Here is a 115,343-nt window from a genome sequence, read left to right on the forward strand (position 1 = left end):
TGGCCGCACAGACCGACGTGGCGCCCGGCCGCGTGGGCGGTGGCGATCAGGCTCTCGATGGATCGGGTGACAGCGGGGTTGTGCTCATCGAAGAGGTGGGCGAGCAGCTCGGAGTCGCGGTCCACCCCGAGGGTCAGCTGGGTGAGGTCGTTGCTACCGATCGAGAAGCCGTCGAAGCGTTCGGCGAACTGCTCGGCGAGCAGGATGTTGGCGGGGATCTCGGCCATGACGTAGACGTGCAACCCCCTGTGCCCGCGCGTCAGGCCGTTCTCGGACATCACCGCGAGTACGCGGTCCGCCTCCTGCGGTGTGCGGCAGAACGGAATCATCACCACCAGGTTGGTGAGGCCCATGTCGTCGCGTACTCTGCGCAGCGCCCGGCACTCCAGGGCGAAGCCCTCCCGGTAGCGCTCGTCGTAGTACCGGCTCGCGCCGCGCCGGCCGAGCATGCCCCGGGAGTCCGAGCGGCCGTCCTGGTCTTCCTGCTCGACACGGCCGCAGGCCGCGGTCCTGGACGTACGGCTGCCCGACGGCGACGGGGTGACCGTCTGCCGCGAGCTGCGCGACCGGATGCCCGAGCTGGTCTGTTTGATGCTCACCTCCTTCGACGATGACGACGCTCTGCTGGGCGCGATCATGGCGGGGCGGCCGGCTACGTGCTCAAGCAGGTCAAGGGCGCGGACCTGGTGAGCGCGGTACGAACGGTGGCCTCGGGCCAGTCGATGCTCGACCCGGCCACCACCCGCAAGCTCATGGAAAGCCTGCGCCACCACGACGAGAGCGACACCGGCGCCGTGCTCGCCCGGCTGACGCCGCGCGAACGCGAGATCCTCGTCCTGGTCGGCGAGGGCAGGACCAACCGGGAGATCGGCAAGGAGCTGTACCTCGCCAAGAAGACCGTGAAGAACCACGTTTCCCGCCTGCTCGCCAAGCTCGGCGTCGAACGCCGTCTCCAGGCCGCCGTGATCGCCGCCCACCCCGACAGTGACCAGCATCCTGGCCGTCCGCATTGAGACCGTCCAGCCCAGCAGGTTGAGCCGATCGGCCCAAGCGCCGAGGACGCGCCGGGGCGGACCGTGGTGGTGAGGGGCAGCTGCCCGCACGAGCACGGCCGAGGAGCCGGCGATGATGTACTGGAACGACCACGGCATGAACGGTTGGGGCCTCGGCTTGATGACCTTCAGCATGCTGCTCTTCCTGGGGCTGATCATCTTCGGCGTCGTCCTCCTGGTCCGCCACCTCGACGGTAGCCCGCAGCAACACCCCAGCGGTCGGCCCACACCTCCGCCGCCGGAGCGGCCGGCTCCCGAGCAGCTACTCGCCGAGCGCCTGGCCCGGGGCGAGATCGACGCCGATGACTACCACCAGCGTCTGGAAGCCCTGCGTACGGGCGCGGGTCGACCGCCGGCAGGGAGGCCGTCATGACCACCATCGCGCTGGAGAAACTCGTCTCCGCCGCAGTCGCCGCGCCCTCCATCCACACCAGCCAGCCCTGGCACTTCCGCCTGCGCCCCGAGACCTCCATGCTCGAGGTACGCGCCCTGCGGGAGCGCTCGGTTCCGGTCACCGACCCGCAAGGCCGGGCCCTGCACGTCTCCGTCGGTGCCGCCGTGCTCAACCTGCGCGTCGCAGCTCGCCACCCGGGCTGGGCACCCGAGGTACGGCTGCTGCCTGACCCCGCCGAACCGGATCTGCTGGCCGCCGTCGAGCTGGACCAGCCCTCGCTGGCCACGCTCCCGGCCAATGCCGAGCTCTTCGAAGCGATCTGACACCGGCACACCGTTCGCACGACCTTCACCGGACCGCCCGTCCCCGCAGCCGTCCTCGAACGGCCGGCCGAGGCCGCCCAGGCGGAGGACGAGACGCTCTACCTGCCCGATTCCGAGGAGCGGGCCAGGCTGCTGGCTCACGGCCGAGGCCGAGCGCAGCAACACCACCGACCCGGAGCACCGGCCTGAGAGCCGCAGCTGGCTTCAGGGGCCAGGGGCGCCCGCGTACGGCATCCCGTCCGCCGCCCTCGGGCCGCAGGACCGTGCCGGGCAGCTCCCGATGCGGGACTTCTCGGCGATCCGGCCGGCTGAGCACCTGCCGCCCGCCGTGTTCGAGGCCGAGCCGTGCATTGCGGTGCTCGCCACCGAGCACGATCGGCCGGTGGACTGGCTGCGCGCCGGGCCGGCATTGGAACACGTGCTGCTGGTGGCGACCGTGCACGAGGTCCGCGCCTCGCTGCTGCACCAGGCCATGGAGTGGCCCTACCTGCGCTGGGCCGCCCGGGACGCGGAACAGGTGCTGGGACAGGTCCAGCAGGTCGTCGAGGCGCAGCTGCGGCAGCGGGGTCGGACTCTCCGGTGCGCCGCCCACGGGTCCCTCCGGGTCTCGACGGATACCACTACCCAGACTACGCACCGGACCCGCGCCGCAGCCTCCGTGGCTGGCCAGCCCGGGTCGGACGGGCCCGATGGTGGGTCCGACCGTCGTCCCATGGCGTTCTCGCGCTCGCGGGCGAACGCTGGAGGGGTACCGCTTCGGACTCGACGAGATGCAGGACGCCTACGACGTCTTCGCGGACACCGAAGCCGGCGGTGCCCTGAAGGTCGCGCTCTTCCGCACCTGAACAGGCCTCAGCCAGGGGCGAGGAGGAACCACCGTGAACAGCCCAGCCGACCCCACCGCACATGCCGTACCCCCGCCGGACCCCGCTGACATCGCCCGACGCATCGCCGAGCGGCAGGGCCGGCTCGAACTCACCGAGGAAGCACTCGCCCGACGCGCCGGCATGGCTCCCACCTACCTACGGCTCCTGCTGACGGCACGGACCGACTTCGACCCCGCGAGCCTCCTGCGCATCGCCGCCGCGTTGGACCTCACGTACGAGGAACTGCGCGAGGGCCGAAGCGACCCGCCGCCCGGGCAAGGACCGGCACCGGCACGCCCCGCGCTCGTCCACCTCACCACCCCCGAATGCTGGGACAGGCTCGGACCGAGGGGAGTCGGCCGTATCGCACTGTCGACCGGCCCGGGCCCGACCGTCCTCCCGGTCAACTACACCGCCGACGCCGGAACCATCGTCTACCGCACCGATCCCAACGGCGCCGCGGCGCCCATGCGGGGGACGACAGTGTCCTTCCAGGTCGACCACGTCGACGACCACCTGAGCACGGGCTGGAGCGTCCTCATCACCGGGACCGCCGAGCACATCGACGACGTCGAGGCCATCCAGCGACTCGAGACCGCGTACCGGACGGAACCGTGGGCCGGCGGAAACCGACCGCTGTGGGTGCGCATCCAGCCGGACACGATCAGCGGTCGCCGCATCGGCACCATCGGCCCGGACAGCCACCTGCACTGATCCGGCGGTTCCCCGAGCCATCCCCACCCACGCGCGGCAGCCCAGGAAGGACGCACGGAGATGTCCGCCCCTGCCCGCCCCACACCAGCCACCACCACCGCCTGGATCGTCGACCACACCGCGCCTGCCGCCGAGAATCCACTGCGGCTGGTGGAACGTCCGCTGGCTGCGACCGGTGCACGTGACCTGCTCGTCGAGGTCGCAGCCTGCGGTGTCTGCCGCACAGACCTCCACCTGGCCGAGGGCGACCTCGCCCCGCACCTGCCGCACTGCACCTCTGGCCACGAGATTGTCGGACGGGTCATGCGGATCGGGAACGAGGTCAGCGGCTTCGAGCCCGGCGACCGAGTCGGCGCCGCCTGGCTCGCAGGCACCTGCGGCGAGTGCCGGTACTGCCGCTCCGAACAGGAGAACCTCTGCCCCCGCTCGACCTACACCGGGTGGGACCGCCACGGCGGATACGCCCGGCACACCGTCGTCGACGCCCGATTCGCGTACCACCTCCCAGAGGGGCTGCCAGCCGAGGAGCTCGCCCCGCTGCTGTGTGCCGGCATCATCGGCTACCGGGCTCTGGAGCGTGCCCAACTGCCGCCCGGCGGCCGCCTGGGCATCTACGGCTTCGGCGCCTCCGCCCACCTCACTGCCCAGCTCGCACTGTCGCGCGGTGCCACCGTCCACGTCCTCACCCGAGCGGAGGCAGCCCGTCGGCTCGCCCTCGACCTCGGTGCGGCCTCCGCCCGTGGCGCGTACGACGCACCGCCGGAGCCGCTCGACTCCGCGATCCTCTTCGCTCCGGTCGGCGACCTCGTCCCCGTCGCGCTGGCTGCGCTCGACCGAGGCGGAACCCTCGCAGTGGCCGGCATCCACCTCACCGACATCCCCGCCCTGAACTACCGGCAACACCTCTTCCAGGAACGGACCCTGCGCAGCGTCACCGCCAACACCCGCGCGGACGGCCTCGCCTACCTCGCCGAGGCCACCCGCCGTCGACCCACCGTTCATGTCCAGTCCTACCCCGTGGAGCAGGCACCTGAGGCCCTCGCCGACCTGGCCGCCGACCGAATCACCGGTGTTGCCGTCCTGATGGCCGATTGAGTCCTGCCCCCTTCTTGCGTATCTGCGCCCGAAAAGGCAGGTGCTTCCGCAGGTCGGGCCGTGCTCCAGGCTCACCTACGAAGAGCACGTAGCGTCACGGGGCGGCCGTTGTCGGGCAGCGACGGAGGACCTTCGATCTCCGCAGCGACCCGGAAGAAGGCTCAGGCGGCGACCGGCTCCTTCCGTAGGTCCCCGGGGAAGAGAAAGCTGAGGGAGAACCGGACGCCTGCGACTACGCCGAAGCCCTGGTTCACCCCGAGGTCCCGGCCCACCGCGGCGTACCCAGCGGGCACTCCTGCCCTTTGGCCAGACCCGTCATGTCACCGAACACCGGCCTCATCCGTGTAGGGATTCAGAGCCGCGTTCGAGCGGGTCCGCATGGCCGGCGTGCGAATCGACAACAGAGGACACATCAGAGATGAAGGACTTCCGCTCAGAACTGAGTGACGAACTGACGGCACTCAACCCCCCTCCGCTGGGCGACATCGTCGGATCGGCCATGCGCAGCGGCCGACGGACCCGCCGTGGCCGCGCGATCGGCGCGGTGACCGGCTCGGTCGTCGCGCTCACAGGGATCGCGGTCCTGCTCGGCGGCCCGCTCGGTGTCGCCGGGCGGACGCCGAACCAGGTCGGCGTGGCGGCTGCGACGGCTTCGTCGCCGGTCGCGCTGGCCGCCGGTGCCAACCCCACTCCCACGGCCGGCCTGGTTCCCACCACCGGCGCCGCGCTGCTCTCCAGCCTGCTGCGTGTGCTGCCGCAGGACGCCCAGACCAGCGGCTACGCCGGCGAGACCGCCTGGGTCGCCGGGTCCAACGAGACCGTCGCCCAGGTGTACCTGACCACCCCCGCCGGTACAGGGATGATCCGGGTCTTCCTCGGCTCCGCCAACCCCGCGATGCCCTGCTCGGCGGAGAACTCATGCGTCCGCGATCAGCGGGGACAGCAGGTGAGGGTCATCCACCACAAGGACAACTGCATCCAGAACACCGTTGTGTCGGTGCTGCACGCCGACGGCACCGAGGTGATGCTCGACATGGCCAGCTGCCTCGCCTGGGACGGCAAGGGCAACAAGCCGGGCATCCTGGCCCTCACCGAGGAGCAGGCGATCGCCGTGGCCGGTGACCCGGCGATCGGCAAGCTCATGACCCAGGCCGCCGGTGAAGCCGCCGCCGCTCAGTTCCCGTCCCTACCCCGCCTGACCAGCTGACGGTTCCACCTGTCGCGGCCCCGGTGCGCCGGGGCCGCGACACCGCTCCACCCACAGACACGGCTGCACCAGAACGGGGTCACCGCAGTGCGCAAGGACGAAGAGTTCATAAGTTTCGCCGAGGGGTGCACGGTACGGCTGCGCCAGATCGCCTTTCTGATGTGCCGGGACTGGCACCTGGCCCAAGACCTCACCCAGACCACCCTCACCAAGGTCTACATCGCCTGGCCCCGCCTCACCCGCCGGGACACCGACCCCTTCTTCTACGCCCGCAAGGTGCTGCTCAACACCCTGCTCGACCACAAACGCCGGCCCAGCACCAGTGAGCTGGCCACCGACCAACTGCCGGAGCACCCCGACTCCCCGGACCTCACCGCCGCCCGGCTGACCCTGCTGGGAGCACTCGCCCTGCTCTCCCCCCGCGACCGGGCGATCGTGCTGCTGCGCCACTGGGAAGACCACAGCGTGGAGACCACCGCCGAGATCGTCGGCGTCAGCACGTCCGTGGTCAAGACCCAGACCGCCCGCGGCCTCGCCATCCTGCGCGCCCACCTCGGCGAGGAGCGCATGGCACTCTTCTCCTGAACTCCGGTGTGCACCAGGCTCGACCAGAGCAGGACCGCGAGCGGGCCCCGCTCTGTAGGTTGTCATCCCGGCCGAGCGGGGCCTGTCCCTACCGGTTTACAGGGTGGAGAGCTGGTCGACCAGGTCGTCGAGACCGAGCGAGCCCTGGGAGAGCGCCTTCATGTGCCAGGTCTTCAGGTCGAACGTGCCGCCTTGTCGGCGGCGGGCGGCTTCGCGCCCCCGCAGCCAGGCGCGCTCACCGAGCTTGTAGCCGATGGCCTGACCTGGCCAGCCGAGGTAACGGACGATCTCGCTGCTGCGCAGTTCGGCCGGGCTGCCGGTGTACGTGGCCATGAACTCCGTGGCGAGCTGCGGGGTCCAGCGCTCGCCGGGACGGAAGCCCGCATCGGCGGGGATGGCCAGGCCCACATGCATGCCGATGTCGATGATCACCCGGATGGTGCGCAGCATCTGCTCGTCGAGGAAGCCGAGGCGGTGGGCGGGGTCGGAGAGGAAGCCCAGCTCGTCCATGAGTCGTTCGGCGTACAGGGCCCAGCCTTCGATGTTGGCACTGACAATGCCCAGCGTGGTCTGGTAGCGGCTGAGTCGGTCGGCGAGGGCGACCCACCGGGAGAGTTGAAGGTGGTGGCCGGGGACGCCCTCGTGGTACCAGGTGGTGACGAGCTGCCAGGTCGGGAAGGTGTCCCGGCCGAGGGCCGGCAGGTAGGTGCGTCCCGGGCGGCTGAAGTCCAGGCTGGGGCCGGAGTAGTAAGGTGCTGCGGCGCTGCCGGTCGGCGCGATCCGGGACTCCACCCGGCGCTGGGGGCCGGAGATGTCGAAGTGGGTGCCGTCGAGGGCTGTGATCGCCTGGTCCATGAGCTGTTGCAGCCAGTCGCGGATCGCTTCCTCGCCCTTGACCGCGTGACCGTGCCGCTCCAGGTGGTGCATGGCGCCCTGGACTCCCGCGCCGGGCAGCACGCGTTCAGCCTCGGTGCGCATCTCGGCCGCCGTCTGGTGGAACTCGCTCCAGGCCCATGTGTAGGCCTCGTCGAGGTCGAGATCGGCGCCCGTGTGGTAGCGCACGGCGAGCCGGTAGCGCTCCCGCCCCACGGCGTCCGGGGTGTTGGCGGTGGCCGGGGCATAGGCGTCGCGCAGCCAGTCGCGGAACCCGGCGACGGCGACGGTGGCCTTGAGGGCGGCGGCGCCGAGTTCGCCGCGCAGCCGCTCGGGGCCCGGGGCAACGAAGTCGGTGAACCACCCCGCGCTGTCGCTGCCCTCGCCGGTCCAGGCGGTGAGCTGGTCGATGACCGCGGCTGCCTGGCGGGGCGCGGCGAGCAGGCCCCGGGAGATCCCCTCGGTGAGTGTCGCGCGGTACCCGTTGAGCGCGGCCGGCAGGTTCCGCAGTCGCCCGGCCACCGCTGCCCAGTCGTCGTCGGTGGCGGCCGGCATGAAGGTGAAGATGTCCCGCACGTGGTGGACGTGCGCGCCGATGTTGCGCAGCTGGCGGAAGTTCTCGCCGGTGTCGTGCATGGCGAGCTCGGCGGTGACGCGCTCCCGGAGCAGCCGGGCGCAGGCCCGGTCGGTGGGGTCATCGGTGGCGGGGGCGGCGTCGAGCACGGCGAGTGTACGTCGGGCGACATCGGCGAGCGCCTCGAAACCTTCCGGGGAGAGGTCCGGCTGCCGGTCGTCGCCCGGGTGCAGGCCCAGCCAGCGGCTTCCAGTGGGTCGAGTGCAGCCACCTGGTCGAGGTGACGGTCGGCGATGGTGCGGGGGGTGATCGTTTCATCTGCCATGCCGTCATCCTGGCGCACCCTCAGGATGACCTGACGAGCGGTAGGCGCCGGGCGCGCGCATCCCGGGTCGGGCGACAGTCTGGGATGCGACGGAAGGCGGAACGAGTGGTGAAGCCGGGCTGCTTGCCCCGTCTTGGGTGCCCTGCTGAGGATTCCGCAGGCCGCCTGGGTGTGGTGAAGACAGGGTGTGGTGGCGGCCGTGGCCAATGAACCTGAGGGCATGGCGCCGGCCGGGCCGAGGGTGGGTTGCCATTGCGCTGTGCAGGCGTCCCGGTACTGGCTGTTGATCGACGTGTGCGAACCGCGCGAGAGCCCTTTACGCGCCCTCGGCGTGGCGATACCTTGCGGAAACATCCTGCAAGTTCTTGCATCAGTCGGTGTGGCCGTCCAGGTGTTCACGGCCGCTTCCCCCCACCCAGATGTTCGGGAGCCGCCGCCTGAGCTCCTGCCCAGCTCCCGCTCCCCACCTCCCACCCCCACCCAGCCGGCGCGGTCGTTGCGGACCGGAGTCGCCCATGCGCGGCTTCCGCACGCCTCGGCGCGCGGCATGCCCAGGAGGCAGCCCCCCATGAGACACAGGCCTCAACCACGTACCGGCCCGCGCAGAGCGCCGATCCTCGCCGTGGCAGCTGCTCTTCTCGGCACCGGCACCGTCGTCGTGTCGGCTTCCCCAGCCGGTGCCGTGCCCACCGCGGTGAGCCTGCCCGCGACCTTCGACAGCGAGATCGGCTGTGCCGCCGACTGGCTGCCCGACTGTACCCAGGCGCAGCTGGCCCAGCGCGCCGACGGTATGTGGGCAGCCAGCCTGAGCCTGCCCGCCGGCACCTACGCCTACAAGGTCGCGATCAACAACGGCTGGACCGAGAACTACGGGGCCGGTGGCGCCCCGGGCGGCGCGAACATCTCCATCACCGTCCCGGCCGGTGGAAAGCTCGTCACGTTCGTCTACGACCCCGTCACCCACGTGGTCACCGACAACTCCATTCAGCAGGTCGTCACCGCCGTCGGTGACTACCAGTCCGAGCTCGGCTGCGGCGCCGACTGGTCCCCCACCTGTGCGGCGACCACGATGCAGGATCCCGACGGCGACGGCGTGTACACCTACACCACCACCGCGATCCCCGTCGGCGCCTGGAACACCAAGGTCGCCATCGGGCAGTCCTGGACTGAGAACTACGGTGCCGGCGGTGCTGCGGGCGGCGTGAACATCGGCTTCACCGTCCCGGCGAACGGGGCGACCACGACGTTCTCGTACAACTCCGTCAGTCACCTGACGACGGTCCAGAGCACCGGCGGCAGCGGCGGGGGGTCCTCACTCAACACGCTCGGCGCGATCTACACCCCCACCGGCACCACCTTCCGCCTCTGGTCGCCCGACAACTCCAATGTCACCGTCACCGTCGGCGGCGCCACCTACCCGCTGAGCCCGACGACCCTCAGCGGCTACTCGAACGTCTACCAGGCGGTGGTCGGCGGTGACCTCAAGGGCCAGACCTACCAGTTCGCCGTCGGCGGCACTGCGGTACGCGACCCCTACGCCCAGATGGCCAACCCCGGCACCACCCAGGGCGTCGTGGTCGACAGCGCCGCGGTCACCCCGACCGGCGGCACCTGGGCACCCCGCCCGGCCCTGGCCAACCGCGAGGACGCGGTCGTGTACGAGCTGAGCGTGCGTGACTTCACCATCGACGCCAGCTCAGGCGTCGACCCGGCCAAGCGCGGCAAGTTCCTCGGCCTGGTGCAGACCGGCACCACGAACAACGGCGCGAAGACCGGCATCGACCACCTCAAGGAACTGGGCGTCAACACCGTCCAGATCATGCCGTCCTTCGACTTCGGCAGCACCGCGCCGAACTGGGGCTACGACCCGGTGAACTACAACGTCCCCGAGGAGCAGTACTCGCAGTACACCCTCCCCGAGGACCGGATCCGGGAATTCAAGGACATGGTCAACGAATTCCACAAGAACGGCATCCGCGTCGTCATGGACGTGGTCTACAACCACACCTTCAGCCAGTCGGTCCTCGGCGGGATCACCGGCAAGTACTACACGCCGACCGACCTGTCGGGAACAGGCAACTCGATCGACGACGGCAACCCCATGGTGAGCCGGATGATCCAGGACTCGCTGGAGCACTGGGTCCGGGACTACAACGTCGACGGGTTCCGCTTCGACCTCATCGGCGTGCACTACTGGAACAACGTGTCCACCTGGGCGAACTACCTCAACACCGCGTACGCCGACCGCAACCTGCTCCTCTACGGCGAGCCGTGGAACGGCGGCGCCGCCGACTCCGCCGAGGCGCAGAAGGTCCGTTACGGCAACGTCCCCGCGCTCGCGCCCGCGCACGTCGGTGTGTTCAACGGCGTCTATAGGGACGCCATTCGAGGCGGAACCGACGACAACGTCATGGCGTACATGGGAGGTTCGGGCAACCCCGGCGCCATCGCCTTCGGCATGCGCGGCTCACCGACCGACCTGAAGAGCACCGCGCCGATCTCCAACCTGTGGACCCCGGCGTTCGCCTACGACCCCGAGCAGACGATGAACTACGCCTCCATCCACGACAACCTCAACCTCTACGACAAGATCACCTACTCCGGCGGCAGCGGCGGAGCCACTGGCACCGCCGGGCGCATCGACCGCTTCGCCGTCGGCACGGTCCTCACCTCCCAGGGCATCCCGGTCATCGCCGAGGGCGACGAGTTCCTCCGCTCCAAGGTCGTGAACGGCGACTACACCACCGCCAAGAACTCCTACAACGCCTCCGACACCGTCAACGCGATCCACTGGGGCGACAAGACCACCAACGCCAACGTCTTCCGCTACTACCGGGACGCGATCGCCCTCCGGAAGTCCGCGCCCGCCCTGCGGCTGACCACCTGGGACGCCGTCCACAACCAGATGACCGCCCAGGTGGACGGTTCCGTCGTCGTCGGGCGCTTCAGCTCCAACCCGGCCGCGCCCACGAGCTACGACACCGTCGTGGTCGACAACCCCACCGGCGCCACCTACAACGTCACGCTGCCTGCGGGCACCTGGACCAAGGTCCTGGACACCAACGGCGCCGTCGTCGCTGGCGACACCGCCTGCGAGGGCCTCGCCGTGACCGTCTTCAAGAAGAGCTGAACCGTACCCGCAGCCGTGGATCCGCGCGGCCGCCGCGAGACACCTTTCGAGGTGCCTCGCGGCGTCCGACGCTCGCCGCGAGACCGTGCGGTCGTCCCCGTCAGCGGTGGTGTGCGGAGTGGGAGCCGATGATGCCGCGGACGGCCGACTGGGCGGCGGTGTCCACGCGGGTGTCGTCGGTCTCGTAGCCGAGCGTCTGGCGGACGGCGACCACCCCGTCCAGTGAACGGCACATCCGCTCGAGGATCGGGACGAGGCTCTTTCGCTCGACGGTGCCGGTCAGCGTGACGACGCCGTCCTCGACCGACACGTCGACCGCGTCCGCCGGCTGCCACAGCGTTTCGAGCAGGATGTCGTGAGTGATCTCCGCGCGGATCGAGGCGTCCTCGCGCAGGAAGGGTCGCAGCACGTCGGCGCGGCTGACGATACCGGTCAGCCGGCCGTCCTGGTCGATGACGGGCAGCCGCTTGAGCTTCCTGCGGTCCATCACCCGGGCGGTCTTCACCAGGCTCCAGTCGGCCCGCGCGGTGACGACCGGACTGGTCATCAGTTCCTCGGCGAGCGCCGGCCCAGCAAGGTACGGCCCGTGCGGGTGGACCCACCGGGCGCTCCGGTGGTCCTCGCCCAGGAGACCGGCCTCCTTGCGGATCAGGTCGGCCTCGGAGACGAGCCCCACCGGGCGGTCCAGCTCGTCGACCACGGGGACGGCGGTGATGCCGCGGCGGTGGAACAGGGCGGCGATCTCCTTGAACGTGGTCTCGGGGTGGGCGACGACGACATCCCGGGTCATCACGTCCCCGACGGTGCAGTGCTGCATGGTGCGACCTCCTTCGGGTGAGGGTTCCCGGGCCCCGCCGACAGCCGCGTTCGCACGGTCAGCTGTGCAGCGGCGGTTCGTTGGCGGCGGCGTCGGTCACGCCGAAGTGGAGGAGCTGGTCGCCGAGATCGACCAAGGCCCGGCCGGCCGCGTACTCGTCGCCGATCTCGGGGACCGGAGGGTCGTGCGGATTGCGGTGGGCTTCGGTGTGGCTCTCCAGCCGGTTGTCCCCGGTGTCGAGGACGGCGTGAACCTTGGTGACGTCGCCCTCTTCGAAGAGATCCACGCGCAGCGTCCACGTTTTCGTGCGCGTCGGTGTGCCCGTCGTCTGCGTGTCCATGGCCTGGTCCGTCCTTCCTGCGGTCGGCCGGCCTCGCGTCCCGGGTGACCTCGGGAGGCCGTGTCTCCAGCCTGCTCCGGGACGTGGCCCGCGGGAATGGGCCGCCCGGCCCCAATGGCGGTGCCGGGCGGGTCGCGGGTGGCGTCCCGTCAGCCGTACGGGACCACCGCGAGCGGGCTGTGGACGTGGTGGACCGCCGCCTCGGTGACCGGTCCCAGGTGGGGTCCGCCGGAACCGGCGCCGCTGCGCCGGCCGACGACCAGAAGGTCCGGCCGGCCCACGGCATCGATCAGCGTCGCCGCGGGGCTGCCGCGCAGCAGGGACGCCACCACCGTCACGTCGGGGTACTTCTCCCGCCAGGGCTCGACCGCGGCGGTGAAGCGCTCCATCGCGTCCGCCGCCATCTCCTCCTCGAGCTCCGCGACCACCGCCGGGGCCAGGTCGCCGCCGCCCGGCGGCCGCCAGGCGTGGACCACCCGCAGCGGCACCGAGCGCAGGGCGGCCGACTCGAACGCGAATGCGATCACCCCGCCGCAATGGTGGTCCAGGTCCAGGCCGAGGACCACCTCGCCGGTGGATCGCGGCGTGTCCCTCGTCGGGCGGACGAGGACGATCGGGCAGGCGGCGCGCTCGAGAACGTGCCGGCCCACCGGTCCGACGAGGAAACCGCGCAAGGTGCTCAGACCCCGGGAGCCCAGCGCCAGCATCGCGGCGTGCTCGCCGGCCTCGACCAGCGCCTGGCCGGCGCTGCCGGTCCACTGGACGGCGGTCACGTCGACGGTCGACAGCTGCGCGCGCAGCTCGGCCTCCTGCCGGCCGAGCCGACTGCGGGACTCGGCCACGGCGTCCGGCTGCCCGAGCATCTCCTCGGCCATCCAGGGCCAGGCAAGCAGGAGCTCCAAGCGCAGACCGCGCAGTTCCGCCTCGCGTACGGCCCACTGCGCGGCGGCGGTGCTTTCGGGTGATCCGTCGTATCCGACGGTGATCGGGGCGGTCACGGCGACCTCCGAGAGGCTCGGACGGGCTGGTCTGCTGTCAGTCTCGTCCGCCCGACGCCGATGCGGCCGGTGCCGGTCGGCCCCGATCGCGGGCTGACCGGCCCTGACCGGGCTCCGGTCGCTCGTGCCGACCGGCTCCTCGCCGCTGTCCGACCGGGCGGACCCGCGCGCCGCCGGGCCGGTGGGGCTCTCTGAGTGCAGGATCGGTGCCACCCGGGCGTCCGGGTCAGCGCCGCTGGGGAGGACGCATGGGTGCCACCGCAGAACGGGCCTCGCCGCCCGACCGCATCGTCGTCATCGGTGTCGGCAACCCGCTGCGGGGCGACGACGGCGTTGGCACCGCCGTGGTGGACGTGCTGGCCGCCGACCCCTGCCCGGTGGCACGCCTCGCGGTCTGCGACGGTGAACCCGCGCGTCTGATCGAGCTGTGGGACGGTGCGGAGCTGGCCGTCGTGCTGGACGCGGTGAGGGTGCCGCCGGAGCGGGCCGGCCGGTTGCACCGGCTGCGGCTCACCGGGAACGGAGCGTCGGCACCCGGGGAGGTGACCGTCGAGCCGACTGCGGCCGGGTCGCACGGGCTCGGCCTCGGCCACGCCCTCGCGCTGGCCACGGTGCTCGGCCGGGTGCCCCGCCGCCTCGTCCTGCTCGCGATCGGGGGAAGCGCCTTCGGGCTCGGACACGGACTCGGCCCGGCCGTCGCCGAGGCCGTCCCGGGAGCCGCGGCGGCGGTCCGCGGGATCGTGGCCCGGCACCGCGCGGGTCGTCGATGACCGTCGGGCGCCGGGCGGTCGACCCGAACACTTCGCCCGTCCGGGGGAGCCGTGGCGTCGGTCCGGCGCGGCGGCGGGCCTCCGCCGCAGCTTTCCGGCGTCGGCGGCACAGGATGGGCGCACGACTCCAGGGCCGGCTGCCCGGTGGCGCCCGTCAGCTGCAGGAGGTAGCACCATGACCAGCGCTCCGGCGGCCACCGCGGTCATCGACCGGGCGGGGCTCGACGCGCTGATCCGCGTGCTCGCCGCGCATGGCCGTACCGTGGTCGGGCCGACCGTGCGCGACGGTGCCATCGTGCTGGCCGAGCTCGCCTCCGGCGAGGAGCTTCCGTACGGCTGGGGCGTCGAGCTGGAGGCCGGCCACTACCGGCTCCGCCCCCGTCCCGACGGCGCGGCCTTCGCCCACAGCGCGGGGCCCAACTCGTGGAAGACGTTCCTGCACCCGCAGCGCGAGCGGCAGTGGAGCGCGGACCGAGCATCCGACGGCGGCACGGCGTTCCGTACCGACCCGCCGCCGACCGTCTCCTACGCCTTCCTCGGCGTGCGCCCCTGCGACCTGAGGGCCATCGCGATGCAGGACCGGGTGCTCACCGGCGGACCGCACGCCGACGGGCGCTACCGGTCCCGGCGTTCCCGGGCGTTCCTGGTCGCCGTCGAGTGCACCGAGCCGGGCGCCACCTGTTTCTGCGTCTCGATGGGGACCGGACCCGCAGCTGGACCGGGCTACGACCTGGCCCTGACCGAGCTGGTCGACGAGGACGGCCACCGGTTCCTGGTCCGGGCGGGCAGCCCGGAGGGCGAGCAGGTGCTGGCCGAGCTGCGCCTCCGCCCGGCCGACCCGGACACCCGGGACGAGGCCGCCCGGGTCGTGCGGGAGGCGGCGGACCGGATGGGCCGCACCATGCCGCCGGTCGACCTGCGGGCCCTGATGCGCGACACCCTGGACGCCGAGCGCTGGGACGACGTCACCGCGCGCTGTCTGACCTGCGGCAACTGCACCATGGTGTGCCCCACCTGCTTCTGCACGACCGCCGAGGACGTCACCGACCTGACCGGTGACCACGCCGAGCGCTGGCGGCGCTGGGAGTCCTGCTTCGACCTGGAGTTCACCCACCTGCCGACCGGACCGGTCCGCTCCTCGCCGCGCAGCCGCTACCGGCAGTGGCTCACCCACAAGATCGGCACCTGGCACGACCGGTTCGGCAGCTCCGGCTGCGTCGGCTGCGGCAGGTGCATCGTCTGGTGCCCGGTCGGCATCGACATCACCGAGGAGGCCCACGCCCTCAACCAGGAGCGTAGGACTGTGGCCGACCGCCAGGAGATGCCGTGACGGCACTGCTCGCCGGGCTGGCCGCCGACCACCGCGATCGGCTGCTCGCTCTCGGCCGAGACGTCGCCTGGGCCGACGGGGCCCGGATCTTCGAGGAGGGTGGGCCGGCCGACCGGTTCTGGCTGGTCCGGAGCGGCCTGGTCGCGCTCGACGTTCACGTGCCGGGCCGTGGCACGCTCGTCGTCGAGACTCTCGGCGAGGGGGAACTCCTCGGCTGGTCCTGGCTGTTCGAGCCGTACCGCTGGCAGCTCGGGGCGGTGGCCCGCGGCGTGGTCGACGCGATCGAGTTCGACGCCGCGGCGGTGCGGGCGGCGATGGACGACGAGCCGGCCTTCGGCCTGGAACTGCTGCGGCTGATCGGGGCGGGGACAATCGGGCCGCGGCTGCACGCGGCCCGCACCCGGCTGCTCGACCTCTACGGCGGTGGGCAGGACACCGCCGGGACCGGTCCCGCGCGGTGACGGGCGCGCCGCCCGCGGCCGCACCGCCCGTCCGCTACCGGGTCACCGCGCGCACGGCCGAAACGGCGGACACGGCCAGCATCGTCCTCGAGCCGGTCACGGACGCACTCCCGCCGTTCGCACCGGGCCAGTTCGCGATGGTCTACGCCTTCGGCGTCGGTGACATCCCGCTCTCGGTCAGTGGGATCGACGGCCACAGGCTGACTCACACCGTCCGTGCGGTCGGCGCGGTCTCACGTGCGCTGCACGGGATGCGCCCGGGGGAGACGGTGGGCGTGCGCGGACCGTTCGGTACCGCGTGGCGGCTGCCCGACACGCCCGGCGCGGACGTGCTGGTGGTCGCCGGGGGCATCGGGCTGGCACCGCTGCGGCCGCTGGTGGAGCGGACCCTCGCCGCACACAGGCGTACCGGCGGGCCGGCCGTGCTGGTCGGCGCCCGTACCCCCGCCGACCTGTTCTTCGCCGCGGACGTCGAACGCTGGCGGACGGCCGGTGCCCGGGTGCTCACCACGGTCGACCGCCCGGATCCGCAGTGGTACGGCGAGGTCGGCGTGGTGACCACCCTGCTAGACCGGGCCGCCGTCGACCCGCCTCGCACCACCGCCTACCTCTGCGGGCCCGAGGTGATGATCCGCGCGGCAGCCCGCGCGGTGGTGCACCGCGGGGTGGCCCCGGACCGGATTCACGTCTCGCTGGAGCGCACCATGCACTGCGGCACCGGACACTGCGGCCACTGCCAACTCGGCCCACTGCTGCTCTGCCGCGACGGCCCGGTGGTCACCTGGAGCCAGGCGGAACAGCTGCTCTCAGTAAGGGAGTTGTGAGATGGACCGGCCACGGCTGGCGGTGTGGAAGTTCGCCTCCTGCGACGGCTGCCAGCTCACCCTGCTCGACTGCGAGGACGAACTCCTCGACCTCGCCGAACGCCTGGAGATCGCCCACTTCCTCGAGGCGGCCACCGCGCCCGCCGCAGGCCCGTACGACCTCTCGCTGGTCGAGGGCTCGATCACCACCGCCCAGGACGCCGAGCGGATCCGACGGGTCCGGGCTGCGTCCCGGTACCTGGTGACCATCGGCGCCTGCGCCACCGCCGGCGGCATCCAGGCGCTGCGCAACAACGCGGACGTGGCCGAGTACCGCGCGGTGGTGTACGCGCGGCCGGAGTACGTCGAGACCCTGGTCACCTCCACCCCGATCAGCGCCCACGTCCCGGTCGACTTCGAGCTGCGTGGTTGCCCGATCGACCGCGGGCAGCTGATCGAGGTGATCACCGCGTACCTGGCGGACCGCACGCCCGACGTGCCGAGGCACAGCGTCTGCTTCGAGTGCAAGCGCCGAGGCACCGTGTGCGTGACCGTCGCGCACGGCACCCCGTGCCTGGGGCCGGTCACCCATGCCGGATGCGGCGCGCTCTGCCCCGCGTACGCGCGCGGCTGCTACGGCTGCTTCGGCCCATCGGACTCGACCAACCTGCCGGCCTTCGTCCCACTGCTGCGCCGCGGGGGGCTCGCCGGGCCGGACGTCGTCCGGGTGCTGCGCACCTTCAACACTGCCGCCCCCGAGTTCGACACCGCCGCCCGGCAGGCCGCCGAGGAGGCGGACCGATGACCGGCGACGGCACGCGCCAGCTGCACCTCGGCCCGCTCGGCCGCGTCGAGGGCGAGGGCTCGCTGCACCTGGTCCTGCGCGACGGCGAACTCGCCGAGGCCAGACTGGCGATCTACGAACCACCCCGGTTCTTCGAGGCCTTCCTGCGCGGCCGAGGCCACACCGAACCGCCCGACCTCACCTCCCGCATCTGCGGCATCTGCCCCGTCGCCTACCAGCTCAGCGCCTGCCGCGCGCTGGAGGACGCCTGCGGGGTGCGCGTCGAGGGCCAACTGGCCGCGCTGCGCCGACTGCTCTACTGCGGCGAGTGGATCGAGAGCCAGGCCCTGCACGTCCACCTGCTGCACGCCCCCGACTTCTTCGGCTGCGACAGCGCCATCGAACTCGCCCGCACCCACCGCGAGGACGTCGCCCGCGGCCTGCGGGTCAAACAGGCCGGCAACGCGATCGTCGAACTCCTCGGCGGCCGCGCCATTCACCCGGTCAACGTCCGGCTCGGCGGCTTCCACCGGGTACCCGCCCCGGCCGAGCTGCGGCCGCTGGCCGAACTCCTGCGCCGGGCGCGGGACGACGCCGAGGAGTCGGTCCACTGGGTGAGCGGCTTCGACTTCCCGGACGCGGTCTGCGACGCCGACCTGTTCGCTCTGGCCGAGCCCGACCACTACGCCGTCGAGTCCGGCACCCCCACCGTGCTGCGCACCGACGGCGACCGGCGCGGCAGCGTCCACGCCTTCCCGCTGGCCGAGTTCGGGACACACGTGGTCGAGCACCAGGTGCCGTACTCGACCGCGCTGCACTCCCGGCTCGACGGCCGCAGGCACCTGACCGGTTCACTGGCCCGGTTCGCGATCAGCGGGCACCGGATGCCGGCCGGACTGCTGGACCTCGCGGTGGCCGGCGGCCTCGGGGACCCCCGCACCGGCGCGGTCTGCCGGAACCCCTACCGTTCCATCGTGATCCGGGCGATCGAGGTGCTGTACGCGGTCGACGAGGCGCTGCGGATCATCGACGAGTACCGGCCGCCCCCGCGCCCGTACATCCCCGTCCCCGCCCGCGCCGCGACCGGCCACGGCGCGACCGAGGCGCCCCGCGGTCTGCTCTACCACCGCTACATGCTCGCCGCCGACGGGACAGTCACCGACGCGGTCCTGGTGCCGCCGACGGCGCAGAACCAGGGCGCGATCGAGGCGGACGTGGCGCGCGCGGTGCGCGCCCGCCTGGCCGTCGGCCCACCCGCCGAGGACGCCGAGCTGGCCACGCTGAGCGAGCGGGCGATCCGCAACCATGATCCGTGCATCTCCTGCTCGGCGCACTTCCTCAGGCTCTCCGTCGAGCGCTGAACCGGCGGGCGTCCGGGACACCGCGAGCCCCCGCGGACCGTCGATGGGACACTGGTGAGGGTGGCCGCCTGCATGGCGTGGTGGAGTGGTGTGCCCGCGCCGCGCGCGGACCGCCCGGGGCGCCGAGAACGACGGGAGCCGACCGATGTCACGCACCGTTGGCAGTGAACACCGAGCATTCCTCGGCGAGTTGGCCGAACTGGTCCGCCTCGCGCGGACGGCGTTGGAGGGCGCGACTTCGGCGCTGACGGAGCCGGACGGCGCGGCGGACGGGGTCGTCACCGCCGAGAAGGCGCTGTCCGAGCTGTGCGGGCGGATCGAGGAGGACGCGGCCGACACACCGCCGGAGCCCGTGGCGGTCGTGGCCGGCGTCCACGTGGGCAGCGAGGTGGAGTGGCTCGCGTTGCTCGCCCGGCGGCTGCTGGAGATCGCCTGGGCACGGCAGGGGAGCCAGCCGTTTCCCGAACGGGTGCTCGCACCCCTGAGCGGACTCGCCGAGGCGGCCGTCGGCCTGGTCGGCCGGGCGGCCGACGTCCTGACGGAGGGCACGCCCGAGGGTGTCGCGGACCTGCTGTCGGACCTGCACGAGGCGGGCCTGCGCCAGCGGCTGCTGTACGACCTGCTGCTCGCCGATCCCCCTCCAGTGGGTTCCGCCGAGACCGCCGAACTCACCCTGCTGTCCTGCCACTACCGCCAGTGCGCGGAGCACGCCGCTGCCATCGCCAGACCCGTCGTGGTGTTCGCGGACGCCGGAGTGCGTACCCGGCCCGGCGACGAGCCGTAGGCTCCGCCGGCGGCCGGTCGGGGCACCGCCTACGGCAGGCCTGCCGCAGCCGTTGCCTCGGCCAGCAGCCGGGCGGTGGGCCCGTGCCGCACCGTCCCGCGGTGGGTCACCACCATGGCGTCCAGCACCGGGTCGGTCGGATCGACCGTGAGTGGGCCGCCGTGCGTCAGGTGGGCGAGCAGTGCCAGCACGTTGTGGGCGTACGCGAGCGACGCGGTCGTCGGGACCCCGGCGGCGAGGTCACCGGCTCCGATCACCGTCACCCCGTCACCGACCAGCGTCGTGGTGTCCGGCCCGATGCCCTCGATGTTGCCGCCTCCCGGACCCGCCGCCAGGTCGACCAGCACCGACCCCGGCCGCATGGTGGCCACCGTGTCCCGGTCCAGCACCGTCGGCGGCTCGTGGTCCGGCAGATCGAGGGCGGTCAGCACGAGGTCGTGGCGGACGGCGGCCGCCGCGACCCCGCTGCGGAGCACGGAGCGCCGGTGCTCGAGCGCCTCGCGCAGCGCGAGGTCGTCGTCCACCGGGTGCAGGCCGGGCAGGTCCAGCAGCTCGGCCCCGAGCGCGACGGCCTGCGCACGCTCCGGGCCGCGCAACTCGACGACGTGCACCAGGGCGCCGAGCCGGTGGGCGGTGTCGATCGCCTGCAGCCCCGGGTGGCCGGCGCCGACCACCAGGACCCGGACCGGGGCGAACAGGCCGTCCGAGGTGCCCCACGGCGGCAGGCAGCTGCCCAGCCGGGCGGCCGCCAGCAGCACGGCGCGGTAACCGGCGATCCTCCCCTGGGAGGCCGCGGCGTCCATCGGATACGCCGCGGGCAGCCGGGCGGGGGCGAGGTCGAGGCCGATCGAGGTGACCCCGAGGTCGGCCCACTGCCGGACCAGGAAGGCGATCCGCGTGGGACGCACCATCGTGACCAGCACCTGCCCGCGACGCAGCCGCCGCGACGAGTCACCGGTGGGCGGGTGAATGCCCAGCAGCACGTCCGCGTGGAGTAGTAGTTCCGCACGCCCGGTGAGCTCGGCTCCTGCCGCGGTGTAAGCCACGTCGTGATGCCGGGCCCGGGCACCCGCGCCCGCCTCGACGAGGACCTTCAGACCGAGCCGGCCGACGGCCGGTACCAGGTCCGGCACCAGCGCGACGCGCCGCTCACCCGGCACGGTCTCCCGCAGCACCCCCACCGTGGTGGCCACCATGAGCGCGTCACCGCCCTCCGGGGCGCAGCCGAGTCGCCCGTCTCCACCATTGTCCCCGTGTTTTGCGGCTCCCACCCGCCGGTCGGATACTCGACGGTGGGACGCCGCCCGGTGCCCGGCGCGCCGCGCGGCACAGCGGAGGGAGCCGGAATGGCGAGCCGCGGCTGGCAGTTCTGGGTGGACCGGGGCGGGACTTTCACCGACGTCGTCGCGCTGGCCCCGGACGGCCGGCTGCTGACCCGCAAACTGCTCTCGCACGACCCCGCCCGCTACCCCGACCCCGCCATCGCCGGAATCCGCGCCCTCCTGCCGTCCGGCGGTGCACGCGTCGACTCGGTGCGGATGGGTACCACGGTCGCCACCAACGCCCTGCTGGAGCGCACTGGTGAGCCGACCGCCCTGGTGATCACCCGGGGTTTCGCCGACGCCCTGCGGATCGGCTACCAGAACCGTCCGCGGATATTCGCCCGCGAGATCACCCTGCCCGAGCCGCTGTACGCCCGCGTGATCGAGGTGGACGAGCGGATCGCCGCCGACGGTTCGGTGCTGCGCCCACCGGACCTCGAACGGCTCGCGCAGGAGCTGCGCCGGTGTCACCGCGACGGCATCCGCTCGCTCGCGGTGGTATGCCTGCACAGCTACCTGCACCCCGCGCACGAGCAGGCGATCGGCCGACTCGCCGAGCGGCTGGGCTTTCCCCAGGTGTCGCTGTCCAGCGAGGCGAGCCCGCTGATGAAGTTGGTCCCGCGCGGCGACACCGCGGTCGTCGATGCCTACCTGTCGCCCGGCCTGCGCCGCTACGTCCGGCAGGTGGCGCGGGAGTTGAGCGACATCCCGCTCATGTTCATGCAGTCCAACGGCGGCCTCGCCGAGGCCGGCCACTTCCGCGGCAAGGATGCCATCCTGTCCGGCCCGGCCGGCGGCATCGTCGGCATGGTGCGGATGTCCCGACTCGCCGGATTCGAGCGGGTGATCGGCTTCGACATGGGCGGAACCTCCACCGATGTGTCGCACTTCGCCGGCGAGTTCGAGCGGGTGGTGACCACCGAGGTCGCCGGAGTCCGGCTACGGGCACCGATGCTGGCGATCCACACGGTCGCGGCCGGCGGCGGTTCGGTGCTGCGCTTCGGCGGTGGACGGCTGCGGGTCGGCCCCGACTCGGCCGGCGCGGACCCCGGCCCCGCCTGCTACCGGCGCGACGGTCCGCTCACCGTCACCGACGCCAACCTGCTGCTCGGCCGGATCCAGGCGGCCCACTTCCCCCACGTCTTCGGACCCGCCGGCAACCAGCCGGTCGACCTCGACCCGGTGCGGCGCCGGTTCGCCACTCTCGCGGCCGAGATCGCCGCGGACTCGGGCGCGGCCTGCACGGCGGAGCAGGCGGCCGAGGGCTTCCTGCGGATCGCGGTCGGGAACATCGCGAACGCGATCAAACGGATCTCGGTGCAACAGGGCCACGACGTCACCCGATACGCGCTGACCACGTTCGGCGGTGCGGGCGGCCAGCACGCGTGTGCGGTCGCGCAGGCCCTCGGCATCCGTACGGTGCTGGTGCCGCCGATGGCCGGAGTGCTCTCCGCGCTCGGCATCGGCCTCGCCGACACCACCGTCCTGCGCGAGCACGCCGTCGAACGCCCGCTGGCGCAGGAGTCCATGGCCGCCGTGCGGGCACTGGCCGAGAAGCTGGCGGCCCTGGCCACGGCCGAGCTGGTCGACCAGGGGATCGCACCGGAGCGGATCCGGCTGGCGCACCGGGTCAGGCTGCGGTACCAGGGTACCGACACCACGCTGGACACCGCCCTGGCGGAACCCCCCGCGATGACCGACGAGTTCGAGACGCGTCACCGCGCCACCTACTCCTTCCTGATGGACCGTCCGATAGTCGTCGAGTCGCTGGCGGTGGAGGCAACCGGACTCACCGAGCAGCCTGACCTGGAGGCGCTCGGAGCCACGCCGGACGTTGGCGACGGGCCCGTCGAGCCCCGCACCGTCCGGATGTTCACCGGCGGCCGGTGGAGCGACGTGCCGGTACGGGAGCGAGAGCGGATGCGTCCGGCCGAGACCGTCACCGGGCCGGCCCTCATCGCCGAGGCCGGTGCCACGACGGTCGTGGACGACGGATGGAGTGCCACGGTGACGCCGGTCGGCCACCTGCTGGTGGAACAGGTCGGGGACTTCGCGGAACCCTCCGTCACCGCCGAGGCCGACCCGGTCCTGCTGGAGCTCTTCAACAACCTCTTCACGGCGATCGCGCAGCAGATGGGCGCCCGGCTGGAATCGACGGCACAGTCGGTCAACATCAAGGAACGGCTCGACTTCTCCTGCGCGCTCTTCGACCCGGACGGCAACCTGGTCGCCAACGCCCCCCACATCCCCGTCCACCTCGGCTCGATGGGCACCACGGTCAAGGAGGTGCTCCGCCGCCGCGGCCCGTCGATCCGGCCGGGCGACGCCTACGCCGTCAACGACCCGTACCACGGCGGCACGCACCTGCCCGACATCACCGTCGTCACCCCCGTCTTCGACCCGGCCGGGCAGGACATCCTCTTCTTCGTGGCCTCGCGCGGGCACCACGCCGAGATCGGCGGGATCACCCCCGGCTCGATGCCCGCGACCAGCCGGGAGATCCACGAGGAAGGCGTGCTCCTCGACAACTGGCTGCTGGTGTCGGACGGCAGGCTCCGCGAGGCCGAGACACTGCGGCTGCTCGCCGAGGCGCCGTACCCCTCGCGCGACCCGGCCACCAACCTCGCCGACCTGCGGGCCCAGATCGCCGCCAACCGCAAGGGTGTCGACGAAGTCCTCGCGATGATCGACCAGTTCGGCCTCGACGTGGTCCGGGCCTACATGCGCCACGTGCAGGACAACGCCGAGCGGGCCGTGCGCGAGGTGATCGGCGAGCTCGCTGACGGCGCCTACCGGTACGAGACCGACTCCGGCGCGGTGATTGCAGTACGGGTCGAGGTGGACCGCCGACAGCGCACCGCCACCGTGGACTTCACCGGTACCTCCGCCCAGCTCGACGGGAACTTCAACGCACCCTCCGCCGTGGTGAACGCGGCGGTCCTGTACGTCTTCCGTACCCTGGTGGCCGACGACATCCCGCTGAACGACGGCTGCCTGAGGCCGCTGCGGATCATCGTCCCACCCGGCTCGATGCTCGCCCCGCGCTACCCGGCCGCCGTGGCCGCCGGCAACGTCGAGACCTCGCAGGCCATCACCGGCGCGCTCTACGCCGCACTCGGCGTCCAGGCCGAGGGCTCCGGCACCATGAACAACCTCAGCCTCGGCAACGAGGACCACCAGTACTACGAGACGATCGCCTCCGGCTCCGGTGCCGGCCCCGGCTACGACGGCGCCGCCGCGGTCCAGACCCACATGACCAACTCGCGGCTCACCGACCCGGAGGTCCTGGAGTGGCGGCTGCCCGTGCTGCTGGAGCAGTTCGCGGTGCGCCCCGGAAGCGGCGGCGCGGGGCGATGGCGGGGCGGCGACGGAGTGGTGCGCCGGATCCGCTTCCGCGAACCGATGACGGTGAGCCTGCTCTCCGGGCACCGGAGCGTGGCACCCTACGGCATGGCCGGTGGCGCGCCGGGAGGGCTCGGCGCCAACCGGCTGCTGCGGCGCGACGGCAGGACCGAGCCACTGGGCGGCTGTGCGACCGCGGACGTCGAGCCCGGCGACGTGCTGGAGATCGAGACGCCCGGCGGCGGCGGGTACGGCGACCCAGGCCCGGCCGGGTGACCACGGGTGAACCTCACCGCGCAATCGACGCGTTGAGCTGGGCTATCGACCGGGCCCGCACCCGCGGCGCCGTCACCGAGGCGCTCACCGCCCGGCAGGACCCGGTCTCCACCGCCGGTCGTGCAGGTCGGCACCGTTTCCTGCCTGCTGGAGGTGGCCCGGGGCGCCGACAACGGCGTCCTGATTCTGCGGGCATGCTCCAGTCAGCCGGCCGGGGGGACAACTCCCGTAGCAGCCGCAGGATCGTCTGGCTGTGGTGGGGTGCGCAGGGCGAGGACGGCCAGGTCGTCGTGGCCGTCGCCCGGCTGGGCGTCGGCCAACGTGCGGCACAGGTCGTCCAGCGGCAGGCGGGCGTGCGCGGCCGCGATTCGGGCGAGAGCGGTGAGGCCGGCGTCGATGGGGTGGTCGGGGTGCTCGACCAGGCCGTCCGTGAACAGCACGAGGGTGGCGTCGCCGGGGAGGGGGTGCTTGTGGTCGGGTCGTGGCATGTCGGTGTCCACGCCGAGCGGCAGGCCGGGGTCGGCGTGCAGATAGTGGGCGGTGCCGTCGGGGCCGATCACGAGTGGCGGCGGGTGTCCGGCGGTGCTCCAGTGCACTGTCCAGCCGTTCTCGGCGGGCTCGATGCGTACCAGACAGGCGGTGGTGATCGGGTTGTCGGTGATCGCGTCCAGGGTGCGGTCGAGCTGCGTCAGAATCGCGCTGGGTGGGGTGCGGCGGTCGTACAGCAGGGCGCGGAGCATGTTGCGGGTCTGGGCCATGGTGGCGGCAGCCTTGAGGTCGTGACCGACGACGTCGCCGATGACCAGGGCGCAGGCGCCGTCGGGGAGCATCAGGGCGTCGTACCAGTCGCCGCCGACGTGGTCCGGGGCGGCGGCGGGCCGGTACACGGCGGCGGTCTTGAACGGGTCGAGGGCCGGCAGTTGCGGGAGCAGGAGGCGCTGGAAGTATTCGGCGTTGGCGCGGACCTGCCGGTAGAGGCGGGCGTTCTCGATCGCGAGGCCGGCTGCTCCGGCGAGCGCTACGACGATGTCCTGGTCGTGGCGGTCGAAGGGCCGGCCGTCGCGTCGCTCGGTGAGGTACAGGTTGCCGTAGACGCGTCCGCGGGAGGTGATCGCCACCCCGAGCAGGGCCTGCATCGGCGGGTGGCCGGGCGGGAAGCCCACCGACTGTGGGTGGGCGCCGATGTCCGCGACGCGCAGCGGTTCGGGGTGCTCGATGAGGTGCCCCAGGAGTCCGCGGCCGTGGGGAAGCGCTACTCCTGCGAGGTCCGATGTCTCCCGGTCGCTCAGCCCGACGGGGATGAAGTCCTCCAGGCGTTCGCCGTCCTCGCTGAGCACGCCGAGCGCGCCGTAGCGGGCGTCGACCAGGCCCATCGCCGTGCTGATCAGGCGTCTTAGCACGACCGGGAGGTCCAGCTCCCGGCCGACCGCCATCACGGCATCCAGCAGGTCCTGGAAACGGCGCTGGGCATGGGCCAGGTCCCGCAGACGCTCGACGATCCGGTCCATCTCGTCGTCGACGTGATGGCCGGGGTCGGGAACATCCGGCCGCGCAGATCCATCCTCCGGATCCATCAAGCCCGCCCTCGGATGGTGTGCTGGACGACTACCACCCCAGGCGACGCGTCGCCGTGAACACGCCGCAACCTGCCCACACACCTGCTCCGGTTGGCGGTGGTGGTCACGCGTCAGTCCAGCCCGCGGCAGGGTCCCTGCCATCGGTGCCGAACGGAGGGAAGGCCTCGGCGAGAATCGCCGCGAGGTGGCGCTTCTCGACCCCCGCCTCCCGAGCCGCCCGAATCGGTGCGGCAATATCGCCGGGCAGACGACCCGCCGGGACCGGCGCCCAGCCGCCCGCGTCGTCCGGTCCCACGGAAACACGGCCGGTCATAGGCGTGCCCCTGACGCCGGGCATGCCGGCTCGTGCCACGAGGTGGTCACCACCGCCCCGCCCGGCAGCAGGTGCTCACTGCTCCAAGTCCGGCAGCAGCACACAGTCGGACACGGGTCGGACCGTGCCGCCGGAGCGGTTGAATGAGCTGACGTAACGGACGCGGCGGCATGTGCGGGCCGCCGGCGGCGCCGGCCGCCCGTAGTAGGTCTCGTCACTACCGCCCTGTCCCACGCCCCGCGCCTGCCTAACCGCGAACCACCCGAACGGAGGCAGGCAGGGCCTCTCGCAGCTCGTGTGACTCGTCGCAGAGTGCTGAGCATCGCACCGCTACGAGGCTCAGCAGGTCGGCACCTCACGGTCAGTCGATCGCGAACCAGTCTCGGACCAGGGTCAGGTGGTCGATGTAACGCTCGCCGGAGACGTCCACGACGACCTCGTCGACCGTATCTCCGGTGAAGTGGAACGGCCCCCTGGTCGTCGGGCGTGACGGGCGAGGCGTCGTCGCGGCCCACGCAGATCCCGTTCCCGACGACGCAGAAGTAGCCGGGCTGGGCTGCCCAGCTCGTCGACGTGTTCCAGGGACAGTTCAGTCGGCGCGGGCGCGCCGTTGAAGAACCGTCACTTGTTGTTCTGTCAGGCCCGTCCCTCGCCGCTGCCGCCGTTGTCCGAGACGGCCCTGGTGATCGTGTTGTCGAGCTCGCCGACGGCCTCCAGGAAGTCGATCAGCCGGCCGAGCTGGCGCGTCGCTGTACGAGACGTAGCCGGCGAAGACCTCGGCCATCCTGATGAAGAGCCGCTGCTCGCCCGCGCTGAGCGTCTCCCAGGGCCGGACGGTGTCGAGCCTCGGCCACGGCTGCCCGTTCGGGCCGGTCACGTTCGCTCCCCGTGGGGGTTGATTGCGGACAGCTCGGTGTCCTCCGGCAGCAGGCCGAGCTCCTTCTGGCGCCGGAGGATCTCTGGCCGGATCGCCTCGTAGCCCTCGTCGAACACATCCTTGTATGCGTCGGCCCATTCCTTGAGGACGTGGTGCGGGGCGTGGGCCGCGTCCAGCGCCAGGGACATGAAGAACGGTTTCTCGGGCTCGACGACCTCGGCGTCGCGTATGAACTCGATGGCCTAGTCGGACGGGTCCTTGGCGATGTGGTCGGTGTCAGGCGCGCTGCAGGCGCGGCCACGGCGACCCCTGGGTCGGGATGCCTGCACGCACCTCAAACGGAGCATTCGACCGGCGGGCAGGAGCGTGTCGCGAGCACAGCGCGCGGTGCGGGCGGCGGGAGCAGGGCAGGGTATCGATATGCCGGAGCGCCGTTTTCGCCGCCGCGTTCGTGTCCGTGCCGTTGCGCGTGGTGGCACGCGCGTCGTCCACCGCGATCGTGAGCGGAGAGGCAGACCGGTGCTTCGGCGTTCCCCGCCGCGCAGCGTCGTGAGAGTGCCGATCATGAGGGAGCCGCCGTCGGAGCGGTCCGCGGCCTGCTGCTCGGCTACCCGAACCCGCCAGATCCTTGAGGGCGGGACGGTCGTCATACTCCTGCGCCATCTGGCAGGCTGCCCGGTCTGGTCAGTACGCTGAGCTCCCCCGGGGGCCCGTATCTGTGGCGGTCAGCCCACCACTGCTCCAGTCGCCGCCGGTGCCCTCCTCCTGGTCGCCGTCGGGACCGACAGACTGTCCTCCAAGGCGGTGGAGTGCCAGTGGCCGGCCGACGTGTTCGCCGAGTAGATCGAGCACCCCGAGCAGTATGAGGTCGGTTGCGGCCTCAGCCGACTCGTCCCACCAGCCACCGCTTCGACCACCTTCCGATGTGGGTGGCTCGGAAGCGGCGGTGAAGGGTTGGCGTTCGGTGTTATCGGTTGTGGCGACCCGCGCGGTTTCCTGCGCTCCGTGGCGCTTGGTCACTGAGTCAGAACTTGTGGTCGAAGACCGCCGTGACCGGTGCGTGATCGGACCAGCGTTCAGCGTGGGTGGCGGCGCGCTCGACGTGGGCGTCGGTGCAGCGGGCGGCGAGGCCCGGGGTGGCGAGCTGGTAGTCGATGCGCCATGCCGCGTCGTTGTCGACCATGCCGACGGGACAACGATGTTCGGCTCGGCCTGTAGCAGCTTCACCCCGCTTGCCGCGCGGCCCGGAATCAGTGGCAGTACCACGAATGTCGGCACGAACACCACCACGACGGGCAGCGGGGCCCAGCAGGCGAGCCAAGGCGAGGTAGGAGTGGGACCCACTGCACCCCGGAGACTGCACAGTGGCCGTGGTCGAAGCCGACCGGCGCGCCGAACCGAGCCGCCTGCTCGGCCGCCGATGCGCATGAGTGCGGTTCGGCGACAAGTCCACCAGACAGACAGGCATGTGCACCATGGCGCTCGGTTCTCGTGAGCCGCTGGTACTGGTCATCGCTCTCCTCCGAGGTCGGCTCCTCTCCCAGGGGCTGCCAGTGTGAGGCGTCCCGCACCTGTTCTGCAGCGGCGTCCCGCTCGTGTCCGCGACCGCCGGTGGCGCGAGCCGACCGCGGCGCGTACGTCGCCACAGCCGCGCCGCGCCGCGTCGTGTCGGTTCGGCTCCCTGGCCGCGGGGGCCACTGCGGTGTACCGTCTTGATCAAGCAGTCGTGGTTCCGAAGTTCTCGCCCGCGGTCACATGCCGTGGGCGTTCTTGCTGTTCAACGCCTCTCCGGACCAAGGCGATCACCTCCCGGCCCGCACCAGCGGGACCCGATCAGTTCCCACGAAGGAGAAGCGCATGGCTACTGGCACTGTGAAATGGTTCAACGCCGAAAAGGGCTTCGGCTTCATCGAGCAGGACGGCGGCGGCCCCGACGTGTTCGCCCACTACTCGAACATCGACGCCCAGGGCTTCCGTGAACTCCTGGAGGGCCAGAAGGTCACCTTCGACGTCGTGCAGGGCCAGAAGGGCCCGCAGGCGGAGCACATCCGCCCCGCCTGACAGCAGCGCATGAGCGGGCGCCCCGCACGTACCAACGTGCGGGGCGCCTCTGCGTCTCCGCTGGCACACGAGTCGCGCCCTCTTCGCCGTCGCCTGCCACCTGATCGGTGCCGTGAGCAAGGATTTGGCCTTGGGACTGCGACAAGTGCTTTTACGCCTCGCTGTCGGCGATGCCGCCGCGGTCGTCTGCCGTGCCGGGGACGTTCTGGCTGACGTGGCGCGCCGTCAAGGGGGCTGAAGGTGTACGTCATGGCGGAGATCCCGGCCAACGTGATCCTCGCGGCGGAGTTCGCCGAACGGTTCGACGGCTTCTCCATCGGCAGCAACGACCTCACCCAGCTCACCCTGGGCGTCGACCGTGAATCCGACGCCCTCGCGCACCTCTTCGACGAGACCGATCCTGCCGTCAACCGGAGCATCGAGACCCTGATCGCCACGGCGCGCGCGGTCGGCCGCCCGGTGGGGCTGTGCGGCCAGAGGCCCAGTGACGACCCGGCGTTCACCCGATTCCTGGTGAGTGCCGCGCTCGACTCGATCTCGGTGGCGCCGGACAGCTTCGTGGCCGTGAAGGAGCACGTGGCCGCCGCCGAACGGGCCTGACGGCACGTGCCAGGCCGCGGGTGGCACAGGCGGGATTCGCCGGCCGGAGGCTGCCGGGGCAGGTGCTGGACGGCCGGGGGCCGGTGATCAGGGGCGGGGAGCGGTCCGTTGCCTCCGATCGCGGGTCCGCAGGGCCGAGTCGACGGTTCTGCGCACCTCGACGGCGATCTCCTCAAGGGGAATCCGCCGCGTCTCGGCCGATGCCCGTTCGGTCAGCTCCACCACCCCGTCGGCGAGTCCGCGTTTGCCGACGGTGACGCGCAGCGGGATGCCGACGAGTTCGGCGTCCCGGAATTTGACGCCGACCCGCTCGGAGCGGTCGTCGATGATCGTGTCCACCCCGCTGGCGAGCAGTTGCCGGTAGACCTGCTCACCGGCCGCGTCGGTGGCCTCGTCGTCGGGCTGGGCCACCACGACGACCGCCTCGAAGGGAGCGACGGCCATCGGCCAGACGATTCCCTTGTCGTCGTGGTGGCACTCGACGGCGGCTGCCATCGACCGCTCGATGCCGATGCCGTAGCAGCCCATGATGACCTTCCTGGGGCTCCCGTCGGCGTCCAGGACGGTGAGGCCGAAGGCCTCGCTGTACTTGTAGCCGAGTTTGAAGATGTGGCCGACCTCGATCGTCTTCTGGACCTGCAGCGGCCGTTCGCACCGCACGCAAGGTTCCCCGGAGGCGACCTCGCGCAGGTCCGTCCACCTGGAGACGGCGATGTCCCGCTCCAGGTCGACGCCCCGCAGGTGGACACCGTCCTCGTTGGCGCCGGTGAACATGTCCCTGCGGCCCCGCAGGGCCTCGTCCGCGAGGATGGTCACCGACGCCACCCCGACAGCGCCGAGGCTTCCCGGTAGGGCGCCGAGGGCTTCTCGGATCTCCTCGGGCCGGGCGGGCCGCACCGTGCCGACGCCGCCGGCATCCGCGAGCTTCTGCTCGACCAGCGCGTGGTCGCCGCGCAGGAGGACGATGGAGAGCTGCCCGTCCAGGACGTAGACGAGGGTCTTCACCTGGCGCTCGGCGGACGCGTCGAAGCGCGCGGCCAGGTCGTCGATCGTCCGCACACCGGGGGTGTCGAACGGCTCCGGCGCGGGCAGGCCCGGACCGTCCGCGATCGCGGTGAGCCGGGAGGTGGCCCTTTCACTATTGGCCGCGTAACCGCACGAGGGGCAGTGGACGACGAAGTCCTCACCGGCCTCGGCCGGGCACATGAACTCCGTCGACGTGGCCCCGCCCATGCTGCCGCTGGACGCCTCCACCGGGATGGCCGGAATCCCCAGTCGCGCGAAGATCCGCAGGTAGGCCTCACGGTGCAGGTCGAACGACCGGTCCAGGCCCTCCTGCGTGAGGTCGAAGCTGTAGGAGTCCTTCATCGTGAACTCCCGGGTCCGTAGCAAGCCGCCCTTGGCGCGGGGCTCATCACGGAACTTGGTCTGGAACTGGTACCACGTCTGCGGCAGTTCGCGGTACGACTTCAGCTCGGTGGCGAGCGACGTGAAGATCTCCTCGTGCGTCATGCCCAGCGTCAGTTCGGCGCCCTTGCGGTCCTTCAGACGGAACATCTCTTCCCCCATGGCGTCCCACCGGCCGCTGCGCCGCCACACCTGCGCCGGGTGCATTGCCGGCAGGGAGAACTCCTGCGCCCCGATGGCGGTCATCTCCTCCCGGATGATGGTGACGATCTTCGACCGCACCCGGACGGCGAGCGGCAGCAGCGAGTAGTGGCCCGCCATGAGCTGCCGGATGAATCCGGCGCGAAGCAGGAGCTGGTGGCTCGGAGCGTCGGCCTCCGCCGGGTTCTCGCGAAGGGTCGGGATGTGTGTCTGGGACCAGCGCATGGCCGGCAGCTTTCGCTCGACGGCCGACGGGTCTGCCGCGGCCGTTTCCAGGGGATCTTCGACAGGAGACGGATTGATGCGTTCCGAAGGTTCGTCGGCGGTTGTCGGTGACTCCAGTGGACCCGCATCCGCAGGCCAGGTGCGGCCCGCCCCCTTCGATGGTGCTCCCTGCCCGAGACATCCGGCGACGCGAGTGCCGGAGACCAGCCCGAGCATCCGGCCTGCTCCGGTGTCCGCTGAGATCGTGGTCCAGCCCGGCGCCCTCACTGGCACTGAGCCGTTCCGTGGTCGCCGGTCACGCCCTTGCAGGTGCGACGATCGGCGACGTGAGTGCGATCCAGGGGCGCGCGCAGCGTCGAGGCTATTGCCCTTGGGGGGAACGGGAGCTGTGTCGTCGGATCAGGTAACGGCGGAGCTCGTCGGCGCCCCAGACGATGAAGGGGTAGGGCAGAAGGAACAGCAGGTCGCTCGCCGGGAGGGCGGCGGTGCCCAGGAGCTTCTGGAACGGCGGGGTGTAGACGAAGACGGCTGCGAGGAGGAGCTCGCCGGCGATGGCGGCGAGGAGGTAGCGGTTGGACAGTACGCCCACGGAGCGGAGCGAGGCGCGGGTGGTTCGGACGGCGAAGGCGGTGCCGATCTGCCCGGCGATCATGCCGAGGAAGGTCATGGTCGTGGCCTGCTGGTAGGCGTGGTGCAGGGGCTGCCCCGGCTCGGTCGGGTCGCCGGGGGTCCAGCCGGCTCGGGTGAGGACGAAGAAGAAGCCCGTCATCTGGAGTGCCGCGACGATGGCGCCGAGGAAGAGCCAGGCGCGGAGAAGCATCGGGCCCTGGATGACGCCTTCGGATCCGGGCCGGGGCGGGCGGTCCATGAGCCCGGGTTCGGCGGGTTCGCGGCTGAGGGCGAGGGCGGGGAGCGTCTCGCTGCCGACGTCGAAGGCGAGGAGCTGCAGGATCGTCAAGGGGAGGGGGATGCGGCCGCCGCCGAGCGCGAAGAAGAGGAACGGCATCACCTCGGGTGTCGCGTGGGCGAAGATGTAGATGATGAACTTGCGGACGTTGTCATAGATCCGGCGGCCGTCGCGTACCGCGGTGGCGATCGACGCGAAGTTGTCGTCGGTGAGCACCATGGTGGAGGCCTCGCGGGCGACGTCGGTGCCGGAGCGGCCCATGGCGATGCCGATGTCGGCGCGGCGCAGCGCCGGGGCGTCGTTGACGCCGTCGCCGGTCATGGCGACGACGTGTCCCTCCTCGCTCAGTGCGTCGGCGATGCGGAGCTTGGCCTCCGGGGAGGCGCGGGCGAAGACGATGTCGGGCGTCCGGCTCACGAGGGCGCGTAGTTCCGTGTCGCCGAGCTCCTCCAGCTGCTGGCCGCTGATCACACTGGGGTCGCTGCCAGTGATGCCGACGCGTCGGGCGATCGCGGCCGCGGTGAGCGGGTGGTCGCCGGTGATCATGATGATGCGGATGCCGGCGGTGCGGCAGTCGCGTACGGCTTCGGCGACTGCGGGGCGGGGCGGGTCGAGCATGGCGATCAGTCCGGCGAAGCACAGGTCGGTCTCGGCGTCGCTCCGTCGGTGCGGTGGCCGGCGGTCGGGGGGCAGTTCCCGTTCGGCCAAGGCGAGCACGCGCAGGCCGTCGGCTGCGAACGCGTCGACCTGGGCGGCGATGCGCTGCCGGTCGGAGTCGGTGAGCGGCAGCTGCCTTCCTTGGGCGGCGAGGAACGTGGTGCAGTGCGGCAGGAGTGCTTCGGGTGCTCCCTTGGTGCGGACGGCGAGCCGGCCGTGGTGTCGGTCGATGGTCGACATCAGCTTGAGTTCCGGGTCGAAATGGAACTGCCAGCACCGGTCCGACTCGCGCTCGGTGGCTGCGAGACCGGCACCGAGCTCGCGGGCGGCGAGCAGGACGGCGATCTCGGTGGGATCGCCGCTGGGCTCCTCACCGGGTTCGAGGCGGGCGTTGTTGCAGGTGGCCGCGATCCGCCCGACCGTGACCTGGACCGGGTCGGCCGGGATGTCGCGCCCGAGCGCCGCGGCATCGTCCAGGTCGACGAGGCCCGAGGCGGTCCACACACGGGTGGGACGCATCCGGTTCTCGGTGATGGTGCCCGTCTTGTCCGTGCAGATGACATCCGTCGAACCGAGGGTCTCCACCGCGCTGAGCCGTTTGACGAGGGCACCGCGCGCGGCGAGCGCCCGGACCGCCACGGCGAGCGCGAGAGTGATGACGGGCAGGAGCCCCTCGGGGACCATGCCAGCCAGCAGACCGGCGGCGAAGACTACGGAGTCGACCAGCGACAGGCCGATGCCGAACGCGGCCAGCGGGATGAAGGCGAGTGCCAGGGACACCGAGACGATCGCGATCAGCCAGGCGACCCGGCGCACCTGGCGCTCAAGTGGGCTCGGCTCCTGCTTGACCCGCTCGGAGAGCGCGGCGATGCGGCCGAGCTCGGTGTTCATCCCGGTGGCGAAGACCACGCCGTGCGCCTCGCCGCCCGTGCAGCTGGTGCCGCTGAAGACGAGATCGTGCGCCGTGAGCACGGGAACGTCCACGTCCAGGATCGCGGCCGAGCGCAGCGTGGTCACCGACTCTCCGGTCAACGCCGACATGTCGACCTCGATGGCCCCTTGCAGTAGGCGGATGTCGGCGGCGATCCGGTCACCCGCCTCGATGACGACGATGTCGCCCGGGACCAGTTCGGTGGCGTCGATCTCCCGGGGGACACCGTCCCGCAGGGCCTTCGCGCGTTGCGGGATGTAGGCGGCCAGCGCCTCGACCGCGTGCTCGGCGTGCACCTCCTGGACGAACGCGAACGCGGCGTTGAGGAAGATGATCAGCACGACCGCGACCGCCACCACGAACGAGCCCACCGCCGTGAGCAGCGCCGCGGCGAGCCACAGCAGCAGCGCGAGCGGGTGCGTGAACTGGCGCGCAAGCTCCCCCGGCCAGCGTCGGCCGCCACGCCTGCGCAGTTCGTTGCCGCCGTACTGCAAATGCCGCTGCTGCGCCTCGACCGAGGTCAGTCCGGCTCGCGAACTGTGCAGATCGCGCAGGAGCAGCTCTGCCGCCTCCTCAGGATCGAGCCCAGGCGGCCGCACCCACGTTTCGTGTCGACTCTTCACGGAACAGACGTTAGGTCCGGCTCAAAGCCCGCCGGCGGAACGACACCTCAGGCCGAGCCTTGTGGCTGCCCGTGCAGCCTGGGGGAGGGAGGCAGCACACGCCGGCGGCTGGGGGGTGCTCCCGATCGCGCCACCTGTGCTCGCGCAGCAGGATGGAAGGAGTGACCGCGTGAGGAGGTCGAGATGGCGGGCGATCTGCTCAGCTGAGCACGCCGAGTGCGCCGTAGCGGGCGTCGACCAGGCCCATCGCGGTGGTGATCACCCGGCGGAGCACGACCGGCAGCTCCAGGTCCCGGCCCACCGACATCACCGCGTCCAGCAGGTCCTGGAAACGGCGCTGGGTGTGGGCCAGGTCCCGTAGACGTTCGACGATCCGGTCCATCTCGTCGTCGATTCGATGGCTGCGGTCGGAAACGTCCGCCCACCCGGATCCATCCTCCGGATCCACCCGGCCCACCTTCGATTCCCCTGCTGGACGGCCGCACCTTCGACGCGTCGTGCATCCAGGAGACGGACGCATCGGCGCGTCGTGCTGATTTCAACCGTAGGCAGGCTCGTCGCCGATCGCTACTGCGACGGGCGCCGCCGATCCTCGGCCGCCGCGGCATCACTCGGCCGATCTCCCGCGGTGGGGTGGCCACGGTTCTCGACCTGAGCGGCCGCGGTGGGTGATCGGGAGGGGTGCCGTAGCCTGTGCGGACTCCGCTACGCCCGGCGGTGCTCCCACGCCCGCCCAGTGACGTGCGACCACGCCCTCCGCTCGGCCGTGTCGTCAGCGGTGCCACCGTCGTTGCTCTGCCATCCGGCGCCGGATGACGACCAGGTCGATCACCGCGACGACCGTGGACACGGCGCACAGCACGGCGAGGCCCGTGAAGAACGCACGGTCGGCGCGCGGTGCGGGGAGTGCGTTCGTCGCGAGCAACGTGAAGACGATGGTCCCGAGCAGGAAGAACGGGACGAAGATTCTTCCGAGTAGTCGTCGGGCCGGCAGATCACTGCGCGCCCAGCGTGGCTCGGTGCCGACGTGCCGCCACCGCCGGGCGGCGGCCCGCGAGCGGTGGTCGGCCGCCACGGCTTTCCAGCGCTCGACGAGGCGGCGCGGCCCGTGGTGCGGTGTGTGGAACGGCTGCGTCATCATCTGGATGGTCTTCCGTACGGTGTGCTCCGCGCGTCGCCCGGTGAACGCCGCGCGCCCTCGGCCTCGGGCGGGGGAGGACGGTGGTGTCTACGGGATCCCGGTCACCCTGTTGGGTACCGGTACGTGAACGGGGTCGGGCGCAGGCAGGTGAACGGGTTTGGCCGCGAGCTGGGCGTCCGGGGTGTCCTGGGGCGGCTGTGGTGCGGGAGCGGCGGCCGCGGTCGCCTCGCGGGAGAGGAAGGAGCCGAGTTCGCCGATGGTGCTCATCAGGGGTGCGGGGAAGACGACGGTGCTGTTCTTGTCGACGGCGATCTCGACGAGGCTCTGAAGGTTGCGCAGCTGGAGGGCGAGCGGGTGGGCCATCATCGTGTCGGAGGCTTCGCCGAGTGCGGAGGCGGCCAGGGCTTCTCCCTGTGCGCTGATGATCTTGGCGCGCTTCTCCCGCTCGGCTTCGGCCTGCTTGGCCATTGCGCGTTTCATGGTGTCGGGCAGTTGGATGTCCTTGAGTTCGACCAGGGTGACGTCCACGCCCCATTCGGTTGTGGTGACGTCCAGGATCTGGCGGATGTCCAGGTTGATGCGGTCGGTCTCGGAAAGGGTTTCGTCCAGGGTGTGCCGGCCGACGACCTTGCGGAGGGTCGTTTGGGCGATCTGGTTGATCGCGGAGCTCACGTTCTCGATGGCGATGACCGACTTGATGGCGTCCACGACGCGGAAGTAGGCGACGGCGGAGACATCGACGCTGACGTTGTCGCGGGTGATGATGCCCTGGGACTGGATCGGCATGGTGACGATCCGCAGCGAGATGTGGTGCATGACATCGGCGAACGGGATGATCAGGCGCAGTCCCGGGTCGCGTGCTCCGATGATCCGGCCGAACCGGAAGACGACCCCCTTCTCGTACTGGCGGACGATGCGGATCGACATCGCGAGCCCGATCAGGACCAGGATGACGAGCACCACCAGGACTGCGATCACGGCGGTCATTTCGGCTCCCTCCGATGGCGGACCTGCGGCAACAGCCAGGCCCGGGAACGCGTCGCCAGGAGCAGAGCGACCGGGAGGCGCGGGGCCGGTCTTCGGCCCTACCGCGAGCCTGCCCCGCACCCGGAGCGAGCGACAGGGCCGAAGGGGCCTAATGCCGTCGTGACCGGCCCACAACGTATGCAACATCTCCCGCACCGACGGGTCGGCGATGGAGTCCCCGGGACGCAACCGTTGCCCCAACACCGGACCGGAGCGGATCGTCGTCAGTACTCGGAGCCGCTTCGCAGGTAGGTGCCCGCGATTTGGAGCCACGCTCCGGGGCTGAAGCACGTCTCGATCCGGTGCGGCGTGTCCTCGAAGACCCTCAGGACGCGCAGCGCACCGCTCGGGTGCAGGTCGTACTCGAAGGTGACGCCGTCGTCCGTGCCGTCCTCGTACTGCAGGTCCAACGGCCCCTTTGACGGCTCCGCCGGCGCCCGAGCGTCGGCCGAGAGCTTCACGTAGACGGACATCTCTGCGTCCCGCCTTCCTGTCTGCCCCGAGGGGCCTGTGGGGCCGGTCCACTCAGGTCGCTTCGCCCAGTGGCTCGGATCCGATGCCGGTGGCGACGAGGATCTGCCGTGCCGAGTCGGTTCCGCCGGCCTCGACCGCGCGTGCCATCGCGGCCAGGGCCGCCTCCCGGCTCGCCTGCGGGGGGACGACGAGCAGGCTGAAGTGATCGCGGTCGCCGCGCGTGACGATCACCGTGTCGTCACCGACCGGGTACCGGTCGATGTGCACCGACCGGCCGTCGACGACCAGCCGGGCCGACACGTCGTCCCAGGCTTCGGCGTCCAGCCCGAGGCTCACCACGGAGCCGAGATGTTCGGTCAACGCCCTCATCAGACCGGGTAGTTCGGCGCCGGCGTCCCGTGAACGCGGCCACCACGCGCCGTCGAGGACGCTCTCACGCGACTGCGTGCTCTCCAGACGCAACAGGACCGTCCCCGGCTTCGCGGCCTGCCGGAACCCGATCCGGCCGGTCGGGAGAGCTGGCGCGGGGGCCGGCTCTCTCCGCGCCACTCGATCAGTAAGAGGGTGGCGTCGTCGCTCGGGCGACCGCCCCGCTTCTCCTTCAGGACATGCGAGAGCGCGCGCACGACGGCGCCCATCCCGACCTGCGAACGCTCGACACGTCGACCCAGCCGATGAGCTGCTCCTCCCCGAACTGCTCCCCGCCGGGCTCGCACTCCTCGACCAAGCCGTCGGCGGAGCACAGGACCCGTCGACCCCCGCACCGCCCGGCACTGCGCGAGGCCCGCTCGCCGCGGGCTTTTCTACGGCCACTCCGCGTGCCCGGCGGCGGAGTTCTCCGATCCGCCCGCTTCCCAGACGTCGGCGACAACGCGTGCCGGTCGCATCGGACCCTGATCGTCCCCGCTCTGCTTCACGGCCGTGTCAACCAGGAACTCGGCGTACTCCTGCGCAGTTCCATCGAAGTCGCCCTCGGCGTGCTCACCATGCCGCGTGGTGATCTCCACGTCTTCTTCCGAGAGCACACGCACACGCGATCGGTATTTCGCCATCTCGCCCTCCGATTAACTGCCCTCCTGACCGTACAGCCGGTGTTCGTCCGTTGCTCGACGAGTGGCCCGGAAACGTGAGCCCATGCCCACGGCGAGGCTCGGCGCCTCGGGTGTGGAAAGCGGTCTCGGCCTGGTTGACGCGTTCTAGGGCATGAGGCGGGAACGACACCCGAGATCCGTCCTCCAGAGGGACGTGCAGTCATCCGCGTTCATCGATGCGAACAATGCCTTGACCGACTCGCCCGGCGGAACGCCGGGGCCGACGTCGCCCCCCGCCGGCATCCGAGCGGAGCACTGCGGATCCTGCGCGTCTTCGAGGACACTCCGCATATGGTCGGGCGCACTTCAGCCCCGTGGCGTGGCTCCAGGTCGCGGGCACCCATGTGCGAAGCGGATCCCCCCACTGATCCGTGGACCGGGCTGTCGGTGCCGCGGCGGATTTCAGCGGTTGGGGGAGCGGCCGCCGTGCCGGAACCGGACGGCGGAGACGATCACGGCGATGATCAGTACAGCGATGCCGATGAAAAGCAGGTAGAGCAGGCCGTGGGTGACCACGCCGACGATGCCGAGCACGATTGCCAGGATGATCAGGAACAGCACCAGTGCCATCTTCGATCTCCTTCGGTGTCCGCCGGTCCTATCGGCGTGCCAGGCGGCGTTCACCGCCCGCGGCCGGGGCGTAGTCCAGTTCGTAGTGGGCGAAGATCGCCGCCTCGTCCTCGGCCGGCAGTATGCCGTCGGTGTCGATGGCCGGCGCCTTCTTGACCCGGCTCTTGGGCCAGGCGACCTGCAGATGGCCTGGGCCGACCCGCGAGTGGGCGAGGGGGACGAAGACCAGGCGGCGGCGCGTGGGCAGCCCGACCGTGACGGTGGCGAACGAGGGCTGGTCCGTTGCGGTGTCGACGTAGACGGACTCCAGCGTGCCGATCTTGTGGCGGTCGGCATCCACCACGTCGTGGCCGCGCCATTCCCGGATGTCACCCGCTTCGAACATCAGCAGCCTCCGACTGTCTGTGGGCATCTCCCATTCTTCCTTCGGCGCGTGCCGCCGTCACCTGCCCGGTGTGCAGGAAGGGACTCGGTACGACCACTGGCCGCGCTTTCGGCGCTGGTGGAAGCCGTCCGGTCGCCGGTGGCCTGTCGGGCGCCTACGGTCGTGTTCTGACACGGCCCGTCGTTGCGGGAGGCCAGGATGGGGTACTACCGGTGGATTCTCCGGACAGAGGACGACGACGGCCGCTGGTGCCAGCAGGACGGCGCTCCCATGCCGAACCCCCTGGAGTACGACGGGCCGCCCCAGCAGGCGGCGAACCACCTGCGGGACGTGTTCGTCCGCACGCTCTCCAGCCCCGCTCCCGGCCCCCGTGCGATCACGGTCCGGGTCTGGGAGGGCCGCCATTCGGTCGGCGAACCCCAGGCCGAGACCGAGTGGTCCCGCGAGTAGCCGGACCACCCGCTACCAGGCCACCAGGAGGACGGGCCGCGGTTCGCCGCATCACCGATGCCTGCATCGAAGGTGAATCAGCGCGGGACGGCTCCGGTCATCGACTGCGAGGCCGCCGTGGTTGCAGGGTTCCCCGGGGCCCGTGCGGCGGCGCATGTCCGGGCGAGGTCTGCGCACCTGCCCGCTGGATCCGGGGTGCAGTCGGGCGCGGCTGGCGGCGAACGGCAGGATGTCGTCTGCCGAGATCGTCGTCATCCGCCGGCCCGCGGGTCCGCGGTCGGCGCACCCGCAGCTGTGAGGAGGTCGGTGCCGGTGCGGGTGTTGGCCGGGTCTGACGCCGCCGTCATCAGCCACTCGGCGGCGGAGGCCTCGGTCTCGGGGGGAATCACCAGGAGCTCGATACGCAGCGGGATGAAGGAGCACACCATCACCTCGTCCGCATCCTGTTCCTGTTCGAACCATCCGACGTGGATGACGTGGCCTTCGACCGGGACCCGCCGGGGGATGACCGGCCAATGCGTCGGATTCACGGTGACGCGGGTGATCTTCCCCCAGTTGGGGTCCAGTGCTGCCGCCAGCGGGGGGAGTTCGCGCAGGAGGTCGTGCGAGCGGGGCCACCAGGCTCCGTCCAGTCGTCCCGGGGTGGCGCCCTCCGGTGTCAGTGAGAGGCGCACCGGGGGCTCCGGCCCGGGTGGCTGGGCAGCGGTGGGATCGGAAGCCGCGGTCATGTCGAACACCCGCCTGGGCTCGTTGGTGTGGACGGCCTGGTGCCGGCGCCTGGCACTGCAGGAATCCCGCAGGCCGTTGACGGTGAGTAATTCCACCGTACTCCGGCCGGGCCGGCCTCCGAGCGAGGAAGGGAGCGGTCGGTGGGTTGCTGCCGGCCGGGCTGCGTCGCTGTGAAGGCCGGATCGGCGAGCTTCGGCGCATCTCGTGGGCCCGGTCCAGGATCCGCCCCAGCGGCCGATCACCGAATCCTTCCGACCGGTCCGCGGCCGGTCCGCGGTATCTCCCGCGCGAAATCCGCCATGAGCACCTCGGTTCCTGCAGCAGTCCTTTTCCCTGAGCAGGCTCCCTGCCTGGCCTCCCCACGGACCGGCGCACGCCTCAACGGCATTTCCCTGTCCCGGCCTGACACCGGCTCTCACCCGCGACACCTCAGCCAGGGTGGGTTCTGCCGCTGTGGAGTGCAGCCAAAGTATCTGTCGGATGACTTTTCTGGCCAAACACGAGGAAGTAGTCGTTTTTGAAGAGATTTATGTGCATGGGGGCTCGAATTCCGGTGGTGCGGAGTATTCTGGGAAGTGCCGGGAGAAGTTACCGGTAGGACGATCGCGAGGAGGCGAATATGCGGATCAGTGAGGCAGGATTCCTGACTCTGCAACTCGTGATCGCAAAAATGCCCACCCTTTTCGGCGGGAAGATCATGGGGTGACGGGCGCTGGGGGTGTGGATTCAGATCCTGTCGTCCCGGTCGGTGTTACGTTTGCGCAGGCCGGAAAGGCCACCTCCGCAGTGATGCGGGGGTGGCATTTTGTGGGGCGGGTGAGTGCAATGGTTCGTAGGGGGCATGGAGTCTCCCATCGCTGCTGACTTTCGGTGGTCGATGCAGGATTGCTTGGACCTGGAAGCCGAGCATGCGCTCGTTGAATAGGTCACCATGCCGATCGTGGCCCGCGAGGGTGGCCGCCGATACAAGCTGCGACCCTCCCAGCGAGCCCTGGTCGCGCTGGTGTACCTGTGGAAGCACGACACCCTCGCCCAGATCGCCGCCGGCTTCGCCATCAGCGTCGGCACCGCCCACGCCTACGTCCACCAGGTCACCGAGCTGCCCGCCCGCGAGGCACCCGGCCTGACCGAGGCCCTGCGCGACGCCGACCCGGATTCCTCCTGGTCGACGGCACCCGCTCCGCTACCCCGTCGAACGCGGCGTAGCCGCCGTGAAGCGATGGAGGATCTTCCGCCACGCCCGCTGCAGTCCGAACTGGCTGACGCCGGCAGCCAAGGCGGGTCCTTACCCTGGAGCTGCATCGCTGAAAAGGCGCACTGGTTTGGGTCGTGGTGAGGTCCGGAGCGCGACCAGGGCCTCCTGTAGGGAGACGGCGGGGAAGGGCTGTGAAGGGCTTCGAAACGGCGGGCGACGAGGAGGGGAAGGCGTAGCACGAGCCAGCCGCGGCCCGGGCGGCTCGCCCCAAGGGCGCAACCCCGGGTGCGCCTTCAGGCGCGTTGCGTATCCAATGGGCGGTGAGCGGCGGTTTCGCCGCGACCGTCCCCGGGAGTGCCATGAGTACGTCGCGCGAGCCGCCTTCGTCCGGGCCACCCGATGGGCCGCCTACCGGCGGTGGATCACCCTCGGTGTTCTGCTGATTCCCGTCCTGGTGCTCGCGCTGTGGAGCCACCCGATGGTGCTGACCGCCCTGCTCCTGGTGCTCATCCTGCTCGCGGCACTCGCCGTGCTCGCGCTGCTGGTGGCGACCGGGCGGGCAGCCAGCAGAGTCCAGGGCCCGGACAGGCCGAGGGGGAGTAGCCGGGAGCGGCCACCGCGACCGGGCGCCGCACCTCACGCCGGCGAAGCCTGCCGCAGTGGCCATTCGCGTGGAGAAGCCCGGGTCGAATCCCGGCCGACGGTCGACGACAGGGGCCCTGCCCGGCCATTTCGATCGCACTCTGCGTCGGTGTGAGGCCCTGTGGAGACCCGCACACAAACATCACCGGTGCTCGCGCCGATGACGGGACGGAGAACGAAATGACGCAGGCACCGTGGAGTGAGTACCGGCCGGGCCAGCAGTTCCCCGGGGTGGTGGGTCGGACGACCGAGGAGTCGAGTCCGGCCTGGCCGCGACCGGTGCGGGCGGCGGCGGGTGCGCCGAACGTGCTGTTCATCGTGTTCGACGACACCGGGTTCGGCCAGTTCGGCTGCTACGGCAGCCCGATCGAGACGCCGAATCTGGACGCGCTGGCCGCGGGCGGTCTGCTGTACAGCAACATGCACACCACCGCGCTGTGTTCGCCGTCGCGCTCGTGCATCATGACGGGCCGCAACCACCACGCCAACGGCATGGCGGCGATCACGGAGCTGGCCACCGGCTATCCGGGCTACAACGGGCAGATCCCGTTCGAGAACGGGTTCCTGTCGGAGATGTTGCTGCAGCACGGCTACAACACGTACATGGTCGGCAAGTGGCACCTGATGCCCTCGGAGCAGGAGTCGGCCGCGGGCCCGTACGACCGGTGGCCGCTGGGGCGGGGCTTCGAGCGGTTCTACGGGTTCCTGGGCGGGGATTCCAGCCAGTGGTACCCGGACCTGGTGTACGACAACCACCAGGTGGAGCCGCCGGCCACGCCGGAGGAGGGCTACCACCTGACGGAGGACCTGGTCGGGCGGGCGATGTCGTTCATCGCCGATGCCAAGCAGGTCGCCCCGGACAAGCCGTTCTTCCTGAACCTGTGCCCCGGCGCCACCCATGCCCCGCACCATGTGCCGAAGGAGTGGGCGGACCGCTACCGGGGCCGGTTCGACGACGGCTGGGAGGCCTACCGCGAGCGGACCTTTGCTCGGCAGAAGGAGCTCGGCGTGGTGCCGGCGGACGCGCAGCTGTCCCCGCACGATCCGGACGTGCCCGCGTGGGAGTCGCTCACGCCCGAGGCGCGGCGGTTGGCCGCGCGGATGATGGAGGTCTACGCCGGCTTCCTCTCCCACACCGACCACCACATCGGGCGGTTGGTGGAGTTCCTGAAGGAGACCGGCGAGTTCGACAACACGCTGATCATGGTGGTCTCCGACAACGGGGCGAGCGCCGAGGGCGGAGTGACCGGAACCACCAACGAGCTGCAGTTCTTCAACAACGCGCCCGAGACGTTGGAGGAGAGCCTGGCGCGGATCGAGGAGATCGGCGGCCCGGAGACGTTCAACCACTATCCGTGGGGCTGGACGTGGGCGGGCAACACCCCGTTCCGCCGGTGGAAGCGGGAGACCTACCGCGGCGGCGTCAGCGACCCGTTCCTCGTCCACTGGCCCGCCGGCATCCGCGCCCGCGGTGAGGTCCGCGACCAGTTCGCGCACATCATCGACATGCTCCCCACCGTCCTGGACGTGCTCGGCATCGAGCCGCCAGCGACCATTCGGGGTGTCACCCAGTCGCCCCTGCACGGGGTCAGCTTCGCCCACACTTTCGACGACGCCGGTGCGGCGACCCGTCACCGTACCCAGTACTACGAGATGCTCGGGCACCGGGCGATCGACCACGACGGCTGGCGGGCGGTCTGCCCCTGGCCCGGCCCCTCCTTCGAGGAGGCCGAGCGGCCCTTCGGCACCCCGATCACCATGGCCGACCTCGACGACCTCGACGCCCACCACTGGGAGCTCTACCACGTCGACGAGGACATCGCCGAGACCAGGAACCTCGCCCAGGAACAGCGCAGCAAACTGATCGAAATGATCGCGCTGTGGTACGTGGAGGCGGGCAGGTACAACGTGATGCCGATCGACGGCAGCGTCCTGCAGCGCATCATGACCGAGCGCCCGCAGATCACCGAGGCTCGCACCAGCTACACCTTCCGTCCCGGCACGCAGACCCTGCCGGCCGCGGTCGCGCCCCGGCTCCTCAACCGCCCGCACAGCGTCACCGCCGACGTCGAGATCCCGCCCGGCGGCGCGGAGGGCGTCCTGCTCTGCCAGGGCACCAACGCCGGCGGCTGGTCCCTCTACCTCAAGAACGGCCACCTCCACTACGCCCACAACTACGTCCAGCGGACCCTGCACCACGTGGCCTCCAGCGAGGGCGTGCCCGACGGGCGGCACACCCTGCGCTTCGAGTTCGAGCCCACCGGCGCCCCGGACATCGCCCATGGCAAGGGCGCACCCGGCCGGGCCCAGCTGTACATCGACGGCCGCCTCGTCGGCGAGACCGACATGCCGGTCACCACCCCGATCGCCTTCAACCCCGGCGGCATGGCCTGCGGCGCCAACCCCGGCTCGGCCGTCAGCCCCGACTACCAGGCACCGTTCCGCTTCACCGGCACCCTCCACAGCGTCACCGTCGACCTGTCCGGCGACCTGATCGTCGACGCAGGCAGCGAGATGCGCATGCACATGGCCCGCCAGTAGGCGACCCGCCGACTGGGCCCGTCGTCCCGGCGGCGTTGGTCACCGGGCCGCCGCCGGCCAGGGCGAGCAGGCCGAGCGAGGATCCGGACTTGTTGACGGTGGCGGCCTGTCCGCCGGTCGCGGCGTTGTCCGGGTTGTCGTCGGCGACGTTGGGCCAGGTGAAGGCGAATCCGGAGGAGTTGAACGTCGAGCCGGAAGCGATGCCGGCGGCCGCCAGGGTGTTGGACGACAGCGTCGAGCCGCTGCCGTCGAGTCCCGGGCCGACGCTGGCGGGCGTCCCGTTGGAGTCGCCGGTGATCCCGACGCAGTTGTACGCGGACGCGACGGACCGGACGAGCATCGCGGCGACGCCCCACCGCTGGGAGGTGTGCCCGGTCGAGTCGGTGACGGTCAGCGGGATTCTGGCCTGACCGGTCGGTGTGGCCGGGCTCGAGAAGCCGGGCGACAAGCTCCGGCGGGATTGCAACTCGACCGTGTCCGGGCCCGGTCGTCACGATCGGAAGCGTCCACGACTACGCACCACAGCCCTCGCGCACGACATCCTGCCGATACCCCGGTCCGGCTCGAAGCGCCACGTCGTCACCGACGCAGGTGCCGGTGTCGACCAGGTCGGGCCCGGTGGCGTTCGCGGGCGTCACCCGCCGCCAACCGGGCCGGATCCGGCTGTCCCTGGTGCTCTTTCGCCCGCCGTCCTGGCGATGGTCCTTGTTGAGCTCGACGAGATGGCTCCACCGCGGCCGGAGCCCATGTACTGCTCTGCGATCACCCCCACGCCGCGCTGCGCGGTGGGGGCGGTGTTGGCAGCCTGGACTGAGGCCGGCCGATCCGACTTCCTACAAATCGAGTCGTTTCCTGGTCCGCCGGCTGGCCTCTCGAGTTCAAACGGTGCTACCTCCGCCGCGTGGTGGGCGGTGCAGTGATGGGCGGCTGAACGCCCCGATTCTGCGCAGAGAACAGGTGACTGTGACCGAGGTCCTCGCCAGGTCATTTCATCTTCCGTCCGCGTTAAAGGAGTTGGCCGCGATCGAAGACCGCCGTGACGGGGGCGTGGTCGGACCAGCGTTCGGCGTGGGTGGCGGCGCGCTCGACGTGGGCGTCGGTGCAGCGGGCGGCGAGGCCCGGGGTGGCGAGCTGGTAGTCGATGCGCCAGCCGGCGTCGTTGTCGAAGGCGCGGCCGCGGTAGGACCACCAGGAGTAGGGGCCCTCCTGGTCGGGGTTGAGTCGGCGGACGACGTCGACGTAGCCGGCCTCGTCGAGGACGCGGGTGAACCAGGCGCGCTCCTCGGGGAGGAAGCCGGCCTTCTTCTGGTTGGCCCTCCAGTTCTTGAGGTCGGCCTCGCGGTGGGCGATGTTCCAGTCGCCGCAGACGACGACCTCGCGGCCCTCCGCGGCGGAGCGGGCGCGCAGCTCGGTGAGGTGGACGATGAATTCCGCCATGAAGCGTTCCTTCTCGTCCTGGCGCTCGGTGCCGACCTCGCCGGAGGGGAGGTAGAGGCTGGCCACCGTCAGTCCGGGGAGGTCGATTTCGGCATACCTGCCCGAATTGTCGAATTCCGCCGAGCCGAACCCGATCGCGGTCCGCTCCGGCTCGCGCCGGGAGAGCACGGCGACGCCCGCGCGCCCCTTCGCCGCGGCCGGCGCCCAGACGGCGTGCCAGCCGTCCAGCTCGCGCAGCACCTCGGGGAACTGGTCGACCTCGGCGCGCACCTCCTGGAGGCACACCACCTCGGCCTTGGTGTCGGCCATCCACTCCAGGAAGCCCTTCTTGGCGGCGGCGCGGATGCCGTTGACGTTGGCGCTCGAGATGACGGTCACCGGGAGAGGGTACCCGGCGGCGGGAGCGACCCCGGGCCGCGCGGTGGCGTCATTGGTCTTGACCATCTCCCGACGCACCCCCTAGGGTCGCCTTACTGCAAAGACCTTTAATAAAGAAGGACGGATAAAGCCCGCCCTCCCCACCTGCCGAAACGGGGGAGCCGGGTGCCGCCTTCAGGGTGGAGGACACGGTGGGGCAAGGACAGCTCTCAGCGGTGCCGGAGCCGAAGTACTGGCATCTGCGTACGGTGCTGGTGCGCACCATCGACGCCGAGTTCTCCACCGGTCAGATCCTGCCGAACGAGCGTGAGCTCGCCGCCCGCTTCGGCGTGGCCCGGGCCACCCTCCGCCAGGCCCTCGACCAGCTGGAGCTGGAGGGCCGCCTGGTGCGTCGCCGCGGCATCGGCACGCTGATCGCCGCGCCGCGCGTCGGCGTCCCGGTCAACGGGCGCGAGGAGGGCTGGCCGGGCTCCGGACGCAGCCAGGCGTGGCGCATCGTCGACTGCGTCACCGCCCCCGCCACCGCCCAGCTGGCCCGCGTCCTCGGCGTGGCCGAGGGCGAGGCGGTGCACACCGTACGGCGGCTGCGCCTGGTGCAGGGCATCGCGATGGCCACCGAGTCGCTGCACGTCCCGGCCGCGGCGCTGCCGCACGTGGCCGGCTTCGCCGCCGAGAGCGACCGCGCCCGCGGTGTGCTCCGCCAGATCGAGCGGCTCGGCATCGACGGCGAGTCCCGCTCGGTCGAGCTGGGCGTCGCCGAGGCCGAGCAGGCCGCCCTGCTGGAGCGCCCGCCGGGCACCCCGGTGCTGGTCGTGACCACCCAGTACGCCGCCGCCGGGAAGCTCGCCGCGGTGGCCGTCTCCACCTACCGCGCCGACACCTGCAAGCTCACCTTCGGGGAGGCCGGTCTGGTGGAGGTCACCCCGGTCCAGGCCGGGAGCCCGGTGCGCTCCGCCTCCTGACCGACGACGCGAACAAGGGCCCGCACGAGAGGATCGTGCGGGCCCTTCGGCGTACCACCACCGAACCGGCGTACCACCACCGGACCGGCGGGGGCGGTCACCGGGCGGGGGGCGGGTCGACGGTGAAGAGCTGCTCCTCGACGTGGTCCAGACCAACGCGGAGGGCGCCCATGGCGACGACCTCGCTGCCGAGGGCGGCGAGGGCGACCTCGGGGGCGCGGAGGGTGTAGAGGGAGAGCTGTTCGCGCAGCGGTTCGAGGACGCCGTCGAGGCCGGCGGCCCAGCCGCCGACCACGACGAGTTCGGGGTCGAGGGCGAGGACCAGCGCGGTGACGTCGTGGACGAGGCGGCGCAGGAAGCGGTCGGTGGCGACCCGGGCGACCTCGTCGCCCTCGCGGGCGAGCCGCAGGACGCGGGCGACGGCGGCCTCGTCCAGCGGGTCGAGGGGCTTGCCGGTGGTCGAGAGCAGCCGCTCGGGGGTGGCCTCCTGGCCGAGCAGGTGCAGGGCGCCGATCTCGCCGGCGGCGCCGCCGAAACCGCGGTGCAGCCGGCCGCCGATGAGGGAGCCGGCGCCGGGGCTGAGTCCGGCCATCACGAACACCACGTCGCCCTTGCCGACCGCGGCGCCCTTCCAGTGCTCGGCGATGGCGGCGAGGTTGGCGTCGTTCTCGATGACGACGGGGCAGCGGAAGGAGCGGCGGAGCCGGGCGCCGAGGTCGAGGCCGGTCCAGCCGGGCATGGCGGTGCCGAGGCGGACGGTCCCGTCCCGGTCGACGATGCCGGGGGTGCCGACGGCGACCGACCACAGGCTGTCCCGGGAGACGCCCGCCTTGCGCAGGACCTCGGCGACGGTGGAGCGGACGACACCGAGGCGTTCCTCGGCGTCGAGGGTCTCGTCGGCCTCCTTGGCGTGGGTGGCGAGCACGTCGCCGGCCAGGTCGGCCAGGATGACCCGGATGTCGTGCACCCCGACCTCGATGCCGAGCACGTGTCCGGCCTCCGCGCGGAAGCGGAACCAGCGCGCCGGGCGTCCGCGTTGGCGGCCGGCCTCCTGCTGGGCCGGTTCGACCTCGGCGACCAGTCCGGACTCCACCAGCCCCTCGATCACGCCTTCGACGGTCGGCCGGGACAGGCCGGTGTCCCCGACGAGCTGGGTGAGCGTGACCGACTGGCCGTCACGCAGCGCCCGCAGGGTCACCGCCGCGTTGATCCTGCGCAGGAGCGAGGAGTCCCCTCCGGTGAGCCGATCCGCCAAGTCGCTGCCTTCCGCCGTCGCGCGACGTCCGTGGCGCGCGGTGCCGTGTGCACGGGCCCGCCGGGACGGCGTCGCCGCCGGCCGGCCCGGGAGTGGTGGCCCGTTCCGGGGCACGGCACGGTGCCGCGTCGCGACCCGGGGGCGTCAGCCGGATCGTACTCGGGCGCCCCCGCGGCCGCGAGCATCTCCGCAGCTCATCACGGCTTCGGTATCGAACCGGTACGTGATCCGTGATCACGCGGTGACGCGCGGGCGTCGAAGCGCCGACGCCTCGCGCGGCGGCGGCCGACCGGGTCCTGCGACGCGAGGCCTGGGCGGACACCGGCACCGGTCCGTCCGCTCTATGCTGCGGGCATGCCGAACTCGACGACCGTCCGTCAGCCGGCCGCGCCCACCGGCGCGGACACCGCCTTCGTACGGGAGCACACCAGCCCGGCGCCCGTACCGTCCGTGCCGGAGGTCCGGCTGCACATGGCCGAGGACGCCATCGCGCTGTGGGAGACCACCGAGTCGGCACGCGGCGAGATCGGGCTGCCGCCGCCGTTCTGGGCGTTCGCCTGGGCGGGCGGGGTGGCGGTGGCCCGGTACGTACTGGACCACCCGGAGACGGTGGCCGGGAAGTCCGTCCTCGACCTGGCCGCCGGGTCGGGCCTGGTCGGCATCGCGGCCGCGCTGCGCGGCGCCGCGTCCGTACGGGCCGCCGAGATCGACGCGTACGCGGTGGCGGCGATCGAGGTGAACGCGGTGGCGAACGGCGTCCGGGTGGACGCGGCGGTCGAGGACCTGCTGGACGGCGACGGCGCCCCGGCGCAGGTGGTGCTCGCCGGCGACGTGTTCTACGAACGGGCGATGGCCGCACGCTTCCTGCCCTTCCTGGAGCGGGCCAGGGCCCGCGGCGCCCGGGTGATCGTCGGCGACCCCGGCCGCAAGTACCTGCCGCGCGAACGCTTCACCGCGCTGGCCGCGCACGAGGTGCCGGTGGTCGCCGACCTGGAGGACACCGCGCTGAAGACAACCACCGTCTGGGAACTGCTCTGAGCAGGTGTCCGCGGGCCGGAATTCCCGGCGCCGGCTGCGCCCCCGCTGCTAGACAGGCCCGATGAACGATCTTGTGATCCGTACCGCGACCGTCGACGAGATCCCCGCGCTGCTGGCGTTCTGGGCCGGGGCCGCCGAGGGCGCCAGCATCACCGACGACCCCGACGGCCTCGCCCGGCTGATCACCCGCGACCCGGAGGCGCTGATCGTCGCCGAGCGCGGCGGCCGGATCGCGGGCACCGTGATCGCCGGCTACGACGGCTGGCGCTGCCACCTCTACCGGCTCGCCGTCGACCCGGAGCAGCGCCGCCGGGGCATCGCCCGCAGCCTGCTCGACGCCGCCCACGAGCGCTTCGTCCGCCTCGGCGGGCGCCGGGCCGACGCGATGGTCCTCGACCACAACGAACTCGGGCAGAGCGCCTGGCTCGCCGCCGGTTACGGCCGCGAGGAGCAGTGGCGCCGCTGGGTCAGGCCGCTCGACGCATGACCGGGACCGACGTCGGCGGTGCGACCGGGCGCCCCGGCCTGCTCGTCGTCAGCGGGCCGCCGGGGGCGGGCAAGACGACGCTGGCGCACGCGCTCGCCGAGGCGCTCGGCCGGCCGCTGGTCTGCCGGGACGAGCTCAAGGAACGGATGGCCGCTGAGGCCTCGGGCCTGACGGACGACCTGGACCGCGAGGCGTACCGGGAGTTCTTCCGGATGCTCCGTGAGCTGCTGGAGTCGCAGACGGGCGTGGTTGCCGAGGCCGCCTTCCAGGACCGGCTGTGGCGTCCCGGCCTGGCGCCGCTGCTGGACCTGTGCGACCTGCGGGTGGTGCGCTGTCTCGTCGACCCCGAGGTGGCCCGGCAGCGCATCGCCCGGCGGGCCGTGGAGGATCCGGCGCGGGCCGTCCACGCCGACGCCGAGCTGTTGCGCCGCATCGACGGGGGCGAGCGGCCGATCGAGTCGTGGGTCCCGATCGCGCTCGACGCGCCGTGCCTGACGGTGGACACCACCCGGAGGTGGGAGCCCTCGTTGGCACGGATCGTCGAGTTCGCGGCGCGGGTTGGAGCCGCCGGGTAGCCGGGTCAGGAGCGGCGGCGCGGGCCGGGGGCATCGGTGGGCGGGGTGTCGAGGACGGTGAACGAGATGCCCGCCTTGCTCAGACGGTCGATCAGGGCCGGTCCCATGGCGGCGGCGGTGGTGAGCTGGCCGGCGGTGGGCGGCAGTTCGTCGAAGGCGAGGCAGAGCGCGCTCTCGGAGAGGATCTTGGCGGTTTCGCCGTAGCCCGGGTCGCCGCCGGAGACCTCGGTGACCACGCGCTGCCCGTCGCTCTCACCGACGAACCTGACGGTGAACCAGGACCGCGCCCGCAGCTCCTCGCTCGGCCCCTGGCCCGGACGGTGCAGCGCGGACATCGCCCGCCGCAGCGGCGGCAGCTGGGCGGCGAGGGCGACCACCGCCAGCCCGGCGGTGACCGCGACCGCCACCGGCAGCCACTTGACGGCGGCGTAGTGCCCGTAGCGGAAGTCCGGTCCGTACGCGGGGAGGGCCGCCGCCGAGCGGGCGACGATCTGCGGGTCGACGGCCGGCATCGGCAGCACCCACGCGCGGGCGTCCCGGGAGCGGCGCGGCGGGCCGAAGACCACGGCCGCCCGCCGGTCGGCCGGCCGGGGCTCGACCGCCTGCCGTTCCCGGGCGGCTCGCAGCATCGCCCGGGGGCGGGAGAAGGCCAGGAGGACGGACGCGAAGGTGCCGCCGGAGATCGACCCGCCCGCCCGGACGAACCCCTGCACCGACATCGGCGAACCGGGCGGCAGCTGACCGACCGTGAACAGCGCACCCAGGTCCGCCGGGACCGAGTCGAAGCCGCACGCGTGCACCAGCCGGGCGCCGGTCTCCACCGCCCGGGCGTGGTGGCGGACGTACATCAGGTCGATGAACTCCGGTTCGCCGGTGAGGTCCACGTAGTCCGTCCCGGCGTCCGCGCAGGCCGCGACCAGCGGCTCGCCGTGGTGGAGGTACGGGCCGACCGTGGTGATCACCACCCGGGTCGACGCCGCCACCTCGCGCAGCGACACCGGGTCGGCGGCGTCCGCCCGCAGCAGCGGCAGCTCCGCGCACGCCGGGTCGATGGCCGCCAGGCGGGCGCGCAGCTGCTCCAGCTTCGCCGGGTTGCGGCCCGCCACCGCCCAGCGGCAGCCGGCCGGCACGTTGCGGGCCAGGTACTCGGCGGTCAGCCCGCCGGTGAACCCGGTGGCACCGAACAGGACGAGGTCGTACGGGCGGGGCTGCGCGGGCATGCCGGTTCCCTACTGGGCTGCTGGGCTACTGGGCGGTAATGAGGTGGATGCCCACGCTAGAGAGCCGCTCGCGACGGTGTCAACGGGTTGCCCGTACGACCGGTCGGGAGATGGTCAGGACACGGTCAGCGTGCCGGTCATGTTCGGGTGGATGGTGCATTTGAACGGGTACGGGCCGGACTTCGCCGGGGCCGTGATGCTCGTCGACTGGCCGGGCGCGAGCGTGCCGGTGTCGAAGGCGCCGCTGGTGGTGGAGGTGAGGGTGTGCGCGGTCGAGTCCTGGTTGGTCACGGTGACCTTGGCGCCCGGCGCGACGGTGAACGTCGACGGATGGAAGGCGAAGTCCTTGATGATGACCACCATCGCCGGGCCACCGCTCGCGGAGCCGGACGCCGATCCTGAGGGGGAGCCGGAGGCCGAGGCGGAGCCCGAACCGGACGGTGATGCGGAGGCCGCAGGCGACGCGGAGCCGGTGGCCGCCGGGGACGGGCTGGTGGTGGCGGCCGGAGACGTCGTGGTCGACGTGCTCTTGCTGCTGGAGCACGCCGCCAGCAGCGCCGCGACCGCCGCACCGCCCGCACCGCGCAGCAACTGCCGCCGGGTCGGAGCCGAGACCGTACCGAGGTGCCGCTCGCCCATCAACGCCCCATCTCTCTCACCCGCCCGACCGACCGGGCGGCCGAGGGACAGACTGGGCCATGACGAGCCCCGGCCGGGGGCGCACACGCCCGGTCCGGGCGGTGAGTCACCCGGACGGGTGCGGTGGCGGTGGCTCAGGGGAGCGGGCTCAGGTAGGCGGGCTCAGGGAAGCGGGGCGAAACGGGCGGCGAAGGCGTCAGCGTCCCACGTGCCGCCGAGTGCGGGGGCGAGCGACGCCCGCGCGATCGTGCGGAAGGGTTCGCCGCCCTCGGCGGCGGCCCCGTGCGGGAGGGCACCGAGCAGCGGCACCCCGGCGACGTCCGGGAGATCGGCGAGGTTGCAGCGGGCGGCCAGATCGGGGTCGGCCGGCCAGGAACCGATCACGATGCCGCGCGCGGACAGGCCGCGGGCCCGCAGCGCCTCCATGGTGAGTGCGGTGGTGTTCAGTGTGCCGAGACCGGCCGCGACCACCACCAGGACCTCGGCCGCCACCCCCAGGGCGGCCGTCGCCAGCGCCGCGTCGGCGAGGGTGTGCCCCTGCTCGTCGTAGCGGACCAGCAGGCCGCCCGCCCCCTCGGCGAGCACCGTGTCGTGACGCTCCGCCAGCTCGGCGACCGCCTCCGCGACCTGCTTCGGGCCGACCGTCGGCATCCCCGCACGGCGGGCGGCCGTGTCCGGCGCCAGCGGCTCCGGGTAGCGCGCCAGCTCCGCCGTCGCCACCTGCGGCCCCGCCAGGCGGACGACCTCCGCCGCGTCGCCGGGCTCGCCCGGCGCGACACCGGTCTGGCCCGGCTTCAGCACCGCCACCCGGGGCCCCGCCAGGGCGGCCACGGCGGCGGTCACCACGGTCTTGCCGACCTCGGTGCCGGTGCCGGTGACGAACAGGACGGTCATCTTGGGTTCCTTCACAAGTGCGGTTGACAACAGCAGGGGCGCGGGGAACTGCGCGAAGCGGAGGGACGCGGGCGGATACTCCGGAACGTTGCCGGGTGCACCGGCTGCCCTGCCGCTACGCGCAGTTCTCCGCGCCCGTGGGGTTCACGTGAATTTCGCGGTCACGGGCGGACACTCCGGAACGTTGCCGGGTGCACCGGCTGCCCTGCCGCTGCGCGCAGTTCCCCGCGCCCCTGGGGTTCACCTTGGTTTACGAGGTCTGGGCTGCGGCCAGGACGCCCTCGCAGATGCGGGCGACGTCCGCGTCCTCGGTGATGTACGGCGGCATGGTGTAGATCAGGTCGCGGAACGGCCGCAACCACACCCCGGCCTCCGCGGCCGCCGCCGTGGCGGCCCGCATGTCGACGGGGTGGTCGAGCTGCACCACGCCGATCGCGCCGAGCACCCGGACGTCCCGGACGCCGGGGAGGTCGGCGGCGGCCGCGAGGCCGTCCCGCAGGCCGGTTTCGATGCGCTTGATGTCGACCTGCCAGTCCTGGCGGAGCAGGAGGTCGAGGGAGGCGTTGGCGACGGCGGCGGCGAGCGGGTTGCCCATGAAGGTGGGGCCGTGGGCGAGGACGGGGAGCCGGCCGCGGCTGATGCCGTCGGCGACGCGCGGGGTGCAGAGGGTGGCGGCCATGGTGAGGTAGCCGCCGGTGAGGGCCTTGCCGAGGCAGAGGACGTCGGGGGAGAGGCCGGCGTGGTCGGCGGCGAAGAGTTCGCCGGTGCGGCCGAAGCCGGTGGCGATCTCGTCGAAGACGAGCAGGACGTCGTGCCGGTCGCACAGTTCGCGCAGCAGCCGCAGGTACGCGGGGGAGTGGAAGCGCATGCCGCCGGCGCCCTGGACGACGGGTTCGACGATGACGGCGGCCAGCTCGTCGGCGTGACGTTCGATCAGGTCGGCGAGGTGGTCGGCGTACGCCGGGTCGAGCGGGGCGTCGAAGCCGGCGGGGGGCTCGTCGGCGAAGAGCTGCTGGGGCAGGACGCCGGTCCACAGGGCGTGCATGCCGCCGTCGGGGTCGCAGACGGACATCGGGTGGAAGGTGTCGCCGTGGTAGCCGCCGCGCCAGGTGAGCAGGCGGCGCTTGGCCGGGCGGCCGAGCGACTGCCAGTACTGGAGGCACATCTTGACGGCGACCTCGACGGAGACCGAGCCGGAGTCGGCGAGGAAGACGTGCTGCAGCGGTTCGGGGGTGATCTCGACCAGCCGGGCGGCGAGGCGGACGGCGGGCTCGTGGGTGAGCCCGCCGAACATCACGTGGCTCATCCGGCCGAGCTGGGCGCGGACCGCCTCGTCCAGCTCGGGGTGGCCGTACCCGTGGATGGCGGCCCACCAGGAGGACATGCCGTCCACGAGTTCGCGGTGCCCGGCGACCGGCTCGGCGAGCCGGAGCCGGACACCGGAGGCGGACTCGACCACGAACGGCTCCACGGCGCCGGGCATCGGCGCGTACGGGTGCCAGACGTGGGCGCGGTCCAGGTCGAGCAGGGTGCGGGTGTCCATCAGGCGTTGGGGGCCAGCTCGGTGCCGGCGCCGCGGCGGCGCACCCGGACCAGGTCGGTGCGGGCGTCGTCGGTGAGCGCCTCCTCGGCGGCGTCGACCACCTCGGCGGCCTCGGCGACCGCAGCGGTGTCCGCGTCCGCGTGCCCGCCGCAGACGGAACCGCAGCCGCCACCGCCGCAGGCGTGCCCGTCGCCCTCGGCGCTGTCGCCGCAGACCGAGCCGCAGCCGCCGGCGGCCGCCGCGCGGTCGGCGGGCAGGGTGCGCTCGTCGGCGCCCTCGATCTCGAACCCGGCGTCCTTGATCATGTCGAGGTCGGCCTGGCCGGCCTGGCCCTCGCTGGTCAGGTAGTCGCCGAGGAAGATGGAGTTGGCGATGTGCAGGCCGAGCGGCTGCATGCTGCGCAGGTGGACCTCGCGGCCGCCGGCGATCCGGACCTCGACGTCGGGGCAGACGAAGCGGACCATGGCGAGGATGCGCAGGCAGCGCTGCGGGGTGAGGTTCCACTCCTTGGCGAGCGGGGTGCCCTCGAACGGGATGAGGAAGTTGACCGGCACCGAGTCGGAGCCGAGGTCGCGCAGCGCGAAGACCACGTCGACCAGGTCCTCGTCGCTCTCGCCCATGCCGGCGATCAGGCCGGAGCAGGCGGAAAGGCCCGCGCCGTGCGCCTTGGTGACGGTGTCCACCCGGTCCGCGTAGGTGTGGGTGGTGGTGATGTCGCCGTACGTGGCCTCGGAGGTGTTGAGGTTGTGGTTGTAGGCGTCGGCGCCGGCCGCCTTCAGCCGCTCGGCCTGGTTGTCGGAGAGCAGGCCGAGGCAGGCGCACACCTCGACCTTCTCGTCCGCGTCCTTGATGGCGGCGATGGTGTCGGCGACCCGGTCGATGTCACGGTCCGTCGGGCCGCGGCCGCTGGCGACCAGGCAGACCCGCTTGGCGCCGCCCGCCACACCGGCGGCGGCGGCCTCGGCGGCCTGCTCGGGCTTCAGCCAGGTGTACTTGAGGATCTCCGCCTTCGAGCCGAGGCGCTGCGAGCAGTAGTTGCAGTCCTCCGGGCAGAGGCCGCTCTTCAGGTTGACCAGGTAGTTGAGCTTGACCCGCCGGCCGAACCACTGACGGCGGACCCGCCCGGCGGCCGCGACCACGTCGAGCAGCTCGTCGTCGGTGGTGGCGAGGACGGCCAGGGCCTCCTCGCGGGTGGGGAGTTCCCGGCGCAGGCCCTTGGCGGTGAGGGTGTCGAGCAGATCCATGCGCCTGATCCTGCCCGGCTGGCCTCGACTTTCGCCAGAGGGAACCGACCAGAAGATCCGCGCGAAGGTGTGCGAGTTGTCACAGTGTCGCCGCTCTGGGTAGTGGCGCAGGTCACGTGCGCCCCCAGCGGAGGGATCCGTCGGATCAGATGCTTACAATCTGCGCCATGACCACTCGTCGCCCTGGGCGGCACCGGATAGCCGTCTGGTGCGCCGTCGCAGGCGTGGCCGCGGGCGGTGCCTGGGCGGTCTCCCGGCCGAACCCGGGGGACCTGCTGCCCGGCCTCGGGCCCACCAGCACCACGCCGTCCGCCGCCGCGCCCGCCTCCGGCGCGCCCGATCTCCAGGCGCTGACGGAGGCTCAGGCGTTCACCGCCGAGCGCTACTTCCCGGCCCAGCGCGCCGTCGACCAGGACGGCTACAAGGCCCGCCGCACCGCCGCCCACCAGGGCGGCGACTGCGTCGAGACGCAGGCCGACCGGGCCCACGACGCGCTCAAGGACCTGGGCTGCCAGGGCTACGTCGCCGTCGCGTTCACCCGGACCGACCAGCCGGTGGTCACCAGCGTGACCGTGCTGCGGTTCGCCGACGCGGGCGCCGCGGGCAAGGCGGAGCAGGCGCTCGGCGACAAGGTGCCGAGCTTCCTGTTCACCCTTCCGGACGGTTCGCCCGTCCCGGCCGCCACCCCGAGCAGCACCGCCAAGCCGATGCAGGCGGCGAAGCTCGCCCTGGCCGGGCACTACCTGACCGTCACCGTCTCCCGCTACGCCGACCAGCGCACCGGTGCCACGCCCGACCAGGCGCTGGTGGAGTCGACCCGGGCCGCCGCGTACACCGCCCGGGTGCCGTTCGTCTGGATGTGAGCACCCGGCCGTGAGCACCCGGCCGTTCGTCCGGATGTGAGCACCCGGCCCCTCGTCAGGCCGAGGGGCCGGCCGTGTCGGCCGGCCCCGGACGGGCTCAGAGGCGGTTGACCCCGGTGACCTTCAGGACCGCGCGGCCCTCCTCGTCCGACCCGTAGAGGTCGACCTCGGCGCTGATGCCCCAGTCGTGGTCGCCCGCCGGGTCGTCGAAGATCTGCCGGACCCGCCACAGGCCCTCGTCCTCGACCTCCTCGATGAGCAGCATCTTCGGCCCGCGCGCGTTCGGCCCGGTGGAGAGGTCGTCGTACTCCTCCCAGTAGCCGTCCATCGCGTCGGCCCAGCGGTCGCCGTCCCAGCCGTACTCGCCGTCCAGCTCGCCGAGTTCGTCGTAGTGCTCGAGGGCGGCCAGCTCGACCCGGCGGAACAGCTCGTTGCGCACCAGCACCCGGAACGCCCGGGCGTTGGCGGTCACCGGCGCCGGCTTGTCGTCCAGGCGGACCTCGCCCGCCTCCGGCTCGGTCGGGTTGGCCAGCGCCTCCCACTCGTCCAGCAGCGAGGAGTCGACCTGGCGGACCAGCTCGCCGAGCCAGGCGATGACGTCCTTCAGGTCGTCGCTCTTCAGGTCGTCCGGGACGGTCTGCTCCAGCGCCTTGTACGCGCCCGCCAGGTAGCGCAGCACGATGCCCTCGGTGCGGGCCAGGTCGTAGAAGCCGACGTAGTCGGTGAAGGTCATCGCCCGCTCGTACAGGTCGCGGACCACCGACTTCGGCTGCAGCGGGTGGTCGCCGATCCACGGGTGCGCCCGCCGGTAGACCTCGTACGCGTGGCCGAGCAGCTCCTCCAGCGGCTTCGGGTAGGTGATCTCCTGGAGCCGCTCCATCCGCTCCTCGTACTCGATGCCGTCGCGCTTCATCTCGGCGACGGCCTCGCCTCGGGCCTTGTTCTCCTGCGAGGCGAGGATCTGCCGCGGGTCGTCCAGGGTCGCCTCGACCACCGAGACCACGTCGAGCGCGTACGACGGCGACTCGGGGTCGAGCACGTCGAAGGCGGCCAGCGCGAAGGTCGACAGCGGCTGGTTGAGGGCGAAGTTCTCCTGGAGGTCGAGGGTGAGGCGCACGGTGCGGCCCTCGGAGTCCGGCTCGGCCAGCTTCTCCACCACGCCGCCCTGGAGCAGCGAGCGGAAGATGGCGATCGCCGAGCGGATGTGCCGGCGCTGCGCCGGGCGTTCCTCGTGGTTGTCGGTGAGCAGCTTGCGCATCGCCTCGAACGGGTCGCCGGGGCGGCCGATCACCGACAGCAGCATGGCGTGGCTGACCTTGAAGCGGGAGACCAGCGGCTCCGGGTCGGCCGCGATCAGGCGCTCGAAGGTTTCCTCGGACCAGCCGACGAAGCCCTCCGGTGCCTTCTTGCGGACCACCTTGCGCTTCTTCTTCGGGTCGTCGCCGGCCTTGGCGAGCATCTTGTCGTTCTCCACCACGTGCTCGGGCGCCTGCGCGACGACCTGGCCGACGGTGTCGAACCCGGCCCGTCCGGCGCGGCCGGCGATCTGGTGGAACTCGCGGGCCCGCAGCACCCGCACCCGCTGGCCGTCGTACTTGGACAGCGCGGTGAACAGCACCGTGCGGATCGGCACGTTCACGCCGACGCCGAGGGTGTCGGTGCCGCAGATCACCTTCAGCAGGCCGGCCTGGGCGAGGCGCTCGACCAGCCGCCGGTACTTGGGCAGCATGCCGGCGTGGTGCACGCCGATGCCGTGCCGGACGTACCGGGACAGGTTGCGGCCGAATTTGGTGGTGAACCGGAAGTTGCCGATCAGCTCGGCGATGGCGTCCTTCTCCGCCTTCGAGCACATGTTGATGCTCATCAGCGACTGGGCCCGCTCCACCGCCTCCTTCTGGGTGAAGTGCACGACGTAGACCGGCGCCTGACCGGTCTGCAGCAGCTCCTCCAGGGTGTCGTGCAGGGTGGTGCGCCGGTACTCGTAGAACAGCGGGACCGGGCGGGTCGCCGAGCGGACCACGGTGGTCGGGCGGCCGGTGCGCCGGGTCAGGTCCTCCTCGAAGCGGCGGACGTCGCCGAGGGTGGCCGACATCAGCAGGAACTGCGCCTGCGGCAGCTCCAGCAGCGGGATCTGCCAGGCCCAGCCGCGGTCCGGCTCGGCGTAGAAGTGGAACTCGTCCATCACGACCTGGCCGATGTCGGCCCGCGGGCCGTCGTGCAGCGCGATCTGCGCCAGCACCTCGGCGGTGCAGCAGATGATCGGCGCGGTCGGGTTCACCGAGGCGTCGCCGGTCATCATGCCGACCTGTTCGGTGCCGAAGATCTTGCACAGGTCGAAGAACTTCTCCGACACCAGCGCCTTGATCGGCGCGGTGTAGAAGGTCCGCTTGCCCTCGGCCAGCGCGGAGAAGTGCGCACCCGCCGCGACCAGCGACTTCCCGGAGCCGGTCGGGGTCGCCAGGATCACGTTGTTCCCGGAGACCAGCTCGATCAGCGCCTCCTCCTGGGCGGGGTAGAGGGCGATGCCGCGCTCCGACGCCCACTCGGCGAAGGTCTCGAACAGCGAGTCGGGCGTGGCGGGCTTGGGCATCAGGTCCAGGAGGGTCACGTCGCTATCTTGCCTGCTGACGGTGATCACGGGCAAAGAACAGCTGTCCGGGGCCGCCCCGCCCCCCGGATGCCTGCCCCCGCCGCCCGGGCCGATACTGCAGACATGGACGGCTCCACCGCTGCCACGGACCGCTCCGCCGCCGGCCCCGCCGCCGCGCACGGCCCCGCCGCCGCGCACGGCCCCGCCGCCGCGCACGGCCCCGCCGAGGGCATCAGCCTCCCGGCCCGGATCGCCGAGCCCGGCGAGGCCATCACCCTGGACGAGCTGCGCCTGGCCGGCCGCAACCACGCCCTGCCCCTGGAAGCGCTGCGCCACGACCTCACCCCGGTCGGCCTGCACTACCTGCTGGTCCACTACGACATCCCCGACCTCGACCCGGCCGGCTTCCGGCTGACCGTCGACGGCGCGGTCGAGCGGCCGCTCACCGTCGACCTGGCCGCCCTGCGGGCCGGCCCCCGGGCCGCGCACACCGTCACCCTGGAATGCGCCGGCAACGGCCGGGCCCTGCTGGAGCCCCGCCCGCTCAGCCAGCCCTGGCTGGACGGCGCCGTCGGCACCGCCCGCTGGGAGGGCACCCCGCTGGCCCCCCTGCTGCGCGCCGCCGGCCTGCGCCCCGGCGCCGTCGAGGTCGCCTTCCTCGGCGCCGACCACGGCATCGAACGCGGCGTCGAACAGGACTACACCCGCGCCCTGCCGCTGGCCGAGGCGCTGCGCCCCGACACCCTGCTCGCCGACACCATGAACGGCGCCCCGCTGCCACCCCAGCACGGCGCCCCGCTGCGCCTGATCGCCCCCGGCTGGTACGGCATGGCCCAGGTGAAGTGGCTGCGCCGGATCACCGTCCTCGACCGTCCCTTCGACGGCTTCCAGAACGCCGTCGCCTACCGCCTCAAGCGCGACGTGGACGACATCGGGGAACCGGTCACCCGGATCCGCCCGCGCGCCCTGATGACCCCGCCCGGCTTCCCCGACTTCATGAGCCGCACCCGGGTCGTCGACACCGGCGAGCAGCTGCTCACCGGCCGGGCCTGGTCCGGCGGGGCACCGGTCGCCCGGGTCGAGGTCAGCTGCGACGCCGGCGCGACCTGGGCCGACGCCGAGCTCGGCGAACCGCTCGACCGCTACGCCTGGCTGCCCTGGCGCCACCACTGGAGCGCCGACCGGCCCGGCCCGCACCAATTGCGCGTCCGCGCCACCGACGCGGCCGGCGCCGTCCAGCCCGCCGACCAGGACTGGAACCGCCAGGGCATGGCCAACAACGCCGTCCAGCGGGTCGACGTGCTCGTGCGCAGCTCATAGCGCGGACGATGGGTGGAGGGTGATTCGCGGCGCAACGCAAATTGTCCGAGGCCGTTACAGCGTGGCACTCCGCCTGGCTGGGCAGAACTCCTAGTCTCGACGGGTCGACAGCGCCTTTCCGCGAGGAGTTGAGTGCCATGCCGCGTGTGGTTCGTGCCGCCCTTTTCCAGACCGCGTGGACGGGCAAGAAGGAAACGATGATCGACGCCCACGAGCGGGCGGCCCGCGACGCCGCCGCCCAGGGCGCACAGATCATCGGCTTCCAGGAGGTCTTCAACGCGCCGTACTTCTGCCAGGTGCAGGAGCCCGAGCACTACTCCTGGGCCGAGCCGGTGCCGGACGGCCCGACCGTCCAGCGGATGCGCGCCCTCGCCCGCGAGCTGGGCCTGGTCATCGTGGTGCCGGTGTACGAGATCGAGCAGTCCGGCTTCTACTACAACACCGCCGCCGTCATCGACGCCGACGGCACCTACCTCGGCAAGTACCGCAAGCACCACATCCCGCAGGTCAAGGGCTTCTGGGAGAAGTACTACTTCAAGCCCGGCAACGTCGGCTGGCCGGTCTTCGACACCGCCGTCGGCAAGGTCGGCGTGTACATCTGCTACGACCGGCACTTCCCCGAGGGCTGGCGCGCCCTCGGCCTGGCCGGCGCCGAGATCGTCTACAACCCCTCCGCCACCAGCCGCGGCCTGTCCGCGTACCTGTGGCAGCTGGAGCAGCCCGCCGCCGCCGTCGCCAACGAGTACTACATCGCCGCGATCAACCGGGTCGGCGTCGAGGAGTACGGCGACAACGACTTCTACGGCACCAGCTACTTCGTCGACCCGCGCGGACAGTTCGTCGGCGAGGTCGCCTCCGACAAGAACGAGGAGCTGGTCGTCCGCGACCTCGACCTCGACGTGATCGAGCAGGTCCGCCAGCAGTGGGCGTTCTACCGCGACCGCCGCCCGGACGCCTACGGCCCGCTCACCGGGGCCTGAGAGGAGCACCCGTGACCCGCACCGTGATCCGCGGCGGCCTGGTGGTCACCGCCGCCGAGGAGATGCACGCGGACGTACTGATCGAGGGCGAGCGCGTGGTCGCCCTCGCCGCCTTCGGCACCTCCGCCGCCGAGGGCTGGACCGCCGACCGGGAGATCGACGCCCGCGGGCTGTACGTCATCCCGGGCGGCGTCGACGCCCACACCCACATGGAACTGCCGTTCGGCGGCACCTCCGCCTCCGACACCTTCGAGACCGGCACCCGGGCCGCCGCCTGGGGCGGCACCACCACCATCGTCGACTTCGCCGTGCAGAGCGTCGGCGCCGCCCTGCGCGAGGGCCTGGACGCCTGGCACGAGAAGGCCCAGGGCAACTGCGCGGTCGACTACGGCTTCCACATGATCCTCGCCGACGTCAACGAGTCCAGCCTCAAGGAGATGGACCTGCTGGTCGCCGAGGGCGTCACCTCCTTCAAGCTGTTCATGGCCTACCCCGGCGTGTTCTACAGCGACGACGGCCGGATCCTGCGCGCCATGCAGCGCGGCGCCGACAACGGCGGGCTGGTCATGATGCACGCCGAGAACGGCATCGCCATCGACGTCCTGGTCGAACAGGCGCTCGCCGAGGGCAAGACCGACCCCCGCTACCACGGCGAGGTCCGCCGCGAACTGCTGGAGGCCGAGGCCACCCACCGCGCGATCAAGCTCGCCCAGGTGGCCGGCTCCCCGCTGTACGTCGTCCACGTCTCGGCCGCCTCCGCCGTCGCCGAACTCGCCGCCGCCCGCGACCAAGGGCTGCCCGTCTTCGGCGAGACCTGCCCGCAGTACCTGTTCCTGTCCACCGACAACCTGGCCGAGCCCGGGTTCGAGGGCGCCAAGTACGTCTGCTCCACCCCGCTGCGCCCCAAGGAGCACCAGGCGGCCCTCTGGCGCGGCCTGCGCACCAACGACCTCCAGGTGGTCTCCACCGACCACTGCCCGTTCTGCTTCGTCGGCCAGAAGGACCTCGGCCGCGGCGACTTCTCCAAGATCCCCAACGGCCTGCCCGGCGTGGAGAACCGGATGGACCTGCTCCACCAGGCCGTCGTCGACGGGCACATCACCCGCCGCCGCTGGATCGAGATCGCCTGCGCCACCCCAGCCCGGATGTTCGGGCTCTACCCGCGCAAGGGCACCATCGCCCCCGGCTCCGACGCCGACATCGTCCTCTACGACCCGACGGCCACCCAGACCATCTCCGCCGACACCCACCACATGAACGTCGACTACTCGGCGTACGAGGGCAAGGAGATCACCGGGAAGGTCCGCACCGTCCTCTCCCGGGGCACGGTGGTCGTCGACGGCGGCACCTACCACGGCCGCCCCGGCCACGGCCGCTTCCAGCCGCGCGCCACCTGCCAGTACCTCGACCGCTAGGAGCCCTGTGGACATCGGCCTCGTCCTCCAGACCGACCCGCCCGCCCGCCTGCTCATCGACCGGATGAAGCGCGCCGAAGCGGCCGGCTTCACCCACGGGTGGACCTTCGACTCCGTGGTGCTCTGGCAGGAGCCCTTCGTCATCTACAGCCGGATCCTCGCCGAGACCACCCGGCTGCACGTCGGCCCGATGGTGACCAACCCGGCCACCCGCACCTGGGAGGTCACCGCCTCCCTGTTCGCCACCCTCAACGACATGTACGGCAACCGCACCGTCTGCGGCATCGGCCGCGGCGACTCCGCCCAGCGCGTCGCCGGCCGCCGCCCCGCCACCCTCGACCACCTCGGCCAGGCGATGCACGCCATCAAGGAGCTCGCCGAGGGCCGCACCGTCGAGATCGACGGCACCGAGATGCACCTGCCCTGGGTCCGGCCCGGGGCCGAACTGCCCATCTGGATGGGCGCGTACGGCCCCAAGGCGCTCGCCCTGACCGGCCGCCAGGCCGACGGCTTCATCCTCCAACTGGCCGACCCGTTCCTCACCGAATGGATGGTCAAAGCCGTCCGCTCCGCCGCCGCCGAGGCCGGCCGCGACCCCGCGAGCGTCACCGTCTGCGTCGCCGCCCCCGCCTACGTCACCGCCGACGACTCGCCCGAGGCCCTCGCCCACGCCCGCGAGCAGTGCCGCTGGTTCGGCGGCATGGTCGGCAACCACGTCGCCGACCTGGTCTCCCGCTACGGCGAACACTCCGGCCTCGTCCCCGACGCCCTCACCGCCTACATCAAGGACCGCCAGGGCTACGACTACAGCCACCACGGCCGCGCCGGAAACCCCGACACCGCGTTCGTGCCCGACGAGATCGTCGACCGGTTCTGCCTCATCGGACCGGTCGAGGCCCAGCTCGCCAAGCTCAACGAGCTGCGCTCCCTCGGCGTCGACCAGTTCGCCGTCTACGCCATGCACGACGCCGTCGAGTCGACCATCGACGCCTACGGCGAGAGCGTCATCCCGGCACTGACCTGAACCATCTCCGCACCATCTCCGCCCGGTGGCCGCCCCGCACTCCCGAGGGCGGCCACCGGCCGTCCCCCACAAGGTGGTTGCCCGTGTCCACTGCCCCCGTGTCCACCACCCAGACCACCCACTCCGACGGCCGCGTCGAACTCGCCCCCGGCGTCGAACCCACCGACCCCCGCTTCGCCAACACCGACCTGCTCCCCGTCCCCGTCGCCGCCCGCCGCTGGACCACCTACAACTTCCTCGCCCTGTGGGTCGGCATGGCCCACAACATCCCCTCCTGGACCCTCGCCTCCGGCCTCATCGCCCTCGGCATGGACTGGAAACAGGCCGTCCTCACCATCGCCCTCGCCAACCTCGTCGTCCTCGTCCCCATGCTCCTCACCGGCCACGCCGGCACCCGCTACGGCATCCCCTTCCCGGTCTTCGCCCGCGCCTCCTTCGGACTGCGCGGCGCCAACCTGCCCGCCATGGTGCGCGCCGCCGTCGCCTGCGCCTGGTTCGGCATCCAGACCTGGATCGGCGGCGAAGGCATCTTCCTGCTCGCCGGCAAACTCCTCGGCCACGGCTGGCAGACCGCCGCCCCCGTCGCCGGCTACCCCTGGACCCAGTGGCTGTCCTTCCTGGTCTTCTGGATCATCGAGATGGCGATCATCGCCCGCGGCATGGAAACCCTGCGCCGCTTCGAGAACTGGGCCGCGCCCTTCGTCCTCGTCGGCGCCGTGCTGCTGCTCGTCTGGATCGCGTCCAAGGCCGGCGGCCTCGGACCGCTGCTCGACCAGCCGTCCCGACTCGGCTGGGGCAGCGAGTTCTGGACGGTCTTCTTCCCCGCCCTGATGGGCATGATCGGCTTCTGGTCGACGCTCTCGCTGAACATCCCCGACTTCACCCGCTTCGGCGGGTCGCAGCAGGCGCAGATCCGCGGCCAGGCCCTCGGACTGCCCACCACCATGACCCTCTTCGCGCTGCTCTCCGTCCTGGTCACCTCCGGCTCCCAGGCCGTCTACGGCACCCCCATCTGGGACCCGATCGCGCTCGCCGCCAAGATGGACAGCACCGCCGGGATCCTGCTCGCCCTGCTCACCGTCCTGATCGCCACTCTGTCGGTCAACATCGCCGCCAACGTCGTCAGCCCCGCGTACGACCTCGCCAACCTGCTGCCCCGGTACATCACCTTCCGCACCGGCGCCATGATCACCGGCGTCGTCGGCATCGTCATCTTCCCGTGGAAGCTGATCTCCGACCCGCACGTCTACATCTTCACCTGGCTCGGCGTGGTCGGCGGCCTGCTCGGCACCGTCGCCGGTGTCCTCATCGCCGACTACTGGCTGGTCCGCCGCACCCGCCTCCGCCTCGCCGACCTCTACCGCCCCGACGGCATCTACTGGTACACCGGCGGCTGGAACTGGCGGGCCGTCACCGCCTTCCTCATCGGCGGCCTCCTCGCCGTCGGCGGCTCCCACGGCGGCCCCTTCCCCGCCGACGGCCTCATCCCCGTCCTCGAACCCCTCGCCGACTACGGCTGGGCCGTCGGCTTCGCCTCCGCCTTCGCCCTCCACGCCGCCCTCGCCCCCACCCGCACCCGCCGCCGGGCCTCCGCGGCCTGAACTCCAGCTGCCCCGGGACCGACCGCCCGCGGTCCCGGGACAGCAGCGGTCGCTGCAGGGCCTGCCACGTCGTCCGGGTGCTCGGCGCAGCGCAGAGGTCCGGCCGGCTTGCGCCGACAGTAGTCTCATCGGGTGATCCGTTCCGTGGTTCTCGACATCGGCGAGACGCTTGTCAGCGACACCCGGTACTGGGCGGACTGGGCCCGGTGGCTCGGCGTCCCGCCCCACACCATGTCCGCACTCGTCGGCGCGGTCGTCGCCGCGGGCCGGGACAACGCGGACGCGATCAGGATCATCCGCCCGGGCGTCGACGTCGGCGCGGAGTGGCGCGCTCGGCAGGCCGTCGGCCAGGGGGACCACCTGGACGAGAGCGACCTGTACCCGGATGTCCGGCCGGCGCTCCAGCGGCTCCGTACGGCGGGCATCTGGGTGGGTGTGGTCGGTAACCAGAACGCCGCTGTCACCGGGCTTCTTCGCGGCCTCGACCTGCCTGCCGACGGCATCGCCACCTCGGGAGAATGGGGCACCAGCAAGCCCTCTCCGGCCTTCTTCGAGCGGGTCGCCGAGTGGGCACCCGGCACCCGGGACCAGATCGTTTACGTGGGCGACCACCCGGCCAACGACGTCGTGCCCGCCCGCGCCGCAGGCCTCCGTGCCGCGCACCTTCGCCGCGGGCCGATCGGACTGACCACGGCCGCGCCCGAGGCCGACTGGACGGTCGATTCGTTGGCCGAGCTCGCGGAACTGATGATCCGACAGCACTGAGCAACTGCCCAACGCAACGGCGAGTGCAGAGGTGGCGGGGGCCGGACCCGGCCAGGCCGTAGGGCGTCAGGTGGTGCGGTCGGGGGCGGGGATGGGGGCGGTGACCTGGGTGCGGGTCCACATGGCGACTGCGGTGGCGACCAGGGACATGGCCACGGCCTGTTGGTCGGTGGACCAGTGGAGACCGAAGCCGACGGCGAGGGCGATGACGGCCTGGGCGGCGCCGAGGAGGGCGGCGCTGGTGCCGTCGTGGGTGACGACGGCGACGCCGAGGCCGACCAGGGCGGCGGCGCAGGCGTTGACGAGGGCTTGGCGGTCGGGGGAGACGTCGAGGCCGAACGCGGTGAGGGTCTTGACCAGGACGGCGATCAGGCCGAGCAGGACGGCCGGTTCGCGGCCGAGGAGCCGGGGCATCGGTCAGCTGCCCTTCGGGAGGTCGTGCACGGTGACGTCGACGTCGACAACGGCGTCCCTGATGGCCTGTTGGACGGCGGCGACGACGGTGGCGGTGTCGACCCCGTGGATCTGGCCGAGCTGGGCGGCGAGGGACTGGATCGCGGCGGCCTGCGCGGTGAGTGCGGCCTGCAGCTTGGCGAGGGTGGCCTCGATGCGGCCGTTGGCGAGTTGGAGGCCGCCGAGGTAGTCGGAGAGGCTGGCGGTCCGGTCGGGCAGTGGGTGGCCCTGGGCGTCGTACTCGCGCAGCACGGGCTCGAGGGCGACCGCGACGGCCACCTCCTGGGCACTGGGCATGTCGTCCTCCTGGATGTGGGGGGTGAAGAGGGCCGGCATCGGGCCGGGGTCGGTGTGGTCGTTCTCGGGGATCTGGGAGTGCCCGTAGTGGCCCGGTTGGGTGTCCCAGATGTGGGCGTCGCGGTGGCTGTTCCAGTCGGGCGGGCCCATCGGCCAGACGTCGGGGACGCCCCAGGAGCGGAGCCAGGCCATGATCCGGTCGAGGCCGACGCAGGGGGTGTCGGCGACGGTGGCGTACACGTGGCCGTCGACCCGGCAGTAGGGGAAGAAGAGGGTTTCGATCTGGATGCAGATGTCGCCCTTGCGGTTGGTCTCGACGCCGCCGGGTGCGTTGATCACGCTCTTCGACCGGGAGGTCGCCGAGAAGAGTTGGGCGATCCGGCCGGTGAACGGGTTCCAGATCAGGTGCGGGGCCTCGCCGGAGCCGCTGCCGGTGAAGTAGCCGACGAGGTTGTCGAAGGGGACGAGGTCGGCCGGCGCGGCCGCGGTGGCGTTCTTGTCCCAGGTGATGTGCCAGATGACGCGGGCGCCGCCGTCGCCGTTCATGGGGGCGTCGTCGAGGAGGTGGAGCTCGGCTCCGGGCAGGTGCTGGTCGGGCATCGCGGCCTCGCGGGGTACAGGAGCGGGGTGCAGGAGGGGGTCGGCGCGGGTGTGGTTGCCGCGTTCGCCGTTCCTCCGGTTGGTACCCCAACTGTCCGGCGGTTCATGCGTGTCCGGCCGGTCACGGTTGGTCACGATTCCGGCTGCCGTTGTGAAGATGTGATGACACGTCAGGGAGGTTCGGGACGACCGGGAGGACTGGAAAGCCGCTTCGCCGGTCGGCGCGGTCGAGGCACGCAAAAGGCCAGGCCGGCGGCGGTGACGCCGGGCCGGCCTGGCCCAGGGTGGCTTGGACTGGCTGCTGCCAGTGGCTGCTACCGCTCCGGGTCCCACTCCACCAGCTGGTCGTAGACGCCCCGGCTGTCGTCGAGCTTCAGGGAGTCCAGCGGGAGGCGGCCGTAGAGGGCGAGGAGCAGGTCGTGGGCGGAGCCCTCGAGGGAGGCGTCCGCGGTCTGCTCGTCCCCGGCAGCGGCGGGCAGGCGGACCCCGCGTGCGCCGTCCGCGGAGAGCAGGTGGCGCCAGGAGCGGCCCTCGGTGGTGTGGTAGTCGGCGAGGGCGGGCTCGTGCGGCCAGGCCTCGGTGGTGGTGCAGATGGTCCAGAGGAACTCCTCGACGCCGTCGAGTGCCACCTCCTCCGGCACCGGCTGCGCGGCGCCCGCGGCGAGCTGGGCGTCGTAGGTGTGCACGGCGATCTCGTGGAGCTGGCGCCGGGCGGCGGCCGCGCAGGTCAGCGGCGACTGCGACTTGCCCCACCATCCCCAGCAGCCGCGGTCCGGGCCGGCGTCCCGCAGGGCGTCCAGGAGTTCCTGGGTCGACGCGGCCAGCCAGGCCAGCAGGGCCTCGCGCTCCCGCGGCGCGGTGGGCTCGCTCCGCGGGTCGGCCTTGGCGGTGGCGCCGGGTCCTTCGGCGATGGTGGCGGCCCAGGCGCGGCGGCCCGCGCCCAGGTGCTGGGCCAGGTCGAACAGCGTCCAGTCGGGGCAGGTCGGCACCTGCACGTCGAGGCTGGGTGCGGCGGCTGTCGCGGCGCGGAAGGCGGTCGACCGCTCGTCGATCAGGCGCAGCAGGTCGGGGAAGTCGAGAGTGTTGTGCACGCCGGTTGTCTATCACCGGACCCGGCCGGTGGACAGCGATTAATCGCGGCCGACGCGGCGGGGTCTGGCGGGCCGTCAGGCCGGGGAAAGGAACAGGCAGTGGTCAGGCCGGGGCGTCGGGGTCGTGGCCGGTGGCGGCGTTGAGCACGTCGCGCAGCAGGGCGTGGATCTCCGTCAGGTCGGCGGCGGCGAGGTGGGGCAGGCTGGTGCCGCTGCGGGCGAGCACGACGCCGGCAAGGGCGGCGACGGCGAGTTCGGCGCGCAGCTGGGGGCGGTCGACGCCTTCGCGTTCGAGGCGTTCGCGGAGCGGGTCGACCAGGCGGCGGTGGAGGTGGGCGTGGCCGGCGTCCTGGATGACCGGGTCGTCGGAGGGCAGGACGGCGCTCTGGAAGATCGGGCCGGGGCCGCGCTGGGCGAGGCGGTCGAGCAGGCCGGCGAGGCGTTCCTCGTCGAGCAGGTCGGCGGGGGTGGCGGTGCCGTGTTCGGCCTGGACGGTGGCCAGGTAGAGCTGGGACTTGCCGCCGAAGTAGCGGGCGATGAGTGCCGGGTCGACTCCGGCGCGTTCGCCGATCTCGCGGATGGTGGTGCGGTCGAAGCCGCGGTCGTCGAAGAGTTCGGCGGCTGCCTGCAGCAGCAGCTCCCGGCTGCGGGCGGCGTCTCGCCGCCGCTCGCCCGCACGGACCTCGCTCACGCGGGTGCTCCCTCCTCCCGGGCGGGGGCGCCGTCGCCGTGGTCGGCGCGCGCCGCGGCCCGGTCCGTTGTTCCGTGGACCGTCCGGTCGCCCGTGGTCCGGTTGCCGCCGGTCCAGTCGCCGCCGGTCCGGTGGCCGGTGGTCAGGAGGCCCGGTTCCGCGGCTGCGGGGACGGCCGCCGCGGCGCCCCGCCGCGGCAGGACGATGGTAGCCGCACCGATCACCACCCACACCGCGCAGCTGATCAGCGCGGCGGTGGTGTACGCGTCGCCGGTGGGGAGGGTGTGGCCAGCCGGGGTGTGGGCCTGGAGGACGGCTCCGCTGAGTGCGCTGCCGGTGGAGTAGCCGACGTAGCGGAGCACCTGGTTGAAGCTGATGGCGCTGCCGGTCTCGTTCGCGGGCACGGCGCCGACGATCAGTCCGGGCATGACGGCGAAGGTCAGGCCGACGCCGAGGCCGGCCAGGCCCATCACCGCGAACAGCTGCCACAGCTGGTCGCGGCCGAACAGGAAGGCGAGGGCCGCGACCATGGAGACCGCGCAGCCGATCGGCAGGATCGCCGCGGTGCCGGTCCGGCGGGCCAGCACGGGCACCAGTCGGCTGGTCGAGACGCTGACCACGGAGAACGGCAGCAGGGCGAGTCCGGCGACCGTGATGGAGGCGCCGAAGCCGTACCCGGCGGAGCTCGGCGTCTGCACGAACCGGGTGACCAGCGACATCAGCAGGTACATCCCGACGCCGGCGACCAGGCCGGCCACGTCGGCGGTGAGCACCACCCGGTTGCGCAGCGAGCGGAGGTCGACCAGCGGGTGGGCGGTGCGCAGCTCGTGCCGGACCCACCAGCCGAGCAGCAGCAGCGAGGCGCCGGCGAGCCCGAGCAGGCGGGCGGAGGTCCAGCCCCACAGTTCGGCCTCGCTGAGGGCGAGCAGCAGCCCGCCGAGCCCGAGGCCGAGCAGGCAGGCGCCGAGCAGGTCGAGCTTCTGGGCCGGGCGGTGCGCGGTGGAGGGGAGGACGAGGATGCCGGCGAGGAGCGCGGCGCCGCTGATGATCGCGCCGAACCAGAAGCCGGCGTGCACGCCCAGCGACTGGGCTATCAGGCCGGTGATCGGGTAGCCGAGGCCGACGCCGGCGACGGTGGTGAGGGAGAGGATCGCGACGGCGGAGCGGGAGCGCTCGCCGGGCACGCTGTCGCGGGCGGTCGCGATGGCGAGCGGGGTCAGGCCGAGGCCGACGCCCTGCATGGCGCGGCCGGCGACCAGGAAGCCGAAGCCGAGCGGCAGTGCGGCGAGCACGCTGCCGGCCAGGACGGTCGCGGCGGCGGCCAGCATCACGGTACGGCGGTGCGGGCCGTCGCCGAGCCGTCCCATGACGGGGGTGGCGATCGCGCCGACCAGCATGGTGACGGTCAGCGACCACTGGGCGTCGGACAGCGAGACGTGGTCGACGGCCGCGATGGTCGGGATCATCGGCGCGCCGAGGCTGCTGATGACGGCCACCACCGTGGCGAGGAAGACCAGGACCGGCACGAGTGCCCGCTGCCGTCCCCGCTGTGGTCCTTGCGCGCCGGTCGCCGCGCTCTCCTGCATGGCCGTCCGCCTTCCCGTCCGTTTGTCATCGGGTGATGTCTTCACATGATGACATGAGTCGCGGCCGGTGCGGGAGGGGACCTGGTCGCGGCAGCCCGACCGGTGCGAGGATGGGCGCCATGGACGGCGGCGCGTACGGCACGGACCCGGTCGAGGGCGGCGAGTCCGCCTGCTGGCTGGACCGCGTCTGCCCCGACTGCGGACGCCTCCAGGACCGGCCGGTCGAGGACCGCTGCGCCGCCTGCGCGGCGGATGCCGGCGTCGAGAGCAGCGGCCCGGTCGACGGCGGTCAAACGGTGTGACGGACCGGCCGGGCGGCTGTTACGGTCCTCGGGCCGGCCGCGGGACTCCGGTGCGACTTCCGGAACGTGCCTCTGAAGCAATGATTCGCAGTTCGTGCCCCCATTCCCCGGCCGGCATCCGACATTCACGGGGGGAATGATCAGCAGGTGGGCGGGGACGTGGACGGGTACGGCGACCTGATCGCCGCCGAGGACGTGCTGCTGTTCGTCAACGCGGCGATCACCGCCACCGGGCAGCGGGAGTTTCACGCGGGCGCGGCCGAGCAGCAGCTCTCGCTCTCCTTCCTGCACGCCTACATGCTCGGCAACTACCGGGAGCCGTACGCCGCCGCGCTCGCGCTCGACATCAACGACCACAACGCGGCGCTGATCATCCGCGGACTGCTGGAGAGCGCCGCCGAGGCCACCGCCGAGCAGCGCCGCACCGAAGGCCGGCTGATCGCACGGCGCCTCGCCCTGCTGCCGCCGCAGCGGGTGTACCGGCTGTTCGGCGAGCTGCGCCGGGCCAAGGTCAACAACCGGCGGACCCGGGCGATCCTGCGCGAGTGGCTGGCCGCCCGGCCGGACCAGACCCTCGACGCGGTGAAGTACCGCGCCGGGCTCAAGCAGGCCCTGCGGCACGCCCACCTGCCCGCCGCGGCGGCGGAGACCGGCGCCTTCCTCTTCGGCCCCGCGGCGCGCGGCCGCTTCGAGGCCCCGCTGCTGGACGCCTGGCGACGCGCCCACTACCAGCAGTCCGCGCTCTACGAACTGCCGTACACGGTGGCCGAGGGCTTCGCCCGCACCCACCGGATCCCACGCGCGACCTTCCTGGAACGGATCACCCCGCAGCTGACCCGCCTCGAACGCCTGCGGCTGCAGGAATCGGCCCGCGGCGCGGGCGTCGACTCGGTGCGCGCGGATGCCGTCGAGCTCGGCCGGATGCCGCTGACCCGCCTCGCCTCCTACGTGCTCGGCCTCGCGCCCGCCGACCGGCTGGCACGCCGGACCGAGCTGACCGCTGCGCTGCGCACGGCCGCCCGCCGGGCAGCCGGCGCGGAGGCCGGCCAGTGGGGCCGGGTCGCGGCGGTCCTGGACGACAGCTTCTCCTCCTCCGGCTCCGGCGCCAAGCGCCGCCGCCCGCTCGCGGTCGCCCTCGCCTGCCACTTCCTGCTGGAGGCGCTGGCCGGCCGGTACACCGGCCTGTGGACCTCCGGCCGCACCGACGCGCTGCTCGCCCGCCCCACCGGCCCGACCCCGCTCGGCCGGCGCATCCTCGACGCCCTCGACACCGCGCCCGACCGGCTGCTGATCGTCTCCGACGGCTGGGACAACGCCCCGCCCGGCCTCGCCGCCGAAGTGCTGCGGGTCTGGCGGACCCGGCTCGACCCGGACCACCGCACCAGCATCGTCCACCTCAACCCGGTGTACGACGCGGAGGGCTTCGACGTCCGGCGCCTCGCCCCGACCGTGCCGACGGCCGGGCTGCGCGACGCCGAGGACCTGCCGGCCCTGGTCGAGTTCGCCCGCTTCGCCGAGGGCCGGACCGACCTCACCGAGCTGACCGCCCACCTCGCCGCCCGCACCGCACGCTTCCTGGCCGGCCCCGGGTCCCCGGCCGGCCGTACCACCGGAGCGAACTCCGAACCGGGGGAGGACACATGACCAACCGGACCACCGTCCGGCTCGACCTGACCGGACTCACCACCCGACCCGCCCAGGTGTGGGGCGGCGTACGGCTGGTCCCGCTGGTCCGCCACCAGCCGATCGACGACCTGCGCCTGCACCAGGAACTCTTCGGCGAGGAGCACCGCACCGTCCTGCTCGACCGGCGCACCGCCTACACCGCGTACATCCCGCACGGCTTCGTCGCCGACTGGACCTGCGACCGCACCCCGGCCGCCGCGTACGGCACCCAGTTCGCCGCCCCCGCCGACCGTCCGGGCGCCCCGCCTGAGCGGATCCGGATCCGGCCGCCCCGCCGCCTCGCCCAGCGCGCGGGCGCCGACCGGCTGCGCTTCGTACCGCTCCACCTCGCCCTCGAGGGCTACCTCGCGCTGCACTTCGGCGGCCCCACCATCGCCTGGGAGGAGTGGTCCCAGCAGGCGCTGCGCCGCGGACTCTCCCCGCGCGCCGAGGAGGCCTACGCCGGCGCCTCCGTCCGCGGACTCGCCGACGCACTGCGGGTGTTCGAGATCCACCCCGGCCAGTGCGGACTCGCCCTGTACGTCGCCGACGCGCTCGCCGCCGCGTTCGTCGTACCCCACCCCGACGACTACCGCGCCCTCCACCGCAGCCTGCTGCTCGACCTGTACGGCGAACTCGTCCACCACTACGCCCTGCTGGCCGCACCCGTACCCGACTTCCGGGCCGACCTGCGCAGTTCGCCGATCCGCTCGCTCGCCGACCTGCGCGGTGCGGTCGACCGGCAGGAGCAGCAGTGGGCGGCCTTCCACGACCACACCATGGCCGAAGGGCTGCTCGCCGCCGACTACCGGCACCGCCCGGTCCACCGGATGGGCCGCTTCACCCTCTCCCGCTTCCTGCCCGACTTCCGCCCCAAGCAGGAGAACCACCTCGGCGAGACCATCACCGACGAGCACGGCCGGATCGCCTACCTGAAGACCTTCCGCCTCTCCGAGAGCCAGGTCCGGCGCGGCCATCTGCTCGACCGGCTCTCCGCCCACGACTGGCGCCTCTCCGCCGCAGCCGCCGAACTCGGCATCACCGAAGCCCAGTTCGCCCTGCGCCTGGAAGCCGCCGGCTTCGGCCACCTGCTCCGCCAGGACATCCTCGACCACTACCGCCGCCGCCATCGCGAAGGCCGCTGACCCACCCTTTCAGGCCCGGCGGTGGAGTAGGGGCGACGGCCGACTCCGGCGCACGGACGGGGCGGCCCGGTTGCCTTCAGCAGGACGCTGCCGATGCGGTCAGGATCAGGGCTCGGCCCCGGCACGGGAATCAGCGGCCCGGTGGTGGTGGGCCAGAGCCAGCCGTGTTCCTTGGCGCGCAGGCCTGCCTCGAAGCGGCTGCGGGCGCCGAGGCGGGTCATCAGGGCGGCGGCGGTGCGGCGGACGGTGCGGACGGAGAGGCCGAGGCGGTTGGCGACGGCCTCGTCGGTGAGGCCCTCGGCGAGGAGGCGGAGCAGGGCGCCCTCCTGGCGGGTGAGTCCGTCCTCGCGGCCGGGGCAGGTGTCGCCGAGCGGGACGGCGGTGGCCCAGACCGCTTCGAACAGGGCGAGCAGGGCGCTGACCACGCCGGGCGTCTGGATGAGCACGGCGTCCGCGCCCGGGCTGTGGGGGTCGACGGAGACCAGGGCGGCCCGCCGGTCGAAGACGATCATCCGGACCGGCAGTACCGGTGCGGTGCGGATCTCCGCCCCCAGGCCGGTCAGCCACCGGGCGTGCTCCATGGTGGCCTCGTCGCGGCGGGCGCCGTCGATGTAGACCGAGCGCATCCGCATGCCGCGGGCCATCGCCTGGGCGTTGGCCGCGCGGGAGGCGGCGGTGGCGGCGGTGGCCCGGGCGGCGGGCTGGAAGGAGAGGCATTCGACCTGCGCCTCGGTGGCCAGCCGGTCCAGGCGGGCGACCACGGTGTCCCGGCCGGTCAGGCGCTCGGTGTCGGGCTGCCCGTCCGGTCCGGCCATCGCGTAGGCGGTGAGCAGCTGCGCGACGGTCTCCCGGCTGCGATCGAACTCGTCTTGCCGGCACCGGAGTTGTTCCTCCTGGACGGTCAGCAGCTGGCGCAGTCCGGCCCGCGGGTCGGCCAGCTGCAGCTCGCCCTCGAACTCCACCGACTCGCGTACCAGGCCGAGTTCGGCGAGCCGGTCGAGCGCGGCGCGGATCCGTTCGGGCGGAAGGCCGAGCCGGTCGGCGAGTTCGCCGTTGCGTCTCGCGCCGTCGGTCAGCATCAGCCGGTAGACCGCGCCGGCGTCCGGCCCGATCCCGAGCGCCTCGTACGACATCGCCATGTCCCCCGTTCCCCCGTGGTCCGTGCGTGTCGCCATCCTGCCACTGGCCGGTAGCTGCCCGCTGACGATCTTCCGCCGCCCGTGCTGACCAGGGCAGACTCTCCTGTCGGCCGCGCTGGGCCGCGACCCGCCACCCCCAGCACGCGTCCACCCGCTGCACGTGTCCACCGCTCCGAGGGAGTCATTCGTCATGCCCGACAACGGAACCGCCGGCGCGCAGCGCGGCAGACTGCCGCGCCTGCTGCTCGACTGGGGTCCGACCCTGCTGTTCAACGTGCTGGCGCCGATCATCACGTTCAACCTGCTGACCGCGCACGGCACGGCGGAGCCCGCCGCGCTGCTGATCGCCTCCGGCTGGCCGGTGATCGACCTCGGGGTCTACTTCCTGCTGCACCGGCGGCTGGACGAGTTCGGCATCTTCTCGCTGGCGACGATGGCGCTCGGCGCGATCAGCGCACTGGCGTACAACACCACCAAGCTGATCTTCCTCAAGGACTCGGCGCTCACCGGCCTGATCGGACTCGGCTTCCTGGTCACCCTGCTGACGGCCCGTCCGGCGATGTTCTACTTCGGCCGGAAGTTCGCCTCCGGCGGCACCCCCGAGGGCATCGCCCGCTGGAACGGCCTGTGGCAGTACGAGGGCTTCCGTCGCGGCCAGCGGCGGCTGACCGTGATCTGGGGCGTGGCGTTCCTGGTCGAGGCGAGCCTGAAGGCCGCCCTGGTCTTCGTGCTCTCGGCCGCCACCATGCTGACCGTCAGCAGCATCCTGCCGTGGGCGTTCCTCGGCGGGCTGATCTTCTACACCATCGGGTACGGGCGGCGCGCCCAGGCCCGGATGCAGGCCGCGATCCCGTCCGCCGCGGTCTGACCGGCGGCCCGCCGCCCGCTCCGACCGCCGGCCCGCCGCCGCGGGGTGCGCCGTACACTCGGGCCACGCGGTCGGAGGGGGAGTGGCGGTGCGGGGACCACTGGTGTGGCGGGCCGGGGACGGTCCGCTGGCCGACTGGCTGGCCCGGGTCGACGGGCAACTGGTCGGCCCGCAGCCGCGCGGCTACGCGCTTTGGGGCGACCGCACCTGGCCGGACCGGCCCTACGGCCGGGTCCTGGCCGACGGCCTCACCCCGGCCGCGCTCGCCGAACGGCTCACCGCCGAGGGCGTCGACGGCCTGTACGCGCGCACCACGGGCGGCGCCACCCTCGACACCCCGCGGCTCGAGATCGCCCTGCTCGCGGAGCCGGACCGGCTCGCCGCCCCGCTGCTGGGCGCCGAACCGGGCGGCACCCCCGCCGGCCCGGTGCCGCTGGTGGCGCGCGTCCGCACCCCCGCCGACCTCGGCGCCTTCCTGACCCGCTGGGCGCCGCTGCTGCCCGGCGGGGTACCGGCCTTCGACTGGCCCGACGAGCCGCTGGACCAGCCGCTCGGCGCCACCGTGCTGCACCTGCACGACTCGCTGCGCCTGCTCCTCCAGCCGCTCGCCGCCGCCGAACAGCGGGGCGTCGACGCCGCCACCCGCCTGCTGGTCGACCTGCCCGCCGCCGACGTCGAGGGGCACGCCGCCATGCTGGGCTCGGCCGCCGTCCTGGCCGAGCACCGCCCGCGCACCCTGGGGGACCTCGGCCGCTGGCTCGTCGACCTCGCCGAACTCTGGGCCGACCCGGCGCCCCTCCCCGCGCTCGGCCTGTGGCAGGGCGCGTCCGCGCTGCCGCGCGACACCGTCGCCGCGGTGACCCGGATCGATTCCGGGCAGCCGCGCCTGACGCTGCGCCGGCACGGCCACCGGGAGCTGACCGCGCAGGGCCCGGTCACCACGTTCGCCGCCTGGGCCGCGCCGCTGCTCACCGCCGAGGTGCACGCCGCTGTCTGCCCCGGCGGCCGGAAGAAGCTGCTGCGCTGGCTGGAGCGGGTCGAGCGGGCCGTCCTGGACGGCCCCGCCCGATGGACCGTCGGCGACGGCGTCCCGCTCACCACCGGACAGCTCGCCGACCTGCTCGCCGCCGACGGCAACCCGGACCAGCCGCTCACCGTCGCCCACCTGGGCCCGGCCACCCTCGACCTCGCCGCGGGCCGCCTCACCGTCACCGGCCGCCGGGACGTGCCGGACAGGTCGTAGCCGACGGCCGCGCCCCGGACCGGCCTCAGCGATGGGCCGCGGCGCGGACGGCGGCGAGCAGCGACGGGTCGGCGCGGACCGTGCAGCCGTCCGCATCGGCGCGCAGCAGCACCAGCTGCGGGTGGCAGGGCGCCGGGCCGGTGCCGGCGGCGACGACCAGGCCGGGGAAGCGGTCTAGCAGGCGCTCCAGGCCGTCGCAGACGCCGTCCAGCAGGATGCCCTTGACCGGCAGCCGCAGCAGCTGGTCGACGTCCAGGCGGCCCGCGCCCGCGCCCGCACCCCCACTGCCGCCCGCCGCCGGGCCCGCGTCGGTGGGCGGGACGCGGTAGCGGTGCAGCCCATACGCCTGGGCGGCGCGGTCGACCGGGCCGTCGTCCGGTCCGCTGACCGCGACCCGGTGGACGCCCGGGGTGAAGCACGCGGCGAGGACCAGGTCGAGCGCCGCCCGGAGGTCGCGGGTGCGCAGGCCGCCGTCGGAGTCGGGGGCAGGCGGGGGCAGGGGCATGGCGTCCTCCGTCGTCGCGGCGTCCTCCGGCAGTGATCCTCGCGGGGCCCGGCGGACCGGTCAATCGAACTCCGCCCGAACGGTCCATTCGTCGTACTGGTCCTGGCGCGGGCTCAGCTGCCGTACGGACGCTGCGCGTCGTGCGCCAGCAGCGCGACGTACAGCGAGGTCAGCTGCTCCAGGTCGTCGAGGTCGAGGCCGAGCAGCGACTCGATGCTCTGCAGCCGCCGGTACAGCGCCGGCCGGCTGACGTGCTGCTCCTGCGCGGCGAGCGACTTGTTGCGGCCGGTGCGCAGATAGGTGCGCAGCACGTCCAGCAGGTCGGGACGGCCGAGCAGCGGGCCGAGTTCGCGCTCGATGAACGCCTGCAGCTCCGGCTCCTCGCGCAGCAGCCGGACCAGCCCGCGCAGCCGTACGTCGCGCAGCCGAGCCACCGGTCCGGCCGGCGGGGCGGCCACGGCGGCGTCCGCGACGTGCACCGCCTCCACGAAGGAGCGGCGGACCTCGTCCAGCACCGCGCAGCCGAACCCGGCGCCCGCCACCGCCGCCACCCCGCGCGCCGCCAGCTTCTCGTGCACCCGCACCGCGAGCCGCCGCGCCTGCGCGTCCGGGTCGTGCTCGTAGCCGACGCTGAGCAGGACCGCGACCGCGTCCCCGCCGACCCGGGCGGCCAGCCCGGCCAGGCCCTCCTCGGCGAGCGCCCGGTCCACCACCGCGCCGAGGTCCGCCACCTCCGCGAGCGGCCGGACCACCAGCGGGACGAACACCCGCCGCCCGGTCGGCAGCCCGGCCGCCCGCACCCGCGGCAGCAGGTCCTCGGCGCGGGCCGTGCCCGACGCCAGCTCGGTCAGCAGCGCCTCCGCCGCCTGCCCCTCCCAGCCGCGCTCGCCGGCCCCGAGCAGCCGGTGCAGCGCCAGCGCCTCCGCGCCCCGACGGCCCAGCACCCGCCCGGTCGCCTCGCCGCCCCGGTGCCCGAACAGCACCAGCCACCCCCACTGGGTGCCGCGCGCCTCCAGCCGGGCCACCACCTGCCCGTCCGGGCCGAGCGCCACCGCACCGTTGCCGGGCAGCTCGGCCAGTTGGCGCGAGATCCGCTCCCAGTCGCGCAGCAGATCCCCCTGCGCGCCGCGCTCCCCGGCACACGCCAGCACCCGGTGCGCCAGGTTCACCACCACCGCGGGACCGCCGCTGTACGCCGCGATCTCGTCCAGCAGCCGCTGCAGCGACACCCCCGAGAGGTTGAGCGCGGACAGCGCGTCGCCCATCCGCTCGGACAGGTCCAGCGCCGCGAACCTGCCGTGCAGCAGCCGCGCGTGCACCTCCTCCGTCAGCCGCGCGAACGGCGCCGGACGGTGCAGCACGATCAGCGGCACCCGGCAGCGCACCGCCGCCCGGCGCATCGCCTCCGGCACCGTCCGGAACGCCCGCCCCAGCCCCAGCACCACCGCCGCCGCGTCCGCCCGGCGCATCGCCTCCACGTACTCGACCTGCGCCCGGTCCTCGCCCGCCAGCAGCAGCCCCGTGGTCAGCACCACCTCGCCGCCGGTCAGCATCACCGCCACGTCCGGCGCCTCCGCCACGTGCAGCCAGCGCACCGGCCGGTCCAGCCGGTCCGGGCACGCCACCACCTCGGCGCCCCACGCCGCGACCTGCTCCAGGCCCAGCACGTCCCGCACGGTCAGCCGGCCCTCGCTCACCCTGCCTCCCCTCCGGGTGGAGATCGCAGGAGTCTACGGCGACCACCCCGCCCGCGGTGTGCCATGTCGCACATTGCCCCGCCCCGACCCCGGATGACAGAGTGCCGAGCATGGTCCACACCGCCGCGCAGCAGCCGACCCTCGCCCCCGACACCGTGTTCGACTGGCTCGACGAGGCCGCCGACCTGCGCGCCGCCGCCGGGCTCACCCGCACCCTGCGCAGCCGACCCGCCGACGACCCGGTCCTCGACCTGGCCAGCAACGACTACCTCGGCCTGGTTCACCACCCCGCCGTCACCCGCGCCGCCGCCGACGCCGCCCTGCGCTGGGGCGGCGGCGCCACCGGCTCCCGGCTGGTCACCGGCACCACCGCGCTCCACACCGAACTCGAGGACGAACTCGCCGCGTTCTGCGGCTTCGAAGCCGCCCTCGTGTTCGCCTCCGGCTACGCCGCCAACCTCGCCGCCCTCACCGCCCTCACCGACCCGGACACCCTGATCGTCTCCGACGCGTACAACCACGCCTCGCTGATCGACGGCTGCCGGCTCTCCCGCAGCGACGTCCACCGCGCCCCGCACGCCGACCCGGCCGCCGTCCGCCGGATCCTCGCCGAACGCACCCACCGCCGCGCGCTGGTCGTCAGCGACTCCGTCTTCTCCGTCGACGGCAACGCCGCCCCCCTCGCCGAACTCTCCGCCGCCGCCCAGGACCACGGCGCCGCCCTCCTGATCGACGACGCCCACGGCCTCGGTGTCCTCGGCCCCGGCGGCGCCGGCGCCCCCGCCGCCTTCGGCCTCGCCGGACGGCCCGACACCGTCGCCACCGTCACCCTCTCCAAGTCCCTCGGCTCGCAGGGCGGCGCCGTCCTCGGCCCGCGACGCGTCATCCGGCACCTCGTCGAGACCGCCCGGACCTTCATCTTCGACACCGGCCTCGCCCCCGCCGCCGTCGGTGCGGCGCTCGGCGCCCTGCGACTGCTGCGCGCCGAACCGGAGCGCGCCGAGCGCGCCCGCGAGGTCGCCCGCACCCTCGCCGACCGACTCACCGCCGCCGGACTCCACGCCTCCACCCCGGACGCCGCCGTCGTCTCCGTCCGCGCCCCGGGCCCGGACGCCGCCGTCCGCTGGGCCGCCGACTGCCGCACCGCCGGCCTCGCCGTCGGCTGCTTCCGCCCCCCGTCCGTCCCGGACGGCATCTCCCGCCTCCGCCTCACCGCCCGCGGCGACCTGACGGACACCCAGATCGCGGACGCCGTACGGATCATCGCCGCGACCGGCGCCTCCCACGCGGACAGGCCTTGAGGCCTTAGCGCTCGAAGAGCTTCCAGTGCCCCTCGGAGACGACCTCGACGACACCGTCCACCACCGTGATGGCCGTCTCGTCGTCGACCGCGTACCCCGGCACCGGCACCCGCGCGGCCCACCGTTCGGCGTCGGCCATGGTGTTCTCCGGGCACATCACATGGTCCAGATGCGGAAAGATCGAGAAACCGACCATGCCCAGCGCGCTGTCGCCGCCGGTGGCCGGCTTCCAGCCCACGAACTCCTCGCCGACGTGCGGGGCCATCACCATGCTGCCGGCGCTCAGTCCCACGTAGACCGTCCCGCTGAGCGACGGGAACAGATCCGCCAGGCCGGACTCGCGCATCCAGTGGTGCAGATACAGCACGTCGCCGCCGCACACCAGCAGGGCATCGGTCTCCCGGACCAAGGGGACCCAGTTCTCCTCGTCGATGCTGGGCAGCGCAGTCAACTCCAGCATGCCCACGGACTTCCATCCCAGCTCGACCATGGGCGTGGGCGTCTGCCCGGCGATCTGCCGCCACGTCATGACCGCCGTCCCGGGCAGCATGCCGTACATCGCGGTGGGGATGCACAGGGCGGTGGACTCGGCGATGGGTTTGCCCAGCATGTCGACGAGGGCGTCGCGGATGCTCCGGTTGCTGACGCCGCCGGAGGTGAGGAGAAGCTTCATCGCGTCTTCCTTGTCTTCGAACGCTGTCGGGTTCGTCGGCAGACGAGTCAATCACGGTGCAGCGGAATCAACCTCTGAGGGGCGCGTAGGGGGGGCACGGACAGCAGGGTGCGTGTGGGCCGGGCCCGGTCCGTCGGGTCCGGCCCACACCGCGACTACAGGTCGATGCAGCGTGCCGTGTTGCTCGCGTAGTCGGTCACGCAGACCCGGTCGTGGAGGTACGGTCCGGCCGAGGACCAGCCACGCCAGTACGGCATGGTGGTGGTGTAGCCACCCGTGGTTCCGTAGCTCCTGACGGACCCCCCGTTCTGGGAGATCGAGACGAGACAGTACGTGCCGTTCTTCGAGTAGACGGACCCCCATGCCTGGTTGGTGTTCCAAGCCGCGTAGCCGCCGCAGTTGGCCGTGGACAGGTCGGCGGAGCCGCTGTCGGCGAATGCCGCGCCGCCGGTTGCGAGCGTGAGGCCGCCGGCGAGGGCGACGGCTGCGGCGCCGAGGGTGATGGTGCGTCGGGTGATGGGGAGCTTGAGCATGGGTGCTGTTCTCCTTGGGGCCGTTGGATCCGCCCGGTCGGGGCGGCGGGTCTGCACAGGAGACGCTATGCCGGTGGCCGGAGGTCACTCCATGACGTTCTCATGGCGCTTCCATGGTGCTCGCACCGCTCGGAAGTGCCTCCTCCACCGGCCTGCTGAACCCGCCGGCGCCCCTGCCTTGATGTTCGGGCAACCCTTGCGGGACCCTTGCTCCCCGCCGGAGGCGTGTCGCATGGACATGCCCGGGCCCTAGCGTCCCTCCGTCGAGCCGGTCACCCCCACCGACCCCGGCTCGGCGGGAGGAATGTGATGACCCGCAAGACCGCCCTGGCGGCAGCCGTCGCGGCTGCCCTCACCCTGGGCACCGCGACCGTGGCCGCCACCCAGTCCACGGCGCTGGCCAGTTCGGCCCGCCCCACCCCGGGCTTCCGGTCCCTGTCCGCGGACGCCCGCGCGCAGGCGCTCGCCACCGCCGACCGGGACGCCGCGGCGACCGCCCGCGCCCTCGGCCTGGCCCCGGACGAGCGCCTCCAGGTCAAGGACGTCCTGGTGGACACCGACGGCGCCCGCCACGTCCGCTACGACCGTACCTACCGCGGCCTGCCGGTGATCGGCGGCGACCTCGTGGTCCACCGCGCCGCGGACGGCCGGATCACCGGTTCGGACCTCGCCCACCAGGGCGCGATCACCCTGTCCACGGTGACCCCCACGCTCACCACGGCGGACGCATCCACCACCGCCGTCCGCCACGCCAAGCACGTGAAGAACGCCAGGGCCGCCGGCCCGGACAGCCAACTGGTCGTCTACGCGGTCGGCAAGGTCCCGGTCCTCGCCTACCGCTCGACGGTCACCGGCGCGGGCGAGGAGGGGGCCGAGTCGCGCGAGGCGGTGATCCTGGACGCGGCCGGCGGCACCGTCCTCGACCAGTACGAGCTGCACCAGGACGTCTCCGGCACCGGCAACGGCATCCACGACGGCCAGGTGTCGCTGGAGACCACCCAGTCCGGCAGCGGCTACACCCTCACGGACGCGCTGCACGGCTCCACCACCGTCTACGACTCGTACAACAGCCCCCAGTCCAACCCCGCGCAGAACGCCCGGACGTTCTCCAAGTCCACCAACTCCTGGGGCAACGGCAGTACGTCGAGCCGGGAGAGCGCCGCCGTCGACGCCGCCTTCGGCCTGGCCAAGACGTGGGACTTCTACAAGAGCACGTTCAACCGCTCCGGCATCCGCAACGACGGCCGCGGCGCACCCGCGTACGTGCACGTGGACAACAACCTGCTGAACGCGTTCTACGACGACAGCTGCTTCTGCATGTCCTTCGGCGACGGCAGCTCGCAGAACGGCTACACCCCGCTCACCTCGCTCGACGTCGCTGGCCACGAGATGACCCACGGCGTCACCGCGGCCACCGCGGGCCTGAACTACTCCGGCGAGTCCGGCGGCCTCAACGAGGCGACCAGCGACATCTTCGGCACCATGGTGGAGTTCTACGCCGCCAACGCCAACGACCCGGGCGACTACTACATCGGCGAGAAGCTCCACATGCCGAACGGCTACTTCCGCCGCATGGACAACCCGGCGTCCGACGGGTCCAGCCTGTCCTGCTGGAACTCCGGCGCCGGCTCGGTGGACGTGCACTACTCCTCCGGCATCGGCAACCACTTCTTCTACCTCGCCGCCGAGGGCACCGGCGCCAAGACCATCGGCGGTCTGCCGCACAACGGCACGCCGTGCAACGGCGACTCCTTCGCCGGCATCGGCCGCGACAAGGCCGCCGCGATCTACTACCGCGCGCTGACCGCCTACATGACGTCGACCACCAACTACGCGGCCGCCCGCACCGCCACCCTGCAGGCCGCCGCCGACCTGTACGGCACCAACTCCCAGGAGCGGTACATCGTCTCCAAGGCGTGGGCATCGGCCGGCGTCGGCACCGCCCTGCCCGACCCGGGCAACGGCACGCCCACCCCGACCCCCACCCCGACCGACCCGGGCCCGGGCGGCAACGCGCTGGCCAACGGCGGGTTCGAGCAGGGCGCCACCGGCTGGACGCAGAGCGCCGACGACATCACCAACTCCACCCAGCAGACGGCGCACGGCGGTTCCTGGTACGCGTGGATGATGGGCTACGGCAGCGCCGCCACCGAATCGCTCAGCCAGAGCGGCATCGCGGTGCCCGCCACCGGCAGCCCCCGGCTCACCTTCTGGCTGAAGGTCACCACCCAGGAGAGCGGCTCCACCGTCTACGACACCCTCAAGGTGAACGTCAACGGCGCCACCCGGGCCACCTACTCCAACGCCAACGCGAGCGCCGGCTACGTCCAGCGCACCGTCGACCTGAGCGCCTACAAGGGCCAGACCGTGAGCGTGGAGTTCGCCGGCCAGGAGGACGCCTACCTGGCGACCACGTTCCTGGTGGACGACGTCGCCATCGGCTGATCCGCGCGGGCGCGAGGCAGCAAAGTGGTCCATACCACCCGGTAGCCTCGCGCCCGCGCCCCCGAGGCGGCACACTGATCCGCCATGACAGGGGAACTCGTCGACCGCGCGGACCTGCTGGACCGGATCCGCGCGGCGCTCGTTCAGGGCAGCGTGCTGCTGCACGGGCCGGCCGGCATCGGGAAGACGGCGGTGCTGGACGCGCTGGCCGAGGAGGCCGGATCCGCGGGGGAGTCGGTGCTCCGGAGCAGTCCGACGACGGCCGAGTCCGGACTGCCGCACCTCGCCCTGATCGACCTCCTCGGCGGGGCCCTCCCCGGCCTCGCCGAGGAGCTTCCCGCCCATCTGCGGCTCGCCCTGGAGCGGGCCCTGCTGCACACCGCACCCGAACCCGGCACCGCCACCGGCCCGTTGGCGGTCCGGGTCGCGGCGCTGGAGGCGCTGCGGCGGCTGGCCGCGCGCGGACCGGTGCTGGTGCTGCTGGACGACACCCAGTGGCTGGACGAGGCCAGCCGGCAGGTGATCGCCTTCGCCGCCCGCAGGCTGGCGGACCGGCGGCTCCGCTTCGTGGTCACCGAACGGACCGACCACGACCCGGTGACGGCCGAGCTCTGCCCCCGCCCGGTCACCGAGCTGCCGGTCGGCCCGCTCGCCGAGCGCGCCGTGGGCGCCCTGCTGCGTGAGCGCCTCGGCCTGCGCCTGGCCGGTCTCACGCTCGCCCGCGTCCACGCTGTCAGTGCCGGAAACGCCTACTTCGCCCTGGAGTTGGGGCGGGAGCTGCGTGGCAGGGGCGAGCACGCGGCGCTCGCCGCCGACCCCGGGCGGCCGCTCGGCGTCCCGCAGCGGCTGCGCCACCTGGTCGCCGCCCGGCTCACCGCCCTGCCCGAGGACGCCCGCCGAGCCCTCGCGGTCCTCGCCGCGGCCCGCCCGGGCACCCCGTTGCCCGAGCAGCTGACCGGCCCGCTCGGCGCCGCCGTCGAGCAGGGCGTACTGGTCCACGGACCGGGCGGCGCCCTGCAGTTCGCTCACCCGCTGCTCGCCGAACTGGTCGCCGCGGACGCCCCGCCCGCCGCCCGGCGCGAGGCCCACCGGCTGCTCGCCGGGCTCACCGCCGACCCGGTCGAACGCGCCCGGCACCGGGCGCTGGCCGCCGAGCACCCCGACCCGGCGATCGCCGCCGAACTCGACCGCGCCGCCGACACCGCGCTCACTCGCGGCGCCCCCGGCACCGCCGCCGACCTGCTCCGGCTGGCCGCCGAGCACACCGGCGACGATCCGGACGCCGCCGCCCGCCGGCTGCTCGCGGCCGCCCGCAACGCCGCCACCGCCGGGCTCCCCGACCTGGCCAGGGCCTGCGGCGAGCGGCTGTCCGCCGCGCCCGGCCGCGACGTCCGCGTGCAGGCCGCCCTGCTGCTGGTGCGGCTGCTCGGCCCGGACCACCCGGAGACCGGGGCGCTGCTCGCCGCGGCCGCCGCCGAGGCGGAGGGCGTGCCGGCGCTCGCCGCCGCCGTCCGGCAGGAGCGGGCGGTCCGCGCCCTGCACCACGCCGACCACACCGCCGGCCTGGCCGAACTCGCCGCCGCTGAACGGGAGGCAGCCGCCGCGGACGACCCCGACCTGCTGGTCGAGGTGCTCGCCGTCCGCGCCCCGATCGAGCTGTCGAGCGACCCCGCCCACGGCCTCGCCCTGCTGGAGCGCGGCCGCCGGCTGTCCGCGGGCCGCCCGCTGACCGGCGCCGCCGTCTTCGTCCGCCAGGGCCTGGCCGTCGCCCACCTGCGCACCGGAGCCGTCGAGTGCGCCCTCGCCGAGGTGGACGCGCTGCGCGCCGAGGTGGAGCGGGCCGGCCGCACCGAGGACCTGTGCACCGTGCTCTACGTCGCCGCGTCGGTGTACGAGCGGGCCGGCCGCTGCGCCGAGTCCTACACCTTCGGCCGCGCCGCGTACGAGCTGCGCGAACGGATCGAACCCGCGCCCGGCCCGGCCCGGGTGCTCGGCGGCGCCGCCGAACTCAACGCCGGCACCGTCGAGCGGGCCGCCGACCTGCTGGACGCGGCGATCCTGGCCGCCGCGAGCGACCAGGACCGCGAGTGGCTGGCCTACGCGCACGGCCTGCGGGGACGGGTCGACCTGCTGCGCGGCACACCCGCGGCGGCGGTCGGCCACTTCCGGCAGGCCCGACAGCTGCTGCGGCGGCTGCAGTTCGACGATCCGGCGCTGTTCCTGCTCGACGCCGACCTGGCCGAGGCGCTGGCGCTCACCGGCGAGGCCGGGGCGGCCGCCGAGACGATCGCCGACGGGCGGGAGCGGGCCCGGCGGCTCGGCCGGGAGGTCGTGCTGCTCGGGCTGGACCGCGCCGAGGCCGTCCTCGCCGCCGTCGACGGCGACCCGCGCAGCGCCGCGGACGCGCTGCGCGCCACGATCCCCGAGCACCACCCGTACCCGCTGGAGATCGCCCGGGCCAAGCTGGCCCTCGGCCGCCTGGAACGTCGGGCCCGCCGCCGCGCCGCGGCCCGGAGCGAGCTGCGGGAGGCCGCGGACCGCTACGCGCGGGCCGGCTGTACCCCGTGGCTGCGCCACACCGAGGCCGCCCTGGCCGAGCTGGACCCGGCCGAGCCGGACCCGACCCCGGTGCAGCGCGACATCCTCGGGCTGGTCCGCGGCGGTGCGACCAACCGGGAGATCGCCGCCTCACTGCACCTGTCGGTGAAGGCGGTGGAGGCCAACCTGACCAGGCTGTACCGGCAGTTCGGGGTCCGCGGCCGGGGCGAGCTGGTACGGGCCGCGGACCCGGCAGCGCGCCAAGGGGGCGATCAGTGCGCCTTGCGCACCAACAGGACCTCGGCGCCGACCGGCCGGTAACCCGCCGCCTGGAAGGCGCGGACGCTGCGGGCGTTGCCGGGCGCCTGCTGCGCCCACACCACGTCGCCGGACGGCACCAGGTGGCGGGCGGCCACCGCCAGTGCCCGGCCGAGCCCCCGCTCGCGCGCCGTCGGCTCGACCTCGATCGCGGCCTCCCACCGGCCGGCCACGCCGCGCCCCAGCGCCAGCAGGCCGCCGTCCGCCGCCCACACCCGCACGTCGTCGCGGAACGCCAGCGCGCGGACGATCCGCGGGTGCTCCCGGTCGGTGATCTCCCGGAGCGCCACCGGCGGCTCGCCCGGCAGCCGGTCGGCGACGGTGAGCAGGTCGGTGTTGCCGAGGGTGCGGCCGGTGCGCGCGGCGAGCGCGACCAGCACGTGCGGCGACAGCGGGGCGGCGAGCGCGTCGGTCGGGGCGGCCGCGATCGTCTCGCGGATCCACCGCGGGTCCTCGTCGCAGAACACCACGGCGTGCGCGGTCAGCGCGAGCACCCCGGCCTCCCGGTCGGAGGGCTGCGGTACGACGGTCACGGAGCCGTCCGGGGCGGGGAAGGCGCCCCGCGCGGCCTCGGCCAAGATCTTCTCCAGCACGGGCGCCAGCCTACGCCCGGCCGCTCAGCCCGCCGCGGGCAGGAGCCGGCTGCCGGGCGGAAGGGCGCCGGCCCGGGCCGCCTCGGCGACGTGCGCCAGCAGGGTCGCCCGGAACTCCGCGGCGGCCCGGCTCAGCGGCACCTCCCGGCCGTGCGCCAGCGCAATGGTCCGCCCGAGCCCGGGGGCGGCGAACGGGGCGACCGTCAGTCCCGACCGGGCCGCCACCATGCCGGGCAGCACCGCCGGCCCCAGCCCGGCCCGGACCGAGGCCAGCACCGCGTCCATCTCGCCGCCCTCCACCGCCCAGCGCGGCTCGAACCCGGCCGCCCGGCACGCCGCCAGCGTGGTCTCCCGCAGGTCGTAGCCCTCGCGGAACATCACCAGCGGCTGCTCCCGCAGGTCCTCGATCCGGGCCCGCCGGCGGGGCAGCGGGCCGGCCGAGACCAGCACCAGCTCCTCGTGCAGCAGCGCGGTGACCGCGAGTCCGGCCGGCTCGCCCGCCGCCGGGGCGATCACCAGTGCCAGGTCCAGCTCGCCCGCCTCCAGCCCCTGCCGCAGGTCCCGCGAGCCGCCCTCGCGCAGCTGCAGGTCCACCCCGGCGTACCGGGCCCGGAAGACCCGCAGCACGTCCGGCACCAGGCTGGTGCACAGGCTCGGCGGCGCCCCGAACCGCACCCGGCCGCGCCGCAGCTGCACGGTCTCCTGCACCGCCTGCCGGGCGCTCTCGGTGTCCGCGAGGATGCGCCGGGCCAGTGGCAGCAGGGCCTGCCCGGCATCCGTGAGCACCGTGCCGGCCCGCGAGCGGTGGAACAGCTCGGCGCCCAACTCCCGCTCCAGGGAGCGGATCTGCTGGGAGAGCGAGGGCTGGGCGACATGGGTCGCCTCGGCCGCCCGGGTGAAGTGCCCGGTCTCGGCGACGGCCAGGAAGTAGCGGAGCTGCTGCAACTGCACACCGGCCATCATAGGCTGCGGCTATCGTCACCAGCACTTTCATGTCTTGGACGGATCCGGACCCGGCTGCCTACCGTCGTGGGCATGGCTCTCCTGACCCGGGCGGTCCGCCGTCCGTCCACCCTGGCGACCCTGTGGCGCTCGACCGTCGGCAAGAAGGCGGTCATGGCGGTCAGCGGGCTCGTGATGCTGCTCTACCTGGTGTTCCACATGCTCGGGAACCTCAAGGTGTTCTTCGGGCCCGGGGACCTCAACGGCTACGCGCACTGGCTGCGCACCCTCGGCGAGCCGCTGCTGCACTACGGCTGGTTCCTCTGGCTGGCCCGCGTGGTGCTGCTGGCCGCCGTGGTCGCCCACGCCGTCGCCGCCTACCAGCTGAGCCGGCGGGACGCGGCCGCCCGGCCGCAGAAGTACGTCCACCGGCGGCAGCGGACGAGCTACGCCACCCGCACGATGCGCTGGGGCGGGGTGATCCTCGGCCTGTTCATCGTCTGGCACATCCTGGACCTCACCACGCTGACCGTGAACCCGCGCGGCGAGGAGGGCCACCCGTACCAGAACATCGTGGCCTCCTTCTCCACCTGGTACGGCGGCGGCATCTACTGCCTGGCGATGCTCGCGCTCGGCCTGCACGTCCGGCACGGCTTCTGGAGCGCCGCCCAGACCCTGGGCGCCAACAACCCGCGCCGGGACCGGGCGCTGAAGCTCACCGCGAACGCGACCGCGTTGCTGCTGACCGCCGGCTTCCTGTCCGTCCCCGTCGCCGTCATGACCGGAGTGGTCCGATGAGCTACCTCGACTACCGCGTCGGCGAGCCGATCGCCGACACCAAGGCCCCCGCCGGGCCGATCGAACAGCGCTGGGACCAGCGGCGGTTCGAGGCCAAGCTGGTCAACCCGGCCAACCGCCGCAAGCACACCGTGATCGTGGTCGGCACCGGCCTGGCCGGCGGCGCGGCCGGCGCCACCCTCGCCGAACAGGGCTACCACGTCGTGCAGTTCTGCTTCCAGGACTCGCCGCGCCGGGCCCACTCGATCGCCGCCCAGGGCGGCATCAACGCGGCCAAGAACTACCGCAACGACGGCGACTCGGTCCGCCGGCTGTTCTACGACACCGTCAAGGGCGGCGACTTCCGCGCCCGCGAGTCCAATGTCCACCGGCTGGCCCAGGTCTCGGTGGAGATCATCGACCAGTGCGTGGCCCAGGGCGTCCCGTTCGCCCGCGAGTACGGCGGACTGCTGGACACCCGCTCCTTCGGCGGCGTCCAGGTCTCCCGCACCTTCTACGCCCGCGGCCAGACCGGCCAGCAGCTGCTGCTCGGCGCCTACCAGGCGCTGTCCCGGCAGATCGCCGCCGGCAACGTCGAGATGCACGCCCGCACCGAGATGCTCGACCTGGTCGTCGTCGACGGCCGGGCCCGCGGCATCGTCGCCCGCGACCTGGTCACCGGCGAACTCACCACCCACCTCGCGGACGCCGTGGTGCTCGCCACCGGCGGCTACGGCAACGTCTTCTACCTCTCCACCAACGCCAAGAACTCCAACGCCACCGCGATCTGGCGGGCCCACCGGCGCGGCGCCTTCTTCGCCAACCCGTGCTTCACCCAGATCCACCCCACCTGCATCCCGCGCTCCGGCGACCACCAGTCCAAGCTCACCCTGATGAGCGAGTCGCTGCGCAACGACGGCCGGATCTGGGTGCCCAGGGCGCAGGGCGACACCCGCCCGCCCGGTGAGATCCCCGAGCACGAGCGCGACTACTACCTGGAGCGGATCTACCCCGCCTTCGGCAACCTGGTGCCGCGCGACATCGCCTCCCGCGCCGCCAAGGTGGTCTGCGACGAGGGCCGCGGCGTCGGCCCCGGCGGCCAGGGCGTCTACCTCGACTTCGCCGACGCGATCGCCCGGATGGGCCGGGCGGCCGTCGAGGCCAAGTACGGCAACCTGTTCGAGATGTACGAGCGGATCACCGCCGAGGACCCGTACACCGTCCCGATGCGGATCTACCCGGCGATCCACTACACGATGGGCGGACTGTGGGTCGACTACGACCTGCAGACCACCGTCCCGGGCCTGTTCGCCATCGGCGAGGCCAACTTCTCCGACCACGGCGCCAACCGGCTCGGCGCGAGCGCCCTGATGCAGGGCCTCGCCGACGGGTACTTCGTCCTGCCGCCCACCCTCAACCACTACCTCGGCTCCACCCGGCTCGACCCGGTCGCCGCCGACCACCCCGAGATCGAGGCCGTCGAGGCGGACGTCGCCGACCGGCTGGACCTCATCCTCGCCGTGGACGGCGACCGCACCCCCGACTCCTTCCACCGCGAACTCGGCGAACTGCTCTGGGACGAGTGCGGCATGGCCCGCGACGAGGCCGGCCTGCGCCGGGCGCTCGCCCGGATCCCCGAACTGCGCGCCGAGTTCTGGCGCCGGATCAAGGTGCCCGGCACCGGCGCCGAGCTCAACCAGGCACTGGAGAAGGCCAACCGCCTCGTCGACTACTTCGAACTCGCCGAGCTGATGTGCCTGGACGCGCTGCACCGCGCCGAGTCCTGCGGCGGCCACTTCCGCACCGAGTCCGCCACTGCGGACGGCGAAGCCGCCCGCAACGACGAGGAGTTCAGCTACGCGGCCGCCTGGGAGTACACCGGCGGCGCGCCCGTGCTCCACCGCGAGCACCTCGTCTTCGAGCACGTCCACCCCACCCAGCGGAGCTACGCGTGAACCTCACCCTGCGCATCTGGCGCCAGAGCGGGCCCGACGCCCCCGGCGCGATGACCGAGTACCACGTCTCCGGCATCAGCCCCGACATGTCGTTCCTGGAGATGCTGGACACCCTCAACGAGGAACTGATCCTGCGCGGCGACCAGCCGGTCGCCTTCGACCACGACTGCCGCGAGGGCATCTGCGGCGCCTGCGGCATGGTGATCAACGGGCAGGCGCACGGCCCCGAGCGCACCACCACCTGCCAGCTGCACATGCGGCACTTCGCCGACGGCGACACCATCGACGTCGAACCCTGGCGGGCCGGCGCCTTCCCGGTGGTCCGCGACCTGGTGGTGGACCGCTCCGCCTTCGACCGGATCATCGGCTCCGGCGGCTACATCACCGCACCCACCGGCTCCGCCCCCGAGGCGCACGCCACCCCCGTCCCCAAGGACGCCGCCGACCTCGCCTTCGAACACGCCGAGTGCATCGGCTGCGGCGCCTGCGTGGCCGCCTGCCCGAACGGCTCGGCCATGCTCTTCACCGCCGCCAAGGTCGTCCACCTGAACGTCCTCCCGCAGGGCGCCCCCGAGCGGGCCGGCCGGGCCCGGGCCATGGTCGAGGCGATGGACGCCGAGGGCTTCGGCGGCTGCACCAACACCGGCGAGTGCGCCACCGCCTGCCCCAAGGGCATCCCGCTGACCGGCATCTCCGTACTCAACCGCGAGTACCTGCGCGGCCTGCGCTAGCTGGGGATTCAGGCGGGGACCGGGACGGTGCGGCCGTAGCCGCTGCCGTCCCGGTCGCGCTCCAGCAGACCGGCGATGACCAGGTAGCGACGCAGGGCCGCGCAGTCGTCGTGGACGGTGCGCAGCGCGTCGTTCACCTCGGCCTCGGTGTAGCGGCGGCCCGGGACGAACAGGGTCTCGGCGAGGTGGGTCAGCAGCTGTTCGCGGCGGGCCGCCCGGCGGGGAATGGCGGTCAGCCGCCCGTGGGAGAACAGCGTGGACACGGCGGAGCCGGCGGTCTGGGACATGCCGGGAAGCCTCGCAGCGGTTCGTCCACCCCGGCAATCGGTTTTCCGCCACCCGGCCGCGGTGTCGTCAGCGGCTGAAGCGCCAGCGGGTCGGGGAGCCGGTGAAGTCGCCATGGAGCAGCCCGATCGCCTGGTCCGGTTCGACCCGCAGGGTGGCGTTGACCGCCGGGTCGAGGAAGTCGATCCGGTACGAGGTGCGGTACTTGGCGTTGAGCGCGTCCAGGAACAGGCCGATGTCGGCGAGCCCGGTGACGATCTCCGCCCGGCCCTCCAGCACCACCGGGTCGAGCGCGTTGTCGGTGGCGACCGAGCACTCGGGCCGGGCCGCCAGATTGCGTGCCTTGCGGGAGCGCAGGCTGCTGCTGAACCACAGCGCCTCGTCCAGCCACACCCCCCACACCGGCATCAGGTGCGGGCGCCCGTCCGGCCGGGCGGTGGCCACCCAGTACTCGTGCGACTCGGTCAACTGCCGCCGCGCCCACGCCCAGGAGAGCAGCCCGCTGCCCTCCTGCGCGGGCCGGATGCCGTAGCCCGGCATGTACGGCCGTCCGGCCATCGGCTCGGCCATCGCTCAGCTCTTCCGGGCACGGCTGGGCTGGACCCGGGCCGGCTCGCCGGGCATCTTCGGATGGTCCGGCGGGTACGGAAGGTCACCGGCGTCCTGGTGCGCGTAGAGCTCCAGCAGCGCGTCCAGGCCGAACGCGTGCTCCTCCATGTCGGCGTGCAGGTCGCCGAGTTCGGCGAACCGCTCGGGCACCGTGCGCAGGTCGAAGTCGGTGGGGGAGACCTCGTCCAACTCCTCCCAGCGCAGCGGCGTGGACGCGGTGGCCTGCGGGCGGGCGCGCAGCGAGTACACGGAGGCGATGGTGCGGTCGCGGGCCATCTGGTTGTAGTCGACGAAGATCCGCTCGCCGCGCTCCTCCTTCCACCACTTGGTGGTCACCTCGCCGGGCATCCGGTGCTCCAGCTCCCGGCCGAGCGCGATCACCGCGTGCCGGCAGTCGGTGAACGTCCAGCGCGGCTCCAGCGGCACGTACACGTGCAGGCCCCGCCCGCCGGAGGTCTTCGGCCAGCCGCGCAGCCCGTACTCCTCCAGCAGGACGCGCAGCTGGTGGGCGGCCCGCACCGCGTCGTGGAAGTCGGTGCCGGGCTGCGGGTCGAGGTCGATCCGCAGCTCGTCCGGGTGCTCGGTGTCACCGCGGCGCACCGGCCACGGGTGGAAGGTCAGGCAGCCCAGGTTGGCCGCCCACAGCACGGCGGCCGGCTCGTTCGGGCAGATCTCGTCCGCGGTCCGGCCGCTCGGGAAGGCGATCCGGGCGGTCGGCAGCCACTCCGGCAGGCCCTTCGGGGCGCGCTTCTGGTAGAAGAACTCGCCCTCCACCCCGTCCGGGAAGCGCTGCAGCGTGGTCGGCCGGTTCCGCAGCCCGCGCAGCACCCCCGGGGCCACCGCCAGGTAGTACTCGGCGACGTCGCGCTTGGTGAACCCCGGCTCCGGGAAGTACACCTTGTCCGGGTTGGACAGCCGGACCGCGCGGCCGTCCACCTCCAGTTCCACAGCTCCTGCCATGACGCCCACGCTAGGCGGACCGCCGTGCGCCCGCGCGCGCTGGCCTGCACCATCGGAGGCATGGAGCTACCCGTGATGCCGCCCGTCTCGCCGATGCTGGCCAAGTCCGTGGCCGACATCCCGCCCGGCATGCAGTACGAGGCCAAGTGGGACGGCTTCCGCGCCATCGTGTTCCGCGACGGCGACGAAGTGGAACTCGGCAGCCGCACCGGCAAGCCGCTGACCAGGTACTTCCCCGAGGTGGTCGAGGCCGTCCGGGCACAGCTGCCGGAGCGCTGCGTGGTCGACGGCGAGATCGTCATCGCCCACGACGGCCGACTGCACTTCGAGGAACTGCTGGAACGCATCCACCCGGCCGCCTCCCGCGTCCGCACCCTCGCCGAACGCACCCCCGCCTCGCTGGTCGCCTTCGACCTGCTCGCCCTCGACGGCGAAGCAGTCGACCAGCGGCCGCTCACCGAGCGCCGCGACGCCCTCGCCGCGGCGCTCGCCGGCGCCCGCCCGCCGGTCCACCTCGCCCCCGCCACCACCTCGATGGAGACCGCCCGCACCTGGTTCTCCCAGTACGAGGGCGCCGGACTGGACGGCATCGTCGCCAAACCGCTCGACCAGCCGTACCGGCCGGGTGAACGCACCATGTTCAAGGTCAAGCACGCCCGCACCGCCGACTGCGTGGTGGCCGGCTACCGCGAGCACAAGAGCGGACCGGTGGTCGGCTCGCTGCTGCTCGGCCTGTACGACGCCGACGGGACGCTCCAGCACGTCGGCGTGTGCGCCTCCTTCCCGATGGCCCGCCGCCGCGAACTGGTCGAGGAACTCGCCCCGCTGCGCCCCGACGACCTCACCGGCCACCCGTGGGCCGCCTGGGCCGAGGAGGACGCCCAGGCCGCCTCCCGGCTGCCGGGCGCGGTGAGCCGCTGGACCGGCAAGAAGGACCTCTCCTGGGTACCCCTGCGACCCGAACGGGTGATCGAGGTCGCGTACGACCACATGGAGGGCACCCGCTTCCGCCACACCACCCAGTTCCGCCGCTGGCGCCCCGACCGGACGCCGGACACGTGCACCTACGAGCAGTTGGACGAGCCGGTGTCGTACGACCTGGGCGAGCTGCTGCAGTAGCGCTGCGCGGCGGGTCGGTCCCGTCCGGCCTCGGTGCGCTGGCGCCCTGACCGGACCCCCGACACGTGCACCTACGAGCAGCTGGACGAGCCGGTGTCGTACGACCTCGGCGAACTGCTGCGACAGCGCATGGCGAACGGTGGCGTCAGTGGCGGTGGTGGTTGTCGGGTTGGGCGGGGTCGCCGGGGTGTTCGAGGCCGGGGAGGAGGGTGAGGCGGTGGGCGCGGGCGTGGTCGAGCCAGCGGACGAAGGCGATCCGGCAGGCGGCGGCGAGCAGTTCGGCGGTGGGGTCGGCGGGCGGGGCGGTGGAGCGGGTGCCGCGCAGGGTGGCGGTCCAGCCGTCCGCGGTGACCTCGGTGCCCGGCGGGGCGGCGCGCAGGGCGGCCGCCAGGGCGAGCGGCAGGGTCGCCGGGTCGGCGTCGAACTCGCCGTCCGGGGTGACGAGTTGCCACAGCAGTGCGGGCGGCGGCGCCGGGTGGGCGGTCCGCTGCTCCGGGGGGATGTCCACCTCTGCCGTGACGTCGGCGAACACGGCCCGGACGGCCGCGCTGCCCTCGAACGCCGCCGCCGTGATCGACCCCAGCTCGACGGCCGCCCGCTGGTCGAGCCGTACGGGTGGCGCCGCCGCGCAGTCGAGGCTGCGGGATGCGGCCTCCGCCTCGCAGAGCGACTCCGTCAGCACGACCTGGGCGACCCAGCGGGTCAGTTGCCGGTCCTCGGCGCTGCCGGGCACGGGCAGCGCCGAGGCGCGCGGGCCGGTGCGCAACGCGGCGAGCCGGCGGTCGAGTTCGGTCCGCGGCAGGGGCCGTCCGTCGAGCAGCCCGAGCAGTCCGAGCGCCTCGGGGCGGTGGACGTGGGGGCGGCTCACGGCTCGATCACCAGCTCCACGGTCGGCGCGTACTGGCAGCGGCCGAACCACATCACCTTGGCGAGCGCCCAGTACGCGCCCGGGTCGGCGTCGGCGGGGACGGCGAGTTCGAAGCGCTCGGTCCGCTCGGCGCCGGGCGCCAGGGTGAAGCCGCGGACGGGTGCGGCGATCGCGTCCCAGACGCCCCAGGGCGCGACCAGCTGGAGTTCGCCGCGGATCTCGCCGCGGGTGCGGTTGGCCAGGACCACGCCCAGTTCGGCCCGCCCGCCGGGCGCCACCCGCAGAGTGGTGGCGGCCACGTCCACGTCCAGTCCGGTGTCCCGGCCCGCGTCGGCGCGGGTGCCCTGGGCGGCCGACCAGTCCTCCGGCACCTCGCCGGGCACGGGCAGGATGCCGGGCAGGTCGCCGAGCGCGACGGTGGCCACGTCCTCGACGGTCTGCCCGCCGTACTCGGTGCGCAGCGCGACGAAGTAGAGGCCGGGCGCGGCGCCGTCGGCCGGGTTGACGGTCAGCGGGAAGCGGACGTGACCGCCGGCGTCCAGTCGGTACGGGCGGCGCCGCAGGTCGACCGTCCAGCCCTCGGGCACCAGGATCTCGGCGGAGCCTTCGACGGCGGCGTCCACCAGGTGCGAGGCGAGCACGGCGGAGAGTTCGACCGGTTCGCCGGCGGTCCGCAGCAGGCCGGGGGAGAGGCCCACCGAGACCGGCAGGTAGCCCATCGGCGCGGGCCCCCGGTTGTGCAGCCAGTAGCGGGCGTGCACCGGCTGGGCCGGCTCGGCGGCCGGGCCGAGCGGCACGTCACCGCGCTCGCCGGCCACGGCGGTCGCGGCGGCCGTGCCGGTCAGCGTGGCCACCTCGGAGCCGGTGAGCACCAGGTCGCCGGCCGGTCCGCCCGGGTGCTCCAGCAGGTCGGCGGTGCGCAGCCCGTCGAGCCGCAGGGCGCCGCCGAGGGTGGCCTGCCGGCCGAGGCCGGTCGACTCGACCAGCCGCAGGGTGACGCCGTCCGCGACGGGGTCGAGCGCCCGGGCGGAGCCGTGGGCGGTGGGGTTACCGGTGGGCTTCAACGCGCCGAGCAGCACCTCGCGTTCGGGCTCCACCCGGAGCCAGGAGCAGATCGCCGGCAGTGGGCCGTGCTGCGCGTCGGCCACCCGGGGGTGGAGCGGGTGGTTGAACTCCTGGCCCTGGGCGGGCAGCGCCAAGTCCCGCCAGTCGCCCGCGCCGCCGACCAGGGCATAGCTGAACTCATGCGTCCAGTGCTGGAGTTGGAAGGACGCTCCGTCGGGCAGGGTGCGCCGCGGCGGGTCGATCCACACGCCGGAGGGCCAGCCGGTGCAGGAGCGCATCAGGGACAGGTGCAGGGCGCCGGTCGGGTCCACGGCGAAGCCGGGCAGCCCGTAGGTGAGCAGGGCGACGGTGTGGTTGGTGAGTTGCTCGGAGGCGGGCAGCGCGCCGGGGCAGACGGCGGTCACCTGCGCGTCGGCGAGGTCCGCGGCGAGGGCGGCCGGGTCGGCGACCACCAGGGCGGGCAGGGCCCGCAGGTCGCGCAGGTCGGCGCCGGGCTGCCAGACCTCGTGCAGCGGCTTCTCGGCGGGCACCCAGACCCGGCCGTGCTCGGCGAGGACGGCGGCGTACTCGGCGCCGGCCCGCTCCAGCAGTTCGCGGGCGGCGTCGTTGGTCTCCGGGCCGCCGAGCACCAGCCGGACGTCCGGCAGGTTGGAGTCCACGTCGAGCCAGCCGTAGCGCGACCAGTCGGCGCTCGCCGTGGTCGCGGTGACCCCGACCCGGGCGAGGGCCACCACCAGGTCACGGGCGTCGGCGGCGGACGCCAGGTCCGGCACCACCACCTCGGCCACGCCGAGGGCACGCTCGCCGAGCGCGGCGCCGGACGGGTCGGTGAGCCGGACCCGGGCGGTCGAGCCGAGGCCGAACCAGGTGTTGGCCGGGTTGTCGAGCGTCCAGGGCGCCTCGGCGGCGTCCACGTCGGGGAGGGCGAAGCCGCGGCCGACCACCGCGCCGGCCACCTCGCTGACGGGCAGCGCGCCCGGCAGGTCGACCGGGAAGCGCAGCCGCAGCAGCCGGTCCGCGCCCGCGTAGTCGACCACCCGGGTCCGGAAGTCGACCCGGTCCACGCCCGCCCACAGGGTGACGGTCTGCTCGTAGCGGATCCCGTCGACGGCGCCGGACGCCACCAGCCGCTCGCCCAGCGGTCCGACCTCGCGCCGCACCGCGGCCGGCGCCTCGCCGGAGCCGGTCACCGGGCCCTTGGGGACCAGGTGCCAGGGGCCCTCGCCGAAGTCCGGGTGCTGCGGGTACTCCTCGTACACCCGCAGCTCGTTGCCGACCTGGCCGGGCCGGATCAACTCGCGCCCGTGCAGCCGGTCGAGGACGGCGGACAGGCCGCCGCCCCGGGCCGGGTCGGCCGTCGCCCGGTAGCGGGTGTTCTCCGCGGTCAGGCCCGCGGCGGCGGTCCAGGCCGGCCGGGCCCGGCCCTCCAGCAGCCGCCAGCTGCGCCAGCCCAGGGCCGGGACGGAGTCGGCACGGAAGTACAGCGTGCCCCGGTCGACCGCGCTCGGCACCGGCGTCCCGCGGTCGTCGGCGACCCGCAGCCGCTCCCGGTGCTCCTCGGGCAGGCGCACCGCGACCACACCCGAGCGGTCGAAGGAGAGGCTGTTGGCGACCACCACCGAGGCGCCGTCGAGGCCGATCCGGCCGACCAGCGCGTCCAGCGCGGTGTCGCGCACCCCGGCGGCCAGGTCGTGCGCCTCCCGCCAGCCGCCGAGCAGGTCGAGGTAGACCTGGTCGGACTCCGAGCCGGTGATCGCGTCGTGGTGCGCGCCGTAGGCGAGTTGGCGCCATGCCTTGTCCAGCGCGGCCTCCGGGTAGCGGCCGAGGCCCTGCAGCGCCGCCAGGGTGGCGAACCGCTCGGCGTCCAGCGCCGCCACCTCGGCGGCCCGCTGGGCCTGCTTGGTGTCGATGTACGAGACGTCCTTGCCGGTGTAGACCGGGTTCATGTCGCGGGTCTGCGGGCTGGGACGCAGGCCGCGTTCGGCGAGTTCGGCGCGGACCGCGGTGAGGAAGTCGCGCGGGGTGCCGCAGACGAACCGCGGCCACAGGTACTTCGCCGCCCACGAGCGGTGGATCTCGGTCACCCACTTGTTCGGCGGGGTGTAGTCGGTGCCCACCGGCAGCAGCAGGTTGCGGGTGGCGCCGACCGGCTTGAGCTTGCGGTACAGCTCGTACACCGCCTGCTCGGCGGCGGCCAGGTCGGGCGAGGAGTCCATCCACCAGCCGGCCGAGTAGTGGTGCGGCATGAAGTGGGTGAGCACGCCGCGGCCGGACGGCGAGATCCACTCGAACTCGCTGGGGAACTGCATCACGGTGGCGTCGTCCTTCGCCTCCCGGAAGTTCTTCTGGATCGGCCCCCACTGGTGGAACGGCCCGCGCGCCCAGGCGCTGCCGGTCAGGCCGGCCGCGGCCAGGTAGCCGGGGAACTGCGGATCGTGGCCGAAGACGTCCAACTGCCAGGCGGTGCGCGGGTCCCCGCCGAGGATGTCGCGCTGGTAGCCGATGCCATAGAGGATGTTGCGGATGGTGGTCTCGGCGCCGGTCAGGTTGGTGTTCGGCTCGTTGTAGGTGCCGCCGACCAGCTCCACCTGCCCGCGCGCCAGCAGCTCGCGCAGCTGCGCCCGGCGCTCGGGGTGCTGGTCGAAGTAGGGCTTGAGGTAGTCGACTTCGGCGAGGACGAAGCGGTACACCGGGTCGCGCAGCGCCAGGTCGAGGTGCGCGTCGACCAGGGCGAAGCCGTTGCGCTCCCACAGCGGGCGGGTGGTGGCGTCACCGGAGAGCAGCTCCCACGGCGAGGTGTACGCGGCCTGGGTGTTCCACCAGACCGGGTCGTAGTGGAAGTGCGAGACCAGGTACATGGTCCAGCCCGGTTCGGCGACCTCCAGCTCGGCCGTCCGCCGGGCCGGGCCGGCGGTGACGGTGACCGGGCGGCGCTCGCCCGGGACCGGGTCGTCGACCTCCAGGGGTACCTCGACCACTCCCGTACCGGTCGCCCCGCCGCGGACCCCCGGGCCGTCGACGGTGATCGCGGCGGGCGGGCCCTCCAGGGTCACCCGCAGCACCTGGCGCGGCGCGGCCTCGGTGCCCGTGAACAGATCGGTGGACTCGACGGCGGTGATGGTGACCGGCACGGGGGCGGTTCCTTCCTGCTCGGCTCCCCCAGGGAACGACGTTACGCTCCCCAGGCCTCGAATTCGTAGATGCGGGCAGCGGGGTCGGTGGTCTGGGTGGGCCTGGTGACCACCAGCCGCACATAGCGGGCGGAGACGGACACCGGGTGGTCGGTGGTGGCGGCGGTGTTGCCGGTCACCGTGACCGCGGTGGTCCACGGGTCGGCGGTGGAGCTGCGGACCTGGACGGTGAAGTCGCGGGTGTTCCACGCGGCGGACTCGCCGCCGGCGGCCGCGTGCTTCACGGTGAAGCGGGACAGCGACCGCACCGAGCCGAGGTCCACCTCCAGCCACTTGCTGCCGGTCAGCGTGCACCACTTGTCGCCGGTGCCGCCGGAGACGCTGCCGTTGACGGCCTTGGCCGGGCCCTCGTTGCCGTTGCACTGCCCGGAGGCGGTGGCGGGGCGGTTCAGCGCCAGGTTCGAGGCGGCGCCGGTGGACCAGGCGATCGTGGTGCTCGCGGCGGCCGAGCGGCCGTTTTCGGTGGAGACCGCCTCCACCTCCAGGGTGGTGGAGGTCTCGCTGCCGACCCGGTCCAACTGTGGCACGAACCAGGCGTCGTTCGGGGTGGCGCCGAGGAAGGTCCGGGTGCCGTCCGGGTTGCGGCGGTAGACCTCGTAGTGGTGGACGGCGCCGCTCGCCGAGGCCGTCCAGGACAGCCGCAGCGACTTGCGGGTCGCCGACACGTCGGTGCTGCCCAGCACGGTCAGCCCGGTCGGCGCCGCGGCGGCGTCCACCGTCCCGTCGTAGACGGCCAGTTGGCCGATCCGGACGTCGTACGAGGGCACCGAGCCGCTCGCCTGGAGCCCGATCTGGGCGATGGTGCGCCCGGCGAAGGCGGACAGGTCGAGGGTGCGGCGCTCCCAGCCGACCGAAGCGGTCGAGCCGAGGTCGAGGGTGGTGAAGGTGGTCGGCGCGTCGGTGAAGGAGACGGCGGCCCTGAGGTGGGTCGGCCCGGCGGCCGGGGTGCGCAGCACCACCGACAGCTTGGTGTCGGCGGCGACCGGCAGCCGGCTCTGGTACAGCCGCACGGTGTTCGTGGCGTCCAGGGTGCCGCTCAGGCGCAGCGAGGATCCGCCCTCGTAGGCGTCGGTGAAGTCCAGTGCGGGGGTGAGCCTGCTGCCGGTGGAGGAGACCAGCCAGTGGTAGGTGGGCGGGACGTCCTGCAGGGAGAGGTTGTTCCAGGCGGTGGTGGAGACCCGGGTGCCGGCCGAGGCCCAGAAGTCGCCCTGCCCGGCGTCGAAGGAGGTGACGAACGGTTTGGCGGTGATCGGCGAGGACTCGGCGACGTAGTTCGCGAGGCCCTTCCAGGCGGACGTGGTGGTGGTGTTCGAGGGGTCGCCGTTGGCGCCGACCCAGTAGCGGGCGTCGCGGGCGTGGAAGTCGGCCCGGTCGGCGGCGGACTTCCAGGTCCACTCCGGGCGGTAGAGGCCGAGCGAGGTGGTGTGCGGGCTGTTCGGCGGGAACAGCGCGTTCCAGTCGACCGAGGTGTTCCAGCCGTCGGCCTCGGTGTCGATCCCGGAGTACAGCTCGTACTCGCTGCGGCCGAGCGAACGGGCCAGGCTGCGCGAGGAGTCGAGGCCCGCGGAGGTCCAGCCGAAGTTCAGGAACATCGAGTCGGCGGTGCGTCGGCCGGCGTCCTGGAGGAAGGCGTCGTTGGCGGAGGTCAGCGCGTTCTGCCAGTCCACCGAGCCGGACTCGGTCATCGCGTCGTACCACATGAACCCGGTCGGCCCGAGGGTGCGGGCGTAGCGCAGTTCGTCGCGCAGGTCGGCGGCGAGCGTCGCGTCGCCGCCGTCGGTCTCCTGGTTGACGAACCAGCCGTCGAAGCCGTAGTACTGCGCGACCTGCGCCAGCTTGTCGGCGACCGGGAAGCGGCTGCCGGAGCGCTGCGCGAAGTCCCGGACCCACTGGAGCTGTCCGCCGTACGCGGTGGGTGGGAAGAACACCGTCCCGTAGACCTTGACGCCGTTGCGGTGCGCGGCGTCGATCACCGTCGGGTTGGGGGCGAGGATCAGCCCCTCGCCTGCGGAGCCGCCCCAGAACACCAGGGTGTCGACGTACTGCCAGTAGTCGAAGGCGTAGGAGTTCGGGTCGGTGGAGCCCTGCGAGGGGTTGCCGGAGGTCGGGGCGAAGGCGGCCAGCGAGACGATCCGGCCCTCACCGGCGTGCGCGTTGGGGTTGGCCTTCAGCGCCGAGTCCGAGGTGCGGGGCTGCAGCGGCACCCGGGCGCGGTTGAAGCGGGCGTCCGGGTCGGTGGCCGGGTCCCAGCTCAGCAGGGTATTCGGGTACCAGTACGAGGCATACGGCTGGGTGCCGGCGGCGGTCGCCGGTAAGGAGGTCGGTGCACCGGCCGCGGCGGGTGCGGGGGTGGGGGCGGTGGCCAGGGCAGCGGCGGCCAGGGCCGCGGCGAGGGCGAGGGGCAGGCGTCGTCTCATCCGGGTACTCCGATCCAGCGAGGGGTGGGGCCGGGGCGGTGCGGATGGTGCTCGGCGGTGCGGCGGTTGCGGTGGTGGGAGGCTCAGGTGCGGGACAGCACGGTGCGGATCGAGCGGGCCGCCAGGTACGCCGGGTCGTCGGCGCGCGCGGCGGGAACGATGGCGAGCGGGCCGGCCTGGCGCAGCCGTACCCACTCGGTGTGGAAGGCGCTGCCCGGGGCGAGTTCGGCGCGCAGGTCCGGGCGGGCCACCGGATCGGTGTCGCAGACCAGGGCGGGCCGGTCGGCGGCGGGGGTGCGTACGATGCGGATCGCCCGGGCGAGCGCGTCGGCGACCGGCTTGCGGCGGTGGTCGGTGGTGAACAGGCCGAGCTCGTACTCGCGTTCGGGGAAGTCGGCGAGTGAGCGGTCCAGGTCGTGCGAGCACCACCAGGTCACGCCCCACAGCGCCGGGTTGACCAGCACCTGGTCGAGCATCCGGTGGACGAAGGCGGGCGCGTCGGCGGCCGGTACGTCCGGCTGCGGGGCGCCGACCTCCTGCAGCCAGACCGGCCGGTGCGGGTCGGGCGAGCCGGCGGCGGCGAGTTCGACCAGGTAGTCGGCGTGCGAGGTGGTGGCCGGGCCGAGCGGGCGGTCGATCGCGGAGACGCCGTTGAACACCCAGGAGTGCACGGTGGTCAGGTCGCCGAGGGTGACCGCGTCCACCGGGTGGAAGGGGTGTGCCGGCTCGTACCAGGCGGCGTCGTAGAGCGAGTAGAGGCCGAGCAGCCGGGGTGCGGCCGCGCGGGCGACGTCGAGCAGTTCGGCGGCCCAGGCGGAGGACTGCGCGGGGGTGGCGGGGTTGGCCGGCCAGAGGTTGTTCACCTCGTTGCCGAGGGTGAGGGCGAAGACGTTCGGCCGGTCGGCGAGCGCCCGGGCGAGGGTGTCCACGTACGCGGTGATGCCGTCGCGCACCGCGCGGTCGGCGAACAGGCTGCGCTGGTGCCAGGTGAGCACCCAGGACGGCAGGAAGTCGAAGCTGGACAGGTGCCCCTGGAGCAGGTCGACCGCCACGTCCAGCTCGAACTCGGCCGCCAGGTCGACCAGGTGCAGCAGGTCGTCGACGGCCCGGCGGCGGATCAGTGCCCGGTTGGGCTGGATCCACGGCCAGACCGGGAACACCCGGATGTGGTCCAGACCGAGGCTCGCCAGGTCCTCCAGGTCGCGCCGGGCGTCGTCGGCGGAGAAGTCCAGCCAGCTGTACAGCCAGCCCGACGAGGGCACGTAGTTGGCGCCGAACCTCAGGGCGTGGTGTGCGGTCACGCGTCCTCCCAGCGTCGGACGGGCCCGGGGCACGGTGGTACCCCGACGGTCTGCGCGGCGCCAGCGAGCCTAAACCGGTTCAGCCCACCGTGCCAAGAGGGCGTCCGGTGGACTCACGGACCGTCAGCCGGGGCGTGGGGGTGCGCAGATCCTCGGCGGCGGAGGGGTCGTCGATCAGCGCCAGCAGCGAGCGGGCCACCTGCTCGCCGAGCGCGAAGGTGTCCCGGGAGAGCGCGGTGAGCGCCGGGTGGACGATCCGGGTGAGCACCGAGTCGTCGAAGGAGACCACCGACAGCCCGCCCGGCACCGACACGCCCATCTCGGCCGCCACCCCGAGCCCGGCCACCGCCATCACGTCGCTGTCGTAGACGATCGCGGTGGGCCGCTCCGGCCGCGCCAGCAGGGCCCGGGTGGCGGCGGCGCCCTCGGCGTCGCTGAAGTCGGTCGGCACCGACACCGCCTCCAGCCCGTGCCGCCGGGCGGAGTCGCGCAGGGCCCGGATCCGCCGCTGGGTGTGCTGGAAGGCGGGCAGTCCGGCGAGGTGGGCGATCCGCCGGTGGCCGAGCGCGGCCAGGTAGTCGACGATCGAGAGCATCGCCTCCCGGTCGTCCGCCCAGACGCTGGGCAGCCGGCCGTGTCGGCCCGGTCCGCCGAGCACCACCGAGGGGACGCCCAGCTCCTCCAGCACCGCGATCCGCGGGTCGCGGACCTGCAGGTCGACCAGGACGAAGCCGTCCACACGGTGCTCGGAGGCCCACCGCCGGTGGACCTCGATCTCGGCCTCGGTGGACTCCACCACCAGCAGTTGCAGTGCCACCTGGTTGGCCGACAGCACCGCCTGCAGCCCGGACAGCAGCTGACCGAAGAACGGCTCGACCCCGAGCGTGCGGGCCGGCCGGGCGAGCACCAGCCCGACCGCCCCGGCCCGGGCCCCGCCGAGGGCGCGGGCCGCGCTGTGCGGGCGCCACTGCATCGCCTCGGCGACCCGCAGGATCCGCTCCCGGGTGGCCTCGCTCACCCCCGGCCGGCCGTTCAGCGCGAAGGAGACCGCGCCCTTCGAGACCCCGGCCTCCCGGGCGATGTCGGCGATCGTCGGTCTGCCCATGGCACCGGACCTCCCTGCTGCACGCTCTCTTGACGGCGGAGTCTAACCGGGGGATAGTCACCTCGCGCTAGACCGGTTTAGCAAAGAACCTCCCCACCGCCACCTCAGGGCAGCCAGGAGACACCAATGCGACGGTACTGGGCACGGCTGGCCACGGCCGCGGTCGCCACGGCGGCACTCGCGGGCTGCGGCCTCGGCGACACCTCCTCCTCCGCCTCCGGCGACACCGCCGCCGTCACCGGCGAGGTCAAGGGCAAGGTCACCTTCCAGACCTGGGCCCTGAAGCCCAAGTTCACCGCCTACGTGCAGGGCGTGATCGACGCCTTCGAGAAGAAGTACCCGGGCGTCCACGTCGAGTGGCTCGACCAGCCCGGCGACGGCTACGCGGAGAAGGTGCTCAGCCAGGCCGCCGGCGGCACCCTGCCCGACGTGGTCAACCTCCCGCCCGACTTCGCACTGCCGTTGGTGAAGGAGTCGATGCTGCTGGACGTCGGCAAGGCCGACCCCCACCTGGCCGAGGAGTACGTGGCCGGCGGCGTGGACGCCTACCGCTTCGCCGGCCACGACGGCGCCTACGGCTACCCCTGGTACCTCAACACCGACGTCAACTACTGGAACACCGAGCTGCTCGGCAGATACGGACTCGACCCGAAGCATCTCCCCACCAGCCTCGACGAACTGATCGCCCAGGCCCGGACGTTGAAGCAGAAGTCCGGCGGTGCGGCCTATCTGATGAGCCGCAAGCCCGGACTGGGCGACCTGGCCGACGCCGGCGTCCCGATCATGGCGGCCGACGGCCGCAGCTTCGCCTTCAACACCCCGAAGGCCGCCGCCCTGCTGGACACCTACCGGGACGCCTTCAAGGAGGGCCTGCTGCCGCAGGACGTTCTCACCGACAAGTACGCCGGCAACGCCAAGCTGTTCACCGCCGGCACCGCCGCCTGGACCACCGGCGGCGCCAACTACATCGGCGGCCTCGCCACCGACAACCCCAGCCTCGCGCCGAAGACCGTCGCCTCCCCGGCGTTCGGCACCCCGCCGCTCTACGTCCAGGGCCTGTCCGTCGCCCGGGCCGGCAAGAACCTGCCCGCCGCCGTGGCCCTCGCCCGCTGGGTCACCAGCGCCGACAACCAGGCCGCCTTCGCCCACCTCACCTCGATCTTCCCCTCCACCAAGGCCTCCGGCTCCGACCCCTTCTTCGCCCGCAGCGACGGCACCAACGCCGGCGACGCCAAGGTGATCGCCTTCCGGTCGCTCGCCGACGCGAAGATGCTGCAACCCGTCCAGGTGGACGGCGCGATGAGCGACATCGTCAACCAGCAGATCGCCCTCGCGATCAGCGGCGGCGCCACCTCGCAGCAGGCCCTGGACACCGCCGTCGCCCGCTGCAACCAGCTGCTGAAGGACTGACCCGCCGGGCGGGGGAAGGAGGGACGATGACCCATCGGCGCCGGTACACCCCGTGGCTGCTGGTCGGACCGGCCGTGCTCTGGCTGGCCGTCTTCAACCTCTGGCCCTCGGTGAACACCGTGATCCTCTCGTTCACCAGCGCCCGCCCGCTCGGCGGCGGCCGCTTCACCGGCCTGGCCAACTACCACCGCGCCCTCGGCGACGAGCAGTTGGCCGACGCCCTGGTCAACAGCCTGGTCTACCTGCTGGTCTGCCTGCCGCTGCTCACCGTGCTGCCGCTGCTGCTCGCCCTGCTGGTGGAGCGGAAACTGCCCGGCATCACCTTCTTCCGCACCGCCTTCTACACGCCGGTGATCGCCTCGGCCGTGGTGGTGGCGCTGATCTGGGGCTGGGTGCTCGACGACCGCGGCCTGGTCAACGGCCTGGCCCGGGAGGTCGGCGCGATCACCCACCCGGTGCCGTTCCTCACCGACCGCTGGCTGCTGCTGCTCAGCGCGATCGCCCTGACGGTCTGGAAGGGCCTCGGCTACTACATGGTCATCTACCTCTCCGCCCTCGGCAACGTCGGCCGCGAACTCCACGAGGCCGCCGCCGTCGACGGCGCCTCGGCCGTCCGCCGCTTCTGGCACGTCACCCTGCCCGGGGTACGGGCCACCATGCTGCTGGTCTCGGTGCTGATCTCGGTCTCCGCGCTGCGGGTCTTCTCCGAGCTCTACGTGCTCTCCGACGGCACCGGCGGCCCGGGCGGCCGCGACATGTCGGTGGTGATGCTCATCCAGATGTACAGCCGCGGCTTCACCGGCCACCTCGGGTACGCCTCCGCGCTCAGCCTGCTGCTGTTCGCCGTCACGGTGGGCCCGATGCTCGTGCTGCTGTGGATCGACCGGAAGGCGGCCTGACGCCCGTGGCCCGCGGATTCTCCACCCCCTCCCCGGCCGAGCGGGCGCTGCGCTACGCGCTGCTGCTGGCCGTCCTGCTGCTGACCGTCGGCCCGTTCCTGTGGGAGCTGTCCACCTCGCTGAAGGGCGCCGGCGAGGACGTCTACACCCGCACCCCGTCCTTCCTGCCGGACCGGCCCACCCTGGCCAACTACGCCACCGTCGCCCGCACCGTCCCGGTGTGGACCTACGCCGCCAACTCCCTGCTGGTGGCGGGGATCGCGGTGCTCGGCAACGCGGTCGGCGCGACCGCGGCCGGCTTCGCTCTGGCGCGCCTGCGGTTCCGCGGCGCCCGGCTGGTCCTGGGCCTGGTGCTGGCGACCCTGGTGCTGCCCGGCGAGGTCACCGTGGTCTCCCAGTACGTCACCGTCCGCAGCCTCGGTCTCGCCGACACCCTCCTCGGGGTGGCGCTGCCGGGCGCGATCGGGATGCTCAACGTGCTGCTGATGCGCACCGCCTTCCGGGCCGTGCCGCCCGACCTGGACGCGGCCGCGCTGGTGGACGGCGCCAACGTCTGGCAGCGGCTGGTCCACGTCGGCCTGCCGAACGTGCGCGGGATGCTCAGCGTGGTCGTCATCTTCACCTTCATCGGGGCCTGGGACGACTTCCTGTGGCCGCTGATCGTCCTCGACGACCCGAACCGCTACACCCTCACCGTCGGACTCCAGTACCTCAACGGCACGTTCAGCGCCAACCCCCGGCTGATCGCGGCCGGCACGATGATCGCCTTCCTGCCGATCGTCGCGGTCTTCGCCGCCCTGCAGCGCTCCTTCTTCCGCGGCGTCGAGGAAGGCGCGGTGAAAGGCTGACGGACCGACAGCTCCGGCCGCCATACTGGCGGCATGGCGGGAGCATGGGAGATCGTCGGGTCGGGGTTGGGGGCGGTGGCCACCCTGGCGGGTGTGCTGGCGGGCGGACGGATCGGCAGCCGGTCGCAGGAGCGGCAGTGGGGGAGGGACGCCGGGCGGGACGCCTGCGGCGACGTGCTGCGCGGCTATGCGGTGATCTACTCGCAGTTCAGCCACTGGGCGCGGCGCGGCGAGGAGCCGGACATCGACTGGCCGGAGTGGAACCGGGCGCTCAGCCTGGTCCGGCTGGTCGCGCCGCCCGCGGTGGTCGCCGCGGCCGACGCGATGGACGCCGAGCTGTGGGTGATCAGCCGCGAACTGCGCGGCGGCCGGGTCGGGCTGGAGCGCTGGCTGCACCTGCGTGAGCCGCTGGAGGCCCGCCATCTCGAGTTCGTCAACGCGGCCCGAGAGAGCCTGGTGCCCGGCACCGGCCGGCTCACCCGGGCGGTGGGGCGGCCGCCGGAGAGCCACGCGATGTGGCAGGTGCCCGGGCAGGCCGCACAGGACTGAGGTCCCCGCCGGCGGGCCGGCGGGGACGTGCCCGGTCTCAGCCGGTGAAGCCGGCCGTGATCGAGGTGAACTGCCAGTCGTTCTGGGCGATGCCGGAGCAGGACTCCTGCAGCCCGCCGCCGGCGCAGCCGCGGTCGCGGTTGACCGACCAGAAGGCCAGTCGGGCGATGTGGTTGGCGTTGGCCCAGTTGCGGATGTCGGTCCAGTTCTGGACGGTGGTGACCTCGGCGTTGTCGCTGACGCCGTTCATGCCGGAGAGGCCGACGTGCGCGTAGGCGGTGGCGTCGTCCCAGCCGAAGGTGGACTTCAGCTTGTCCTTCAGACCGTTCGCGGCGCCGACGGTGGCGGCGTACATGTCGGTGGAGGCGTTGCCGAAGTCGAACGGCATGAGCGTGAAGACGTCGATGTCGGCGCCGAGGGCCTTGGACTGCTCGATCAGCCGGTTGCCGTAGGAGGTCGGGCCGGTGGTCGAGGTGCCGAAGGTGACGATGGTGTGCAGCCCCGGGTTGTTCTGCTTGACGATCTTCAGCGCGCCGAGGATGCGGTCCTGGACGGTGGGGTTCTCGAACTCGTCGGTGTTCTCGATGTCGATGTCGATGGCCTTGAGCCCGTACGCGCTGATCACCGACTGGTAGGCGCCGGCCAGGGCGTTCGCGTCGGCGCAGTTGGGGCCGAGCTTGTTGCCCTGCCAGCCGCCGAAGGACGGGACCACGTCGCCGCCGGCCGCGCGCACGGCGTTGATGGTGGCCTGGTCGACGCCGCCGGTCAGCGGGCGCTGGCCGTCCCAGGCCGCGTTGCAGCCGCCGGAGGAGAGCACGAAGGCCAGGGTGAACCACTTCACCCCGGTCGCGTTCATCACCGTGGTCGCGGCCGGCGGGTTGCCCCAGCCGTTGTAGAGGTACGGCGCGGCCTGCTTGAAGCCGGAGGTCCCGCCGCCGCCCGCGCCGGTGCTGACGGTGACCGGGTTGGAGGCGGCCGAGGCGTTGCCGGCCGCGTCGTGCGCCTTGACGGTGAAGGTGTACGCGGTGGAGGCGGCCAGGCCGCCCACGGTGGCACTGGTGCCGGTGACCGTCGCGACCCTGCTCGCGCCCTGGTACACGTCGTACCCGGTCACCCCGACGTTGTCGGTGGCGGCCGTCCAGGACAGCGAGACGGAGGAGGAGGTCGTGCCGGTGGAGGTCAGCGAGCCCGGTGCGGTGGGCGCCTGGGTGTCGCCGGTGGAGCCGCCGCCGCCCGGTCCGTCCAGGCTGATGTCGTCCGCGTAGTAGGTGCCCTGGCCGTACCAGCCGTTGAGGTAGATCTCGGCGGTGGTCTGCGAGGCGCCGGTGGTGAAGGAGACCGACAGCTGCTGGTACGAGGCGGCGGACGGGGTCCAGGTGGAGGCGCCGCCGGTGACGCCCAGGTAGACGTACGCGCCCTTGACCCAGCCGGACAGCGAGTAGGTGGTGTTGGGCTGCACCTGGACGGTCTGCGTGCACTTGGCGTTGTCGCTGCTGCTCGCGGCGCCGGCCAGCGCCTTCGACCCGCTGTGGACCGGGCTCGACACCACCGAGCCGAGCCCGCCGGTGCAGGACCAGCCGGACAGCGTTCCGGTCTCGAAGCCCGGGTTGGTCAGGATGTTGGCCGCGTGCGCGGTGCTCGGCGCGGTCAGCGCGGCGGCCGTCGCCAGCAGCGCGGCGAGGCCGGCGGCGGGCAGGCGGGTACGTCGGGGACGGGCGTGCACGGGGGTACCTCCAGTGGGGGAGTGGGGGTGGAGGTGCGTGGGAGCGCGGACAACAAAATGGACTGGACCAATTGCTCATGTCAAGAGGTGTCCGCGGTTCGGCCGTGCCATGTGACGTGATGTCAAAGTCCCGAACGCGGACCGGGAGCGACTGCTCCGTACGGGTGGACCACGGCACGCCGCCGGACGCCCCGGCGCGCCGCCGGGGTGCAGCTCGGCGAGGATCGTTCAGCCCAGCTGTGGCCCCCGTTAAGAATTCCTCGATGGACCGCACCCCCTCCGACCAGGCAGATTTCACCCTGCCCGGCCGGTCGCGGCCGCACGCCGGGCCTGCCCGGACCTGCCCTCACCAGGTCCGTCCCTCCGTGCGTCAGGAGCGCCCGCAGTGAAGGCACTGGTCAAGCAGCACGCCGAACCCGGACTCTGGATGATCGACGTCCCCGAGCCGGAGATCGGCCCCGCCGACGTGCTGATCAAGGTGCTGCGCACCGGCATCTGCGGAACCGACCTGCACATCCGCAAGTGGGACGGCTGGGCGCAGCAGACCATCCGGACGCCGATGACCATCGGCCACGAGTTCGTCGGCGAGGTCGCTGCCGTGGGCGCGGCCGTCGCCGACATCAACGTCGGCGACCTGGTGAGCGGCGAGGGCCACCTGGTCTGCGGCAAGTGCCGCAACTGCCTGGCCGGCCGCCGCCACCTGTGCCGCAACACCGTCGGTCTCGGCGTCAACCGCGACGGCGCTTTCGCCGAGTACGTCGCGCTGCCCGCCTCCAACGTCTGGGTCCACCGGGTGCCGGTCGACCTCGACGTCGCCGCGATCTTCGACCCGTTCGGCAACGCCGTGCACACCGCGCTCTCCTTCCCGCTGGTCGGCGAGGACGTGCTGGTCACCGGCGCCGGCCCGATCGGCATCATGGCCGCCGCCGTCGCCAAGCACGCCGGCGCCCGCAACGTGATGATCACCGACGTCTCCCCGTACCGCCTGGAGCTGGCCCGCCAGGTCGGCGTCTCGCTCGCCCTCGACGTCTCGCAGCACACCATCGAGGAGGGCCAGCAGAAGCTCGGCCTGCGCGAGGGCTTCGACGTCGGCCTGGAGATGTCCGGCCGCCCCGAGGCGATGCAGTCGATGATCGCCAACATGACCCACGGCGGCAAGATCGCCATGCTGGGCCTGCCGGCCGACGACTTCCCGGTCGACTGGGCGCGGATCGTCACCTCGATGATCACCATCAAGGGCATCTACGGCCGCGAGATGTTCGAGACCTGGTACGCGATGTCCGTCCTGCTCGAAGGCGGCCTCGACCTCAGCCCGGTGATCACCGGCCGCTACGCCGCCACCGACTTCGACGCCGCCTTCGACGAGGCCGCCGGCGGCAACTGCGGCAAGATCATCCTCGACTGGACCGTCTGAAACCCCTCGAACCACCCGAACCCCGACAGGAGCTTCCCGTTGTTCGACAACGTCCGCGACGACCTCGCCGCCACCCTCGACGAGATCCGTGAGGCCGGCCTCTTCAAGCCCGAGCGGGTCATCGGCAGCCCCCAGTCCGCCTCCGTGACGGTCACCTCCGGCAACGGCGCCGAGGTCCTCAACTTCTGCGCCAACAACTACCTCGGCCTCGCCGACCACCCCGACGTCATCGCCGCCGCCAAGGACGCCCTCGACCGCTGGGGCTACGGCATGGCCTCCGTCCGCTTCATCTGCGGCACCCAGGACGTGCACAAGGAGCTCGAACAGCGCCTCTCGCACTTCCTCGGCCAGGAGGACACGATCCTCTACTCCTCCTGCTTCGACGCCAACGGCGGCGTCTTCGAGACCCTCCTCGACGAGCGCGACGCGGTCATCTCCGACGCCCTCAACCACGCGTCGATCATCGACGGCATCCGCCTCTCCAAGGCCCGCCGCCACCGCTACGCCAACCGCGACCTCGCCGACCTCGAGAAGCAGCTCCAGGACACCCAGGACGCCCGCCGCCGCCTCGTCGTCACCGACGGCGTCTTCTCCATGGACGGCTACATCGCCCCGCTCCGCGAGATCTGCGACCTCGCCGACCGGTACGACGCCATGGTCATGGTCGACGACTCGCACGCCGTCGGCTTCGTCGGCCCCGGCGGCCGCGGCACCCCTGAGCTCCACGGCGTCATGGACCGCGTCGACATCATCACCGGCACCCTCGGCAAGGCCCTCGGCGGCGCCAGCGGCGGCTACGTCGCCGCCCGCCGCGAGATCGTCGCCCTGCTGCGCCAGCGCTCCCGCCCGTACCTGTTCTCCAACTCGCTCGCCCCCGTCATCGCCGCCGCCTCGCTCAAGGTCCTCGACCTCCTCGAGACCTCCGGCGACCTGCGGGAACGCCTCGCGGCCAACACCGCGCTGTTCCGCTCGAAGATGACCGACGCCGGGTTCGAGATCCTGCCCGGCGAGCATGCGATCGCCCCCGTCATGATCGGCGACGCCGCGAAGGCCGGCCGCCTCGCCGAGCTGCTCCTCGAGCGCGGCGTGTACGTCATCGGGTTCTCCTACCCCGTCGTCCCGCACGGCCAGGCCCGGATCCGCGTCCAGCTCTCCGCCGCCCACTCCACCGAGGACGTGGAGCGCGCCGTCGCCGCCTTCATCGACGCCCGCGACGCGCTCGACGCCTGACCCCACGGCGCGGACCCCACCCTCACCCGCGCCCTCCCCACAGCCGCCGGCCCCCACCCTCGATCCACCGGGCCGGCGGCTGTCTTTTGCTTCTCAGGGGCTCGGGGAACTGCGAGGCCGACCCCGAGGGTGGTGAGCGTGCTCGATTTGGCGGGCCCCGGGAGTGGGTGGCCGAGCACCCGGGGTCGACCGTTCTCGTCTTCTGCAGGCGCTCACCATCAGGGGCTCGGGGAACTGCGAGGCCGACCCCGAGGGTGGTGAGCGTGCTCGTTCTGGCGGGCCCCGGGAGTTGGTGGCCGGCCGAGGACCGCTCCCGGGGTCGGCCGTTCCTGTACCTGAGCCGCTCCCGGGGTCGGCCTCGCGGTTCCCCGAGCCCCTGATGGCTGGGGTCGCGGTTCCCCGAGCCCCTGGTGGGTGGGGTCGCAGTTCCCCGAGCCCCCGATGGTTCTCCGAAGTTCCCCGATGGTTCCCTGATCGGCCCGTCGGGGTGCGGAGCGGCGGGTGGGGCTGGAGAGTCGGAGGGGGTCGAGGAGAGGAGTCGGGATGCCGGTGAGCCGGGCCGTCCCCGTGGGGCGGCGGTTCGGGGTGGTCTCGGCTGGGGTGGTGCCGGCGTGCTGGGTGGTGGTGCTGCTGGGGGTGGCGGTGCTCACGTGGCGGGAGCTGGCGGCCGCCGCAGGCGGCGCGCAGCTGGCGCTGCCGCAGGCGGTCGCCCCGTCCCGGGTGCTGCTGGTGGGTGTGGCGCTGGGCGCGGTCGCGGGTATCGGGGTGCTGGTGGGCCGCCGTCCGCCGCCGGGTCTGCCGTTCCCGCGGGCGGTGGCGCCGGCGGGGGCGGCGGCGGTGCTGGTGGGGGCGGAGTTGCGGGGGCATCCGGCGGACGCGGTGC

General features: G+C 72.8%; 98 protein-coding genes and 4 pseudogenes (1 of these 102 running past the window's edge). 53 read left to right on the forward strand and 49 right to left on the reverse strand.

All coding sequences use genetic code 11. The features are described from left to right. Positions 1-449 (reverse strand): putative PEP-binding protein (locus FHR36_RS32740; RefSeq protein ID WP_308199705.1); only part of this gene is annotated, 449 nt, incomplete at its 3' end. A 43-nt stretch (positions 450-492) separates the two neighbouring features. Between FHR36_RS32740 and FHR36_RS32745 the strand changes: the two are divergent. The 8 genes and pseudogenes from FHR36_RS32745 to FHR36_RS32780 all read left to right on the forward strand — a co-directional run. Continuing rightward, a pseudogene (locus tag FHR36_RS32745) lies at positions 493-1,013 on the forward strand (LuxR C-terminal-related transcriptional regulator); the annotation flags it as partial. Positions 1,014-1,125: 112 nt separating this feature from the next. Further along, a complete protein-coding gene (locus tag FHR36_RS32750; protein WP_253803272.1) occupies positions 1,126-1,425 on the forward strand; it encodes an SHOCT domain-containing protein in 300 nt (99 codons plus the stop codon). Beyond that, positions 1,422-1,769, forward strand: coding sequence for a hypothetical protein (locus FHR36_RS32755; protein WP_253803274.1), 348 nt, complete (start codon positions 1,422-1,424; stop codon positions 1,767-1,769). The genes FHR36_RS32750 and FHR36_RS32755 overlap by 4 nt, the downstream gene beginning before the upstream one ends. 689 nt (positions 1,770-2,458) lie before the next feature. Further along, a complete protein-coding gene (locus FHR36_RS32760; protein ID WP_253803276.1) occupies positions 2,459-2,614 on the forward strand; it encodes a hypothetical protein in 156 nt (51 codons plus the stop codon). Between the two features lie 33 nt (positions 2,615-2,647). After that, a complete protein-coding gene (locus tag FHR36_RS32765) occupies positions 2,648-3,349 on the forward strand; it encodes a helix-turn-helix domain-containing protein (RefSeq protein ID WP_253803278.1) in 702 nt (233 codons plus the stop codon). Positions 3,350-3,409: 60 nt separating this feature from the next. Beyond that, a complete protein-coding gene (locus tag FHR36_RS32770; protein WP_253803280.1) occupies positions 3,410-4,444 on the forward strand; it encodes a zinc-dependent alcohol dehydrogenase family protein in 1,035 nt (344 codons plus the stop codon). A gap of 418 nt (positions 4,445-4,862) precedes the next feature. After that, positions 4,863-5,651, forward strand: coding sequence for a hypothetical protein (locus FHR36_RS32775; RefSeq protein ID WP_253803282.1), 789 nt, complete (start codon positions 4,863-4,865; stop codon positions 5,649-5,651). An 87-nt stretch (positions 5,652-5,738) separates the two neighbouring features. Then, positions 5,739-6,236: a sigma-70 family RNA polymerase sigma factor gene (locus tag FHR36_RS32780; protein ID WP_253803284.1), complete on the forward strand. Its 498-nt coding sequence runs from the start codon at positions 5,739-5,741 to the stop codon at positions 6,234-6,236. 96 nt (positions 6,237-6,332) lie between these two features. Here the strand turns inward: FHR36_RS32780 and FHR36_RS32785 are convergent. Continuing rightward, positions 6,333-8,008, reverse strand: a pseudogene (locus tag FHR36_RS32785) (DUF885 domain-containing protein). Between the two features lie 622 nt (positions 8,009-8,630). On the opposite strand from FHR36_RS32785, the gene FHR36_RS32790 reads away from it, so the two are divergent. After that, positions 8,631-11,138: a pullulanase X25 domain-containing protein gene (locus FHR36_RS32790; protein ID WP_253803286.1), complete on the forward strand. Its 2,508-nt coding sequence runs from the start codon at positions 8,631-8,633 to the stop codon at positions 11,136-11,138. A gap of 100 nt (positions 11,139-11,238) precedes the next feature. Here the strand turns inward: FHR36_RS32790 and FHR36_RS32795 are convergent, their stop codons facing one another. The 3 genes from FHR36_RS32795 to FHR36_RS32805 all read right to left on the reverse strand — a co-directional run bounded on the left by FHR36_RS32795 (position 11,239) and on the right by FHR36_RS32805 (position 13,293). Continuing rightward, entirely contained in the window at positions 11,239-11,955 is a 717-nt protein-coding gene (locus FHR36_RS32795; protein ID WP_253803288.1) for a CBS domain-containing protein, read from the reverse strand. A 58-nt stretch (positions 11,956-12,013) separates the two neighbouring features. Then, complete coding sequence (locus FHR36_RS32800; protein ID WP_253803290.1) at positions 12,014-12,295, reverse strand: dsRBD fold-containing protein; 282 nt, start codon at positions 12,293-12,295, stop codon at positions 12,014-12,016. 149 nt (positions 12,296-12,444) lie between these two features. Further along, on the reverse strand, positions 12,445-13,293 hold the full coding sequence (locus FHR36_RS32805; RefSeq protein ID WP_253803292.1) for a universal stress protein: 849 nt from the start codon (positions 13,291-13,293) through the stop codon (positions 12,445-12,447). Between the two features lie 248 nt (positions 13,294-13,541). Between FHR36_RS32805 and FHR36_RS32810 the strand changes: the two genes are divergently transcribed. From FHR36_RS32810 to FHR36_RS32840, 7 genes are all read left to right on the forward strand, one after another. Next, the gene (locus tag FHR36_RS32810) at positions 13,542-14,063 is read left to right on the forward strand and encodes a hydrogenase maturation protease (RefSeq protein ID WP_253803294.1); all 522 of its coding nucleotides are present in this window, start codon (positions 13,542-13,544) and stop codon (positions 14,061-14,063) included. 175 nt (positions 14,064-14,238) lie between these two features. Continuing rightward, the gene (locus tag FHR36_RS32815; protein ID WP_253803296.1) at positions 14,239-15,393 is read left to right on the forward strand and encodes a 4Fe-4S dicluster domain-containing protein; all 1,155 of its coding nucleotides are present in this window, start codon (positions 14,239-14,241) and stop codon (positions 15,391-15,393) included. After that, entirely contained in the window at positions 15,390-15,854 is a 465-nt protein-coding gene (locus FHR36_RS32820) for a Crp/Fnr family transcriptional regulator (RefSeq protein ID WP_253803297.1), read from the forward strand. Before FHR36_RS32815 ends, FHR36_RS32820 begins: the two co-directional genes overlap by 4 nt. Then, complete coding sequence (locus FHR36_RS32825; protein WP_253803299.1) at positions 15,851-16,678, forward strand: FAD/NAD(P)-binding protein; 828 nt, start codon at positions 15,851-15,853, stop codon at positions 16,676-16,678. Before FHR36_RS32820 ends, FHR36_RS32825 begins: the two co-directional genes overlap by 4 nt. Position 16,679: 1 nt before the next feature. Next, a complete protein-coding gene (locus FHR36_RS32830; protein WP_253803302.1) occupies positions 16,680-17,462 on the forward strand; it encodes an NADH-quinone oxidoreductase subunit B family protein in 783 nt (260 codons plus the stop codon). Then, a complete protein-coding gene (locus FHR36_RS32835; protein ID WP_253803304.1) occupies positions 17,459-18,802 on the forward strand; it encodes a Ni/Fe hydrogenase subunit alpha in 1,344 nt (447 codons plus the stop codon). Before FHR36_RS32830 ends, FHR36_RS32835 begins: the two co-directional genes overlap by 4 nt. Before the next feature lie 145 nt (positions 18,803-18,947). Then, entirely contained in the window at positions 18,948-19,586 is a 639-nt protein-coding gene (locus FHR36_RS32840) for a hypothetical protein (protein ID WP_253803306.1), read from the forward strand. Positions 19,587-19,615: 29 nt separating this feature from the next. On the opposite strand, the gene FHR36_RS32845 is transcribed toward FHR36_RS32840, so the two are convergent. After that, positions 19,616-20,782, reverse strand: coding sequence for a Rossmann-fold NAD(P)-binding domain-containing protein (locus FHR36_RS32845; protein ID WP_253803308.1), 1,167 nt, complete (start codon positions 20,780-20,782; stop codon positions 19,616-19,618). A 150-nt stretch (positions 20,783-20,932) separates the two neighbouring features. Between FHR36_RS32845 and FHR36_RS32850 the strand changes: the two genes are divergently transcribed. Then, a complete protein-coding gene (locus tag FHR36_RS32850) occupies positions 20,933-24,526 on the forward strand; it encodes a hydantoinase B/oxoprolinase family protein (RefSeq protein WP_253803310.1) in 3,594 nt (1,197 codons plus the stop codon). 203 nt (positions 24,527-24,729) lie between these two features. Here FHR36_RS32850 and FHR36_RS32855 read toward each other — a convergent pair whose 3' ends face one another. The 3 genes and pseudogenes from FHR36_RS32855 to FHR36_RS32865 form a co-directional block, all read right to left on the reverse strand. Continuing rightward, a complete protein-coding gene (locus FHR36_RS32855; protein ID WP_407660882.1) occupies positions 24,730-26,034 on the reverse strand; it encodes a PP2C family protein-serine/threonine phosphatase in 1,305 nt (434 codons plus the stop codon). Between the two features lie 1,255 nt (positions 26,035-27,289). Next, positions 27,290-27,481 (reverse strand): hypothetical protein, encoded by a 192-nt coding sequence (locus tag FHR36_RS32860; protein ID WP_253803314.1) that lies wholly within the window; start codon positions 27,479-27,481, stop codon positions 27,290-27,292. A gap of 836 nt (positions 27,482-28,317) precedes the next feature. Further along, a pseudogene (locus FHR36_RS32865) lies at positions 28,318-28,470 on the reverse strand (exodeoxyribonuclease III); the annotation flags it as partial. A 680-nt stretch (positions 28,471-29,150) separates the two neighbouring features. On the opposite strand from FHR36_RS32865, the gene FHR36_RS32870 reads away from it, so the two are divergent. Together FHR36_RS32870 and FHR36_RS32875 are read left to right on the forward strand one after the other, a co-directional pair. After that, positions 29,151-29,354, forward strand: coding sequence for a cold-shock protein (locus tag FHR36_RS32870; RefSeq protein WP_230048148.1), 204 nt, complete (start codon positions 29,151-29,153; stop codon positions 29,352-29,354). A gap of 249 nt (positions 29,355-29,603) precedes the next feature. Then, positions 29,604-29,954, forward strand: coding sequence for a putative PEP-binding protein (locus FHR36_RS32875; RefSeq protein ID WP_253803316.1), 351 nt, complete (start codon positions 29,604-29,606; stop codon positions 29,952-29,954). Positions 29,955-30,041: 87 nt separating this feature from the next. Here FHR36_RS32875 and FHR36_RS32880 read toward each other — a convergent pair whose 3' ends face one another. From FHR36_RS32880 to FHR36_RS32930, 10 genes are all read right to left on the reverse strand, one after another. Next, complete coding sequence (locus FHR36_RS32880; RefSeq protein WP_253803318.1) at positions 30,042-31,787, reverse strand: proline--tRNA ligase; 1,746 nt, start codon at positions 31,785-31,787, stop codon at positions 30,042-30,044. 361 nt (positions 31,788-32,148) lie between these two features. Further along, positions 32,149-34,905: a cation-translocating P-type ATPase gene (locus FHR36_RS32885; protein ID WP_253803320.1), complete on the reverse strand. Its 2,757-nt coding sequence runs from the start codon at positions 34,903-34,905 to the stop codon at positions 32,149-32,151. 199 nt (positions 34,906-35,104) lie between these two features. Continuing rightward, on the reverse strand, positions 35,105-35,353 hold the full coding sequence (locus FHR36_RS32890) for a hypothetical protein (RefSeq protein ID WP_253803321.1): 249 nt from the start codon (positions 35,351-35,353) through the stop codon (positions 35,105-35,107). Between the two features lie 324 nt (positions 35,354-35,677). Next, positions 35,678-36,043: a hypothetical protein gene (locus FHR36_RS32895; RefSeq protein WP_253803323.1), complete on the reverse strand. Its 366-nt coding sequence runs from the start codon at positions 36,041-36,043 to the stop codon at positions 35,678-35,680. A 90-nt stretch (positions 36,044-36,133) separates the two neighbouring features. Then, a complete protein-coding gene (locus FHR36_RS32900) occupies positions 36,134-37,033 on the reverse strand; it encodes a slipin family protein (RefSeq protein ID WP_253803325.1) in 900 nt (299 codons plus the stop codon). 263 nt (positions 37,034-37,296) lie between these two features. Further along, on the reverse strand, positions 37,297-37,545 hold the full coding sequence (locus tag FHR36_RS32905; protein WP_253803327.1) for a hypothetical protein: 249 nt from the start codon (positions 37,543-37,545) through the stop codon (positions 37,297-37,299). A 52-nt stretch (positions 37,546-37,597) separates the two neighbouring features. Further along, positions 37,598-38,047: a DUF5994 family protein gene (locus FHR36_RS32910; RefSeq protein WP_253804110.1), complete on the reverse strand. Its 450-nt coding sequence runs from the start codon at positions 38,045-38,047 to the stop codon at positions 37,598-37,600. Positions 38,048-38,349: 302 nt separating this feature from the next. Further along, positions 38,350-38,598, reverse strand: a complete 249-nt coding sequence (locus tag FHR36_RS32920; protein ID WP_253804160.1) for a hypothetical protein — start codon at positions 38,596-38,598, stop codon at positions 38,350-38,352. 441 nt (positions 38,599-39,039) lie between these two features. After that, on the reverse strand, positions 39,040-39,207 hold the full coding sequence (locus FHR36_RS32925) for a hypothetical protein (protein ID WP_199923035.1): 168 nt from the start codon (positions 39,205-39,207) through the stop codon (positions 39,040-39,042). A 28-nt stretch (positions 39,208-39,235) separates the two neighbouring features. Then, positions 39,236-39,592 carry a PRC-barrel domain-containing protein gene (locus tag FHR36_RS32930; protein WP_253804112.1) on the reverse strand — a complete coding sequence of 119 codons (357 nt, stop codon included), beginning with the start codon at positions 39,590-39,592 and terminating at the stop codon, positions 39,236-39,238. A gap of 270 nt (positions 39,593-39,862) precedes the next feature. Between FHR36_RS32930 and FHR36_RS32935 the strand changes: the two genes are divergently transcribed. Beyond that, positions 39,863-40,042 carry a hypothetical protein gene (locus FHR36_RS32935; protein ID WP_253803329.1) on the forward strand — a complete coding sequence of 60 codons (180 nt, stop codon included), beginning with the start codon at positions 39,863-39,865 and terminating at the stop codon, positions 40,040-40,042. A gap of 251 nt (positions 40,043-40,293) precedes the next feature. Here FHR36_RS32935 and FHR36_RS32940 read toward each other — a convergent pair whose 3' ends face one another. Beyond that, a complete protein-coding gene (locus FHR36_RS32940; protein ID WP_308199709.1) occupies positions 40,294-40,716 on the reverse strand; it encodes a DUF5994 family protein in 423 nt (140 codons plus the stop codon). Between the two features lie 986 nt (positions 40,717-41,702). On the opposite strand from FHR36_RS32940, the pseudogene FHR36_RS32945 reads away from it, so the two are divergent. The 3 genes and pseudogenes from FHR36_RS32945 to FHR36_RS32955 all read left to right on the forward strand — a co-directional run. Further along, positions 41,703-41,947, forward strand: a pseudogene (locus FHR36_RS32945) (helix-turn-helix domain-containing protein); the annotation flags it as partial. Positions 41,948-42,788: 841 nt separating this feature from the next. Then, positions 42,789-45,149, forward strand: a complete 2,361-nt coding sequence (locus tag FHR36_RS32950) for an arylsulfatase (protein ID WP_253803331.1) — start codon at positions 42,789-42,791, stop codon at positions 45,147-45,149. Between the two features lie 89 nt (positions 45,150-45,238). Next, the gene (locus FHR36_RS32955) at positions 45,239-45,559 is read left to right on the forward strand and encodes a hypothetical protein (protein WP_253803332.1); all 321 of its coding nucleotides are present in this window, start codon (positions 45,239-45,241) and stop codon (positions 45,557-45,559) included. 595 nt (positions 45,560-46,154) lie between these two features. Here FHR36_RS32955 and FHR36_RS32960 read toward each other — a convergent pair. Further along, positions 46,155-46,964 (reverse strand): exodeoxyribonuclease III, encoded by an 810-nt coding sequence (locus tag FHR36_RS32960; RefSeq protein ID WP_253803334.1) that lies wholly within the window; start codon positions 46,962-46,964, stop codon positions 46,155-46,157. A gap of 191 nt (positions 46,965-47,155) precedes the next feature. On the opposite strand from FHR36_RS32960, the gene FHR36_RS32965 reads away from it, so the two are divergent. Continuing rightward, positions 47,156-47,926: a GntR family transcriptional regulator gene (locus FHR36_RS32965; protein WP_253803336.1), complete on the forward strand. Its 771-nt coding sequence runs from the start codon at positions 47,156-47,158 to the stop codon at positions 47,924-47,926. Between the two features lie 97 nt (positions 47,927-48,023). Here FHR36_RS32965 and FHR36_RS32970 read toward each other — a convergent pair whose 3' ends face one another. Beyond that, positions 48,024-49,181 (reverse strand): ROK family protein, encoded by a 1,158-nt coding sequence (locus FHR36_RS32970; protein WP_253803338.1) that lies wholly within the window; start codon positions 49,179-49,181, stop codon positions 48,024-48,026. A gap of 354 nt (positions 49,182-49,535) precedes the next feature. On the opposite strand from FHR36_RS32970, the gene FHR36_RS32975 reads away from it, so the two are divergent. The 3 genes from FHR36_RS32975 to FHR36_RS32985 all read left to right on the forward strand — a co-directional run bounded on the left by FHR36_RS32975 (position 49,536) and on the right by FHR36_RS32985 (position 51,281). After that, on the forward strand, positions 49,536-50,219 hold the full coding sequence (locus FHR36_RS32975) for a class I SAM-dependent methyltransferase (RefSeq protein WP_253803340.1): 684 nt from the start codon (positions 49,536-49,538) through the stop codon (positions 50,217-50,219). A gap of 61 nt (positions 50,220-50,280) precedes the next feature. After that, on the forward strand, positions 50,281-50,706 hold the full coding sequence (locus FHR36_RS32980; RefSeq protein WP_253803342.1) for a GNAT family N-acetyltransferase: 426 nt from the start codon (positions 50,281-50,283) through the stop codon (positions 50,704-50,706). Next, positions 50,703-51,281, forward strand: coding sequence for a P-loop nucleotide/nucleoside kinase family protein (locus tag FHR36_RS32985; RefSeq protein WP_253803344.1), 579 nt, complete (start codon positions 50,703-50,705; stop codon positions 51,279-51,281). The genes FHR36_RS32980 and FHR36_RS32985 overlap by 4 nt, the downstream gene beginning before the upstream one ends. Before the next feature lie 5 nt (positions 51,282-51,286). Here the strand turns inward: FHR36_RS32985 and FHR36_RS32990 are convergent, their stop codons facing one another. The 5 genes from FHR36_RS32990 to bioB form a co-directional block, all read right to left on the reverse strand. Next, positions 51,287-52,501, reverse strand: a complete 1,215-nt coding sequence (locus FHR36_RS32990; RefSeq protein ID WP_253803346.1) for a saccharopine dehydrogenase family protein — start codon at positions 52,499-52,501, stop codon at positions 51,287-51,289. 114 nt (positions 52,502-52,615) lie between these two features. Continuing rightward, the gene (locus FHR36_RS32995; protein ID WP_253803348.1) at positions 52,616-53,140 is read right to left on the reverse strand and encodes a cupredoxin domain-containing protein; all 525 of its coding nucleotides are present in this window, start codon (positions 53,138-53,140) and stop codon (positions 52,616-52,618) included. 162 nt (positions 53,141-53,302) lie between these two features. Further along, positions 53,303-54,034, reverse strand: a complete 732-nt coding sequence (gene bioD, locus FHR36_RS33000) for a dethiobiotin synthase (RefSeq protein ID WP_253803350.1) — start codon at positions 54,032-54,034, stop codon at positions 53,303-53,305. 250 nt (positions 54,035-54,284) lie between these two features. Continuing rightward, positions 54,285-55,577: an adenosylmethionine--8-amino-7-oxononanoate transaminase gene (locus FHR36_RS33005; RefSeq protein WP_253803352.1), complete on the reverse strand. Its 1,293-nt coding sequence runs from the start codon at positions 55,575-55,577 to the stop codon at positions 54,285-54,287. Next, the gene (gene bioB / locus FHR36_RS33010; RefSeq protein WP_253803353.1) at positions 55,577-56,821 is read right to left on the reverse strand and encodes a biotin synthase BioB; all 1,245 of its coding nucleotides are present in this window, start codon (positions 56,819-56,821) and stop codon (positions 55,577-55,579) included. The genes FHR36_RS33005 and bioB overlap by 1 nt, the downstream gene beginning before the upstream one ends. 167 nt (positions 56,822-56,988) lie before the next feature. Here bioB and FHR36_RS33015 point away from each other — a divergent pair, with 167 nt between their 5' ends. Then, the gene (locus FHR36_RS33015) at positions 56,989-57,684 is read left to right on the forward strand and encodes a hypothetical protein (RefSeq protein WP_253803355.1); all 696 of its coding nucleotides are present in this window, start codon (positions 56,989-56,991) and stop codon (positions 57,682-57,684) included. Positions 57,685-57,781: 97 nt separating this feature from the next. Here the strand turns inward: FHR36_RS33015 and FHR36_RS33020 are convergent, their stop codons facing one another. Beyond that, positions 57,782-60,274: a DEAD/DEAH box helicase gene (locus FHR36_RS33020; RefSeq protein ID WP_301331053.1), complete on the reverse strand. Its 2,493-nt coding sequence runs from the start codon at positions 60,272-60,274 to the stop codon at positions 57,782-57,784. A 123-nt stretch (positions 60,275-60,397) separates the two neighbouring features. On the opposite strand from FHR36_RS33020, the gene FHR36_RS33025 reads away from it, so the two are divergent. From FHR36_RS33025 to FHR36_RS33050, 6 genes are all read left to right on the forward strand, one after another. Next, complete coding sequence (locus tag FHR36_RS33025) at positions 60,398-61,594, forward strand: sulfite oxidase (RefSeq protein ID WP_301331033.1); 1,197 nt, start codon at positions 60,398-60,400, stop codon at positions 61,592-61,594. A 137-nt stretch (positions 61,595-61,731) separates the two neighbouring features. Continuing rightward, a complete protein-coding gene (locus FHR36_RS33030) occupies positions 61,732-62,574 on the forward strand; it encodes a nitrilase-related carbon-nitrogen hydrolase (protein WP_253803359.1) in 843 nt (280 codons plus the stop codon). Between the two features lie 11 nt (positions 62,575-62,585). Beyond that, positions 62,586-63,989, forward strand: coding sequence for a dihydropyrimidinase (gene hydA / locus FHR36_RS33035; protein WP_253803361.1), 1,404 nt, complete (start codon positions 62,586-62,588; stop codon positions 63,987-63,989). 7 nt (positions 63,990-63,996) lie between these two features. Continuing rightward, positions 63,997-65,013, forward strand: a complete 1,017-nt coding sequence (locus tag FHR36_RS33040; RefSeq protein ID WP_253803363.1) for a TIGR03842 family LLM class F420-dependent oxidoreductase — start codon at positions 63,997-63,999, stop codon at positions 65,011-65,013. A gap of 83 nt (positions 65,014-65,096) precedes the next feature. Beyond that, on the forward strand, positions 65,097-66,614 hold the full coding sequence (locus FHR36_RS33045) for an NCS1 family nucleobase:cation symporter-1 (RefSeq protein ID WP_253803364.1): 1,518 nt from the start codon (positions 65,097-65,099) through the stop codon (positions 66,612-66,614). A 132-nt stretch (positions 66,615-66,746) separates the two neighbouring features. Beyond that, complete coding sequence (locus FHR36_RS33050) at positions 66,747-67,379, forward strand: HAD family hydrolase (RefSeq protein ID WP_253803366.1); 633 nt, start codon at positions 66,747-66,749, stop codon at positions 67,377-67,379. 66 nt (positions 67,380-67,445) lie between these two features. Here FHR36_RS33050 and FHR36_RS33055 read toward each other — a convergent pair whose 3' ends face one another. From FHR36_RS33055 to FHR36_RS33075, 5 genes are all read right to left on the reverse strand, one after another. Next, complete coding sequence (locus FHR36_RS33055; protein WP_253803368.1) at positions 67,446-67,793, reverse strand: hypothetical protein; 348 nt, start codon at positions 67,791-67,793, stop codon at positions 67,446-67,448. Positions 67,794-67,796: 3 nt separating this feature from the next. Continuing rightward, positions 67,797-68,729, reverse strand: a complete 933-nt coding sequence (locus FHR36_RS33060; protein WP_253803370.1) for an endolysin — start codon at positions 68,727-68,729, stop codon at positions 67,797-67,799. 314 nt (positions 68,730-69,043) lie between these two features. After that, positions 69,044-69,820 carry a maleylpyruvate isomerase family mycothiol-dependent enzyme gene (locus FHR36_RS33065; protein ID WP_253803372.1) on the reverse strand — a complete coding sequence of 259 codons (777 nt, stop codon included), beginning with the start codon at positions 69,818-69,820 and terminating at the stop codon, positions 69,044-69,046. A gap of 103 nt (positions 69,821-69,923) precedes the next feature. Continuing rightward, the gene (locus FHR36_RS33070; protein WP_253803374.1) at positions 69,924-70,511 is read right to left on the reverse strand and encodes a TetR family transcriptional regulator; all 588 of its coding nucleotides are present in this window, start codon (positions 70,509-70,511) and stop codon (positions 69,924-69,926) included. Continuing rightward, positions 70,508-72,097, reverse strand: a complete 1,590-nt coding sequence (locus FHR36_RS33075; protein WP_253803376.1) for an MFS transporter — start codon at positions 72,095-72,097, stop codon at positions 70,508-70,510. Before FHR36_RS33075 ends, FHR36_RS33070 begins: the two co-directional genes overlap by 4 nt. A gap of 119 nt (positions 72,098-72,216) precedes the next feature. Between FHR36_RS33075 and FHR36_RS33080 the strand changes: the two genes are divergently transcribed. From FHR36_RS33080 to FHR36_RS33090, 3 genes are all read left to right on the forward strand, one after another. After that, entirely contained in the window at positions 72,217-72,399 is a 183-nt protein-coding gene (locus FHR36_RS33080; protein WP_253803377.1) for a hypothetical protein, read from the forward strand. A gap of 147 nt (positions 72,400-72,546) precedes the next feature. After that, a complete protein-coding gene (locus FHR36_RS33085) occupies positions 72,547-74,043 on the forward strand; it encodes a hypothetical protein (RefSeq protein ID WP_407660876.1) in 1,497 nt (498 codons plus the stop codon). Continuing rightward, a complete protein-coding gene (locus FHR36_RS33090; RefSeq protein WP_253803379.1) occupies positions 74,040-75,209 on the forward strand; it encodes an ARPP-2 domain-containing protein in 1,170 nt (389 codons plus the stop codon). The genes FHR36_RS33085 and FHR36_RS33090 overlap by 4 nt, the downstream gene beginning before the upstream one ends. On the opposite strand, the gene FHR36_RS33095 is transcribed toward FHR36_RS33090, so the two are convergent. Further along, positions 75,179-76,348 carry a LuxR C-terminal-related transcriptional regulator gene (locus FHR36_RS33095; protein WP_253803381.1) on the reverse strand — a complete coding sequence of 390 codons (1,170 nt, stop codon included), beginning with the start codon at positions 76,346-76,348 and terminating at the stop codon, positions 75,179-75,181. The genes FHR36_RS33090 and FHR36_RS33095 overlap by 31 nt on opposite strands. Positions 76,349-76,538: 190 nt before the next feature. Between FHR36_RS33095 and FHR36_RS33100 the strand changes: the two genes are divergently transcribed. Both FHR36_RS33100 and FHR36_RS33105 read left to right on the forward strand, forming a co-directional pair. After that, entirely contained in the window at positions 76,539-77,216 is a 678-nt protein-coding gene (locus FHR36_RS33100) for a VC0807 family protein (RefSeq protein ID WP_253803383.1), read from the forward strand. 88 nt (positions 77,217-77,304) lie between these two features. Next, positions 77,305-78,459 (forward strand): hypothetical protein, encoded by a 1,155-nt coding sequence (locus FHR36_RS33105; protein ID WP_253803385.1) that lies wholly within the window; start codon positions 77,305-77,307, stop codon positions 78,457-78,459. 25 nt (positions 78,460-78,484) lie between these two features. Here FHR36_RS33105 and FHR36_RS33110 read toward each other — a convergent pair whose 3' ends face one another. Together FHR36_RS33110 and FHR36_RS33115 are read right to left on the reverse strand one after the other, a co-directional pair. Continuing rightward, the gene (locus FHR36_RS33110) at positions 78,485-78,964 is read right to left on the reverse strand and encodes a hypothetical protein (protein ID WP_253803386.1); all 480 of its coding nucleotides are present in this window, start codon (positions 78,962-78,964) and stop codon (positions 78,485-78,487) included. A gap of 113 nt (positions 78,965-79,077) precedes the next feature. Next, on the reverse strand, positions 79,078-80,661 hold the full coding sequence (locus FHR36_RS33115; protein ID WP_253803388.1) for a PucR family transcriptional regulator: 1,584 nt from the start codon (positions 80,659-80,661) through the stop codon (positions 79,078-79,080). Between the two features lie 110 nt (positions 80,662-80,771). Between FHR36_RS33115 and FHR36_RS33120 the strand changes: the two genes are divergently transcribed. Continuing rightward, the gene (locus FHR36_RS33120) at positions 80,772-81,962 is read left to right on the forward strand and encodes an 8-amino-7-oxononanoate synthase (protein ID WP_253803390.1); all 1,191 of its coding nucleotides are present in this window, start codon (positions 80,772-80,774) and stop codon (positions 81,960-81,962) included. A 4-nt stretch (positions 81,963-81,966) separates the two neighbouring features. Here the strand turns inward: FHR36_RS33120 and FHR36_RS33125 are convergent, their stop codons facing one another. Together FHR36_RS33125 and FHR36_RS33130 are read right to left on the reverse strand one after the other, a co-directional pair. Next, positions 81,967-82,635, reverse strand: a complete 669-nt coding sequence (locus tag FHR36_RS33125; RefSeq protein WP_253803391.1) for a Type 1 glutamine amidotransferase-like domain-containing protein — start codon at positions 82,633-82,635, stop codon at positions 81,967-81,969. 155 nt (positions 82,636-82,790) lie between these two features. Beyond that, positions 82,791-83,168 (reverse strand): hypothetical protein, encoded by a 378-nt coding sequence (locus FHR36_RS33130; RefSeq protein WP_253803392.1) that lies wholly within the window; start codon positions 83,166-83,168, stop codon positions 82,791-82,793. A 309-nt stretch (positions 83,169-83,477) separates the two neighbouring features. Between FHR36_RS33130 and FHR36_RS33135 the strand changes: the two genes are divergently transcribed. Then, complete coding sequence (locus FHR36_RS33135; protein ID WP_253803393.1) at positions 83,478-85,613, forward strand: M4 family metallopeptidase; 2,136 nt, start codon at positions 83,478-83,480, stop codon at positions 85,611-85,613. Between the two features lie 84 nt (positions 85,614-85,697). Continuing rightward, positions 85,698-88,472 (forward strand): helix-turn-helix transcriptional regulator, encoded by a 2,775-nt coding sequence (locus FHR36_RS33140; RefSeq protein ID WP_253803394.1) that lies wholly within the window; start codon positions 85,698-85,700, stop codon positions 88,470-88,472. Here FHR36_RS33140 and FHR36_RS33145 read toward each other — a convergent pair. Together FHR36_RS33145 and FHR36_RS33150 are read right to left on the reverse strand one after the other, a co-directional pair. Continuing rightward, positions 88,424-89,071, reverse strand: a complete 648-nt coding sequence (locus tag FHR36_RS33145) for a GNAT family N-acetyltransferase (RefSeq protein WP_253804117.1) — start codon at positions 89,069-89,071, stop codon at positions 88,424-88,426. The genes FHR36_RS33140 and FHR36_RS33145 overlap by 49 nt on opposite strands. Positions 89,072-89,086: 15 nt before the next feature. Then, complete coding sequence (locus tag FHR36_RS33150; RefSeq protein ID WP_253803395.1) at positions 89,087-90,013, reverse strand: LysR family transcriptional regulator; 927 nt, start codon at positions 90,011-90,013, stop codon at positions 89,087-89,089. 84 nt (positions 90,014-90,097) lie between these two features. Between FHR36_RS33150 and FHR36_RS33155 the strand changes: the two genes are divergently transcribed. From FHR36_RS33155 to FHR36_RS33165, 3 genes are read left to right on the forward strand one after another with little or no spacing between them, the layout of a single operon-like run. After that, positions 90,098-90,802: a succinate dehydrogenase cytochrome b subunit gene (locus tag FHR36_RS33155; protein WP_253803396.1), complete on the forward strand. Its 705-nt coding sequence runs from the start codon at positions 90,098-90,100 to the stop codon at positions 90,800-90,802. Continuing rightward, a complete protein-coding gene (locus FHR36_RS33160) occupies positions 90,799-92,736 on the forward strand; it encodes a fumarate reductase/succinate dehydrogenase flavoprotein subunit (RefSeq protein ID WP_253803398.1) in 1,938 nt (645 codons plus the stop codon). The genes FHR36_RS33155 and FHR36_RS33160 overlap by 4 nt, the downstream gene beginning before the upstream one ends. Next, positions 92,733-93,467 (forward strand): succinate dehydrogenase/fumarate reductase iron-sulfur subunit, encoded by a 735-nt coding sequence (locus FHR36_RS33165; protein WP_253803400.1) that lies wholly within the window; start codon positions 92,733-92,735, stop codon positions 93,465-93,467. The genes FHR36_RS33160 and FHR36_RS33165 overlap by 4 nt, the downstream gene beginning before the upstream one ends. 8 nt (positions 93,468-93,475) lie before the next feature. Here the strand turns inward: FHR36_RS33165 and FHR36_RS33170 are convergent, their stop codons facing one another. The 3 genes from FHR36_RS33170 to ligD form a co-directional block, all read right to left on the reverse strand. After that, complete coding sequence (locus FHR36_RS33170) at positions 93,476-93,754, reverse strand: DUF2087 domain-containing protein (RefSeq protein WP_253803402.1); 279 nt, start codon at positions 93,752-93,754, stop codon at positions 93,476-93,478. Between the two features lie 67 nt (positions 93,755-93,821). Beyond that, on the reverse strand, positions 93,822-94,322 hold the full coding sequence (locus tag FHR36_RS33175; RefSeq protein ID WP_253803404.1) for a pyridoxamine 5'-phosphate oxidase family protein: 501 nt from the start codon (positions 94,320-94,322) through the stop codon (positions 93,822-93,824). Positions 94,323-94,325: 3 nt separating this feature from the next. Continuing rightward, positions 94,326-95,309 carry a non-homologous end-joining DNA ligase gene (gene ligD, locus FHR36_RS33180; protein WP_253804119.1) on the reverse strand — a complete coding sequence of 328 codons (984 nt, stop codon included), beginning with the start codon at positions 95,307-95,309 and terminating at the stop codon, positions 94,326-94,328. Between the two features lie 72 nt (positions 95,310-95,381). On the opposite strand from ligD, the gene FHR36_RS33185 reads away from it, so the two are divergent. Continuing rightward, positions 95,382-96,440, forward strand: a complete 1,059-nt coding sequence (locus FHR36_RS33185) for an ATP-dependent DNA ligase (protein ID WP_253803406.1) — start codon at positions 95,382-95,384, stop codon at positions 96,438-96,440. A 145-nt stretch (positions 96,441-96,585) separates the two neighbouring features. Here FHR36_RS33185 and FHR36_RS33190 read toward each other — a convergent pair whose 3' ends face one another. The 5 genes from FHR36_RS33190 to FHR36_RS33210 all read right to left on the reverse strand — a co-directional run bounded on the left by FHR36_RS33190 (position 96,586) and on the right by FHR36_RS33210 (position 106,387). Next, the gene (locus FHR36_RS33190) at positions 96,586-97,308 is read right to left on the reverse strand and encodes a DUF7158 domain-containing protein (protein WP_253803407.1); all 723 of its coding nucleotides are present in this window, start codon (positions 97,306-97,308) and stop codon (positions 96,586-96,588) included. Further along, positions 97,305-101,504, reverse strand: coding sequence for a glycoside hydrolase family 38 N-terminal domain-containing protein (locus FHR36_RS33195; protein WP_253803409.1), 4,200 nt, complete (start codon positions 101,502-101,504; stop codon positions 97,305-97,307). Before FHR36_RS33195 ends, FHR36_RS33190 begins: the two co-directional genes overlap by 4 nt. Before the next feature lie 41 nt (positions 101,505-101,545). Beyond that, a complete protein-coding gene (locus tag FHR36_RS33200) occupies positions 101,546-103,981 on the reverse strand; it encodes an endo-beta-N-acetylglucosaminidase (RefSeq protein ID WP_253803411.1) in 2,436 nt (811 codons plus the stop codon). Between the two features lie 83 nt (positions 103,982-104,064). Beyond that, the gene (locus FHR36_RS33205) at positions 104,065-105,282 is read right to left on the reverse strand and encodes a glycoside hydrolase 5 family protein (RefSeq protein ID WP_253803413.1); all 1,218 of its coding nucleotides are present in this window, start codon (positions 105,280-105,282) and stop codon (positions 104,065-104,067) included. Positions 105,283-105,361: 79 nt separating this feature from the next. Then, entirely contained in the window at positions 105,362-106,387 is a 1,026-nt protein-coding gene (locus FHR36_RS33210) for a LacI family DNA-binding transcriptional regulator (RefSeq protein WP_253803415.1), read from the reverse strand. A gap of 126 nt (positions 106,388-106,513) precedes the next feature. Here FHR36_RS33210 and FHR36_RS33215 point away from each other — a divergent pair, with 126 nt between their 5' ends. The 4 genes from FHR36_RS33215 to FHR36_RS33230 are packed head-to-tail and all read left to right on the forward strand — an operon-like array spanning position 106,514 to position 110,093. Continuing rightward, positions 106,514-107,797, forward strand: coding sequence for an ABC transporter substrate-binding protein (locus FHR36_RS33215; RefSeq protein WP_253803417.1), 1,284 nt, complete (start codon positions 106,514-106,516; stop codon positions 107,795-107,797). 26 nt (positions 107,798-107,823) lie between these two features. Further along, the gene (locus FHR36_RS33220; protein WP_253803419.1) at positions 107,824-108,696 is read left to right on the forward strand and encodes a carbohydrate ABC transporter permease; all 873 of its coding nucleotides are present in this window, start codon (positions 107,824-107,826) and stop codon (positions 108,694-108,696) included. A 5-nt stretch (positions 108,697-108,701) separates the two neighbouring features. After that, a complete protein-coding gene (locus FHR36_RS33225) occupies positions 108,702-109,544 on the forward strand; it encodes a carbohydrate ABC transporter permease (RefSeq protein WP_253803420.1) in 843 nt (280 codons plus the stop codon). Positions 109,545-109,577: 33 nt separating this feature from the next. Next, the gene (locus FHR36_RS33230; protein ID WP_253803421.1) at positions 109,578-110,093 is read left to right on the forward strand and encodes a hypothetical protein; all 516 of its coding nucleotides are present in this window, start codon (positions 109,578-109,580) and stop codon (positions 110,091-110,093) included. 37 nt (positions 110,094-110,130) lie between these two features. On the opposite strand, the gene FHR36_RS33235 is transcribed toward FHR36_RS33230, so the two are convergent. Next, positions 110,131-111,816, reverse strand: coding sequence for a carbohydrate binding domain-containing protein (locus FHR36_RS33235; protein ID WP_253803422.1), 1,686 nt, complete (start codon positions 111,814-111,816; stop codon positions 110,131-110,133). Between the two features lie 385 nt (positions 111,817-112,201). Here FHR36_RS33235 and tdh point away from each other — a divergent pair, with 385 nt between their 5' ends. The 3 genes from tdh to FHR36_RS33250 all read left to right on the forward strand — a co-directional run. After that, the gene (gene tdh, locus FHR36_RS33240) at positions 112,202-113,230 is read left to right on the forward strand and encodes an L-threonine 3-dehydrogenase (RefSeq protein WP_253803423.1); all 1,029 of its coding nucleotides are present in this window, start codon (positions 112,202-112,204) and stop codon (positions 113,228-113,230) included. Between the two features lie 39 nt (positions 113,231-113,269). Then, a complete protein-coding gene (locus FHR36_RS33245) occupies positions 113,270-114,460 on the forward strand; it encodes a glycine C-acetyltransferase (protein ID WP_253803424.1) in 1,191 nt (396 codons plus the stop codon). Positions 114,461-115,003: 543 nt separating this feature from the next. Continuing rightward, on the forward strand, positions 115,004-115,343 hold the 5' portion of the coding sequence (locus FHR36_RS33250) for a phosphatase PAP2 family protein (protein ID WP_253803425.1). Its footprint extends 1,499 nt past the window's final position; the window shows 340 of its 1,839 coding nt (coding positions 1-340); its start codon is at positions 115,004-115,006; the stop codon falls past the right edge of the window.

The sequence above is a fragment of the Kitasatospora cinereorecta genome (genome assembly GCF_024172095.1).
In the GTDB taxonomy this organism is placed as follows: domain Bacteria; phylum Actinomycetota; class Actinomycetes; order Streptomycetales; family Streptomycetaceae; genus Kitasatospora; species Kitasatospora cinereorecta.

Bases quoted from the DNA above. Each gene is read 5' to 3' on its own strand.
- FHR36_RS32750 (WP_253803272.1), top strand. From the start codon at position 1,126: ATGATGTACTGGAACGACCACGGCATGAACGGTTGGGGCCTCGGCTTG.
- FHR36_RS32755 (WP_253803274.1), top strand. From the start codon at position 1,422: ATGACCACCATCGCGCTGGAGAAACTCGTCTCCGCCGCAGTCGCCGCG.
- FHR36_RS32760 (WP_253803276.1), top strand. From the start codon at position 2,459: ATGGTGGGTCCGACCGTCGTCCCATGGCGTTCTCGCGCTCGCGGGCGA.
- FHR36_RS32770 (WP_253803280.1), top strand. From the start codon at position 3,410: ATGTCCGCCCCTGCCCGCCCCACACCAGCCACCACCACCGCCTGGATC.
- FHR36_RS32775 (WP_253803282.1), top strand. From the start codon at position 4,863: ATGAAGGACTTCCGCTCAGAACTGAGTGACGAACTGACGGCACTCAAC.
- FHR36_RS32795 (WP_253803288.1), bottom strand. From the start codon at position 11,955: ATGCAGCACTGCACCGTCGGGGACGTGATGACCCGGGATGTCGTCGTC.
- FHR36_RS32800 (WP_253803290.1), bottom strand. From the start codon at position 12,295: ATGGACACGCAGACGACGGGCACACCGACGCGCACGAAAACGTGGACG.
- FHR36_RS32810 (WP_253803294.1), top strand. From the start codon at position 13,542: ATGGGTGCCACCGCAGAACGGGCCTCGCCGCCCGACCGCATCGTCGTC.
- FHR36_RS32815 (WP_253803296.1), top strand. From the start codon at position 14,239: ATGACCAGCGCTCCGGCGGCCACCGCGGTCATCGACCGGGCGGGGCTC.
- FHR36_RS32830 (WP_253803302.1), top strand. From the start codon at position 16,680: ATGGACCGGCCACGGCTGGCGGTGTGGAAGTTCGCCTCCTGCGACGGC.
- FHR36_RS32835 (WP_253803304.1), top strand. From the start codon at position 17,459: ATGACCGGCGACGGCACGCGCCAGCTGCACCTCGGCCCGCTCGGCCGC.
- FHR36_RS32840 (WP_253803306.1), top strand. From the start codon at position 18,948: ATGTCACGCACCGTTGGCAGTGAACACCGAGCATTCCTCGGCGAGTTG.
- FHR36_RS32845 (WP_253803308.1), bottom strand. From the start codon at position 20,782: ATGGTGGCCACCACGGTGGGGGTGCTGCGGGAGACCGTGCCGGGTGAG.
- FHR36_RS32850 (WP_253803310.1), top strand. From the start codon at position 20,933: ATGGCGAGCCGCGGCTGGCAGTTCTGGGTGGACCGGGGCGGGACTTTC.
- FHR36_RS32855 (WP_407660882.1), bottom strand. From the start codon at position 26,034: ATGGACCGGATCGTCGAGCGTCTGCGGGACCTGGCCCATGCCCAGCGC.
- FHR36_RS32860 (WP_253803314.1), bottom strand. From the start codon at position 27,481: ATGTCCCTGGCGCTGGACGCGGCCCACGCCCCGCACCACGTCCTCAAG.
- FHR36_RS32870 (WP_230048148.1), top strand. From the start codon at position 29,151: ATGGCTACTGGCACTGTGAAATGGTTCAACGCCGAAAAGGGCTTCGGC.
- FHR36_RS32875 (WP_253803316.1), top strand. From the start codon at position 29,604: ATGGCGGAGATCCCGGCCAACGTGATCCTCGCGGCGGAGTTCGCCGAA.
- FHR36_RS32880 (WP_253803318.1), bottom strand. From the start codon at position 31,787: ATGCGCTGGTCCCAGACACACATCCCGACCCTTCGCGAGAACCCGGCG.
- FHR36_RS32895 (WP_253803323.1), bottom strand. From the start codon at position 36,043: ATGACGCAGCCGTTCCACACACCGCACCACGGGCCGCGCCGCCTCGTC.
- FHR36_RS32900 (WP_253803325.1), bottom strand. From the start codon at position 37,033: ATGACCGCCGTGATCGCAGTCCTGGTGGTGCTCGTCATCCTGGTCCTG.
- FHR36_RS32905 (WP_253803327.1), bottom strand. From the start codon at position 37,545: ATGTCCGTCTACGTGAAGCTCTCGGCCGACGCTCGGGCGCCGGCGGAG.
- FHR36_RS32920 (WP_253804160.1), bottom strand. From the start codon at position 38,598: ATGGCGAAATACCGATCGCGTGTGCGTGTGCTCTCGGAAGAAGACGTG.
- FHR36_RS32925 (WP_199923035.1), bottom strand. From the start codon at position 39,207: ATGGCACTGGTGCTGTTCCTGATCATCCTGGCAATCGTGCTCGGCATC.
- FHR36_RS32930 (WP_253804112.1), bottom strand. From the start codon at position 39,592: ATGTTCGAAGCGGGTGACATCCGGGAATGGCGCGGCCACGACGTGGTG.
- FHR36_RS32935 (WP_253803329.1), top strand. From the start codon at position 39,863: ATGCCGAACCCCCTGGAGTACGACGGGCCGCCCCAGCAGGCGGCGAAC.
- FHR36_RS32950 (WP_253803331.1), top strand. From the start codon at position 42,789: ATGACGCAGGCACCGTGGAGTGAGTACCGGCCGGGCCAGCAGTTCCCC.
- FHR36_RS32975 (WP_253803340.1), top strand. From the start codon at position 49,536: ATGCCGAACTCGACGACCGTCCGTCAGCCGGCCGCGCCCACCGGCGCG.
- FHR36_RS32980 (WP_253803342.1), top strand. From the start codon at position 50,281: ATGAACGATCTTGTGATCCGTACCGCGACCGTCGACGAGATCCCCGCG.
- FHR36_RS32985 (WP_253803344.1), top strand. From the start codon at position 50,703: ATGACCGGGACCGACGTCGGCGGTGCGACCGGGCGCCCCGGCCTGCTC.
- FHR36_RS32990 (WP_253803346.1), bottom strand. From the start codon at position 52,501: ATGCCCGCGCAGCCCCGCCCGTACGACCTCGTCCTGTTCGGTGCCACC.
- FHR36_RS32995 (WP_253803348.1), bottom strand. From the start codon at position 53,140: ATGGGCGAGCGGCACCTCGGTACGGTCTCGGCTCCGACCCGGCGGCAG.
- bioD (WP_253803350.1), bottom strand. From the start codon at position 54,034: ATGACCGTCCTGTTCGTCACCGGCACCGGCACCGAGGTCGGCAAGACC.
- FHR36_RS33005 (WP_253803352.1), bottom strand. From the start codon at position 55,577: ATGGACACCCGCACCCTGCTCGACCTGGACCGCGCCCACGTCTGGCAC.
- bioB (WP_253803353.1), bottom strand. From the start codon at position 56,821: ATGGATCTGCTCGACACCCTCACCGCCAAGGGCCTGCGCCGGGAACTC.
- FHR36_RS33015 (WP_253803355.1), top strand. From the start codon at position 56,989: ATGACCACTCGTCGCCCTGGGCGGCACCGGATAGCCGTCTGGTGCGCC.
- FHR36_RS33020 (WP_301331053.1), bottom strand. From the start codon at position 60,274: ATGCCCAAGCCCGCCACGCCCGACTCGCTGTTCGAGACCTTCGCCGAG.
- FHR36_RS33025 (WP_301331033.1), top strand. From the start codon at position 60,398: ATGGACGGCTCCACCGCTGCCACGGACCGCTCCGCCGCCGGCCCCGCC.
- FHR36_RS33030 (WP_253803359.1), top strand. From the start codon at position 61,732: ATGCCGCGTGTGGTTCGTGCCGCCCTTTTCCAGACCGCGTGGACGGGC.
- FHR36_RS33055 (WP_253803368.1), bottom strand. From the start codon at position 67,793: ATGCCCCGGCTCCTCGGCCGCGAACCGGCCGTCCTGCTCGGCCTGATC.
- FHR36_RS33060 (WP_253803370.1), bottom strand. From the start codon at position 68,729: ATGCCCGACCAGCACCTGCCCGGAGCCGAGCTCCACCTCCTCGACGAC.
- FHR36_RS33075 (WP_253803376.1), bottom strand. From the start codon at position 72,097: ATGCAGGAGAGCGCGGCGACCGGCGCGCAAGGACCACAGCGGGGACGG.
- FHR36_RS33080 (WP_253803377.1), top strand. From the start codon at position 72,217: ATGGACGGCGGCGCGTACGGCACGGACCCGGTCGAGGGCGGCGAGTCC.
- FHR36_RS33090 (WP_253803379.1), top strand. From the start codon at position 74,040: ATGACCAACCGGACCACCGTCCGGCTCGACCTGACCGGACTCACCACC.
- FHR36_RS33095 (WP_253803381.1), bottom strand. From the start codon at position 76,348: ATGGCGATGTCGTACGAGGCGCTCGGGATCGGGCCGGACGCCGGCGCG.
- FHR36_RS33100 (WP_253803383.1), top strand. From the start codon at position 76,539: ATGCCCGACAACGGAACCGCCGGCGCGCAGCGCGGCAGACTGCCGCGC.
- FHR36_RS33110 (WP_253803386.1), bottom strand. From the start codon at position 78,964: ATGCCCCTGCCCCCGCCTGCCCCCGACTCCGACGGCGGCCTGCGCACC.
- FHR36_RS33120 (WP_253803390.1), top strand. From the start codon at position 80,772: ATGGTCCACACCGCCGCGCAGCAGCCGACCCTCGCCCCCGACACCGTG.
- FHR36_RS33125 (WP_253803391.1), bottom strand. From the start codon at position 82,635: ATGAAGCTTCTCCTCACCTCCGGCGGCGTCAGCAACCGGAGCATCCGC.
- FHR36_RS33130 (WP_253803392.1), bottom strand. From the start codon at position 83,168: ATGCTCAAGCTCCCCATCACCCGACGCACCATCACCCTCGGCGCCGCA.
- FHR36_RS33135 (WP_253803393.1), top strand. From the start codon at position 83,478: ATGACCCGCAAGACCGCCCTGGCGGCAGCCGTCGCGGCTGCCCTCACC.
- FHR36_RS33140 (WP_253803394.1), top strand. From the start codon at position 85,698: ATGACAGGGGAACTCGTCGACCGCGCGGACCTGCTGGACCGGATCCGC.
- FHR36_RS33155 (WP_253803396.1), top strand. From the start codon at position 90,098: ATGGCTCTCCTGACCCGGGCGGTCCGCCGTCCGTCCACCCTGGCGACC.
- FHR36_RS33160 (WP_253803398.1), top strand. From the start codon at position 90,799: ATGAGCTACCTCGACTACCGCGTCGGCGAGCCGATCGCCGACACCAAG.
- FHR36_RS33170 (WP_253803402.1), bottom strand. From the start codon at position 93,754: ATGTCCCAGACCGCCGGCTCCGCCGTGTCCACGCTGTTCTCCCACGGG.
- FHR36_RS33175 (WP_253803404.1), bottom strand. From the start codon at position 94,322: ATGGCCGAGCCGATGGCCGGACGGCCGTACATGCCGGGCTACGGCATC.
- FHR36_RS33185 (WP_253803406.1), top strand. From the start codon at position 95,382: ATGGAGCTACCCGTGATGCCGCCCGTCTCGCCGATGCTGGCCAAGTCC.
- FHR36_RS33200 (WP_253803411.1), bottom strand. From the start codon at position 103,981: ATGAGACGACGCCTGCCCCTCGCCCTCGCCGCGGCCCTGGCCGCCGCT.
- FHR36_RS33210 (WP_253803415.1), bottom strand. From the start codon at position 106,387: ATGGGCAGACCGACGATCGCCGACATCGCCCGGGAGGCCGGGGTCTCG.
- FHR36_RS33215 (WP_253803417.1), top strand. From the start codon at position 106,514: ATGCGACGGTACTGGGCACGGCTGGCCACGGCCGCGGTCGCCACGGCG.
- FHR36_RS33220 (WP_253803419.1), top strand. From the start codon at position 107,824: ATGACCCATCGGCGCCGGTACACCCCGTGGCTGCTGGTCGGACCGGCC.
- FHR36_RS33230 (WP_253803421.1), top strand. From the start codon at position 109,578: ATGGCGGGAGCATGGGAGATCGTCGGGTCGGGGTTGGGGGCGGTGGCC.